General features: G+C 51.6%; 101 protein-coding genes and 1 other annotated feature (2 of these 102 only partly in view). Of the genes, 75 read left to right on the top strand and 26 right to left on the bottom strand.

Features of this window, described 5'->3' with window-relative positions; all coding sequences use genetic code 11:
* The 3 genes from kduD to kduI all read right to left on the bottom strand — a co-directional run.
* Positions 1-452 carry the 5' portion of a 2-dehydro-3-deoxy-D-gluconate 5-dehydrogenase KduD gene (gene kduD / locus ACETK5_RS19760; RefSeq protein ID WP_100535808.1) on the bottom strand. The gene continues 301 nt to the left of window position 1, outside the view, so the window shows 452 of its 753 coding nt (coding positions 1-452); its start codon is at positions 450-452; its stop codon lies off the left edge, out of view.
* An 82-nt stretch (positions 453-534) separates the two neighbouring features.
* Positions 535-1,284, bottom strand: coding sequence for a DeoR/GlpR family DNA-binding transcription regulator (locus tag ACETK5_RS19755; protein WP_100535809.1), 750 nt, complete (start codon positions 1,282-1,284; stop codon positions 535-537).
* 40 nt (positions 1,285-1,324) lie between these two features.
* Complete coding sequence (gene kduI, locus ACETK5_RS19750; protein ID WP_100535810.1) at positions 1,325-2,158, bottom strand: 5-dehydro-4-deoxy-D-glucuronate isomerase; 834 nt, start codon at positions 2,156-2,158, stop codon at positions 1,325-1,327.
* Positions 2,159-2,434: 276 nt separating this feature from the next.
* Between kduI and ACETK5_RS19745 the strand changes: the two genes are divergently transcribed.
* From ACETK5_RS19745 to ACETK5_RS19695, 11 genes are all read left to right on the top strand, one after another.
* A complete protein-coding gene (locus ACETK5_RS19745) occupies positions 2,435-3,334 on the top strand; it encodes a glycerophosphodiester phosphodiesterase (protein WP_394057242.1) in 900 nt (299 codons plus the stop codon).
* Positions 3,335-3,625: 291 nt separating this feature from the next.
* Positions 3,626-4,885 (top strand): urea ABC transporter substrate-binding protein, encoded by a 1,260-nt coding sequence (urtA, locus tag ACETK5_RS19740; protein WP_100535812.1) that lies wholly within the window; start codon positions 3,626-3,628, stop codon positions 4,883-4,885.
* Between the two features lie 59 nt (positions 4,886-4,944).
* Positions 4,945-5,850 carry an urea ABC transporter permease subunit UrtB gene (gene urtB / locus ACETK5_RS19735; protein WP_100535813.1) on the top strand — a complete coding sequence of 302 codons (906 nt, stop codon included), beginning with the start codon at positions 4,945-4,947 and terminating at the stop codon, positions 5,848-5,850.
* Between the two features lie 15 nt (positions 5,851-5,865).
* Complete coding sequence (gene urtC, locus ACETK5_RS19730) at positions 5,866-6,954, top strand: urea ABC transporter permease subunit UrtC (RefSeq protein WP_100535814.1); 1,089 nt, start codon at positions 5,866-5,868, stop codon at positions 6,952-6,954.
* On the top strand, positions 6,929-7,768 hold the full coding sequence (urtD, locus tag ACETK5_RS19725; RefSeq protein WP_100535815.1) for an urea ABC transporter ATP-binding protein UrtD: 840 nt from the start codon (positions 6,929-6,931) through the stop codon (positions 7,766-7,768). The genes urtC and urtD overlap by 26 nt, the downstream gene beginning before the upstream one ends.
* Positions 7,746-8,441 (top strand): urea ABC transporter ATP-binding subunit UrtE, encoded by a 696-nt coding sequence (urtE, locus tag ACETK5_RS19720; protein ID WP_394057240.1) that lies wholly within the window; start codon positions 7,746-7,748, stop codon positions 8,439-8,441. Before urtD ends, urtE begins: the two co-directional genes overlap by 23 nt.
* 264 nt (positions 8,442-8,705) lie before the next feature.
* Positions 8,706-10,193 (top strand): L-arabinose isomerase, encoded by a 1,488-nt coding sequence (gene araA, locus ACETK5_RS19715; RefSeq protein ID WP_100535817.1) that lies wholly within the window; start codon positions 8,706-8,708, stop codon positions 10,191-10,193.
* 101 nt (positions 10,194-10,294) lie between these two features.
* On the top strand, positions 10,295-11,383 hold the full coding sequence (locus tag ACETK5_RS19710; protein WP_326114874.1) for a GntR family transcriptional regulator: 1,089 nt from the start codon (positions 10,295-10,297) through the stop codon (positions 11,381-11,383).
* Between the two features lie 95 nt (positions 11,384-11,478).
* A complete protein-coding gene (araD, locus tag ACETK5_RS19705) occupies positions 11,479-12,168 on the top strand; it encodes an L-ribulose-5-phosphate 4-epimerase (RefSeq protein WP_100535819.1) in 690 nt (229 codons plus the stop codon).
* A gap of 45 nt (positions 12,169-12,213) precedes the next feature.
* Positions 12,214-13,884, top strand: a complete 1,671-nt coding sequence (locus ACETK5_RS19700) for a ribulokinase (protein WP_100535820.1) — start codon at positions 12,214-12,216, stop codon at positions 13,882-13,884.
* Positions 13,885-13,942: 58 nt separating this feature from the next.
* Positions 13,943-15,124, top strand: a complete 1,182-nt coding sequence (locus ACETK5_RS19695) for a sn-glycerol-1-phosphate dehydrogenase (RefSeq protein ID WP_326114875.1) — start codon at positions 13,943-13,945, stop codon at positions 15,122-15,124.
* 277 nt (positions 15,125-15,401) lie between these two features.
* Here the strand turns inward: ACETK5_RS19695 and ACETK5_RS19690 are convergent, their stop codons facing one another.
* On the bottom strand, positions 15,402-16,319 hold the full coding sequence (locus ACETK5_RS19690; RefSeq protein WP_100535822.1) for an ArsR/SmtB family transcription factor: 918 nt from the start codon (positions 16,317-16,319) through the stop codon (positions 15,402-15,404).
* A gap of 423 nt (positions 16,320-16,742) precedes the next feature.
* Here ACETK5_RS19690 and arfA point away from each other — a divergent pair, with 423 nt between their 5' ends.
* The 5 genes from arfA (at position 16,743) to ACETK5_RS19665 (ending at position 21,855) form a co-directional block, all read left to right on the top strand.
* Positions 16,743-18,230, top strand: coding sequence for an arabinosylfuranosidase ArfA (arfA, locus tag ACETK5_RS19685; protein ID WP_394057477.1), 1,488 nt, complete (start codon positions 16,743-16,745; stop codon positions 18,228-18,230).
* Between the two features lie 160 nt (positions 18,231-18,390).
* Positions 18,391-19,719 carry an ABC transporter substrate-binding protein gene (locus ACETK5_RS19680; RefSeq protein ID WP_394057237.1) on the top strand — a complete coding sequence of 443 codons (1,329 nt, stop codon included), beginning with the start codon at positions 18,391-18,393 and terminating at the stop codon, positions 19,717-19,719.
* Positions 19,720-19,796: 77 nt separating this feature from the next.
* Positions 19,797-20,690: a carbohydrate ABC transporter permease gene (locus ACETK5_RS19675; protein ID WP_098742633.1), complete on the top strand. Its 894-nt coding sequence runs from the start codon at positions 19,797-19,799 to the stop codon at positions 20,688-20,690.
* Positions 20,691-20,692: 2 nt separating this feature from the next.
* The gene (locus tag ACETK5_RS19670) at positions 20,693-21,526 is read left to right on the top strand and encodes a carbohydrate ABC transporter permease (protein ID WP_100535825.1); all 834 of its coding nucleotides are present in this window, start codon (positions 20,693-20,695) and stop codon (positions 21,524-21,526) included.
* 113 nt (positions 21,527-21,639) lie between these two features.
* On the top strand, positions 21,640-21,855 hold the full coding sequence (locus ACETK5_RS19665) for a DUF2905 domain-containing protein (RefSeq protein WP_071223055.1): 216 nt from the start codon (positions 21,640-21,642) through the stop codon (positions 21,853-21,855).
* A 169-nt stretch (positions 21,856-22,024) separates the two neighbouring features.
* Here the strand turns inward: ACETK5_RS19665 and ACETK5_RS19660 are convergent, their stop codons facing one another.
* From ACETK5_RS19660 to ACETK5_RS19640, 5 genes are all read right to left on the bottom strand, one after another.
* Positions 22,025-22,894, bottom strand: a complete 870-nt coding sequence (locus ACETK5_RS19660) for a YitT family protein (protein WP_394057234.1) — start codon at positions 22,892-22,894, stop codon at positions 22,025-22,027.
* Positions 22,895-22,911: 17 nt separating this feature from the next.
* Positions 22,912-24,156: a cation:proton antiporter gene (locus ACETK5_RS19655; RefSeq protein WP_326114879.1), complete on the bottom strand. Its 1,245-nt coding sequence runs from the start codon at positions 24,154-24,156 to the stop codon at positions 22,912-22,914.
* 3 nt (positions 24,157-24,159) lie between these two features.
* A complete protein-coding gene (locus tag ACETK5_RS19650) occupies positions 24,160-24,651 on the bottom strand; it encodes a cation:proton antiporter regulatory subunit (protein WP_100535828.1) in 492 nt (163 codons plus the stop codon).
* Positions 24,652-24,887: 236 nt separating this feature from the next.
* Entirely contained in the window at positions 24,888-25,232 is a 345-nt protein-coding gene (locus tag ACETK5_RS19645) for a hypothetical protein (protein ID WP_100535829.1), read from the bottom strand.
* Positions 25,233-25,372: 140 nt separating this feature from the next.
* The gene (locus tag ACETK5_RS19640; protein ID WP_100535830.1) at positions 25,373-25,564 is read right to left on the bottom strand and encodes a hypothetical protein; all 192 of its coding nucleotides are present in this window, start codon (positions 25,562-25,564) and stop codon (positions 25,373-25,375) included.
* 214 nt (positions 25,565-25,778) lie between these two features.
* Between ACETK5_RS19640 and ACETK5_RS19635 the strand changes: the two genes are divergently transcribed.
* The 11 genes from ACETK5_RS19635 (at position 25,779) to ACETK5_RS19585 (ending at position 42,233) form a co-directional block, all read left to right on the top strand.
* A complete protein-coding gene (locus ACETK5_RS19635) occupies positions 25,779-26,402 on the top strand; it encodes a copper amine oxidase N-terminal domain-containing protein (protein ID WP_100535831.1) in 624 nt (207 codons plus the stop codon).
* Positions 26,403-26,453: 51 nt separating this feature from the next.
* Entirely contained in the window at positions 26,454-26,885 is a 432-nt protein-coding gene (locus ACETK5_RS19630; protein ID WP_127594744.1) for a zinc ribbon domain-containing protein, read from the top strand.
* Positions 26,886-27,095: 210 nt separating this feature from the next.
* Positions 27,096-28,652: an extracellular solute-binding protein gene (locus tag ACETK5_RS19625; protein ID WP_394057231.1), complete on the top strand. Its 1,557-nt coding sequence runs from the start codon at positions 27,096-27,098 to the stop codon at positions 28,650-28,652.
* The gene (locus ACETK5_RS19620) at positions 28,634-30,472 is read left to right on the top strand and encodes a sensor histidine kinase (RefSeq protein ID WP_394057229.1); all 1,839 of its coding nucleotides are present in this window, start codon (positions 28,634-28,636) and stop codon (positions 30,470-30,472) included. Before ACETK5_RS19625 ends, ACETK5_RS19620 begins: the two co-directional genes overlap by 19 nt.
* 38 nt (positions 30,473-30,510) lie before the next feature.
* The gene (locus tag ACETK5_RS19615; protein ID WP_394057227.1) at positions 30,511-32,121 is read left to right on the top strand and encodes a response regulator transcription factor; all 1,611 of its coding nucleotides are present in this window, start codon (positions 30,511-30,513) and stop codon (positions 32,119-32,121) included.
* A gap of 435 nt (positions 32,122-32,556) precedes the next feature.
* Positions 32,557-32,877: a hypothetical protein gene (locus ACETK5_RS19610; protein ID WP_394057226.1), complete on the top strand. Its 321-nt coding sequence runs from the start codon at positions 32,557-32,559 to the stop codon at positions 32,875-32,877.
* Positions 32,878-33,478: 601 nt separating this feature from the next.
* A complete protein-coding gene (locus tag ACETK5_RS19605) occupies positions 33,479-34,447 on the top strand; it encodes an ABC transporter permease (protein ID WP_071222838.1) in 969 nt (322 codons plus the stop codon).
* 16 nt (positions 34,448-34,463) lie between these two features.
* Positions 34,464-35,381 (top strand): carbohydrate ABC transporter permease, encoded by a 918-nt coding sequence (locus ACETK5_RS19600; RefSeq protein ID WP_076320516.1) that lies wholly within the window; start codon positions 34,464-34,466, stop codon positions 35,379-35,381.
* 95 nt (positions 35,382-35,476) lie between these two features.
* Positions 35,477-37,009: an extracellular solute-binding protein gene (locus tag ACETK5_RS19595; protein ID WP_394057223.1), complete on the top strand. Its 1,533-nt coding sequence runs from the start codon at positions 35,477-35,479 to the stop codon at positions 37,007-37,009.
* A gap of 124 nt (positions 37,010-37,133) precedes the next feature.
* The gene (locus tag ACETK5_RS19590) at positions 37,134-41,783 is read left to right on the top strand and encodes an S-layer homology domain-containing protein (RefSeq protein WP_394057221.1); all 4,650 of its coding nucleotides are present in this window, start codon (positions 37,134-37,136) and stop codon (positions 41,781-41,783) included.
* A 342-nt stretch (positions 41,784-42,125) separates the two neighbouring features.
* On the top strand, positions 42,126-42,233 hold the full coding sequence (locus ACETK5_RS19585) for a hypothetical protein (protein ID WP_015734120.1): 108 nt from the start codon (positions 42,126-42,128) through the stop codon (positions 42,231-42,233).
* A 23-nt stretch (positions 42,234-42,256) separates the two neighbouring features.
* On the opposite strand, the gene ACETK5_RS19580 is transcribed toward ACETK5_RS19585, so the two are convergent.
* On the bottom strand, positions 42,257-43,018 hold the full coding sequence (locus ACETK5_RS19580; protein ID WP_100535838.1) for an aminoglycoside adenylyltransferase domain-containing protein: 762 nt from the start codon (positions 43,016-43,018) through the stop codon (positions 42,257-42,259).
* Between the two features lie 188 nt (positions 43,019-43,206).
* Between ACETK5_RS19580 and ACETK5_RS19575 the strand changes: the two genes are divergently transcribed.
* Complete coding sequence (locus ACETK5_RS19575; protein WP_100535839.1) at positions 43,207-43,908, top strand: 4'-phosphopantetheinyl transferase family protein; 702 nt, start codon at positions 43,207-43,209, stop codon at positions 43,906-43,908.
* Positions 43,909-43,982: 74 nt separating this feature from the next.
* Here the strand turns inward: ACETK5_RS19575 and ACETK5_RS19570 are convergent, their stop codons facing one another.
* Together ACETK5_RS19570 and ACETK5_RS19565 are read right to left on the bottom strand one after the other, a co-directional pair.
* A complete protein-coding gene (locus ACETK5_RS19570) occupies positions 43,983-45,557 on the bottom strand; it encodes an FAD-dependent oxidoreductase (RefSeq protein ID WP_127596279.1) in 1,575 nt (524 codons plus the stop codon).
* Between the two features lie 147 nt (positions 45,558-45,704).
* Positions 45,705-48,017 carry a helix-turn-helix domain-containing protein gene (locus tag ACETK5_RS19565; protein ID WP_394057218.1) on the bottom strand — a complete coding sequence of 771 codons (2,313 nt, stop codon included), beginning with the start codon at positions 48,015-48,017 and terminating at the stop codon, positions 45,705-45,707.
* 198 nt (positions 48,018-48,215) lie between these two features.
* Between ACETK5_RS19565 and ACETK5_RS19560 the strand changes: the two genes are divergently transcribed.
* The 8 genes from ACETK5_RS19560 to ACETK5_RS19525 all read left to right on the top strand — a co-directional run bounded on the left by ACETK5_RS19560 (position 48,216) and on the right by ACETK5_RS19525 (position 57,415).
* A complete protein-coding gene (locus ACETK5_RS19560) occupies positions 48,216-49,754 on the top strand; it encodes an extracellular solute-binding protein (RefSeq protein ID WP_394057216.1) in 1,539 nt (512 codons plus the stop codon).
* Positions 49,755-49,963: 209 nt separating this feature from the next.
* Positions 49,964-51,499 (top strand): extracellular solute-binding protein, encoded by a 1,536-nt coding sequence (locus tag ACETK5_RS19555; RefSeq protein ID WP_394057214.1) that lies wholly within the window; start codon positions 49,964-49,966, stop codon positions 51,497-51,499.
* 150 nt (positions 51,500-51,649) lie between these two features.
* Positions 51,650-52,543, top strand: a complete 894-nt coding sequence (locus ACETK5_RS19550) for an ABC transporter permease (RefSeq protein WP_394057475.1) — start codon at positions 51,650-51,652, stop codon at positions 52,541-52,543.
* Positions 52,544-52,563: 20 nt separating this feature from the next.
* Positions 52,564-53,442, top strand: coding sequence for a carbohydrate ABC transporter permease (locus ACETK5_RS19545; RefSeq protein WP_071222846.1), 879 nt, complete (start codon positions 52,564-52,566; stop codon positions 53,440-53,442).
* A gap of 19 nt (positions 53,443-53,461) precedes the next feature.
* The gene (locus ACETK5_RS19540; protein WP_394057474.1) at positions 53,462-54,898 is read left to right on the top strand and encodes a family 43 glycosylhydrolase; all 1,437 of its coding nucleotides are present in this window, start codon (positions 53,462-53,464) and stop codon (positions 54,896-54,898) included.
* Positions 54,899-54,913: 15 nt separating this feature from the next.
* On the top strand, positions 54,914-56,029 hold the full coding sequence (locus ACETK5_RS19535) for a hypothetical protein (RefSeq protein WP_326112519.1): 1,116 nt from the start codon (positions 54,914-54,916) through the stop codon (positions 56,027-56,029).
* Positions 56,030-56,212: 183 nt separating this feature from the next.
* Positions 56,213-56,569, top strand: coding sequence for a cupin domain-containing protein (locus ACETK5_RS19530; RefSeq protein WP_394057211.1), 357 nt, complete (start codon positions 56,213-56,215; stop codon positions 56,567-56,569).
* 36 nt (positions 56,570-56,605) lie between these two features.
* On the top strand, positions 56,606-57,415 hold the full coding sequence (locus ACETK5_RS19525; protein ID WP_394057472.1) for an alpha/beta hydrolase: 810 nt from the start codon (positions 56,606-56,608) through the stop codon (positions 57,413-57,415).
* A gap of 84 nt (positions 57,416-57,499) precedes the next feature.
* Here ACETK5_RS19525 and ACETK5_RS19520 read toward each other — a convergent pair whose 3' ends face one another.
* From ACETK5_RS19520 to ACETK5_RS19510, 3 genes are read right to left on the bottom strand one after another with little or no spacing between them, the layout of a single operon-like run.
* Positions 57,500-58,603, bottom strand: a complete 1,104-nt coding sequence (locus ACETK5_RS19520) for an ABC transporter permease (protein ID WP_394057209.1) — start codon at positions 58,601-58,603, stop codon at positions 57,500-57,502.
* Complete coding sequence (locus ACETK5_RS19515) at positions 58,569-59,585, bottom strand: ABC transporter ATP-binding protein (protein WP_394057207.1); 1,017 nt, start codon at positions 59,583-59,585, stop codon at positions 58,569-58,571. Before ACETK5_RS19515 ends, ACETK5_RS19520 begins: the two co-directional genes overlap by 35 nt.
* Positions 59,586-59,590: 5 nt before the next feature.
* Positions 59,591-60,754 (bottom strand): COG1470 family protein, encoded by a 1,164-nt coding sequence (locus ACETK5_RS19510; protein WP_394057205.1) that lies wholly within the window; start codon positions 60,752-60,754, stop codon positions 59,591-59,593.
* 231 nt (positions 60,755-60,985) lie between these two features.
* Between ACETK5_RS19510 and ACETK5_RS19505 the strand changes: the two genes are divergently transcribed.
* The 3 genes from ACETK5_RS19505 to ACETK5_RS19495 all read left to right on the top strand — a co-directional run bounded on the left by ACETK5_RS19505 (position 60,986) and on the right by ACETK5_RS19495 (position 63,583).
* Positions 60,986-61,591, top strand: coding sequence for an RNA polymerase sigma factor (locus ACETK5_RS19505; protein WP_394057203.1), 606 nt, complete (start codon positions 60,986-60,988; stop codon positions 61,589-61,591).
* A complete protein-coding gene (locus ACETK5_RS19500) occupies positions 61,566-62,462 on the top strand; it encodes an anti-sigma factor (protein ID WP_394057201.1) in 897 nt (298 codons plus the stop codon). Before ACETK5_RS19505 ends, ACETK5_RS19500 begins: the two co-directional genes overlap by 26 nt.
* A gap of 86 nt (positions 62,463-62,548) precedes the next feature.
* The gene (locus ACETK5_RS19495) at positions 62,549-63,583 is read left to right on the top strand and encodes a dienelactone hydrolase family protein (protein WP_394057470.1); all 1,035 of its coding nucleotides are present in this window, start codon (positions 62,549-62,551) and stop codon (positions 63,581-63,583) included.
* A gap of 171 nt (positions 63,584-63,754) precedes the next feature.
* Here the strand turns inward: ACETK5_RS19495 and ACETK5_RS19490 are convergent, their stop codons facing one another.
* From ACETK5_RS19490 to ACETK5_RS19470, 5 genes are all read right to left on the bottom strand, one after another.
* Positions 63,755-67,009 (bottom strand): carbohydrate-binding protein, encoded by a 3,255-nt coding sequence (locus ACETK5_RS19490; RefSeq protein ID WP_394057199.1) that lies wholly within the window; start codon positions 67,007-67,009, stop codon positions 63,755-63,757.
* Positions 67,010-67,089: 80 nt separating this feature from the next.
* Positions 67,090-68,439 carry an ABC transporter substrate-binding protein gene (locus ACETK5_RS19485; protein ID WP_100535851.1) on the bottom strand — a complete coding sequence of 450 codons (1,350 nt, stop codon included), beginning with the start codon at positions 68,437-68,439 and terminating at the stop codon, positions 67,090-67,092.
* Between the two features lie 98 nt (positions 68,440-68,537).
* Positions 68,538-69,437, bottom strand: coding sequence for a carbohydrate ABC transporter permease (locus ACETK5_RS19480; protein WP_326112506.1), 900 nt, complete (start codon positions 69,435-69,437; stop codon positions 68,538-68,540).
* A gap of 14 nt (positions 69,438-69,451) precedes the next feature.
* Positions 69,452-70,342 (bottom strand): carbohydrate ABC transporter permease, encoded by an 891-nt coding sequence (locus tag ACETK5_RS19475; RefSeq protein ID WP_394057196.1) that lies wholly within the window; start codon positions 70,340-70,342, stop codon positions 69,452-69,454.
* Complete coding sequence (locus ACETK5_RS19470) at positions 70,329-71,660, bottom strand: glycoside hydrolase family 125 protein (protein WP_394057194.1); 1,332 nt, start codon at positions 71,658-71,660, stop codon at positions 70,329-70,331. Before ACETK5_RS19470 ends, ACETK5_RS19475 begins: the two co-directional genes overlap by 14 nt.
* Before the next feature lie 598 nt (positions 71,661-72,258).
* Between ACETK5_RS19470 and sigK the strand changes: the two genes are divergently transcribed.
* Entirely contained in the window at positions 72,259-72,960 is a 702-nt protein-coding gene (gene sigK, locus ACETK5_RS19465) for an RNA polymerase sporulation sigma factor SigK (RefSeq protein WP_006208952.1), read from the top strand.
* Between the two features lie 191 nt (positions 72,961-73,151).
* On the opposite strand, the gene ACETK5_RS19460 is transcribed toward sigK, so the two are convergent.
* The 3 genes from ACETK5_RS19460 to ACETK5_RS19450 all read right to left on the bottom strand — a co-directional run bounded on the left by ACETK5_RS19460 (position 73,152) and on the right by ACETK5_RS19450 (position 74,975).
* Positions 73,152-73,421, bottom strand: a complete 270-nt coding sequence (locus ACETK5_RS19460; RefSeq protein WP_246059428.1) for a hypothetical protein — start codon at positions 73,419-73,421, stop codon at positions 73,152-73,154.
* 269 nt (positions 73,422-73,690) lie between these two features.
* Positions 73,691-73,969, bottom strand: a complete 279-nt coding sequence (locus ACETK5_RS19455) for a hypothetical protein (RefSeq protein WP_100535854.1) — start codon at positions 73,967-73,969, stop codon at positions 73,691-73,693.
* A 169-nt stretch (positions 73,970-74,138) separates the two neighbouring features.
* The gene (locus tag ACETK5_RS19450; protein WP_394057191.1) at positions 74,139-74,975 is read right to left on the bottom strand and encodes a sugar phosphate isomerase/epimerase family protein; all 837 of its coding nucleotides are present in this window, start codon (positions 74,973-74,975) and stop codon (positions 74,139-74,141) included.
* 300 nt (positions 74,976-75,275) lie between these two features.
* Here ACETK5_RS19450 and ACETK5_RS19445 point away from each other — a divergent pair, with 300 nt between their 5' ends.
* The 7 genes from ACETK5_RS19445 to ACETK5_RS19415 all read left to right on the top strand — a co-directional run bounded on the left by ACETK5_RS19445 (position 75,276) and on the right by ACETK5_RS19415 (position 82,200).
* Positions 75,276-76,241 (top strand): acetylxylan esterase, encoded by a 966-nt coding sequence (locus tag ACETK5_RS19445; protein ID WP_394057189.1) that lies wholly within the window; start codon positions 75,276-75,278, stop codon positions 76,239-76,241.
* Positions 76,242-76,532: 291 nt separating this feature from the next.
* Complete coding sequence (locus ACETK5_RS19440; RefSeq protein ID WP_326112496.1) at positions 76,533-76,907, top strand: Na-translocating system protein MpsC family protein; 375 nt, start codon at positions 76,533-76,535, stop codon at positions 76,905-76,907.
* Positions 76,908-77,206: 299 nt separating this feature from the next.
* Positions 77,207-77,986, top strand: coding sequence for an ABC transporter ATP-binding protein (locus ACETK5_RS19435; RefSeq protein WP_394057188.1), 780 nt, complete (start codon positions 77,207-77,209; stop codon positions 77,984-77,986).
* A 29-nt stretch (positions 77,987-78,015) separates the two neighbouring features.
* Entirely contained in the window at positions 78,016-78,897 is an 882-nt protein-coding gene (locus ACETK5_RS19430) for an ABC transporter permease (RefSeq protein WP_394057186.1), read from the top strand.
* 44 nt (positions 78,898-78,941) lie between these two features.
* Complete coding sequence (locus ACETK5_RS19425; RefSeq protein ID WP_326112492.1) at positions 78,942-79,985, top strand: ABC transporter substrate-binding protein; 1,044 nt, start codon at positions 78,942-78,944, stop codon at positions 79,983-79,985.
* 50 nt (positions 79,986-80,035) lie between these two features.
* The gene (locus tag ACETK5_RS19420; RefSeq protein WP_100535861.1) at positions 80,036-80,698 is read left to right on the top strand and encodes a cysteine hydrolase family protein; all 663 of its coding nucleotides are present in this window, start codon (positions 80,036-80,038) and stop codon (positions 80,696-80,698) included.
* Between the two features lie 98 nt (positions 80,699-80,796).
* A complete protein-coding gene (locus tag ACETK5_RS19415; protein ID WP_394057183.1) occupies positions 80,797-82,200 on the top strand; it encodes an MFS transporter in 1,404 nt (467 codons plus the stop codon).
* Positions 82,201-82,266: 66 nt separating this feature from the next.
* Here the strand turns inward: ACETK5_RS19415 and ACETK5_RS19410 are convergent, their stop codons facing one another.
* Positions 82,267-83,340: a M42 family metallopeptidase gene (locus tag ACETK5_RS19410; protein WP_394057181.1), complete on the bottom strand. Its 1,074-nt coding sequence runs from the start codon at positions 83,338-83,340 to the stop codon at positions 82,267-82,269.
* Positions 83,341-83,901: 561 nt separating this feature from the next.
* On the opposite strand from ACETK5_RS19410, the gene spoVAC reads away from it, so the two are divergent.
* From spoVAC to leuS, 20 genes are all read left to right on the top strand, one after another.
* Positions 83,902-84,390 (top strand): stage V sporulation protein AC, encoded by a 489-nt coding sequence (gene spoVAC / locus ACETK5_RS19405; RefSeq protein WP_100535864.1) that lies wholly within the window; start codon positions 83,902-83,904, stop codon positions 84,388-84,390.
* A 6-nt stretch (positions 84,391-84,396) separates the two neighbouring features.
* On the top strand, positions 84,397-85,410 hold the full coding sequence (gene spoVAD / locus ACETK5_RS19400) for a stage V sporulation protein AD (RefSeq protein WP_100535865.1): 1,014 nt from the start codon (positions 84,397-84,399) through the stop codon (positions 85,408-85,410).
* A gap of 4 nt (positions 85,411-85,414) precedes the next feature.
* A complete protein-coding gene (gene spoVAE, locus ACETK5_RS19395) occupies positions 85,415-85,765 on the top strand; it encodes a stage V sporulation protein AE (protein WP_100535866.1) in 351 nt (116 codons plus the stop codon).
* 174 nt (positions 85,766-85,939) lie between these two features.
* On the top strand, positions 85,940-86,896 hold the full coding sequence (locus ACETK5_RS19390) for an AAA family ATPase (RefSeq protein WP_100535867.1): 957 nt from the start codon (positions 85,940-85,942) through the stop codon (positions 86,894-86,896).
* Between the two features lie 2 nt (positions 86,897-86,898).
* On the top strand, positions 86,899-88,146 hold the full coding sequence (locus tag ACETK5_RS19385) for a DUF58 domain-containing protein (protein ID WP_326117687.1): 1,248 nt from the start codon (positions 86,899-86,901) through the stop codon (positions 88,144-88,146).
* Positions 88,143-90,383, top strand: coding sequence for a transglutaminase domain-containing protein (locus tag ACETK5_RS19380; protein ID WP_394057177.1), 2,241 nt, complete (start codon positions 88,143-88,145; stop codon positions 90,381-90,383). The genes ACETK5_RS19385 and ACETK5_RS19380 overlap by 4 nt, the downstream gene beginning before the upstream one ends.
* Positions 90,384-90,622: 239 nt before the next feature.
* On the top strand, positions 90,623-91,153 hold the full coding sequence (locus ACETK5_RS19375; RefSeq protein ID WP_100535870.1) for a YqeG family HAD IIIA-type phosphatase: 531 nt from the start codon (positions 90,623-90,625) through the stop codon (positions 91,151-91,153).
* Positions 91,150-92,277 (top strand): ribosome biogenesis GTPase YqeH, encoded by a 1,128-nt coding sequence (gene yqeH, locus ACETK5_RS19370; protein ID WP_394057175.1) that lies wholly within the window; start codon positions 91,150-91,152, stop codon positions 92,275-92,277. The genes ACETK5_RS19375 and yqeH overlap by 4 nt, the downstream gene beginning before the upstream one ends.
* Positions 92,278-92,333: 56 nt before the next feature.
* Positions 92,334-93,200 carry a shikimate dehydrogenase gene (locus ACETK5_RS19365; protein ID WP_100535872.1) on the top strand — a complete coding sequence of 289 codons (867 nt, stop codon included), beginning with the start codon at positions 92,334-92,336 and terminating at the stop codon, positions 93,198-93,200.
* A gap of 99 nt (positions 93,201-93,299) precedes the next feature.
* The gene (gene yhbY / locus ACETK5_RS19360) at positions 93,300-93,590 is read left to right on the top strand and encodes a ribosome assembly RNA-binding protein YhbY (RefSeq protein WP_076320548.1); all 291 of its coding nucleotides are present in this window, start codon (positions 93,300-93,302) and stop codon (positions 93,588-93,590) included.
* Positions 93,591-93,656: 66 nt separating this feature from the next.
* Positions 93,657-94,247 carry a nicotinate-nucleotide adenylyltransferase gene (gene nadD, locus ACETK5_RS19355; RefSeq protein WP_100535873.1) on the top strand — a complete coding sequence of 197 codons (591 nt, stop codon included), beginning with the start codon at positions 93,657-93,659 and terminating at the stop codon, positions 94,245-94,247.
* Positions 94,231-94,809 carry a bis(5'-nucleosyl)-tetraphosphatase (symmetrical) YqeK gene (yqeK, locus tag ACETK5_RS19350; RefSeq protein ID WP_394057172.1) on the top strand — a complete coding sequence of 193 codons (579 nt, stop codon included), beginning with the start codon at positions 94,231-94,233 and terminating at the stop codon, positions 94,807-94,809. Before nadD ends, yqeK begins: the two co-directional genes overlap by 17 nt.
* Positions 94,806-95,153 (top strand): ribosome silencing factor, encoded by a 348-nt coding sequence (gene rsfS, locus ACETK5_RS19345; RefSeq protein WP_071222884.1) that lies wholly within the window; start codon positions 94,806-94,808, stop codon positions 95,151-95,153. Before yqeK ends, rsfS begins: the two co-directional genes overlap by 4 nt.
* A complete protein-coding gene (locus ACETK5_RS19340) occupies positions 95,150-96,052 on the top strand; it encodes a CvfB family protein (protein WP_394057170.1) in 903 nt (300 codons plus the stop codon). The genes rsfS and ACETK5_RS19340 overlap by 4 nt, the downstream gene beginning before the upstream one ends.
* Before the next feature lie 42 nt (positions 96,053-96,094).
* The gene (locus ACETK5_RS19335) at positions 96,095-96,865 is read left to right on the top strand and encodes a class I SAM-dependent DNA methyltransferase (protein WP_326112485.1); all 771 of its coding nucleotides are present in this window, start codon (positions 96,095-96,097) and stop codon (positions 96,863-96,865) included.
* A gap of 323 nt (positions 96,866-97,188) precedes the next feature.
* The gene (locus ACETK5_RS19330; protein WP_394057168.1) at positions 97,189-98,055 is read left to right on the top strand and encodes a sugar phosphate isomerase/epimerase family protein; all 867 of its coding nucleotides are present in this window, start codon (positions 97,189-97,191) and stop codon (positions 98,053-98,055) included.
* 25 nt (positions 98,056-98,080) lie between these two features.
* The gene (locus ACETK5_RS19325) at positions 98,081-99,250 is read left to right on the top strand and encodes a Gfo/Idh/MocA family protein (RefSeq protein WP_394057166.1); all 1,170 of its coding nucleotides are present in this window, start codon (positions 98,081-98,083) and stop codon (positions 99,248-99,250) included.
* Between the two features lie 23 nt (positions 99,251-99,273).
* Positions 99,274-100,347 carry a Gfo/Idh/MocA family protein gene (locus ACETK5_RS19320; protein ID WP_394057164.1) on the top strand — a complete coding sequence of 358 codons (1,074 nt, stop codon included), beginning with the start codon at positions 99,274-99,276 and terminating at the stop codon, positions 100,345-100,347.
* A 98-nt stretch (positions 100,348-100,445) separates the two neighbouring features.
* Positions 100,446-101,306 carry an AraC family transcriptional regulator gene (locus tag ACETK5_RS19315; protein ID WP_394057162.1) on the top strand — a complete coding sequence of 287 codons (861 nt, stop codon included), beginning with the start codon at positions 100,446-100,448 and terminating at the stop codon, positions 101,304-101,306.
* Positions 101,307-101,346: 40 nt separating this feature from the next.
* Positions 101,347-101,607, top strand: a binding site (T-box leader).
* Between the two features lie 88 nt (positions 101,608-101,695).
* Positions 101,696-104,137 (top strand): leucine--tRNA ligase, encoded by a 2,442-nt coding sequence (gene leuS, locus ACETK5_RS19310; RefSeq protein ID WP_326112478.1) that lies wholly within the window; start codon positions 101,696-101,698, stop codon positions 104,135-104,137.
* Here the strand turns inward: leuS and comER are convergent.
* The gene (comER, locus tag ACETK5_RS19305) at positions 104,118-104,960 is read right to left on the bottom strand and encodes a late competence protein ComER (RefSeq protein WP_326112477.1); all 843 of its coding nucleotides are present in this window, start codon (positions 104,958-104,960) and stop codon (positions 104,118-104,120) included. The two genes, leuS and comER, sit on opposite strands and share 20 nt — an antisense overlap.
* Positions 104,961-105,131: 171 nt before the next feature.
* Here comER and ACETK5_RS19300 point away from each other — a divergent pair, with 171 nt between their 5' ends.
* The 6 genes from ACETK5_RS19300 (at position 105,132) to holA (ending at position 112,515) form a co-directional block, all read left to right on the top strand.
* The gene (locus tag ACETK5_RS19300) at positions 105,132-105,800 is read left to right on the top strand and encodes a ComEA family DNA-binding protein (RefSeq protein ID WP_326112476.1); all 669 of its coding nucleotides are present in this window, start codon (positions 105,132-105,134) and stop codon (positions 105,798-105,800) included.
* Between the two features lie 48 nt (positions 105,801-105,848).
* Positions 105,849-106,367 (top strand): deoxycytidylate deaminase, encoded by a 519-nt coding sequence (locus tag ACETK5_RS19295; RefSeq protein WP_100535884.1) that lies wholly within the window; start codon positions 105,849-105,851, stop codon positions 106,365-106,367.
* Between the two features lie 118 nt (positions 106,368-106,485).
* A complete protein-coding gene (locus ACETK5_RS19290; protein WP_394057160.1) occupies positions 106,486-109,209 on the top strand; it encodes a ComEC/Rec2 family competence protein in 2,724 nt (907 codons plus the stop codon).
* A gap of 183 nt (positions 109,210-109,392) precedes the next feature.
* Positions 109,393-109,941, top strand: coding sequence for an RNA polymerase sigma factor (locus ACETK5_RS19285; RefSeq protein ID WP_036644490.1), 549 nt, complete (start codon positions 109,393-109,395; stop codon positions 109,939-109,941).
* On the top strand, positions 109,938-111,206 hold the full coding sequence (locus ACETK5_RS19280) for a zf-HC2 domain-containing protein (protein WP_326112474.1): 1,269 nt from the start codon (positions 109,938-109,940) through the stop codon (positions 111,204-111,206). Before ACETK5_RS19285 ends, ACETK5_RS19280 begins: the two co-directional genes overlap by 4 nt.
* A 289-nt stretch (positions 111,207-111,495) precedes the next feature.
* A complete protein-coding gene (gene holA / locus ACETK5_RS19275) occupies positions 111,496-112,515 on the top strand; it encodes a DNA polymerase III subunit delta (protein WP_326112473.1) in 1,020 nt (339 codons plus the stop codon).
* 237 nt (positions 112,516-112,752) lie between these two features.
* On the opposite strand, the gene rpsT is transcribed toward holA, so the two are convergent.
* The gene (rpsT, locus tag ACETK5_RS19270) at positions 112,753-113,025 is read right to left on the bottom strand and encodes a 30S ribosomal protein S20 (RefSeq protein WP_053489175.1); all 273 of its coding nucleotides are present in this window, start codon (positions 113,023-113,025) and stop codon (positions 112,753-112,755) included.
* A gap of 162 nt (positions 113,026-113,187) precedes the next feature.
* Between rpsT and gpr the strand changes: the two genes are divergently transcribed.
* On the top strand, positions 113,188-114,189 hold the full coding sequence (gpr, locus tag ACETK5_RS19265; RefSeq protein WP_394057157.1) for a GPR endopeptidase: 1,002 nt from the start codon (positions 113,188-113,190) through the stop codon (positions 114,187-114,189).
* Positions 114,190-114,355: 166 nt separating this feature from the next.
* Positions 114,356-115,343, top strand: the 5' portion of a protein-coding gene (locus tag ACETK5_RS19260) for a stage II sporulation protein P (protein WP_394057155.1). 389 nt of this gene lie beyond the right edge of the window; 988 of the gene's 1,377 nt are visible here — the first part of the coding sequence; it begins with the start codon at positions 114,356-114,358; the stop codon falls past the right edge of the window.

Genomic DNA, 115,343 nt, shown 5'->3' with positions numbered 1-115,343 from the left:
TTGATTCCGCCTTGGTAGGACAGCATGGAGCAAATGTTAATGATTTTGCCGCTGCCGCGTTCAATCATATGTCTTCCGGCCAATTGGGACAGTAAAAATACGGTGTTCAGATTCAAGTCAATCACGTCCAGCCAATCCTGCGTGCCATGATCCTTGGCCGGTGTCCGCCGGATAATGCCGGCATTATTGACGAGAATGTCCACGTGCCCCGTTAGCTCCAGCGCTTGGTCAAACGTCGGCTGGAGCTTGCTCTGGTCGCTTAGATCGACCTGGATTTCGGAAGCTTTTCTACCGAGTGAAGTGATGGCATTTATCGTTTCGGCGCTTGTATTCATGGACACGGCAACGATATCCGCACCGGCTTCGGCTAAAGCTATCGCGATGCCTTGCCCCAGTCCTCTGGCGGAACCGGTGACAATTGCCGTTTTGCCTGATAAATCAAACCTGTTCATGCTCCGTAAATCCCCTCTCATTTGCTCTCTATTAGAATAAGTATGAAGCTAGGCCGGTCTTTGAGTTTCATGCGTCGTGCGTTTACAGCATGGTAACGCCGGCGCCATCATATTGTTTGACCGTCTCGGGAGACAGTCCCGCATCGGTAATGATGCCGCTGATCTCCTGCAGGGATGAAAAAGTCCTTAATGCCGTTTGCCCGAATTTATGATGGTCGACAACGGCATAAACCTCCAGCGAGGTTTCGATTAATGCCCGTTTGAAAGGGATCAGGTCCCCGGTATATACGGACAATCCATGATTAAGATGGACACCCGTGGCGGATATGAATGCTTTTTGAATGTTCAGCTGCGTTACATACGATACGCCTTCGGGGCCTGCGAGCATGTTCCGGACCCGGTAACCCCCCGGAACGACCAAACGGATATGATTCTTGGTCGCCAGTTCGCTGATGATATAGACATCGTTCGTAATGACTGTTAAGGGCACGTCCTCTAGCCTCCGGGCGATCTCCAGCGTGGTGCTGCCTCCGTCCAAGGCAATGATGTCGTCGGTATGGATATGCTTCAGCGCTTTCAGGGCGATTTCGGTCTTTTCATTCGGGTTCTTGGCAAGCGGTTCTTTGGATGGCAGGATGCCGAATTGATCGCTGTGCGCAAGCACAGCTCCGCCATGCACACGAACAATTAGACCCTGTTCCTCCAGCTTGGTCAGATCCTCCCGAATGGTTTTTCCGGTCACTTGAAGCTGCTGGCTTAGATCGGCGACAGTCACTTCTTTATGGGTTAGAAGGTACTCCATTATTTTTTCGTAGCGTCGTAACGGGTTCATATGAATCTCAACTCTTCCGTGGGTTAATGGATAATCCCCTCTATTTTAAATCTTTCATGGACACCGGGTCCATATCATCATAACGTTTATTATCTCCAGCCATGCCCCAGATAAAGGTATAGTTGCTTGTGCCTACGCCGCTATGGATCGACCAGCTTGGCGAAATCACGGCTTGTTCATTGCGCATGACGATGTGCCGCGTTTCATTAGGCTCGCCCATCAGATGGATGACAACCGCTTCTTCCGGTAAATCAAAATAGAGATAAGCCTCCATGCGTCTTGGATGCGTATGGGCAGGCATCGTGTTCCACATGTTTCCTTCTTTCAGCAGGGTCATTCCCATGACAAGCTGGGCGCTCTCAATGCCTTTTTGATGGATGAAACGATAGATCACGCGATCATTGGAATTTTTGATATCGCCCAATGCGCTGGAATCGGCTTCCTCCAAAGTGGCTTTGGCTGTCGGGAAAGATTGGTGCGCCGGGGCAGAATTCAAATAGAATTTGGCCGGATGGGTTGGATCCGTGCTTTTAAAAATAACCTCTTCGGTGCCCATGCCAACGTACAAGCATTCTTTGTTGTTCAGCTCATGCTCCGCACCGTCAACGAGTACGGTACCGTGTCCGCCAATATTGATAATGCCAAGCTCACGGCGTTCCAGGAAAGAGGAAACACCCAGCTCTTTCAGGTCCGTTTCCAGTTTAACCTGTTCTCGAACGGGGGCTGCGCCACCGATAATCAAACGATCTTCATGCGTCAGGACAAGCTCCAGCTTGTCAGGCGTAAACAGGACAGGGATATGGAATTCCTTGCGGAGTCTTTCTGTGTCAAATTGTTTCACTTCGTTGGGGTGTGAGGCATAACGTCTTTCCATTTTCATTCATCTCCTCATAATTCTATTTTTAATGAATTTATAATGTTCATATAAGTACAAATTACTCCATTTACGTTCATATTACAAGAGATAAAATAAAAATGAACAAGAATTATACCTGGTGAACATCGTGCTGACTTCATGTATATCTGACTGAACTTGGAGCGGAAGGGGAAGAATTAGCATTAGATGGGAATGGGGCAGGCTGTCCCGAAATGATCCCCCAGCGAGGTAGCCATGAAGTAAACAAGGTACAACTAGGAGATTGATAGCCTAATGAAAAGAATGTTGATTATCGCAGCAGCTGTGCTTGCAGTGACCGGTTCTCAAAATACGGCAGACGTTCCGCATTATCCTTTTCATCAAACCAGGGAGCAGGAAGTCTGGATGAGGTCCGAGGATGAACGCGATCAGTCCTGGGTCAATATTGCCCACCGGGGGGCATCGGGGTATGCCCCGGAAAATACGATGGCTTCTTTTGGTAAAGCATTTGATATGGGAGCGGATATGCTGGAACTGGATGTCCAATTGAGCAAGGATGGACAGGTCGTTGTGATTCACGATTCCACCGTTGAGCGAACCACTGATGGGCAAGGAGAAGTAGGAGATTTAACCTTCGAGGAGCTGCGTATGCTGGATGCAGGTTCATGGTACGATTCGGCATTTAAAGGAGAAGTCATTCCTGCATTAGCGGAGGTGCTTGAGCATTTCGCAGGACGAATCGGTTTGTTGATCGAATTGAAATCTCCCTCCCTTTACCCGGGCATCGAGCAAAAGGTCGCAGACGATTTGAATAGGTACAACATCGGCGCTGATGGTGGCGAGAGGTATAAGGACCTGATCATCGTGCAGTCAGCAGATACGGACTCGCTGCTTCGGTTCCGCAAGCTGATGCCCGATATCCCGCTGGGCGTTATCATCACCAGTGCGGGCGACTTATCCAAGCAGCGGCTGGAAGATATGAAGGCCTATGCGGAGTATGTGAATGTATCGATGAGGCTGGTATCCAAAGGACTGGTTCAAAAGATACATCAATCCGGGATGAAAACGATGGTCTGGACCATCCGGGATATGCTGCAAATTCCGTATGTGCTTCAAATTAATGTGGATGGGATTATTACGGATTATCCGGACCGGGTGCCGATATCGATTTCGAACAGGAAAATGATCAGATAAATTGCGCAGCGGTGTTGACAACCTTTTGAGGATAAAAGGTTGTCTTATTTATGTTAGTTAAAATAACAAAATTGTCCGGATTCAAAGTAAGTTGAGGGGATTATTTTATAACTATGTTATATAACATTACACAAACTACGGGTTGACACGACATTTCTATAAATAATAAATAAAATAATGTCATAATTATTGACATAGGAAATAAAAGGCAACTATAATGTGGAATAACGAACAGAGAAGTTAGGTTGCAAAAGAAATGTTCGGAAACAGAAAAAAGGGAGTTGGGAGCGAATGAAGAAACAAAGCGTGATCGTTAAAGGATGGGCCTCATTTGTTTTATGTGCAATTTTGATGTCAGGCTGCGTGACGGAAAAGGAAGCCGCCCCAACCGCCGGAGCGGATAACGGCAGCCCGCCGGTAGAAACCGCAGGCGATTCGATTAAGGTCGGTATTCTTCACTCCCTCAGCGGAACGATGGCCATCAGCGAGGTATCGGTTAAGGATGCGGAGATGCTTGCCATCGAAGAAATCAATGCGGCAGGCGGCGTGCTCGGCAAGCAGATCGAACCCGTGATTGAGGACGGTGCCTCGGATTGGCCGACTTTCGCGGAGAAGGCGGGCAAACTGCTGCAGCAGGATAAGGTTGCCGCCGTATTCGGAGGGTGGACCTCCGCCAGCCGGAAAGCCATGCTCCCTGTTTTCGAACAGAATAACGGCCTTTTATTTTATCCGGTCCAATATGAGGGGTTGGAATCCTCCCCCAACATTTTCTATACGGGCGCAACAACCAATCAGCAGATCGTGCCTTCGGTGTCTTGGCTGCTGGAGAACCGCGGCAAAAAAATATTCCTCCTCGGATCCGATTATGTGTTTCCGAGAACGGCCAACAAGATCATCAAGGCCCAGCTGACGGCCGAGGGCGGCGAACTGGCTGGCGAGGAATACACGCCGCTGGGCCATACCGATTTCAGCACGATTATAGCCAAGATCAAAGAGGCGAAGCCCGATATCGTTTATAACACGCTGAACGGCGACAGCAATGTTGCCTTCTTCAAGCAGCTGAAGGATGCGGGCATTACTTCCAAAGATATGACCACGCTGTCCGTCAGCGTTGCGGAGGAGGAAATCCGCGGCATCGGCGCCGATATACTGGAGGGTCATCTGGCAGCCTGGAACTATTATCAGTCTACCGACACTCCGGAGAACAAGGCATTTGTTGACAAATACAAAGCAAAATACGGCGCTGACCGCGTGACGGCTGACCCGATCGAAGCGGGATATACCGCGGTGTACTTATGGAAGGCTGCGGTGGAGAAAGCAGGAACAACGGAGGTGGCTAAGGTGAAGGAAGCGGCAAAAGGCATTGAATTCGCCGCTCCGGAAGGAAAAGTAACCATTGATGGCGAGAATCAGCACATTCATAAAACGGTGCGCATCGGCGAGATGCAGGCGGACGGGCAATTTAAGGAGCTCTGGAATTCGGGAGAACCCGTTAAACCGGATCCCTATCTGAAAACCTATGATTGGGCGAAGGGATTAAGCGGAGAATAAAGCTTCATCTCATGCATAGATGGCCCTCGGGCTTTTTCGTGAAAGGAGGTTCACCCCAGATGGAAATGACGATCCTGCAAGTGTTTAACGGACTCAGCGTCAGCTCGATCCTGTTATTGATTGCTCTTGGCTTGGCGGTGACGTTCGGCTTGATGAATGTCATTAATATGGCCCATGGCGAGCTGATCATGATCGGTGCTTACTCCACGTACGTCACCCAAGGCTTGTTCACTGCGTATATGCCGAAATCCTGGTTCGACACCTATTTCATTGCAGCTTTGCTTGTATCTTTCTTGGTTGCAGCCGCCGTTGGCTGGCTGCTTGAAATGGTTCTCATACGCCATCTGTACGGCAGGCCACTGGACAGTTTGCTCGCCACATGGGGCGTCGGGATGATGCTGCAGCAAATCGCAAGGTTTATCTTCGGCGCACCCAACGTGGCCGTAACCAGTCCCTCTTGGCTGAACGGCGGGCTTGCGATCACCCCAAGCATCGTCCTTCCTTACAAGCGGCTGTTCATTATCCTATTGGTGGCCGCCGTTCTGACGGCCATGTATTTCTATATTTACAGAACGGTTCAAGGCCGAAGAATGCGGGCGGTCATGCAGAACCGCAGCATGGCCGGGTGTCTCGGCATTTCAACCCGGCGCGTGGACGGCCTCACGTTTGCGATCGGCTCGGGCATTGCCGGTATTGCCGGCTGCGCGTTGACGCTGCTCGGCCCGATCGGTCCTTCGATCGGCACCTACTATATCGTCGATGCTTTCATGGTGGTGGTGCTTGGCGGCGTTGGAAAGTTGATCGGCACGGTTGCCGGGGCGCTGGGCATCGGCGTGTTCAATACGCTGTTTGAGACCTACACTTCGGCATCTATCGGCAAAGTGCTGGTATTCGCCTGCATCGTGGCTTTCTTGCAGTGGAAGCCACGCGGGCTTGTTGCGCTACGAACACGCAGCCTGGATTAGAGAGGAGGGGATGATATGGTGCTGAAATGGTTGACAGGAACCCCCGGCAGCCGATCGAAACGGATTTTGTGGAGCGTTGTGCTGCTTCTGATGTGTATGGCGCCTTTGTTCACGACCCCTTTTCGCCTCGGATTGCTGACCAAATTTCTGGCTTTGGCGATCCTGGCGGTCGGGCTGGACCTGATCTGGGGCTATGGCGGCATTCTAAGTCTGGGGCACGGCGTGTTCTTTGGATTAGGCGCTTATGCCATGGCCATGTATTTGAAGCTGGACGCCAGCGGCTCGTCTCTGCCTGATTTTATGGGATGGAGTGGGGTAACGTCTCTCCCTTGGTTCTGGGAGCCTTTCCGATCGTTCCCCGCGGCCTTGATACTCGGAATGCTGCTTCCGGCCTTGCTCGCGTTAATCCTCGGATTTTTTACGTTCCGCAATCGGATCGTTGGCGTGTATTTTACGATCCTTACGCAGGCCCTGGTCATGATCGTGGTTACGCTGTTTGTAGGCAAGCAGGAGTGGACGGGTGGCACGAACGGGCTTACGGGATACAACTCCATATTGGGTTTTAATCTGAACGCGCCGTCAACGAAAATCGGATTGTATTTTGTTACACTGGCCGCTCTGGCAGGAGCCTATATTCTGTGCAGAAGAATTGTGAACAGCAGGGTGGGTCAGGTGCTGGAAGCATCAAGAGATGGAGAGAACCGGGTGCGGTTTCTGGGGTTTGACCCTTCCCGTTACAAGACCTTTGCCTTTGCCGTATCGGGCGGTCTGGCCGGCCTTGCAGGCATGCTGTTTGTCCTTCAGGTCGGCATTATTTCACCGTCGATGATGGGCATCGTCCCGTCCATTGAAATGGTGCTCTGGGTTGCTCTCGGCGGCAGGGGAACGCTGATCGGCGCGATTATTGGCGCCGTGCTGCTGAACGCAGCCAAGACCGGGATCAGCGAGGCTTATCCGGAAGGATGGCTGCTCGTATTGGGCGCTTTGTTTGTCATCGTTGTTGTGTTGATGCCAAAAGGCTTGATCGGATTGTGGAGCAAGGTGGTTTCGTCATTATCCAAAAGAGGAGGGACTGTCCATGCAGCCGTACGCAAAGAGAGCTGATATGCCGCTCGCCGTCCATGGAGAAGTCAGAGACATCGGTATTTCCCCTATCGTGCTGTCCGCGGAGAACATGACGGTCACGTTTGGCGGGTTTGTGGCGGTAAACGGCATGAATCTGGCGCTGCGCCAGCATGAGCTGCATTTTCTGATCGGCCCGAACGGCGCGGGAAAAACCACGATGCTGGACGTGATCTGCGGGAAGACAAAGCCTGCTGCAGGAAGGGTGCTGCTCGGAGACGGCCTTGAGATCACGAGAAAGCGGGAGTATGAAATCGCGCGTCTCGGCGTGGGCCGAAAATTTCAGGCGCCATCGATATTTCCTAATCTGAGCGTCAAAGAAAACCTGGAGCTGACGGTCGATCCCGATCGAAGCGTGTTCCGGGCGCTGAAGGCCAGGAGAAATCGGTGCACCACGTTCGAGATGAAGAAGGTTCTGGAGTTGATCGGGCTGCCCGATCGGCTTCACGTTCGGGCAGGCTCTCTGTCGCATGGGGAGAAGCAATGGCTGGAGATCGGCATGCTGCTTCTTCAGAAGCCGCGGCTTCTGCTTCTCGATGAGCCGGTAGCCGGGATGACGGACGAGGAGACGATGAAGACCGGTGAGCTCCTCCAGCGTATCGCCAAGGAATGCTCCGTCGTTGTGGTTGAGCACGATATGGAGTTTGTGCGCTCTTTTGCCGCCAAGGTTACCGTGATGCATGAAGGGAAGCTGCTGAAGGAAGGCTCCATGCAGGAGATTCAGCGCGATCCGCTGGTAGCCGAGGTTTATCTGGGAAGAAGGAGGGAAGCGAATGCTCAAGCTGCAGGGCATTGAATCGGGCTACGGGGAGAGTCCCGTCCTGCGCGGCGTATCCATGGTTGTCGACCCGGCGAAGGTCGTGTGTCTGGTAGGGCGCAACGGCGTCGGGAAAACCACACTGATGCGGACCTTAACCGGGCAGCTGAAAATCCGGCAGGGGCGGATGACTCTTGGCGAGCAGGAGGTTACCGGCTGGGATTCCGTAAAAAGGGCGAGAGGCGGCATCGGGTATGTCCCGCAAGGGCGCGAGATTTTTCCACAGCTTACAGTGAAGGAGAATCTGCTGCTCGGACTTGAGCCATGCGCGCCGAGGAGGAAGGCATTTCCGGAGGATGTGTTAGCCCTGTTTCCAGTACTGCCGCAAATGTACCACCGTCAGGGCGGCGATTTAAGCGGCGGACAGCAGCAGCAGCTCGCCTTCGCGAGGGCGCTTGCTTCCCGGCCCAAGGTGCTGCTGCTCGATGAGCCGACCGAAGGAATCCAGCCTTCCATCGTAGAGGAAATTCAAGACGTCATCCGGGGCATCAAAGCCAAAGGGGAAACGTCGGTCATTCTGGTGGAGCAGAGCATCGAGTTCGTCCGGAGCGTGGCCGACTATATCTATCTCATGGATAAAGGCACAATTGTCGCCGAAGGGGTACAAGATGCCATCGATATGGAGCAATTCGAGCATTATTTGACGGTATGAAGTTTATTTATACGGGTAAATATCGTGTATTAGAGAACGAAGCAACATATGAAACGCTGATGATAGAGGGTTGTCTCTGAATGGGTTCGTTTTTTCACCTGCAGAGACAGCTCTTTTTTTTATTTTGATCTTGCTATTTTGGAGGCGCGGGGTTAGAATGTGAGTGATTCAATTTGTACGTACATGTAATTATAAATCGCTTGTTTTATTATATAGGTATGTACAAGTTAGTGAGCAAGCATTCATACAGGAGGCGTTATGATTATGAATTTGAAACCGCATTCTTTTTGGTTCGTCACCGGAAGCCAGCACTTGTATGGCCCCGAAACGCTGGAGCAGGTCGCTGAGCATTCCCGCATCGTGGCAACGGAGTTTGACAAAGATCCTGTATTTTCGTATCCCATTGTGTTCAAGCCAATCGTAACCACACCCGATGAAATATACAACCTGATTCTTGAGGCCAACAACGATGAGTCCTGCGCAGGCATTATGACCTGGATGCACACCTTCTCCCCAGCCAAAATGTGGATCGCGGGCCTATCCCAATTGCAGAAGCCGCTTCTTCATTTCCATACCCAATTCAACCGGGATATCCCTTGGGAAACGATTGATATGGACTTTATGAATTTGAACCAGTCCGCGCACGGTGACCGCGAGTATGGTCATATCGGCGCCCGTCTCGGTATTGCCCGCAAGGTCGTCGTGGGCCATTGGGAAGACGGGGAGGTTCGCGACAGCATAGCAGGCTGGATGCGGACTGCCGCGGCCTATGCCGAAAGCCGCAGGCTGAAGGTGGCTCGCTTCGGTGATAATATGCGCCAGGTGGCGGTAACCGAAGGGGATAAAGTGGAGGCGCAAATCAAGCTTGGCTGGTCCGTCAACGGTTATGGCATTGGCGATCTTGTGCAGTCCATGAATGAAGTCGGCGATGAGGAGGTAAAAGCGCTCCTGAACGAATATGCCGAGTTATATTCGATAACCAAGGAAGGGCTTAGCGACGGTCCTGTGCGCGATTCGATTGCGTATCAAGCCCGGATCGAGATTGCGCTGCGTCGTTTTCTGGAGGAAGGCGGCTTCGGCGCATTCACGACGACGTTCGAGGATCTGCATGGAATGAAGCAGCTTCCGGGACTCGCCGTACAGCGTCTGATGGAGTCCGGCTACGGTTTCGGCGGGGAAGGGGACTGGAAAACCGCTGCCCTGACACGCGTATTGAAGGTGCTTGCGGGGAATAAAAGTACTTCTTTCATGGAGGACTACACCTATCATTTCGAGCCGGGGAATCATATGATTCTTGGATCGCACATGCTGGAGGTATGTCCGACCATCGCACTGGATAAACCGACGCTGGAGGTACATCCGCTCGGCATTGGAGGCAAGGGAGATCCGGCACGACTCGTGTTTAACGGCCAGGACGGCCCGGCCGTCAATGCTTCCCTGGTTGATCTGGGCCACCGCTTCAGACTGCTGGTGAATGTGGTGGATGGCGTCAAGGTCGAGCAGCCGATGCCGAAGCTGCCGGTAGCCCGCGTGCTGTGGAAGCCGCAGCCATCGCTTCGCGAATCTGCGGAAGCGTGGATTTTGGCCGGCGGAGCGCACCACACCGTTCTCTCTTATGCCATGACGGCTGAGCATTTGAGCGATTGGGCGGAGATGGTTGGCATTGAAGCGGTCGTTATCGATAAGGATACAACGATACCGCGCTTCAAGAACGAGCTCCGCTGGAGCGAAGCCGCGTATCGTCTGCGGTAACTGGTTCTGTCGGCATTCCCCTGGCCTGTGTTACAATAGCGAGATAACTTAGGATTGCAAGGGATCCTAACATAATGAGTGTGTGAGGCTAGAGGTGAATGATGAATAATAGACGGATACCCAAATATATTGTATTAAAAAACGAACTGCTCTCCTGGTTTGAATCCGGCCGGCTACAAGCGGGCAAACAGGTTCCTTCGGAGCATGAAATCGCCGACCAGTTCGGCGTAAGCCGCCAGACGGTCCGCCAAACCTTCGGCGAGCTGGAGAAGGAAGGCTGGCTGGAACGGATTCAGGGCAAAGGGACGTTCGCTAGAAATCCCGAGCGGCGGGAGAGCGAGCAGGTTAAGACGATCGGCATCATGACTACGTACATCTCGGATTATATCTTCCCGCATATCGTTCGGGGAGCGGAGGCGGAGCTGCGCAGCAAGGGATACCGTCTGCTGCTCTCCAGTACCGATAACAACAAGGAAAAGGAGATGGAGAGTCTTCAGCTCATGACCAGCCAGCCGCTCAGCGGGCTGATTATCGAGCCGACCAAGAGTGCGGAGGGCAACCCGAATCTGACGTATTTCCTGTCCCTGCAGGAGAAGGGAATTCCGTTTTTGATGATTAATGAGAAGTATCGGGAGCTGGAATGTCCTTGTCTGAAGCTTGACGATGAGCTTGGCGGCTACAAGGCCACACGTCATTTGATCGAGAACGGGCACCTGGCGATAGCCGGATTTTTCAAACGGGACGATCTTCAGGGTGTGAATCGGCTGAAAGGCTTCCTGCGTGCGCATCGCGAGGCGGGAATTCCCGTTTCGCCGGAGCGGGTGGTTACGTATACCACGGAACAGAAGGGAAGTTTTCCGTATGATCAGGCCGTCCAATTGCTGAAGCAGCCGGATGAGCAGCGACCGACGGGGTTTGTATGCTATAACGACGAGCTGGCTGTGTTTTTGGCGGAGGCTGCCGGGCAATGCGGGCTGCAAATTCCGCAGGATGTGTCCATGGTCGGCTTTGATGATTCGACGCTAGCCGTTGCTTCAGGTGTGAAGCTGACAACGATGACCCACCCGAAGACAGAGATGGGAATCATGGCGGCCAGACAATTGATCAGCATGATTGAACATCATACCGTTATAGAGGATACGGTGTTTCAACCGGAGCTGGTGGAGAGAGAATCGGTGAAGAAACGGTAGAGAATAAGGGAGCTGAAGGTCCGAAATATCGGACCCTTGCTTGCCAACTTGTACGTACAACTATATTTTTCAAATATAGAGAGGAGCGGTTGTTCATGTTGGAGGATTTAAAGCAGCAGGTGCTGGAGGCGAATCTGGACCTTCCGAAGCACGGACTCGTTACCTTTACATGGGGAAATGTAAGCGGCATCGACCGTGAACGGGGACTGTTTGTCATTAAGCCAAGCGGCGTGCCTTACGAGGATTTAAAAGCGGACGACATGGTCGTGCTGGATTTGAAGGGAAATGTCGTTGAAGGGAATTTGCGACCTTCCTCCGATACTCCGACTCATCTGGTGCTGTATCAGAACTTTAAAGAGATCGGCGGGATTGTGCATACCCACTCTCCATGGGGAACGAGCTGGGCTCAAGCCGGACGTGCGCTTCCTGCCTACGGAACGACGCACGCCGACTATTTTTACGGAGAGATTCCGGTTACGCGGCCCATGACTCGCGATGAAATCGAGGGAGCCTACGAGCTGGAGACGGGCAACGTCATTGTTGAGCGATTTGCTGACCTGGATCCGAACATGGTGCCCGGGGTGCTTGTCCATTCGCATGCGCCGTTCGTGTGGGGCAAGGATGCGCATAACGCGGTTCATAATGCGGTCGTGCTGGAGGAGTGCGCCAAGATTGCAGCCCGGATGCAGCAGATTAATCCGGAAACCGAACCGATGGATCAGACGCTGCTGGATCGCCATTTTTTGCGGAAGCATGGCGTTAATGCCTATTACGGTCAAAAGTAACACTTGTATTCATCATTCATGATTTCATCTGTAGGAGGAAATGAGATGGGGAATAAATACACCATTGGTGTCGATTACGGAACGCAGTCCGGGCGTGCGGTGTTGGTTAATCTGGCTGACGGGCAGGAAGTAGCGGATCATGTTACGCCTTACCGGCATCATGTCATCGATGAGTTTTTGCCGGGTACCGGGAAGAAGCTGGAGCACGACTGGGCGCTTCAGCATCCGGGAGATTATCTGGAGGTTCTGAAGGCATCTGTACCTGCTGTCATCCAACAATCCGGGATTGACCCGGCGGACGTGATTGGCATCGGCATTGATTTTACGGCCTGCACCATGCTGCCCGTTGACGAGCTTGGGGAGCCGCTCTGCTTCCATCCGGAGCTGGCCGACCAGCCGCACAGCTGGGTGAAGCTGTGGAAGCATCATGCCGCCCAGCCGGAAGCAGACAAGATCAACGCGATTGCCGCCGAGCGCGGAGAAGCCTTTTTGCCCCGTTATGGCGGAAAGATTTCATCGGAATGGATGATCGCAAAGGTCTGGCAGATTCTTGACGAGGCACCGGCGATCTATGAACGTGCGGACAGGTTCCTGGAAGCTACCGATTGGGTCATTTCCCAAATGACCGGGCAGATTGTCCGTAACAGCTGTACGGCTGGTTACAAGGCGATATGGCATAAACAAGACGGATATCCAAGCAGGGAATATTTTAAAGCGCTGGATCCCCGGTTGGAGGATCTGGCCGATACGAAGCTGCGCGGAGAGGTCCGTCCCCTCGGGAGCAGCGCAGGCGGTCTGACGGAAAAGATGGCGGAGATGATGGGCTTAACGCCAGGGATTGCCGTGGCCGTCGGCAACGTTGACGCTCATGCTGCGGTGCCTGCGGTTGGTGTCGTCACACCGGGCAAGCTGGTTATGGCGATGGGCACATCGATCTGCCATATGCTGCTCGGTACGGAAGAGAAGCAGGTTGAAGGGATGTGCGGTGTCGTCGAGGACGGGATCATTCCTGGATTATACGGTTATGAAGCAGGGCAATCGGCAGTAGGCGATATTTTTGAATGGTACGTCGAGGAAGCGCTTCCCGCGTATGTAAAAGAAGCTGCGTCCGAGGAAGGAATCGGGGTACACCAATGGCTTGAGCGGGAAGCGGCTGCGTACAAGCCGGGTCAAACCGGTCTGCTTGCGCTGGATTGGTGGAACGGCAACCGTTCCGTGTTGGTGGATACGGATCTGACCGGGCTGATGTTAGGGATGACCCTGTTGACAAAGCCGCAGGAAATTTACCGCACCTTGCTTGAGGCGACCGCATTCGGCACGCGCAAAATCGTGGACGCCTTTCACGAGAACGGCGTGGCTGTGGATGTCTTGTATGCATGCGGCGGACTACCGCAGAAGAACCGTCTCTTGATGCAGATTTATGCGGATGTTACCAATCGTGAAATTGTGGTGGCTGATTCCAAACAGACGCCGGCGCTTGGAGCCGCGATGTTCGCCGCAGTTGCAGCGGGTCAGGCGCAAGGCGGGTATGATTCGATTATCGATGCTGCCGAGAAGATGGCGCGGGTGAAGGAAGAGACCTTCAAGCCAATTCCGGAGCATGTAGAAGTATATGAGCAGCTGTATCAGGAGTACAGCAAGCTGCATGACTATTTTGGCCGGGGCGAAAACGACGTGATGAAGCGGCTGAAGCGGATTAAACAAACGGCAGAATAGCCCCTGGCACTAGAAGCTTGAATAAACACGGCAGGATGGGATGAAGGGGAGGAACAGCATGACGGATTACTTGAACGATGCAAAAGGTTTAATGAGCCGGATAAGGGAAGTCCAGCCCGGGTTCCGCGGACTTGAAACCATGGTGCTTCAGCCTGGCGCTATGCTTGACGTGCCTCCGTATCTTAAACGGCAGGGCCTTGGTTCACCAATCGTTGTTGCGGATGCGAATACGTATGAAGCAGCGGGTCTAAAGCTGGTGGAGATCCTGGAAACCGATGGTCAGAAGCCCCGGCTGTGCCTGATTCAGCCTGATGAGCAAGGCGATGTTGTGGCGGATGAACGCTCATTGATGCAGCTGTTTATCGAAGTGGAGCCTGAAGGGACAGGATGCTTAATCGCTGTGGGGTCCGGGACCATTCATGACATTACCCGCTTTGTGAGTCACCGGAGCAGCAAACCGTTCATCTCGGTCCCTACGGCACCTTCGGTCGACGGCTTTACTTCGGCGGGCGCGCCGATCGTGGTCCGGGGAGTCAAGCAAACCTTTGCGGCTACGGCCCCGATCGCGATATTCGCGGATCCGGACATTCTTGTGAAGGCACCGCAGCCGCTGGTAGCGGCAGGCTTTGGCGATATGCTCGGCAAATATACCTCCCTGCTGGATTGGAAATTCTCTTCGACCACAGCCGGCGAGCCTTATGATGATCAAGTGGCGGCCATTACGGAGAAGGCGCTCCAAGCTTGCATTGAGCATGTGGAGGCGATCGGCCAGCGCACGGAGGAAGGGATTCGCATTCTGATGACGGCTTTGATCGAGTCGGGTATCGCGATGCTGCTGTTCGGACAGTCCCACCCTGCCTCCGGGGCGGAACATCATCTGTCGCATTACTGGGAGATGGAGTACTTGCGCCGCGGCAACCGGGCGCTGCTGCATGGTGCCAAAGTGGGGGTAGCCTGCAGCGAAATATCGAGTCTTTATCACGATGCGGCTGATAAGGGAGTGTATCCTAATGCCGAGCCTATACATTGGGAGACATATAGAGAGCAGGTTCGAGAATGGCTGCGCAAGGTCCCTTCGAAGGAGAAGATTGCCGAGCTGCTGCGACAAGCCGGAGGTCCGTCCACCCTGCAGGAGCTTGGCATTGATGACGAGCTGTTCCGGGAGAGCCTGCGGGAGGCGCACACGCTGCGCGATCGCCATACCATCTTGAGGGCTCTGAACGAGGGTAATGTTGGGTAGAAAAGACGGAACGGTGCATGGAAGTGGATACATCATAAACTGAAATCGTCCAAGAAAACAGTGGAATTGTCATTTTTGTTTTTTTAATAAGAAATATCGTTGTATCCAAGCAAAAGGGACTCTTTATGATCGAATGATCATGGAGAGCCCCTTTTTGTTGAATTCCTATGTGTCCCGTGTGTCTCAAAGTACTCAAACAGACGAATCAAAATAAATCGATTCTTGTTGGCGTGAGGCTTGTAATCCAGCGATACCCGCCATATCAAGACATTTCCTCTTATCCTTCCTTCACATCATACAGCACGCGAGCTAACAGGTCCTGGCTGTAGTTGCCGAAATGTTTGCCGTAAATGGTTAAGCCCCGTTTATTAACAGATCGCTCGTTAACGGCGATCCTGAAGGTGAGCTCGCTCTTGTAATCAAGCTGAATCTGGTCCAGACCGACATCCGAGATGCGGCATCCATCGATAAAGCTGCCTTCCTTATTAATTCGAATAAGCTTCAGCATGCCGTATTGGTTCAAGTGGGGCGGCCACCATTCGGGGTTGAAGGTACCGCGTTTGTCCCCGAAATCCCCCGGACTTGTCCAGCTGCCAATCTCGATCCCGTTTACGTAAAAGAAAATGTCCGATGGGTAATTGTCGCAATGTCCCGGCGCTTCAGAGCCAAGCTCTAAGGAGAATTGAATCTCGCGGAACGATTGGTTGGACTTCAAATAATTCGGAATCCGGTATTCCAGGAATCCTTCGGTAAGCCAGATGATCTCCGAGTTGATCCGTTCCGGATCGGCGAAATAGCGCGGATCGTCAAAATCTCCGATGATACTGTCCTTGGTCGCAAGCCCGCAGGTCGGGATCGCTTGGTAATCGCTGTAATGGCCAACCTGAATTTCCACCTCGTACAAGTTATCAATATCCTTGCTGCGAAGATCAACCATCAAGGTATCTTTGTTCAGGTAGCAGATCTTCTGAATGCCATGCTTCCCGCCCGTGGTATTGATTTCGATCAGGCCGCTATCTTCCAGTTTCTTGATATGCATAGTGATAGCGCCATTGCTGAGGTTCAGCCTGTTGGCGAGGTCGTTGAGGTTCAGACTTTGATTCTTGGCCAGCAGCTCCAGAATTTGAATGCGAATTTCCGAGCTGAGCGCTTTAAAGATATCAAGCCCGCTCATTAAATCTTTAATGTAGATCATCTTATCTCGAACCTTCTTCCGATTAAAGGATTTATATAACGATGGTAATAAGTAAAGAGGTTTATTTCAAATAATTATAAATCAATCTGTGCGCTAAATAAAGATGTGATCTAATTCTTCGAAAAATTCACTAAAAAAATAAGAATTTGAATACTGAAAATCATTTTATTTGAAATTATTATGAAAGGAATAACTCAGAAAACAGAAGAAAATTGTTTTTCAGACCAGAATTAAGTGCCTTTTCAGTTGAAAAATCAATTCATTTCTAATTTATATAAATCATTTTATATTTGTATATTTACAGAGTGTGCTTCATATGATATTTTATATTTGAAAACGAATTCATTCAATGTTATTTGAATTGATTCATAATTATATCAACGGAAGGTGAAGGACTTGGCAGCTGAGAAATTGAAAGCACGAATGATCGTGGATAAGTCGTTTCGGATCGCGCAAGTTGATAACCGTATTTATGGCTCGTTCATTGAACATCTAGGCCGCGCTGTATATGGCGGGATTTACGAGCCCGGCCATGAAACTGCGGATGCAGGTGGTTTTCGTAACGACGTGAAGGAATTGATCAAGGAACTGGATGTCCCGATTATAAGATATCCCGGCGGGAATTTTGTATCAGGCTATAACTGGGAAGATGGCGTAGGTCCTGTAGCCGAACGGCCGAAACGGCTGGAACTGGCCTGGAGGACGCTGGAGCCGAACGATGTAGGCACAAATGAGTTTATTTCCTGGGCTAAGGAAGTGGGCTCTGACGTTATGATGGCCGTAAACCTCGGTACTCGGGGGATCGACGCCGCCAGAAATCTGCTGGAATATACGAATCATCCCGGAGGTACTTACTGGAGCGATCTAAGACGCAGTCATGGCTATGAACAGCCGCACAAGATCAAGACCTGGTGTCTTGGTAACGAGATGGACGGACCTTGGCAGATCGGACACAAGACCTCGACTGAATACGGCCGGCTTGCGCTGGAGACGGCAAAAGCCATGCGGCTTGTCGACCCGACCATAGAGCTGGTTTCATGCGGAAGCTCGAGCACGGGGATGCCGACATTCCCTGAATGGGAAGCCGTGACGCTGGATCATACGTACGAGGCGGTTGATTACATATCGCTGCATCAATATTACGGTAACCGTGATAACGATACCACCAACTATCTGGCCCTTTCTCTGGATATGGATCACTTTATTCATACGGTCAAATCCACTTGTGATTACATCAAGGCCAAGAAACGCAGCAAAAAGACAATGTATCTCAGCTTCGACGAGTGGAATGTCTGGTATCATTCCAATGACGCCGACAGACAGATTGATCCATGGAGCATCGCTCCGCCTCAGCTGGAGGATGTGTATAATTTCGAGGATGCGATTCTTGTCGGCAGCATGCTGATTACCTTCCTGCGCCACGCAGACCGGGTGAAGATGGCTTGCCTGGCACAGCTCGTAAACGTCATTGCGCCGATTATGACCGAGAACGGCGGTCGTTCATGGAAGCAGACCATCTTTTATCCGTATCTTCACGCTTCGAAATATGGCCGTGGCGTATCGCTGCTGCCGATTGTCGAGTCACCGAAGTATGATTCCAAGGATTTTACCGATGTTCCGTATCTGGACAGCGCGGTCGTTCATAACGAAGAGGATGAAGAAATTACGATTTTTGCCGTGAACCGTCATCTGGAGGAAGCATTGGAGCTGGAATGCGATGTGCGCAGCTTTGAAGGCTACCGGCTGCTGGAGCATATCGTGATGGAGCACGACGATCTGAAAGCGGTGAATACCGCATCCGAGGAAAGAGTGAAACCTCATCATCAGGGCGGGGCTAAACTCGATAACGGTATGGTTACCGCAAGGCTGGCCAAGGCATCATGGAACGTTATTCGCTTGAAAAAAGCTTAAGGAAAAACAGGGGGCAGTCCTCACCATGGACAGCCCCATCTCCCAAACTCATATCAAATTACACCTAATATGAAAGCGCTTTATTTCTGGAGGGATAGCAGAAGTACCGATTTTTGAAGTGTAGGTTTGTATGAACGAAAATTAGGGGAGGTCCAGTAGGATGATGAAAAAATGGATGGTTGTATTCATGGTGTTATGTATGACGTTGTTTCTGTGGGGGTGCGGTAAATCGAACAATGCCGGCGGTGAAACCTCGGTTCTGGATGGAGGGGCAGGGGAAAGCGCTACGGAGCTGTCTTATTGGACGTTTGTCGAGCTGCATGGACAGCATTTCGAGAAAATGCTGGGCAAGTGGAATGCCGAGAATCCCGAACGCCAGATTAAGCTGAATGTGACGGTCATGCCGTATGACGACATGCATAACAAATTATCCATTGCGGTTCAATCGGGGACGGGGGCACCCGACATTGCGGATATCGAGCTTGGGAAGTTTCCGGATTTCCTGTCCGGCACGCCGCAGCTGGAACCGCTCAATGACGTCATTGATCCATTCCGTGACACCATCGTTAAATCCCGAATTGACCTATACAGCAAGGAAGATGTGAATTACGGCATCCCGACCCATGTGGGTGCATCCGTTGCCTTTTATAATACCGAGATTTTGGAGGAGGCCGGCGTTAACTATCAGGATATCGTGACTTGGGAGGACTTTAAGCAGGCCGGTATCCAGGTATATGAAAAAACAGGCAAGTACATGGGAACAGCCGATACAAGCGCAGCCTGGCAAGCCTCCATGCTATTGGCACAGCAAGGCGCGGATCTGACGGATGATTCCGGCAATCCGATCGTGAATTCGGAAGCGATGGTGAAGGCCATGACGCTGCTTAAGGACTTGCAGGATAACAATGTCATAGCGACCATTGCCGGCGGCCAGCCTGATACCGAAGAAGCCTATGGAGAGTTTAATGCAGGAAATTACGCTACGGCCTTCATGCCGCTGTGGCAAATGTCCAGATACACCAACTACATGTCCGACTTGTCCGGGAAAATAGCCATTGCGCCGATTCCGGTCATTGAAGAAGGAATGCCAAGATCGGTTGGCGGCGGCGGCACCGGCACGGTCGTTACCAAGACCGCAAAAGACGTACAGCTGGCGAAAGACTTTCTGGCATTTGCCAAACTGTCCCTGGATGCCAATAAAGAGATCTGGAACACGCTTGGATTCGATCCGGTCAATATGGACGTTTGGGATATGAAGGATGTTACGCACAATGCCGAGAATCAGTTCGTCAAGTATTTTGTCAATAACCCGTTTGATGTCTTGAATGAGATCCGGGATGAAATCCGCTTAATCAAATCGACCTCCGCATCACCTACCATCAACAACGTTCTGTGCACTACGACCTTCAACGAGATTTTTGAGGATGGCAAGGACATTACCGAAGCTTTGAACGATGCCCAGAAACAAATCGAACAGGAATTAAAATGACACTCGCTCATAGGGTACCAAAACAAAGAGCTGCTCATGGACCGTTAATGAGCGGCTCTCATTAAAGGAGTAGAATCATGATTAAAAAATTTCTGTACTCGCAAAAGGTTGCTCCTTACGTGTTTGTTCTGCCGTTTATTCTGGTGTTCCTTATATTCTGGGTATTACCGCTGGGCAGCTCTTTTGGCATGAGTTTTCAGAAGACGCAGCTGGGGCAGGAAGCGGATTGGATCGGTTTAGCTAATTACGGAAAGCTGATGGGAGACGGCGTCTTTCTGAAGGCGGTCACGAACAGCGCGATTTACATGATCCTGACGCTCCTGATCCTGATTCCGTTTCCGATGCTGTTCGCGGTCCTGATTAACAATAAGTTCATGTGGGGAAGAGAGTTTTTTAAATCGTCCTTTTTCTTCCCGGCACTGACGTCGGTTGTTGTCGCAGGCACCATATTTCGGCTGATGTTCGGCGAGATGGAAGGTTCCCTCATCAACAGTCTACTAGGATGGTTCGGGATCGACCCCGTGAAGTTTCTGAAGGGACAGGTTACCGGTTTTATTGCTTTGGTGGCTCTTGCCACATGGCGGTGGACGGGAGTCAATATGCTCTATTTTTTATCGGGGCTTAAAAACATCCCGGGCGAATATTATGAGGCGGCATCCATCGACGGGGCTTCGGCCTTTCAGAAATTCACCAAAATCACGATGCCTTTGTTGAAGCCAACCACGATTTACGTGTTAACGATCAGCATTTATGCGGGGCTTGCCATGTTTATTGAGAGCATGATGCTCTGGAACGGCAACAACTCCCCGAAAAATATCGGCCTCACCATTGTCGGTTACTTGTACCGTCAAGGCATTGAGAAGAACAATCTGGGTTATGCGGCCGCTGTAGGGATCGTGCTGCTGGCGATTACCATGATCATTAATCTTACACAGCTGACACTCTCCGGCATGTTCAAGAAGGAGGATTGAGAATGAGAAGAGAAACGCTGATCAAAATCATCCTCTTCATTTTATTCTCCATACTTTGCTTTCTGATCCTGGTGCCTTTTTATGCCGTCACCATCGCTTCCTTTAAACCCGGGGAGGATTTGATCCGGTATGGGCTGAATTTGAAATTTGACCTGACGGTGATGAGCCTGGACAATTTCACATACCTGTTTACGGGCGATCATTCATACTTTATGTGGTTTTTTAACTCTTTGCTCCTCACGGTGGTTCAGGTTACGTTAACCCTGCTGGTCAGCGCAACCGTTGCCTATGGGTTTGCAGCCTATGATTTCATCGGCAAGAACTTCTTGTTTATCTGCGTGCTTCTGATTATGATGGTTCCTTTTGAAATTCTTCTTCTTCCGTTATACTCCCTGACGTACAACCTTGGCCTTATGAATTCATACTCGGCGATTGTGCTGCCGGGAATCGCAAGCGCAGCTACGATCTTTTTCTTCAGGCAGTATTTAAGAGGGGTTCCAAAAGAAATGATTGCGGCAGGGCGGGTGGACGGCGCGACGGAATATGGAATTTATGTGCGGCTGATCTTGCCTGTGATGAAGCCATCCTTCGCTGCCATGGCGATCCTGAACGGCATGAACAGCTGGAACAATTTTCTGTGGCCGTTCATGGTGCTCAGCGACGATAGCAAGTATACCCTTCCGATCGGATTAAAGACGCTCTTGACCCCTTACGGGAACAACTATGATTTATTGATTGTCGGCTCCTTCTTCTCGATCATTCCGATCTTTATTTTGTTCATGGCCTTCCAGAAGTATTTTATCGACGGGATGACAGCGGGGGCGGTGAAAGGATGACCGCTCGGTCGATAGAAAGGGCCTGACCTTGCAGGCGGCACCTCAAATCCATTATGATACAAAGAAAACCTGCGTGTTTTCATGTTTGATATGATGAATGAGGTGACCGTATCGTGCATCCTGTAACTCGGGCTCTATTATGGATTGGCGGCGCTCTGATCGTGATTGGGCTGCTCTGGCCTGTCATTGGACGATTTGTCGGCCGGCTGCCGGGCGACATCGTGGTGGATAAACCCCATGTCAAAATTTATTTCCCGATCGTAACCTGCCTCGTCATCAGCGTGGTGGGCTCGTTGATTCTGTTTCTGATCCAGCAGTTTCGTAAATAGCAGGGATTTCATAAAAAAACGTCTATCGACGTACTTTCTCAGAAGACGGGATGTTTTTCTTGCGATATCAGGAAGGCCTAAGCTTCGGAGTCTATACTTTCTGATATCTTAAAAAAACAGGCCGGCTAGGGTGAACCCTTAGTCGGCCTGTTTACATGGAAAGAGAAGCTTACTTCTGAATGATGGTAATCTCGGCATTCGGATCCAGGTTTCTCACGATGGATTTGAACCTGGGCATCTCCAGAATGTGAACCCGATAAACCAGCTGCGTCGAACCGATGGTGTCACCGTCATGCGTAGAGTCATCTTTAGCGTTAGCAGTTTGGGATTCATACCCCATGATGGTTTTCATGCTCTGCCTGATTTCCGCTGTGCTTACGCTGCGAATCCGGACCTCTCGTTTAAGCGGAAGGCTTGAAGTCGTAATACGTCCGGTCTCCAGCGCCATCAGGCATGCGATCGCAGAGTACATCGCTCGTTCCCACCCGAGAAGCAGCCCTGCCAATGTCAGTACGAATGTATTGACCATGACATGGATGTACGGCAGCTTTAGGCGGGTTAGCAGATGCGATAGCTGCTGCGGAATCTTGGGCATTTGCAGTGTGTCCAGGACAACGCCGTAACGAAGGCCGATACCGATGCCCAGCCCAAGGAAAATGCCGCCGATGCCTGCACTCCCGATGTTGCTGTCGATGAGTGCGGGAACCGGAAAGAACAGGATCGAGCATATGGAAAACGTAAGCAGCCCGACGGTGGCAATGACGGCTTTTTCCCGGTTGGACCTACGGTAGACCAGCAGGAGCAGAGGCAGGTTTAATGCAAACAGAAACATGCCCGTATGAAGCCCCGTCAGATGCGAAGCGAGCGCAGAGATTCCCGTTACGCCGCCCGCGATGATGCCGCTAGGAACTAGAAATAAATCTAAACCGAACGCCGCGATCAGGCCTCCGATGGCAGCCATGCTCATCCTTCTTCGTGTACTTGCCTTACTTACGGCCTCTTGTGGACCGTTCGTTACCCGAACCGGGGCTTGAACCATAGGCAATGTACCCTCCTTTATCCGCTGGCACTTTCATCCTTTAGCTTCGGTTTAACCGGTTTCTTCTCCTTATGATCTTTAAATCTAAATATTTTGTTTAAGAAGTTATAGACGTGCTTGGACTCCTTGGTCAGCAGCGGTCCGAGTATAGCTAGTATCAGCACATACAAGGCTGCAAACGGCTGGATGAAGGTTGCAAGTCCGCCCGCTTTACCCATATTAGCGAGAATAATGGAGAATTCCCCGCGGGATACGATGGTCAGACCGATATTGGAGGATGCTTTGGAGGACAATCCTGCACTGCGTCCTGCAAGCATACCTGCAATAAAGTTACCAAGGAGCGTGATGACAACGGCGATCAGCGATAACCACACAGCTCCGCCAAGCTCGGAAGGTACAATCGTTAAACCGAAGCTAAAGAAGAATATGGCTCCAAAGAAATCACGGAATGGTAAAATCAAATGCTCAATGCGTTCTCGATGCTCCGTCTCAGCCAGGACGAGCCCGACGAGCAGAGCGCCGATGGCCTCGGCAACATGAATCGTTTCGGCGAATCCTGCGAGCAGGAACAACGCGCCAAAAACAACCAAGGCAAACAATTCGTTAGACCGTATATTTAATACCTTATTCAGAAGCGGTACGGCTTTACGGCCAATAATGAGGACAAGCAGCATAAATCCGAGAGCGATCACCGCAGATATCAGTACTCCGCCCAGTGATGATGATCCGCTTAATACGAGGCCGGAGAGAATAGAGATATATACAGCCAGGAATACATCCTCGAACATGATAATACCGAGAATCATTTCAGTTTCGGGATTCGCCGTTCTTTTCAGGTCAACCAGCACCTTGGCTACGATAGCGCTTGAGGAGATGGTGGTTATTCCCGCAACAATGAGTGTTTCCGCCACGGGGAATCCGGAAAAGATCCCGATCATCAGCCCAAGCGTAAAGTTAATGGCAATATAGATGCTGCCACCAACAACGATGGACTTCCCTGATTTGATTAACCGGCCGACCGAGAATTCGAGGCCAAGATAGAACAGAAGGAACAGTACGCCGATTCGACCCATAAAGTCGATGAACGGAGCACTTTCTATAAAACGAAAATCGAATGATCCAAAATGAAAAGCATGAGGCCCTACCGCCATCCCTATCAGAATATAGAAAGGGACGACGGAAAACCGGAGTTTAGCCGATAGCAACCCCGCCAAGGCGATCAGAGCAATCGCCAGTCCAACTTCTAAAACCAAATGATCCATTCATCAACCACGTCCGTTCATCAAGATTTGTTTAAATAGCCGCTGTTGTTGACGCTCACCGACAACGACGAGTGTCGAGTCCGGTGTAATGATAACGTCAGGTCCGGGATTGATTTGTTTACTGTTTTTATCAACTGTCGCAATGATGGTTGCGCCTGAGGCTTGGCGTACGCCCAAATCACCAATCGATTTACCTGCCCCGTAATAGTGGGGCTCGATGCGGTACCATTCGATAATCAATTCGTCCAGTGCCATGTCGATGGTTTCCAGCGCCTTAGGTTTATAAGTGAGACCGCCAACGATGGCAGCAATTTGGCGAGCCTCATCATCATCCAGGGAAATCATGGAGATGCTTTCGTCCGGATCGTCATGTTCATAATGGTACATTTCACGGCGGCCGTCGTCATGAATGATAATGACCAGTTTATCGCCACCGCGGGTATCGATGACGAACTTCTTACCAATTCCGGGCAAATCTGTTTCGCGAACATGCATAGGTTAAAATCCTCCTAAAAATACACTTTTAGTTTTTTTTTGCAGACCGATCACACGGATATCAAAAATATACGAAGCCAAATAAAACAATCCATTCAGGATGAAATTGCACCGTTTTTAATAAACCTATGTGCATACGTCAATCATCACAGGTTGAGGGTAGGGTTGCATGAGAGATGAAAAATTGGCGAATTTAAGAAACCGCAGTCAGTTTGAATGCGAAAAAGGGGAGGATACTATACGAACTTCGATGTGTATTTAATGGGGAATAGTAATAAAAGCCGGAGCCGAAGCGGAATGATCGGCCGATACGGCAGACGTGTTTTGGGAGCCTGCAGCATAAGAACGGCCGACATCAATAAGAACAGCGGCAAGGTATTGCCGGCTGCCTTAAGTTTGGAGAGAATTTGAGAGTGTTTCAGAACAGCCGCTTTCAGATGATGGTCGTGCTTGTATACATACCGCTCATCATGGGTTTCGCTGCTGTAGTACTCCTGGACGGGAATGTAAAGGGCAAATGCCGTAACCAGAACAAGTACCAGCATCCAAAGAATTCTTGCTGTTTTTAAGAAACGGTTCACGGTTACTCCCCCTTCGTCCCAAGCTTCTATGTTAATCATAACATAAAAATAATCGTTCTCAAAATGAGAACGATAAATTATTTTTGAACACTTTTACAGATCAATTTCATTTTTTACATTATATTGAAGCGAGACTTGTCTTACTTTTTGCGAAGTTTATCGTAATTTTCCGTGTCGGGATTGATATCAACTTTCGATTCATCTTTATCTTCCAAAATGCCAAGGACCAGATCGTCGAGTTTATCGGTTGCGGCTTGATTCGGACGGTCGGGCTCGGGAATAGGGTCTACGCCGGGGAACTGTCCGTCATATTCAGGTTTCTTTTTGCTCATTAGGGTCTCATTCCTTTCTGGCAATATTTTGGCACAAAAGGTTTCGTTATATGTAACGAATAAACGCGGGGGGTGAAAATGAAACAAGGCAAGCGATCATTAACATGGTAACCGTCTTCCTTCTATATTAGGTAACTCCTATATGTCCATCTGCTATATAAGAAATATGCTAGAATGTAGTGGAGGAATATTATACCAGGGGGTAATGTTAGATATGAAGAAAAAAATGCTGTGCTGCACCATCGCTTTATTACTTGTGTCAGGCTCGGTCGTTTCGGCTCATCCGGGAAGAACAGATGCCAACGGAGGGCATACCTGCCGTACCAATTGCGAACGCTGGGGTCTGTCCTATGGCGAGTACCATTATCATAACGGCGGAGGAAGCTCTTCAGGCAGCAAGTCATCTTCATCCACGCCTAAAGCCAAATCATCGAAGAATAGTACAACAAAATCCACTGTGCCGAAGCCGGCAGCTCCGGCCTATGCCAAGTCCGGACTTAAAGTTTACGTTAACGGCAGCGTGGTGAAGTTTGAGAGTGAGCCGTTAGTGTATAACAACATCAATTTGGTACCGCTGCGGGAAATCGCCGAAGGAATGGGAGCCGAGGTTACCTGGAATCGCGAAGCTGCCACCATTGGCGTGCAAAGAGGCAATCATAAAATTACACTTACGATGGGCAGCAAAACCGTCTATTACAACGGCAAGTCGGAAACCGTTACGGTCGCTCCCAAAGTGATCGACGGCGTGACTTATGTTCCGATTCAGGTGTTTGCAAGGGGCCTTGGTGCTGGCGTGAACTATACCGATCATGATAAAATTCTTAGAATCTCCTTATAGGAATAAAATAAATACTGCTTCAAACGGGTGAACAGAGAGGGGAGAGCATACTTGAGTTTTTTTGATAAATTTAAGGCAGGTGTGTCCGACGCCGGAAACAAAGCCAAAACACTGGTGGAGATCAATCGGTTAAAGCTGCAAAACAACGGTAAAAAAAGCGACATCGATGAGCAGCTTCTGGAAATCGGCAAGGTTGTATTTGCTTCAACCGAAGCCGGGAAGTGGCCGCCTGATCAGGAAAGTATTCAGAGCTACGTGGCCAAGATTCATCAATTGAATTTTGAAATCGAACAAAATCTGCTTCATATCGCCAATCTTACCGATGAGAAGGTATGCAGAGGCTGTGGGAACAGCTCCGCTATGAACGCTAAGTTCTGTGCCCACTGTGGTCGGACGTTCGAGGTGATTCAAGTGCAATCGGAAGAGGAGCGCAAAGAGGTTCCGCTGCTGGAGGATGGCGGCGACCAAGAGGAACCGAAGTAGCGTTGTTCTAATTGACCTGATGTTAGGATGAATGTTTTTGCTAAAGATCGAGCCGCCCCTGGTTTGGGAATGACCGGGGGCGGCTCTTTTTCTTTTTGTCCCGGGTGAAGGAAGCCGCAAATCATTACAGAATGATTTATAAAGGTGATCTTACTCGCCATAAATCGTTATATAGTAATATTAGCTTACTAGCTGAGGGAGTGAGGACATATGCCGATGAACAAGGCCTGTAATGATGAGTTTTTTCAACATGGGAATCGAAAGGTGTCAAGGCTGCTTAAAGGTAACGTTCTATTGCTTCCCGTTTGTGTATTTCTGATGCTCCTTGCTGCTGGGTGTAACAGCACAGGCCCTAAGGATGACCATCCGCTGGAGAATCAACCGAAAAGCGCATCCATCAGCATCGTCATTTCCAGTCTCGGGATGACGTTCCCTGCCGGGATGGACGAGAATGACAATCCGTATCTGAATTACATTGAAGAGCGCACGGGGCTTGAGATCGGAGTTAATCTTCCGCCGCCTGAGGTATACAACGAGAAGCTGGATGTCATTATGTCCTCGGGCAACTTGCCGGATATGCTTCATACGTATGAACCAGTGTGGTTCGACAATTATGTCAAGCAAAGGGCATTTATGCCGCTGGATGAGTTAATCGACAAGTATGGTCCCCATCTAAAGGAGAAGATTCCGCCGGAGGTTTGGGATCGGGTTCGATATGGCGGTAAAATCTACGCGGTTCCGAGCTTGAATGAGGTGACTGGGGCAGAGCTGATGTATGTCCGAAAGGATTGGCTTGATCGGCTTGGGCTCGAGCCGCCCGAAACACTGGAGGAGTATTACGAAGTCATCCGCGCCTTTACGCTCGATGATCCGGACGGCAACGGCGTGCAGGATACGATCGGCCTTACCCTGACATCGAAATTAGGCAGGTCTTCCCCGTTCTTCGGCGCCTTCGGCACGCAGCGGAATACATGGTTTGAACGGGACGGGCAGCTGGTGAACGGAAGCATTCTACCTGAAACGAAGGAGACCCTCGCGTTTTTTGCCAAGCTGTATCAGGAGAAGCTGCTCGATCGGGAGTTTCCTTTAAACCTGCAAAATAATCTGTTCGAGAAGATAGAAAATGGCACGGTGGGCCTCTTCTCCGCAGCATGGTACGACACGCGGGGGCCGATTGCGGCCAATATGAGCAAAGACCCGGAGGCTGTATGGATGCCGCTTCCGTATCCCACGGGACCGGACGGATTTAAAGGGGTAGAAGGCAAGGATATTATCCGCGGTTACAATGTCATTCCCGCCGAATCGGAGAAAGCAGCCGAAGTGATTAAGTTTCTGGACTTTATCGCCAGCGACTATAAGACGCTGAAGCTCGGCTTCGAGAACGAAATCTGGCGTTGGGAGGACGGGGCGATTGTTACGGATTTTGCGCTTCACGACAAGCATTTGTACCGTGGCATTTACCAGTCGCTTGTTGATGTGCCGGACCAACTGCTGTTTAAGGAGCGGCTTGACTCCCTAGGCGATTTCAATCTATACAACAACTTGCAAATGATTAATCAGCATATCGTTCCTAACGCATTCTACGGAGTTCCCACGCCTGCCATGACGAAGTACAGCAATAAGCTAAAAAATCTGGAGGATGTCTTCACGAAGATCATTATGGGGCTGGAACCGCTGGATGCCTTCGATGAATATGTGGAGAGGTGGAAGGAAGAAGGAGGAGATGAAATCACGAAGGAAGTGAATGAATGGTACTCCAAACAATGATGTCGGCCGCCAAAAGAGGGGGGAGTCGATTGATGGCGTTGATTCGCTGGGTACGGGATCGGTTTTCGCAAAATATTCAAACCCGCTTGACCGGTTATTTTCTGCTGATCCTGCTGCCACTGGTCATCATCAGCCTGTTTGCGGTGGAACGGTCCCGGGATATTCTGTATGAACAGGCGGTCGAGCGGACGGAAATGGCGCTTTCGTCAGCGATGAATCATTTTGATCTAGCGCTGCAAAACGTGGAGGAAATATCCACCTTGATTGCAAGCGACCCTGGAATGAATGAGCTGCTGAACAAAAACAGCACCAACTTCTCCCCTTATTCGATCGTGGATTTCTCGGATATATTGGATCAGTTATTGAATTCCGTTTCGGTGAACCGGTTTGTATCCCAAATTTCGGTGTATCATCCGGCGTCCAGCAGGTTAATCTCTACTCATTATGGCGTCAAAGAGCTGACGGGTGAGACGCAGCGGGAATGGCTTGTTGAAGCTGCCCGGAGGAACGGAACGGGGATTTCCTACGTGATGTCGGAATCCCCAGTGGCGGAGGGCATCACTTTTGGCCAGATGACGAATACGGACAGCGTCTCCTTAATCCGGGCCATGGATCTGTACAACAGCGAGCGGCAGTCGAATCTGCTGGTGGTGTCTTTTAACAAGAGCAAGCTGTTAAATATCATCAAGACGCTGCTTCCCTCCGAGAACAGTCGTATCGCCCTGTTGAACGAAAAGGGACAAGTGGTGGTGGAGACAGGCAGAAAATACGAGGATAACATTTCCCACAAGGATATGACCGTAGCGATTGACTCGGATTACTCCGCATGGCGCCTCGCGCTGGTGCAGCCGAAAAGCGAGCTGTACGAAGAGACGGATCAGCTGCGCCTGTTCACGGTTGCGATCATCGGGCTGAGCATCCTGCTGGCCATCATTATTTCATGGGTGGTTTACAGCGGAATTGCCTCCCCTGTGTTGAAATTGTCGCGCGGGATGAAGCGGCTCAGCAGCGGGGAGCTGAATATTCATGTCGATACCAAGCGGAAGGACGAGTTCGGCTTTCTCATTCAGTCGTTTAACAAGATGGCCGTCGTACAGAAGCATCTGATCGAGGATCATTATGAGCAGCAGCTGCGATTAACGACAACGGAGCTGAAGTTTCTGCAGTCCCAGATCAATCCGCATTTTCTATATAATACACTCGATTCGATATACTGGACGGCTAAAAACTACGATGCGGATGAGATCAGCGAGATGGTGATGAATCTGTCGAAGTTTTTCCGATTGAGCCTGAACAAGGGCAGGCAGGTGTTCACGATTGAGGAGGGCATCACCCATCTGCACTACTATTTACGAATTCAGCAGCTTCGTTTCATGGACAATTTCACCGTGGATTATCACATATCGGAAGAGAGCAAGGACGTTCCGCTCCTCAAGCTCCTGCTCCAGCCTTTGGTGGAGAATGCGATCATTCATGGCATGGAGGGTAAATCCTCAGGAGGGAGCCTGGTCATATCCAGCCGGATCGAGAAAGGACAAACCGTGGTCATCAGCGTACAGGATAACGGGCCGGGGATTAAGGAAGAACGGCTGCGTTATATCCAGCATGAGCTGGAGATGATGGGTTCCCGCAGTGTGCCGGCGTCTTCTCAGGATGAGGACCATGTAAAGGATCTGTTCGGCCTTCGGAACGTGCTGAGCCGAATGAAGCTGTATTATGGCAGGGAAGCCCAACTCACGGTTCACAGTGTCTCAGGCGAAGGCACAACCGTCACGGTTTCCATTCCGCTGGATCGCTGCAAGGAAGTTAACCTGAAGTAGGTATTCATATATAGATCGCTCAAAAGGGGAGGACATAAATGAATCTCATGATTGTGGAAGACGAACCCCGGCTGCGTAATGCACTGGCTTACAATATCCCTTGGGACAAGCATGGAATTGAAGTGGTCGGTATGGCGTCCAATGGCATCGAAGCCCTTGAGCTTGTAAGCCGGAAGAAACCGGATATTATGCTGATCGATGTGCAGATGCCTGAAATGGATGGACTGACGCTCCTCGGCGAGCTGCGAAGCCGGCAGGACATCAGTCGATTGACGAAAATGATCATCCTGAGCGGGCATGATAGCTTCGAGTTCGCGCAGCTGGCGCTGGAATACGGGGTGTCCAAATATTTATTGAAGCCTGCCGGCGAGGAGGATATTCTCGAAGCGGTGCTTGAAGCGAGGCAGCAGCTGCGGGAGGATTTGGAGCAGTGGCAGCGTAAGGCGGCGTTGGAACAGAAATGGAAGGACAATCTTCCGCACCTGCAAAATCTCTTTTTTATCCAGTGGGTGAGCGGCAAATATACCAAACAGGACGTTCTTAGCAAAAGCAAGGAACTATATATTCCGTTGAAGGAGGACGACCGCATTGCGGTGGCCGTGGTGGACCTGGACCCGCTGCCGGAGCATGAGACCCGGTTTCAACGGGGGGATGTCGAACTGCTGCAGTTTACGATGCAGTGTCTGGCCAAGGAGCTATTGTCCCATCCTTCCCGCTGGATCACATCGGATTCCGGCAATATGCTGCTGATGGTGTTGATCGTGGAGGAAAACCAGGACGCCAAGGAGGCCATGCTGCGACTGAATGCGGATGTATCCAAGCTGCTCTCCCAGACGAAGGAAGTGCTGAAGTTAACGGCAAGTGCCGGCATCTGTGCTTCGATCGGCGCGATTGAAGATATGAGCCTGCTGTATGCGCAAGCCTGCCGGGCGCTTCAAGACCGCGTCGTGTACGGACACGATCTTGCGATTCCTTACCGTGAACAGCTGAGGCGGGATATCCAGGGCGTGATCGTGCAGCAGAATCTGGAGAAGACGTTGGAGATTGCGCTGGAAACGGCCGACGAGACGAAAGCCCTGGAGGCGCTGAAGGGGTTATGGGAAGAAGCCTTCTCCAGATCCGAATCCTCGGATGAATTTCATGAGGCGGTTTTATACATGAACAGCTTCTTTACCCGGATGATTCAGAAGCAGGGCTGGACAGTAAAAAGAGTCGTCGGTGAGGATATCGAATATTTTCATAACGTCAAGCTGCTGAGCACCAAAATGCAAACCTGGTCGCTCTTGGAGCGAACGGTGAAGCATATCGTCTCCTTTATGAGCGAGCAGCGGAAAACGACGAGCAATCAGGTGGTGAAGGATATTCTGAACCTGCTCGAGGAGGAGATGGACCAGGAAATTACGCTGCATACGGTGGCGGACCGGCTCTACGTCAATTCTTCCTACCTCAGCCGGTTGTTCAAGCAGGAAATGGGGGTTGTCTTCTCAACCTATGTGCTGGAACGCAAAATGGAGCGCGCCAAGTCGCTGCTGCAGGAGGGACTCAAGGTGTACGATGCCGCCCGGCTGGTCGGGTACCGCGATGTCAGCTATTTCACCAAGGTGTTTCGGAAGTATTGGGGGGTGAATCCGGGGGAGTTTAAGGGGTGAGGATGCGGGAGAGGCTGTACGGCACTGCTTTACACACCTGAAAGCCGCTCCGCGGTCGTATCGTTCCTCCAATCGCTGTTGTCGCCGAATTTCCGGAATGATGATGCAGAGGAAGAAATTCGGCTCCAAAGGCGACCACTATCGTTTTTCCGAGATCGATTCGCCCTCTCCGCTGGTTCGGTGAGGGTCCAAACCACCCAAAAGCCTCCCCCTTGAGGTTGGGGAAAGGGAGAGATTGAAAGCCCACTGCGCGGTCGTATCGTTCCTCCAATCGCTGTTGTCGCCGAATTTCCTGGAATGGATGTTACAGAGGAAGAAATTCGGCTCCAAAGGCGACCACTATCGTTTTTCCGGAATCGATTCGCCCGCTCTGCTGGTCCGCGTGGGTCCAAACCACCCAAAAGCCTCCCCCTTGAGGTTGGGGAAAGGGAGAGATTGAAAGCCCGCTGCGCGGTCGTATCGTTCCTCCAATCGCTGTTGTCGCCGAATTTCCGGAATGATGATGACAGAGGAAGAAATTCGGCTCCAAAGGCGACCACTATCGTTTTTCCGGAATCGATTCGCCCGCTCCGCTGGTTCGGTGAGGGTCCAAACCACCCAAAAGCCTCCTCCCCTTTGGGTGGGGGGAGAGGGGAAGCGCAGCGCGGCAGAGCCTGCGCAGTACATAAACTAACCAAACGAGCCGTTCGGGGCATCCATCCCGAACGGCTCGTTTGCTATTACCCCCAGCCTAAACCATCGGCAGGGCGGAAGTAATCACCCGCGCGGTATGGTTGGGGGTGATGTACGGAGGCCAAGGTCGGTGCAGAGCAGACGAGGCCTCGCTATGGCGACGAAGCAGGGCAACACCGTGCTTCGAATGCCAACATCATTCTTGAGCAAGCTTCAACGGAGCAGGCGGAATTGTTCTGGAGAAGCGGCAGCGGTCCCCTGAAAGCTTTCCTCTGGAAAGCTAGCTTCGGAAGCATAAGCCATCCCCGGATTTCCACTTTATCTATCCATTCAGAAGAAATCCGGGGGTAACAGGGATCGGAAGAACAATCCGCATGCGGAGTGCTGAACCATCCTCTTTTTTCGATGTGGGTTCAAAAGGTGCAAATGGTCCTAGGAGTTTTGAAAGCAAAGGGTTTGAATTTCAGTTATGAATTTCGGTTGGCAACGGTGGCCGATCCTCACAAGTTAACATCGCATGAAACACCCACCGCAACCTCATGGCACATTTACTGACGTCCAAGCCTCAACACAACATCATATTACCATAAATAGTAATGATCCTCGCCTACTCAGTCCCTCCTCCGGGAATTACAATTTGTAGTAACCAAGGAGATTGAATCAATAGAAAGGGGGAGACGAGTCGATGAAACCCACGATAGAACCATCGCCGGCACCGTATAGAGAGATGAAGAAAAAACGAGGTTACTGGGGCCGCTTAGGGTCGGACATATGGAAAGAGTGGGATCTTTATCTGCTGCTCGTACCGGGCATCTTGTTCATTTTACTGTTCAAATACACGCCGATGTACGGCATTACGATCGCATTTAAGGATTTCAACATCTTCACCGGATTTGCCGACAGCCCGTGGGTGGGATGGAAGCACTTTGAGAAGCTGTTCACGTCACCGGATTTTGCTCAGGTATTCAAAAATACGGTCATCATCAGCTTCCTGAAAATCGTGATCTTGTTTCCGCTCCCCATCATTATCGCCCTGATGCTCAATGAGCTGAGGAATATGGTATTTAAACGCACGGTGCAAACCGTCATCTATTTGCCGCATTTCCTGTCCTGGGTAATTGTTGGCGGATTGTTTATCGATATCCTCTCAACGAACGGAGGAATCGTCAATAAAGTTTTGGTATCCCTGGGCATGGAGCAGATTGCGTTTTTCCTGGATAACAGCGTGTTCCGAGGCGTGCTGATCACCTCGGCAGGCTGGAAGGAAACGGGCTGGAGCACGATCGTGTATTTGGCAGCGTTTACAATGATCGACCCGATGCTGTATGAAGCGGCGAAGATCGACGGGGCCGGACGATGGAAGCAGCTGTGGCACATAACGCTCCCGGGGATCGCCCCGATTATTGTCCTGATGTTCATCCTGCGTCTCGGAAACGTGCTGGAAGCGGGAACGGAACAGATTCTCGTCATGTACAATCCGGTCGTGTACCAGGTGTCGGATGTCATCGGAACCTATGTATACCGGCAGGGTCTCGGGAACCAGGATTACAGCTTCTCGACCGCGGTTGGTTTGTTCGAAGCCGTAATATCCTTCACATTGGTCATCATGGGCAATGCCATGAGCAGAAAATACTTACAGCGCGGAATCTGGTAAAGAAAGGGTGGCGCAAATGGATCACAAAAAAGCTTTGGAAGGAACAAACACCACCCGAGGTGTCATCCAAACATCGTTTTCGGAAAAATGCTTCTCGGTATTCAATTATGCTTTTTTCATCTTGATGGGTTTAACGACCCTGCTTCCTTTCATGAACCTGATCGCGAAATCCTTGAGCAGCGAGGGAGCCGTCATATCGGGCCAGGTTGGACTGCTCCCGGTCGGGGTTCAATTCGAAACGTACAAGTATGTGCTGCAGGATTCCATGTTCTTGAATTCGCTCAAGGTATCCATTTTTCTGACGATCATCGGAACAGCTTGCAGTTTGTTTCTAACCACGCTGACGGCTTATCCGTTGTCCAAATATCGGCTGCGGGGACGAAAAGGGCTGCTGTTGATTTTCGTATTCACGATGCTCTTTAGCGGCGGATTGATTCCGACTTACCTGCTCATGCAGAATTTGAATCTGGTGAACTCCTTCCCGGTGTTATTCCTGCCGGCAATGGTGAACGTGTACAACATGCTCATCATTAAAAACTATTTCGAGGGGCTTCCGGATGAGCTGGAGGAGTCCGCCAAGCTGGACGGCGCGGGGAATATCCGCATCCTGGTCTCGGTCATTGTGCCGCTCTCGCTTCCCGTCATGGCAACGATTGGATTATTCTTTGCAGTCGCTTTCTGGAATGACTATTTTGCGGCGATGATCTACATTACCGATCCGGCAATCAAACCGATGCAGCTGTACCTGAAGGAACTGCTGGTTTCGTCCAGCGGGGACTTCCTGAAGGATAATGTCGACGCCGCGATTAACGCAACGCCGCAGTCCATTCAAGCTTCCTCGATCCTGCTGGCAACGATCCCGATTTTGCTGGTGTATCCATTCCTGCAAAAGTATTTTGTCAAAGGCGTGCTGGTAGGTTCGGTTAAAGGATAGGGTCATCCGGCCTTACTTTATAAAGGTGGTGATGCGCTTCGTATTGCTCAGATGGCAGAATTCATTGAATTTCTCAATCACAAGGAGGGTTATCCATGATCAAGATTAAAAAATCCGCGGTACTGGCCGGGATTCTCGGATTCACGCTGGCACTGTCCGGATGCGGCGGCGGGGGAGGCGGCACGACGGACACGCCGGCGGCTCAACCATCGGACACACCGGCAAGCACCCCGAAAGATGAGGGGAACAAAGACACAACGGCCGAAAAACCGGGTCTGCGCATGATCATGCAATATGGATTGTTTGATCCGAAGACTGAATATGTGGCCAAGTACATCCAGGAAAGAACCGGATTCAATGTGGAATACGAACTGCTGCCGGCTGAGAACGCGGATGAGAAGCTGAACCTGCTCGTATCCAGCAAAGATAACTATGATTTGGTGAAATTGAATGCAGCCCAGTTCTACAATCTGGCCTCTGCGGGAGCGCTCGAGCCGATCGATGAGCTTTTGGAATCCCACGGCAACTATATTAAGCAATCCATCAAGCAGGAATCCTTCGGCAGTGCCACCATCGACGGGAAGATTTACGGCATTCCTGAAACTGGGGCTGGCGTAAGCATTGGGGAGGAATTGGTAGTCAGACAGGATTGGATGGACGAATTGGGACTGTCCATGCCGACCACTGCCGATGAGCTTTACAATGTGCTTAAAACGATCAAAGAGAAGAAAAAGGTAATTCCGCTCACCATGAGCAAGGATTCCCTGTACGGTGATATCGCCACGACATTCGGCATTTTGACGGATTGGAAAGAGGTTGACGGCAAGCTGGTGCATCGTGCCGAGCAGCCGGAGATGAAAGAATACATTACCTTTATGAACAAACTGTATAAAGAAGGCCTACTGGACACCGAAACACCGATCAATACTGCCCAGAAGTCCATCGAGAAATTCTCGGGCGGCAATGCGGCCATGTATAAGTTAGCATGGTGGAATGCTGGCACGACGATTGCTGCGCTGGAGAAAAACTTCCCGGAAGCCAAAACGTCCATCATTCCTTATCTGAAAGGCAAGGACGGCAAAGCCGTGGTCGGGGCAAAAGCGAATACCACTTGGTATGTTGCCATTCTGAAATCCTCAAAGAATAAGGAAACCGCCATGGAATTCCTGAACGCGAAGCTGGAGCCGGAGACATTTAAAGGCATCGCGCTGGGTAAAGAGGGCGTCCATCATGAAGTGAAGGACGGAAAGTACTATCCAATTCTGCCGATCTTTAATGATGAATTGAACAATGCAAGCAGCTTCCTGACAGGGGTAGACGAAGAGAAGTACCCGATCTACTGGCAGGCACGCGTGCGTAAGGATCCGATTTTGCAAGCGCATTTCGAAGCCTTCCAGAAAAATGCCGAGGGCATTATCGTAGTGGATCCGATGTCCACCGCACCGCCAATTGAAGCTGTATCCAAAAACCTGCTGAAATTGACGACCTTGCTCGATGACAATGTGCTGCAATTCATTTCCGGAGCGAAGCCGATTGATGCTTACGATCAATTCCTGGCTCAATGGAGAGCCGAAGGTGGAGCCGATATGGTGACCGCAGCAAATGAATGGTTCCAATCCACGAAGTAAATGACCTAAACGAAAAAGCAGTCTGCGCAAGCAGCTGCTTTTTCAAAATTCGTAAAGGGGGTGACTGTTGAATTTATATTCACGTGATCGTTCATTCTGAATAAAAGAAGGGTGGTATTCCTTGATGTATCGTTTATTTCGCAGGCGGATCGCGCTGCTCCTCAGTTTGTCGCTGATCGTATCGCTCATCGTGCCGATTGGTTCCTCCGCGTTCGCGGATAACGAAATTGCCCCGGCTCAAAGCGCGGTTCCCGACCCGGTTACGCTGGTCTCCCAAGACGGAGACAGTCTGGAATTCACGGATATCAACGTGGCAGGCGACGCCCTGGAGAGCAAAAATGACTACTTGGCGCTGTACACGAGCGGCGCTTCGGTTACGGGCTCCGTGTACACCGATGAGGTATGGGTTCCCACGCTTCATGTGGCGGTCTCGGTGGATGCCGGCGGTCAAGTACTGGACATTCTCGGACCGGACGCCGATCCTCCGACGGCCTGGGATCCGGGCACGCTGCTGCCGATTCCGGCCGGCGGTTATGTCGTCGTGGCAGGCGGCACGTTTCCGTGGGAGCAATCCGCTTTTCAAAAGCCTCTCTTTAATCAAAACAAAACAGGAGATTCGGTGAAGCTGATGCGCGCGGGCGTCGAAGTGAAGGCAGCCGATTACCTGCCGGATCTGCCGGGGCCTGGGCCGGATCCGCTGCCGCCGGAGCTGCATCTGCTTACGCCAAACGATGCGACCGTGGATATCCCGGTGATTGAGATTGCGGGTTTTGTGGCGAACTATGCCGAGGACCTGGATTTAAGCGTGACCGTCAATGGCGATGAAACGGCGCTTACGGCGGATGGGGTGTTCCGCACAAATGTGTATTTGGAGCCGGGCCCGAACGCAGCTGAGGTAAAGCTGTTTAAGGGAGACGGCGAATTGGCCGTTCAAACGCTGAACATCGTGTACGAACCGATCGAGAACCAGGATTATATTGAAGTCGAGGCGGCTCCGAAGGATATTACGATCGACATCGAAGGTCCGCGCAAGAAGCTGGATTACGTCGATAAGGATGTCACGGGCGTGCCGAACATCGTGGCGGTATTTACGAGAGATTACGGCAGCTCCATCACGATTCCCCAGACCAATGTGGCCGTGCAGGTGGATGCCAACAACCGCGTATTGCTGGTGGTCAATCCTTCGATCAACGGCAAGCCCCCGGTTTGGACCGGACCGACCGATCTTGAAATTCCCGAAGGCGGTTATGTGCTGATGGCACAGGACAACAGCTATGCAGGCAACAACATCAAGCGGTATTTGGCCGAGAACTTTAAGGTCGGCGACATGATCAAGCTGCGCAAGAACGGGGAAGTGGTTCAGGTACGCGACATCATGAGCGGCAACGGCCTCATTGCACGGCTCACGCTGGATAACCAGACGATGTACACCGTAACGGAAGGCAGCACCGCCATCACGGGGCGCATCGACAACATAGACGATGTTGCGGCGATCAAGCTGCTGGTGAACGGGAACGAGATTCCGTTTGAAGCGGATGGCACCTTCACTCATAATTATACGTTAACGAACGGCACCAACTATATCGAAGTGAAAGTGATGAAGAATGACATCGAGCAGGATGTGCGTCATTTGGCCGTGTTTGCCAGACCTGGTTTTTCTCCGGAAAAAGAAGTCATTCTCTGGGTGGACCAGGCATCCAATGCGAGAAAGTTCAAAACCAGCGAGGATGTTTTGGCATTTCTGCAAAAAGCCAAGGAAACGGGCGTGACGTCGGTCGCGTTTGACGTGAAGGGCGTTGAAGGCTATGTTTCGTACAAAAAGAACGATTTGACGGGCAGACCTTACGTCAGCGAGATCAAGGCACCCGAAAAGGCGGGGGCAAGTCCGGATCTGGATCTGCTGCAGGAGTTCATTGACCATGGCCATGCCCTGGGATTAGAGATCCATGCGGCGATCAACGTGTTTGCCGAAGGATCGATCGCCCATAACGAGTATGCGGTTCTGAACGACCACCTCGACTGGGAAGAACGCGTGTATTTCCCTGAAAACAACGGCGAGATCAAGCGTCTGCGCGAAAGCAAAAAGCAGGGCCTGGTTGCCTTTGTCAATCCGTCCAATGACGAGGTCCGCGATTACCAGCTTAGAACGTTCGAGGAAATCATCAAGAACTACGACGTGGACGGGGTTGTCCATGACCGAAGCCGGTATGACAACGAAGGGGCCGATTTCAGCGACGAAACCCGCGTGAAATTCGAGCAGTTTTTGCAGGCCCGGGGCAAGCAGCTTGTCAATTGGCCAAACGATATCTTCTCCTATGAAAACAATGTAAGGGTATACGGCCCGCTGATTCAGGACTGGTGGGAATTCCGCTCGGGCACGATTCAGAGCTTCTTCGGCGAAGTGAAGGCGCTGGTGGATTCCTATGAAGTCTCAGAAGGCAGAAAGATCGAGGTATCCTCTTATGTAGGATCCTGGTATGAGACGTATTATCTAAACGGCGTCAACTGGGGCAGCAAGAACTTCCGGTTCAATCCCGCACTCGGCATGCCGGACGAGTCGGTGTATACGGAGGAATATTACCAAACCGGATACATCGAGTATTTGGATTTTCTGATGATCGGGGCTTATCAAACGACCAGTCAGGAAATCCAGAAATACATTACGCTTGGCAATATCGTAACGAACGGGGAAATTCCGCTGTATGCAGGCATTGCCATGAACAACGTGCAGGCGCCGGCCGTCCAGCGCGAAGTGTTCCAGGCGGGGCTGAAGTCCACGAACGGATTGATGCTGTTTGACGCATCCCAGGTCAACTGGCCGATCGCGGCGGCTGCTCTCCAAGATAAGGAGTGGGTGAAGGATTACCAGCTCGGCATGAGCTTGCCGGGAAGTCCGGATTCGTTCCTGGAAGGCAATTTCTATAATATCAACCGGATTGAGGGCAACGTTAATGTGATGACGGAAGCCTTCGGATACTCCACGGGCACGAATCGCTTTGGGGTTGAAGTGGTGGTTGACAACACGGGCCACGTGACCCGGGTGGTCAACCGGAACCAAGCGATCAATTGGAGCTGGGGAGCGCCGGAAGAGAATAACAGCGTTATTCCGCAGGGAGGCTTTGTCATTTCCACCCTGGACCCGTCAGGCACGAGAACGCTGCGTCAGCTTGTGGCCAATGCCTACAATACCGGGGATCAGGTTCGCTCAGCCGTATTAAGCGGGCTGATGGATGACGAGGGCAAAGAGACGCGCGACAGCCAGCTTGCGCTGCAAGGGCTGGTGGAAGTTCTCGGACCCGGCCAAGCGGCCGTGAAGGTGAACGGTGCCGATGCGACCCTGTCGGCGAAAGGTGAATTTACAGCTAATGTGCCTCTGCAAACGGGCGTCAATTCGATTACCGTGGACGTGTTCGTTGACGAATTCAAAACGAACAGCAAAACGTTCGAGGTAATCCGGACCTCTACGGGAGACGGCGGATCCGATCCAGGTTCTCCGGGTGGCGGTTCCGGTTCACCCGGTGGAGGATCGACACCACCACCTCCTAAGCCATCGGAGCCCGAGCGCTTGAGCATCAAGAAAGAGACAGCACCGGGCGGTGGGACGGTCATCGTAGCGGATGCGAGTGAGAAAGGCATGCTCGGGGACGTGGAACGGCTCAGCAAGCTGCCCGCGGCATCACGCGTGCTTACGTATTCGGTGACCGACGCTTCGGATTCCGTTGTTCTTCACTTGCCGGTTCAGGGGTTGAGCGCTGCTGTGAAGGACCTGCCGGGGGGCTCCATCGTGTTGGAATCCTCCCAAGGCCGATTGGAAATTCAGCTGCAGTCGCTAACGGAAGCTATGCAACAGCGGGGGACGGCGGAAAGTCTGCAAATTCGCATCGGTTTAGCTTCGAAAGAAGAAGAGGATCGGGTGAAGGCAGCGTTGGAGGCCGGAGCCTCCGTACTGGATGCATCACTTTCCATAAACTTGGCTTGGAAACAGGGAGATACGTTAACTGCGTTGCCGGCGCTTAAGGGACCTTATGCTAAGTTTACCAAGGGACTATCCAGTGTCGTCAGTCCATCCCAAACGACGGTGCTGCGGATGGATCCGGCATCCGGCAAGCTGGTCTTCGTACCGGCGCTCATTCGCACGTCGAACGGCAAATCCCAAGCGGAGTTTAAGTGGAGGGAAAGCGGCGTTTACTCCGTTGTTTCCCAAGAGAAGACATTTGAGGATTTAAGCAGCCATTGGGCCCGCGAGGACATTTCGCTGCTGGCCTCGAAACAATTGATCGAGGGATTAAGCGATACGCATTTTGGTCCAAACGAGACGATCACGAGAGCGCAATTCACGGCGATGCTCGTCCGTGCGCTAGGATTGAAGGATGAGGGAGATCATGCGAGCTTCCAGGATGTGAAGGCAAACGATTGGTATGCAGCCGCTGTTGCTACGGCAGTGGAGCATGGACTTATCGAAGGCTTCAGCAATGGAACGTTCCGTCCGAACGAGGAGATTACCCGTGAGCAGATGAGTGTCCTGCTGCTCCGTGCACTGAAGCTTGCCGGTACGGATATGGAGACAGGAGATTCGGACTCCATATTGGAAGGATTTAAGGATCGCGAACGCATTGCGTCCTGGTCCGAAGAGGCCGTGTCGGCCATCGTCAAATCAGGGTTGATGGAAGGACGTTCTTCTGACCGGTTCGTACCGGAAGCCCATTCTACCCGGGCTGAAGGCGCAGTCGTATTAACCCGAATGCTGCAGATGGCAGAATTCATTAACCGTTAAAGCTAAAGACCCGTTCGATCCTATCGAACGGGTCTTTGTTATGTACCAGAGAGTTGTACATAACAATCAACAGTATCAGTAAGCAAGTAGAAGTGAGTTAGAAGAACCAACTAAATCTAATTCCAACAGCTATAAATAAAATGATCCAACCCCACAGAACCCATAATCGAAAAGGACGCGGGATAATTAAATATTCCGAATACAGTTTGAGTATAATCTTCAATTTAATCACGTCCTTTTTTGGACTCATGCACATTCTGATCATCATTGCCGAAATGCCCTGTCTAAGGGCATCTGCTTACATAAACTGTACCATACCACTTCGCAAGGAGGTTTATATCGATGAGCTACGATAAATGTTGTTACGGCGGCGGATACGGAACTTCGGTAGGCATTGTTCTGGTATTGTTTATTCTGTTGGTGATTGTATTAAGCACCTTTTGGATTTAAGTCATGGTGAGCATCCTTGTCAATCATAAAGCCTTCCGGATTCGCTCCAGCATATCGCCGGCAAACGCGATGAGACCATCCGGTGCGGATTCCGCAGGTTTCCCGGCTCCGCCGGTATATTGATGCAGGGCATGCTCGATCATCGGGTGATACTGTGAGGGAAGTGCGCGAAGCCCCCATTCGCCTCCTTCTTTTTTGGAGGACACCACGCCTTCCCTCAGATAGTACAGCACCCGGCACAGGTTTAGCGTGTAGTACATAGGGGAGCCAGTGATGTCTTGTACCGCACCCTCCACGTCATGGAGAATGGCTTGTATGTAATGCTCCCGGTCAACGGATGTAAAGACCTCTTGAACCGGTTTGCCGTACAGGGTAATGCCTCGATGATAGATAACGGTGTAATGGGCCGCGAGGTCGGCGTCTAGGGATCCGCCGCATAAGTAATCGTCATCGGCCAAGTACTTCTCCCGATGAAAGGCGGAATAGTGGAACTCGAATGGAGGCGGATAGACGAGCCTCTGCAGACTGGACTCCAGGACAAGGCTGAGTTCCAACCCCTGCTGATTGGGCATATCATCGTGGAACGCTATGATTTTCTTGGCCAGCCGTCTCATATGATCCCGGGTCAGCTTGTCCGCTACGACGAGCAGCAGATCGATATCGCTTGTGTCCGGGTTGAAGCAGCCCATAGCTAACGAGCCATGTAAGTAAATGCCGACCAGATTGTCGCCGAGCTCCTCCTTAAACAAGTCGACCGCTTGATCCAAAATCCATTGCGTGTCCAATCGAATACCTACCTTTCACTCTGTATGATATTCATCCATTATGTTCGGGAATTCTTTCCCTTGTCAATCCATCGATCCGTTCGTCCGTTTATATTTGCAATGGCGGCAGGGAGCCTAAGGCAAGCAGGGGAATTGAATGTGCATATCGAAGTGAACAGGGGACTAAGTTTTAGTGAAAGGACGGAGTTATGGATACTTTTCATGCTGACCAACCAAGCCATATTGAAGTATATGCAATTCAGAATTCGGACCAAATTCGCGATGAGACGTTCCGTGTCTTGTTCCATACGTTATCGCCCGATCGACAGGACTATGTGTCCAAATTCAGAAGAGCGAGTGATTACCAACGATCAGTGCTTGGTGATGCCATGGTCTATCGAATCCTTCGGGATAAACTGGGTCTTGATCCGAAGAATATAGAAATCGTAAGGAACGCATATGGCAAGCCATTCTTAAAGGATCATGACAACCTGCATTTTAACGTCTCCCATTCCGGGCATTGGATCGTGTGCGCCGTTAGCCACGAGCCGGTTGGGATTGATGTGGAGAAAATAGAGGCCATCGATATGGATATCGCTAAACGCTATTTCCATAAAACCGAGTTTAACTCGCTGCTAAGCTGTGATCCTTCCGTCCGGCTTTCCCGCTTCTTTGATTTATGGACGTTAAAGGAAAGCTATATCAAGGCCGTTGGCAAAGGCCTTCATTTGCCTTTGGATTCTTTTGCTTTGGCGCTGCAAGAAGGCGAGTGGGATCCTATTGTTGGGGAGGACGGAGAGACCTACTATTTTAAACAGTATGCGGTGGAAGAAGGTTACAAGCTGTCGGTCTGCGGCATTAGCCGTCATTTCCCTAAGAACGTCCATTTCGTAACTGCTGAGGAGTTATGAACGGAACTAGAAAAAACCAGCCTGAGGACGATGCCCATGAGCTGGTTTTTTGGCATTTCTATTGTAGCTGATGATCATACAGGCCGCAGTGCCGGCCATGCCAGCTCGATGCCTTCGCTAACGAGCCTTTGCTGGAAGCTGGCCAGCCTTTCTTCATCGCTGCGCACATCCGTCGGCAGAATATCATGGTCCAGGCAATAGCTGACGCAGTATCCTGCGGCCTCGCCGATGTTCCACTCTACGGGATGCAGCCGGTAGCAGCCGTTCGTAATGTGGGTGACCCCGATGTTTTTGCTGGCAGCCAGCACATTCTTCATCCGTTTCGGAATTAAGCTGCCCAGCGGGATTTGGAACGGCAGGGACGAGATATCAATGTAAGGGCGCTCGCCCGTGCTCGGATGCAGATCGATCCGGTAACAGCCAATGCCGACGGAATCAGGGAACGTTTCCGAAGCTCCGTCTGGCCGCGATTCGGTTGCCACATGCTGCTCCAGCACCGTGAACTCGGCCTGAATTCTTCTCGACTCACGGATGTAAGGATACATCGCCATGCCGTCTTCCGTTCCGACCACATCGGGACGCAGGCGCAGCCCCGGGTAACCCTGCCCGCCATCCGGCCGCGGCACCTCGGTCTGCAGCCAATACAGCAGGGACAAGCTAAGCTGCTTGGCTTGGTAGATATGATGGTCAGCCTCTTCCTTCGGAACATCGATAATGGAGCCCAGCCAGTAGTCGTTCTGCGGCCAGTTCACTAGAGACACCGAGCTTTCGAACGTACCTTCGGCGAAATGCTTGGGATCCAGGATTTGCCTGTATTGATAGAGCGGGAACTTGCCGTGCCCCGGGAATATCTCATACTCGATCGGCTCATTCGTGGACGGCTTGACGGCGGTCAGGCTTAACAGTTTATCCGGCCAGAATTCGGGTTTATATTCCCGCCAAAAATCGTAAAGGGCAGGCTTCTCGATGGTGTGGTCCTCACCCTCCAGATAATCCACGGCAAAACAATACGTGAAGCCCTGCATGTCCTGCGGCAGTGGATCGCCGTCAACGGCATGCGGCTCCCCTGTCTGGGACTTGGACTCGGCGCCGGTAACATACTCGATACCCGCCAGCGGAAGCAAATCGCCGAGCTCGGTGGCATCCACGAAGAACGGGGCGCGGAGCGCGATTTGATCCTGCGTTTCAAGATGACGAACGGTTACGCTGTTCACGCGATCCCCTGAAACGTCGGCAGATTCCGCCGCATACTGATACAGGATCGTAAGCCGTCCGCTATGAATGTACGGGGCCAGCATTTGATGCAGCACGGCGAGAGCCGTGCGCGGCTCATGGCACAGCCGGCTGACGATGCCGCTGCCGGGGTTCAATTGCACATTGGATCTGGCCTTGGGCGTCATGGGGAAAAAATCGCGGTAGTACTGGCGGACACCTTCGCGGAACTGCCGGTAGCTGCGCGTGCAGCCAAAGGATTCAATCCACGGATGCTCGTCGGGCGGAACCGCCTGGCTGGTTAGCTGTCCCCCGATCCAAGTGGTCTCTTCGGTCATGATGACCGTCTTTCCTGATTTAGCGGCGGCAAGTGCGGCGGCTGTTCCTCCGGTCCCGCCGCCGAGAATGACGATATCGGCCTGCATTTCTCGTATCATTGACAGATTCTCCTTTTGGGATAGTTTCATAAATGATCAACAAGATCAGCACAACAAGTGACTATTTCTAATTGTAGATGCTTACCCTTAGGAAAAGTACGGGAAACAGGTGACCTTTTTTGGTAATCTGATGCCGTTTTACAAGGTTTATTGTCCGGTTTTGTATTTGCCGCGATATTGCCCGGGTGTCATCCCCTCCAGCTTACGGAAGGACCGGATAAAGTTCTGCGAATTGTTGTAACTCAGCTTCTCCGCAATATCCTTAATGGGCATATCGGTTTCAACAAGCCATTTTTTGGACATTTTGAAGCGGTATTGGGACAGGTATTCGCTGAAGGACATATTGGTTTCCTTCTTGAACACGCTGCTTAGATAAAAATTGTTGTAATGGAGGCGCGAAGCACATTCCTCGAGCGTAATATTGCGGTCAAACTCATTGCGGATGATCTCGATCATCTGCTCGGAGAGATTCTGGTATTGAGAGTCCTGGCGATCCCGGAATACACTCACCATCGGCCGGATAATCCGGGATTTAAACCAGCTTTCGATATCGGGATTGGTGTAGAGTCGAAGAAGCTCCTCCACGAGAGAGCTGTCCCGGATGTCGAGTTGCTCCAGCATAATGCCATTCTCCTGCATCACGATCATCAGATCATTCAACAGCCGGATGAGTGAGATTTGATAATCATGCGGGGTCCGATCCTTGCGAAACACTTCGTGCAGCCACTGCTTCAGAAGCTCTACGGCCCGATCTTCATCAGCCAGCTTGATGGCATCAATCAGCTCGTTCTCCACCTGCATCGGGTAGAAATAGACCCGGGTATGCTTGCCGGAGTTCAGGCTGAAATAAGGGATAATGACGCCGGTACCCAGCTTGATGCGGTGTTTAAGGGCTTCAAGCCCTTCTTGGTAGGCGCGTGACGTTTTGGATAGGTTCTCGTATGGCAAACTGATGCCAATGCTGACCTCCAGATCGAGAAAGCTGCGCGTCGTCTTCTGGATCTCCTCCGATAACGTATAGATATAGTCATTGAATTCTTCCAGCGTGATACCGCCTCGTCCGATGAGCGTAACCTGTGTGAGATCGATAATGACGGAGGGGAGACGATGGGAGGAGGGGATCATCTCCTCGATGATATTGTTGACGGCAAAGAGCAGCAGATCCCTATCCTTGCGTTCATAGCGGGTTTCGTCCAGCATGTCGATCTGGAGGGTGAATACCGCCAGCCGTTCCCATGCGGACACTTGCTCCTTGAAGCCGAACAGCTCGATCTGTTCCATTACTTCGGGCGGACTGATCTTGCCCAGGAACAGTTTATGGAGGAAAAAGGTGCGCACCTGCTGGCTGGTCTGCCGAAGCTCGCTGCGGAGCTTGGTATTCGAATGGAACATATCCCGGATATGTTCGTCGATGATTTGCAGCTCGCTCTTTTTATTCGCTTGAATTTCCGGCAGGCGCTCCACGATATTTTCAAAAATGTGCCGGATAGGCGTGTACATCTTCCGCGTTCCAAGCCATACCAGCAGAATGCTGAAACCGATCATCAGCAGGCAGATATACAGTGTAAACCAGCCGATGGAGCGGGACTCCTTGGTAATGGCGGACATTTCGGTAAAGGAGGCATACAGCCAGCCGTTAAAATCGGACCGGACGTACGTAACGGACACCGGCTTGTTGTCGATCTTCGTCTCGAACTGCCCCGATTTATTGTCAAAATGGTCCAGCTCCGCCTCCGCATACCCCGTCTCGGTCAGATATTGCCCAAGCTTTCCTTGCTCGGGATGTACGACGATCCGGTAATTGTGGTCCAGAACCATCACCTCCCGGGGTTCGGAAGGGGTATCCATCATAGCCGCGAGACTGCAGCTGGGGATGGTGGCGAGTGCGACACCCCGGGCGCTGGAGGAGGAGAGCGGCATTTTCTTCACAAGCGCAATCGTGTAGGGGCAGGCATAACTGAGCGTATCGCTGGACCCGAGGGATTCCGTCTCGAGCATCACCCAATTGGAGTTCCCTTGAAGCTCCATGAGTGTCAGCAGCGTATCCTTGGAAGCGTATTCATTAAATTCGTACATGCCCCGGTTATTGATCAGCCAGTTGGTTGTTGTATTCGCAAGGATGACATCCGTAACCTTGGTTTCGGGAGATTGCAGCAGACTCATCTCTTCTCTCAGTTTGTTATACAATTGGAAGTCATAGTAAGACAGGGGCCGATACAATGCGCTTTGCAGAATATTCGAATTAATGACGTAATTCAGTGTATAGTCCACGGTCCGCAGCACCTGTTCGAGATTGCTGTTTGTTTGATTCATAATCTGGATATTGCTGCTGTTTACGTGGTTTTGTACGGAGGTGGATGATTTCATGAACGAGAAGAAGCCGAGGGCCACAAGAGGAATGATGCTGATGAAACAGCCGAACAGGACCATTTTAGAATAAAAGCTACTTTTTGGATGCAATAGGTACACCTTCCTGTTTAACAAAGTGTATAATCATTGTATGGGCAACCCGGGTTACATTCAATAATCATTTCAAAAAGAATAATCACTGTATTTGATCATCATGGCTTGTCATGAAAAAAGATGTACATATGTTAAAATCATCCCAACCACATAGGAACCGCAAGAAACATGGGGGAACGGAGGTAGAACGGATTCATGACCCGTCTGTCTAACTATGTCATTCTTTCGCTCGCTATCCTGATGGTGTCGGCTGCGTGTATCAGCATGGCCCGATCATCGGGAGCGGATGGCGGAAGTACGTCTTCTCATCGCAAAACCAGCATTTCGATTATGGCCAACCTGCACACCGCTGAGGTTCCCTCCGATCGGATCGAGAAATGGATAGAGGAAAAAACGGGTGTTCAGCTCAACATTCAGTGGGTGCCCGACGGGAGTTATGATGAGAAGGTGTTTGCTTCGCTTGCAACGGGGACTTTGCCGCAAGCACTGTATCTTAAGAATGCCGCATCCTTGTCCTATTTCAGGGACGAGATTCGGAGCGGGCAATTCTGGGAAATCGGCCCTTATCTTAAGGACTATCCGAATTTGCAGAGATTGAAGCCCGAGGTTTTGAAGAATACGGCTATAGACGGTAAACTGTACAGCCTGTATCAGGAACGAGCCTTAGCCCGTTCAGGCATCATTTACCGTAAGGACTGGGCAGATCGGCTGGGGCTGCCGGCACCGGAAACGCTTGATCAATTATATGAAATGTTGAAAGGGTTTACATATGAGGACCCTGACAACAACGGTATCGATGACACCATAGGTTTGACGGATCGCAACGATTTGATCTACGGGGCTTTCAAGACCATCAGCTCCTATTATGGAACACCGAACCATTGGGGATGGTATAACGATTCATTGCAGCCGGAGTTCGTCTTTCCACAGTATATGGAAACGATGAAGTTCTTCAAGAAGCTTCATAGCGAGGGACTGATAAATGAAGACTTCCCGATTACCAGCAAAACCGACCAGCAGGAGCTGTTCGTAACGGGAAAAGCCGGCGTCTATATCGGCGCGATGGGGGACGTCCTGTCCCTGGAGTCAAGGCTGCTTGCGAATGATCCCAAGGCAGTGCTGGATGTTCAGAACCGGATTCTCGGACCCGATGGGTACAGGATTTGGGCTTCGCAGGGGTACGGAACGGTCATCTTGTTTCCGAAGACCGCCATTGCCACGGAAGAGGAATTGAAGAGTGTGCTCTCCCTCTATGATGCGCTGATGCGTCCCGAGCTTGCGAATCTGATGTATTGGGGAATCGAAGGGACTCACTATACCGTTCAAGATAACAAAGCGATGGCGGTGGATGCTTTTGAGCTGAGGGAAAAGGACGTAAAGCCTTACCAGGCTTTGATGGCCGGAGGCTTCAGCACCATACCGGGCATGCTGCAGCCGGTTAACACGAATCAGGTGAAGGATAAGGCCGAGCGGCTGATTTATGATAACGAAAGCTTCCTCGTCTATGATCCCACCGCACCGCTGGAATCTCCGCTGTATAACGAGATCGGCGTCAGATTGAATGAACGCATGCGGGATGCAACCTATCAATTCATGCTCGGGATGATTGATGAGCAGGGCTTTGAGGCCGAGACCGACCGTTGGCTGGAAGAGGGGGGCCGCCAAATTATCGAGGAATATAATACTTCATACCAAAGCACGGCCGGACCATATTTGCATGAGCAATACCGCTAGGGGATGGATATCCCCAGCGGTATTTTTGTTGTGCCATGCGTGATCAATCTCATTGACAACATAATCATTAGATTTGATTCCACGGCATTCCATGCTGGACGCGACCGAACTCCCCATATCCAATCTCAGGATTATATACGTACCGGGCTTCCGTCATCTAAGCTGTTTCTTGTCAGTCCATATTCAAATTTAAAAACGGAGGTCAGAAGATGAAGAAGAAGAAAGCCAGTACCATCCTGGCAATTGTAACCGCTTTATCCGTGTTGGCGGGCTGTGGCGGCAACTCCGCTCCTGCAGCAACCGGCAGCTCAAATGGCAGTCCAGCGCAAGGCGAGAAAGCGAGCGATCCGGTAACCATCTCGATTATGGCCAACCTCCATACTCCTGAAGTTCCCTCCGACATGATTGAGAAGCTGCTGGAAGAGAAAACAGGCACCAAGCTTGACATTCAGTGGGTGCCGGACGGCACTTATGATGAAAAGGTGAATGCATCCTTTGCAACCGGAACGCTGCCGCAGGTGACGTACCTGAAGAATGCTGCCTCGCTTGTGAATATGCGTGATGCGATCCGCAACGGGCAATTTTGGGAAATTGGGCCATTGCTGGATCAGTACCCGAACCTCAGCAAGCTGAAACCCGAGGTATTAAAGAACACGGCGGTGGACGGCAAAATCTATGCGCTGTACCGTGAAGTGCCTTTGTCGCGCCAGGGCATCATTTACCGCAAGGATTGGGCCGACAAGCTTGGGCTCAGCGCTCCGACCAATGTGGACGAATTCTATAATATGTTGAAGCAGTTTAAGGAGAAGGACCCTGACGGCAATGGCAAAGACGACACCATTCCGCTCACGGACCGGAATGACCTGATCTATGGCGCGTTCAAAACGATTAGCTCGTGGCTCGGCACGCCGAATAACTGGGGCGAGAAGGACGGCAAGCTGGCTCCCGAGTTTATGTTCCCCGAATATATGGAGACGATGAAATTCTTCAAGAAGCTTCACCAGGAAGGCCTGATCAATCAGGATTTCCCGGTTACCAGCAAAACCGACCAACAAAATCTGTTCATTACCGGCAAGTCGGGCGTTTATATCGGAGCGATGGGGGACGTATCCAGCCTGCATCCCAAGGTCGTCGAAGTGAATCCGGATGCGGAGCTCGATGTTCAGAATAAAATCGAGGGAGGACCGAACGGCTTCGGGATCTGGTCTGTGCCCGGCTATGGTTCGGTGATTCTCTTTCCGAAAACGGCCATCAAATCGGAGGAGGAGCTGAAAGGAGTGCTTGCCTTCATGGATCAGTTGATGAGCCCGGAGCTCGGCAACCTGATTTATTGGGGCGTGGAAGGACAGCACCACAAGCTGGAGGAAGGCAAGGTCGTTCCTTCGGAGGACGTCAAGCTGACCGATCGTGAAGTGAAGCCGTACCAAGCCATGCAGGTCGGCGGGCCGTTAACGATTGAAGGTTTTTATGAACCGAAGCACTTGCTCCCTGTTAAAGCGAAATCCGAGGAAATGATCACGGAAAACAATGATTATCTCATTGAGGATCCTTCGGCTTCGCTGGATTCCAAGACGTTTAACGAAAAGGGCGTCCAACTGCAGGAGATGATTAAAGACGGCACGTATCGATTTATGCTTGGCGATATCGATGAGGCCGGATTCCAGGCGGTCGTGGATAACTGGCTTAAGAGCGGCGGTCAGCAAATCATCGATGAGTTCAACGTATCCTACGAATCATCCAAATAACGAACATGCCAGCATCCCGAATGGCCGGGGACTGCGATGCTGCAGTTTCCGGCAGGCTTCGGGACAGAAAGGAAGTCTGAGATCATGAGCGAAACCGCAGTGAAGACCGGGATGAGCAAGAGCGCCCCCAAAATACCGGAGTCCGGTCGAATGAGAAGAATAATAAAAAACCGGGCGATCTACCTCATGATTCTTCCGGGATTTTTATACTTCCTGATCTTTAAATACATCCCGATGTCGGGATTGATTATAGCCTTCCAGGATTATCAGGCTTATCTTGGCGTCACGGGCAGTCCCTGGGTGGGGCTCAAGCATTTTGAGCGGCTGTTTACCGAGCCGATGTTCTTCACGATTTTGGGCAACACGCTGCTGCTGTTTTTCTTGAACCTGGCATTCTATTTTCCCGTGCCGATTATCCTCGCCTTGATGCTCAACGAGGTCCGGCGCGAAGTATTTAAACGTTTTATCCAGACGCTGGTGTACATTCCCCACTTTATGTCTTGGGTCATTATCGTATCCATTTCGTTTGTCATGCTCTCGATGGATCGCGGAATCATTAATGAATTGCTGGTTATGGCCGGATTCGAAAAAATCAATTTCCTGATGAGCAGCGAATGGTTCAGGCCGATGTATGTCATGCAGATCATCTGGCGGGAGGCAGGCTGGGGCACGATCATCTATTTGGCCGCCATGGCGGCGATTGATCCCGGTTTATACGAAGCGTCCCGGATTGATGGAGCCAGCCGCTTTCGGCAAATGTGGCATATTACGCTTCCTTCGATTCGAAGCGTGATCGTCGTTTTGTTGATTTTGAAAATCGGCGATGTGCTGGAACTTGGGTTCGAACATATCTATCTCCTCTTAAACTCAATGAACCGGGATGTGGCGGAGATTTTCGATACGTATGTTTATACCGCAGGTCTTAAGCAAGGACAGTTCAGCTTCAGTACGGCGGTCGGGTTCTTTAAATCGCTGATCGGTCTCATTCTGGTGATGCTGGCCAATTGGCTGGCCAAAAAAGCCGGAGAAGAAGGCATCTATTAACTACAGAAAGGTGGATCGCTATGGTACAAGATAAAACGATATCGAGCCGAATTTTCGATATTGTGAACTATACGCTGCTGTTGATCATCGGCCTGGTTACCATCCTGCCTTTCCTGCACGTCATCGCGGGATCCTTCACAACCGTGACGGAGCTGGCGCAGAAGCAGTTTGTCCTGTTTCCGACCGTTTGGTCGCTTGATGCCTACAAATATGTATTTTCAACCAATACGGTGTTTCGCTCGCTTGGCGTTTCCGTGGGCGTCACCTTCCTGGGCACCTTGTTCAGCATGCTGCTAACCTGCCTGATGGCTTACGGACTGTCGCGCAGGGATCTGGATGGCCGTAATTTCATCATGTTCATGGTATTGTTCACGATGCTGTTCAGCGGCGGAATGATCCCCACGTTTCTCGTGGTGAAGGAGATGGGGCTGATCGATACGTATGCGGCGCTGATTGTCCCGACGGCGATCAATGCCTTCAATCTCATCATCATGCGAAACTTCTTTCAGAACCTGCCTGAGGGACTGGAGGAATCCGCGAAGATCGACGGGGCCGGCGATTGGGGCATCCTGTTCCGAATCGTGATTCCGCTGTCGATGCCTGCCATTGCAACCATATCGCTCTTTTATGCGGTGACCTACTGGAACACGTATATGTCGGCGATTTTGTACCTGAATGATGCGGCCAAATGGCCCGTGCAGGTCATTCTGCGGCAGATCGTCATCCTTGCCAGCGGTTTGGCGGCAGACACCTCCGGCATGGACGAATTCGTCCGGCCGCCGGAGCAGACGGTGAAGATGGCAGTTATCGTCATTGCCACGCTGCCGATTCTGTGCGTGTATCCGTTCCTGCAGAAGCATTTTGCGAAGGGTGCGCTGCTGGGATCCATCAAAGGATAGAGAGGAGTGAGGTAAGGTGTTGGAAAAGAAACGGTATGCGCCAATCATTGCCGGCAATTATGCCGACCCGTCGGTCATCCGGGTCGGCGAGGATTATTACATGACGCATTCCTCCTACAAGCTGACGCCCGGACTCGTCATTTGGCATTCGCGCGATCTGCTGAATTGGAGCCGAGTTGGGGCTGCCCTGCCTCATTACGAGGGGGATGTATGGGCACCGGACTTCGTTGCGCATAACGGCATGTATTATATTTATTATCCGGCGGGGCGCACGAACTGGGTCGTAACGGCGTCCAGTCCGGCGGGACCTTGGAGCAAACCGATCAATCTGGGGATCAAGGGAATCGATCCGGGGCATACGGCAGGACCGGACGGAAAGCGTTATTTGCATATGTCGGGCGGTGATTTTGTAGAGCTTACGGCGGACGGACTCGCGGTCGCAGGCGAAGTCAGACATGTGTATAACGGCTGGCGGTATCCGGACGATTGGGTCGTGGAGGCTTACAGCCTGGAGGGGCCGAAGATTACCGTTCACGATGGATATTACTACCTGACGGTGGCCGTCGGGGGGACGGCCGGCCCGCCTACAAGCCATATGGCCGTGTCATCAAGATCCAGAACGCCATGGGGCCCCTGGGAGCACTCTCCGTACAACCCGATCATCCATACGGAGTCCAGGGATGAGCCCTGGTGGTCCAAAGGACACGCCTCGTTAATCGACACCCCTGACGGCCAGTGGTGGATGGTCTACCATGCTTATGCGGGCGGGTTCCATTCGCTGGGCAGGCAGACCTTGCTCGAACCGATCGAATGGACTTCTGACGGATGGTTTCGAGCTGCGGGAGGCCGTGAGGGACTTGACCAGCACGATCGGCAGCGTTACGAAGGAGAAACCAATGTTGTGCAGCAAGGAGTTTCATTCAGGGATACCTTTGCCGGACCTGAGCTGGGTCTGCATTGGCAGTGCGAAGGCGTGGAGCCTTCCGCCCGGTTCCGTTCGGGGAATCAGGAACTGGTTGCCGAGGCAGCATCCGAGGAAGCAAAGGCTTCCCCACTGCTTTATATGGCGGGTCATGAACGTTATTCGGCAGAGGTCGAGATGATCGTGGAGGGCCCGGCAGAAGGCCGCCTGCTGCTCTACTATAACGATGCGGCATATCTTGGTATGGGAGTCAACGAGCGCGGAGTCAGGCATTTCCGGTCATTCAAGGGCTATGGCACGATGCCGAATGATCAGCGCAGGGCATTTTTGCGATTGGTAAACGATAAGCATATCGTTTCATTCTTTTACAGCTTCGATGGGTTCGAATGGCACCGATACGACAAAGTGGTGGATGTTTCAGGGTTTCATCACAACACGTTTGGCGGGTTTCAGAGCCTCCGCATCGGACTGGATGCTATCGGTAAAGGCAGGGTAATTTTTCGGGATTTTTCATATAACGTCATAAAGAGCTGAAAGAAGGGATAGGGCATGACACAGCGATTAGAGGACGTTCTGGAGGGTGGCGACGGACTGTTCGAAGGATTCTTCGAATGGCTTGAGGGACAATATGACGCTGCTTCCGGCGGTTTTTATTATGCCCGCAGTTCCAGGGATTCCGGGACGTTCACGCCGGACATCGAATCGACAGCGCAAGCTTTGGGTATTATCGAGCGCTGCGGGCTTCAGCAAAGGCTGGCCGATGATATTAAGACGGGTATCGTGCGTTTTTTTCAGTCTAAGCAAGACCCTGCGACGGGGTATTTCTATGATGCCGATCCCAGGATGAGAAAAGACGATGTGATGGTGGGACGTGCACTTGGCTACAGCGTAGGAGCACTTCGCAAGTTGGGTGCAGCCCCTTTGCATCCGCTGCCGGGCAATCGAAATATGGCTCCGGCATACTGCCGTTCTCCCGAGGCTTATGCGGAGTGGCTGCGTTCGATCAGTCTTGCGAACAGCTGGCGCGGCTGCGACCGGCTGTGTAACTCGGCCCCTTATTTATCCCAAATGCCGCAGGGTGAGAGGGAGCCGTTTTTGCATGAGGCGCTGTCGTATTTTGCGAGTATTCAAGATCCGGCGACGGGGCTATGGGGCGAAGGCACCCTTTATGTGCGAATATCGGGAACCTTCAAGCTGTTAACGTTCTATAACCGATTTCAAGCACCCTTGCCCCGGACTGCGGAAATATACCGATCCCTGCTCCACGCCCTACGGAACGAGGAGGCGGTTGATATGTGTTATATCCGGAACCCGATCAGCCTCCTGACATCGATGAAGCTGCGCATTCCGGAGGAGGACGTTCTGGAGATCGCGGAAATCACCTTATGGAATATGGCGCGGCTCAAGCGGGCGGACGGGGGATTTTCCAGGGAGATCGATCATTCCCCGCCGGCACCCAATGTGGCCCAAGTGAAGCAAGGTGAGTATTATCCTGACATGCCGGAGGCGGTTCCGCTGGGCAGAGGTGAGGTTGAAGGGGACATGAATGCGGGAACGCAGGCGATTCTTATCCGCTATTCGCTGCGTGAACTCGGGGGGATGCAGGAACGAAAGCTAGATATTCCCGATTCTGTGTTCTCATCCCTACATAGCAGATACGTGTAGATCATGTATGCGTCTGGACCCTCTAAATAAATGTTATCACTCAGTCGAGATGACTTTTCTGAATTTTATGACATGGATAATAGGAATACGCAGACTCTTCGGCGAAGAAGTTATGAAGGGTCTTTAATTTAATGAACCGATGAACGCGAAAATTCGGAGTTTGATTAGCAGAGGAGGAGGATCATGGCGGAAATCGGAGTTTGGGAACAAGCGGAGCCCGGGGTGACAAGGAAGGTGTTTAAACCCGGGACCGGGCTGATGATGATGGAGGTGCATTTTGAAGAAGGGGCGGAAGGTGCACTGCACAGCCATCCCCATGAGCAGATGAGTTACTGTCTGAAGGGCGCCATCGAATTCTATATCAACGGTGAGACGACCCTGGTGCGTCAGGGAGACACCATCGTCATTCCCGGCGGAGCGGAGCATGGGGTAAAAGCACTGGAACCCTCCGCTCTTTTGGATACGTTTACACCCCTGAGACTGGATTTGCTTGGTCCCGGAGTGCCTAAAGCTGAAGGAAATGAAGAATTGAGTGAATAAACGACTTGATATGAGAGACGGAAAGGAATGGATATGATGAAGCTTTGGGAACGGGATATTCCCGGACATGAGTCGGTGGAAGAGACATTCACACCCTACATGACACCTTATCTATTGCAAAATGAAACGCCTCACGGGGCCGTGCTTGTGCTTCCGGGCGGCGGATACGGGGGGCGCGCGGATCATGAGGGCGGTCCGATTGCCTTGTGGCTGAATTCGATTGGTCTATCGGCCTTTGTTGTTCATTACCGTGTTGCCCCTTATCGCCATCCGTATCCGCTGGGCGATGCCCAGCGTGCGGTCCGGCTTGTAAGGCATCACGCCAAGGAATGGAACATCGATCCGGACCGCATCGGAATCCTCGGATTCTCGGCAGGCGGACATCTCGCAGCGAGTGCCAGCACTCATTTCGATGAAGGAAACCCGGAGGCCGTGGATGCTGTGGACCGGCAGAGTTCCCGTCCGAACGCTTCCATTCTCTGTTACCCGGTCATTTCATTTAAGGATTATTACCATGAGGGCTCCATGACCAATTTGTTGGGGGAGGACCCGCCGGAAGACTTGAGAAATGAAATGTCCCTCGAACTTGTGGTAAAACCGGACACCCCTCCTTCCTTTATGTGGCATACCGCCGACGACGGTGCGGTTCCGGTCGAGAACAGCCTGATGTATGCCGGATCACTAAGCCAGCAGCGTATTCCGTTTGAGCTTCATGTTTTCCCGGAAGGCCGGCATGGCCTTGGCCTTGCGGAAGAAGACGCCAGTGTTTCGCAATGGACGGGCCTGTGCGCGAGTTGGCTGCAGAAGATCGGATTCCTGTCGCAAGCGGTCGTTCAGGGAAGGTAGACGGATGCAGCTAAATTGAACCCATGAAAAAAACAAGCTCATCTGAAAAATCATTCAGATGAGCTTGTTCATATAACCTAAAGATCAGGACCGGCCTCTAATTTCCTGTCGGAGGAACAGGACGTAAGAGATGGCGAAGCAGATCAACGTGGCTGCGGTCAGTCCGGTAATTTGCGGCCAGACGAGCAGCAGGCTTTGGCCAAACGGCAGCGGACTTGCGATGGCACCGTACACCTGCTCCTGCGTGAGCGGTCCGAGATTGCGGATGGACGGCATCAACAGGGTGGTCGTCGCTTCATTGAACAGGGTATACGGCGACAGCCGGCCAAGCCAGAGCATCAGATTCTGATAGCTCATGACATCATGGACCGTGGCCGAGGCAGAATCCGGAGCCAATCCTCGTGCCAGCAATTGCAGGATCATATCAAAAAAGAAGCTGAAGAACAGCCAGACCGCAATGCTTGACAGGGCGGAAGTCGCCGGCTGGCGGAATCTTACGGAGAACATAATGGACAGATTCAGCCAGAAGCCAACGTAAAAAATGGTCACGACCAGAAAGCTGAGGATTCTCAAAAATTCCTCAAAGGTTGGCGGTATGCCGATAATCAGGGTGCCCAGCGCCATGGTCAGCAGCCCGAGCGTGATAAACATGATGCTGATGACGATCAGGGAAGCGGCGAATTTGGCATTGAGCAGGTCGTCGCGGTGGATCGGCTGGGCCATGATGCGGCTGAGCGTCCCTTTGTTCCGTTCACTGTTGACGGCATCAAAGCCCATGCCGATTCCGAGCAATGGACCTAAGAAACCGACAAATCCGATGAAGGTCGGGAGGGTGCCATCCGAGAGGGTGAACAGCTTCAGGATGACAAAATCATCGCCCCCGTTCTCCGACCCGAGGGCTTCCCGGATGCTGTTCATAGCCGTATATAGGGAAGCCACGCAGGTTAAGGCAATGATGCCCAGCAGTAAAATGAAGCGCCAGCTCCGGATATGGTCCGCGATCTCTTTACGGACCAGCACGCCGAAGGCTGAAGGCGTGGACGATTTGGCAGATTCTACTGTCACCGATTGGCCGGGGGTGCTGGTCCGCTTGGAAACAATTTTTTTGATGTTTTCGGAGAAGGACTGCAGCCGGCGCCCAATGCCGGCCAGCTTATCCTGTACGCTCAGCACTCTTCGCTCTGCCATGCTCATCACCTCCTGCAAAATAACGGTGGTAGATTTCGTCCAAACCATACTGCTGGCGGTTCAGCGAGAACAGCTGGGCACCTGCATTCACGACCGCGCGGGCAATCTCAGGGCTGCAATCCCTATCGGCCCGGATCAGAACCTTAGCCGATCTGATCGGTATGTCCGCATGCTCAGCCGGATCGCTTTCGATAGACGGAACCTCGATCTGGTGAACTCCTTCGATGTTGCTGATCTCATCCCGCAATTCGAGTCGAAGCTCATCCAGCTCCACGGTGATCATAATCGGATCATCCGCGAACAGGGTCCGGGACAGCCCCTCGACATCCCCTTCGGCAAGCAGCCGTCCCCGCACGAACAGGCCGACGCGGTCGCAAATCTGCTGAACCTGGTGCAGCTGGTGGGAGGACAGCAGTACGGTAAGACCTTGCTCACGGCTTAGCTTCCGTATCAAACGCAGCAGCTCCTCCATTCCTGTTGGATCGATGCCCAAGGTCGGTTCGTCCAGAATGATAATCTCCGGGGATTTCATCAAGACGTCCGCAAGTCCGAGACGCTGTCGCATCCCGCGGGAATAGGCCCCCGTCTTCTTATGGGCTGCCTGCGTGAGCCCTACTTGCTCCAACAGCTCCAGCGCCCTTTCCCGGGCTTGGAAATCGGGGATTCGATTCAGCCGGGCCGTAAGCATCAAATTTTCCAGCCCGGTTCGGTCCTCGTAAAAGCCGACGTCATCGGGCAGATATCCGACCCGCCGCTTGACCGGGATCGGTTCTCTGGTCGGATTGAGGCCAAGCACGTTAATGGTTCCTGAATCCGGCTCGCTGAGTCCGAGCAGCATCAGGATCGTGGTGGATTTGCCCGCACCGTTCGGGCCGAGCAGACCGAAGATCTCGCCGCGTTTAATTTGGAGGGATAAACGGTCCACCACCTTCGTTTCATTGTAGCTCTTCGTCAATTCGTGAATGTCAATGACCGTATCCATCAAGGTTATCTCCTTCCGTATTTACGAATGAGAACATAGATGCCTCCCAGAATTGCAACAATGACGAGCACGCCGATCCAACCCCACAGCATGGAGCCTTTGACGGCTACGCGAAATTGGGCGTCGGCGCTTGCTTCAGCCGCTGCGGCCTTCAGGCTGGTAACATAATCGCCCGCAATGGCTTTGTCGCTTGACGTCAGTTTGGCCTCTACCGTTGTGGATTTGCCTGCGGGCAGATTTTCGATCGTTTTCGGATTGAAGCTTACCTCCCAGTCCACCGGCGTATCGGAGCTAAGATTAATATCCGAGAGGGGCGCTGTTCCCGTATTCTTGACCAGCAGCTCAATGGTTTTGCTGCCGCCCGCATTTACGTTTGTGCTGAGCAAACCGCTTGGTGTTGTCAGCTCCAGCCCATAAGATCCCGTAATGACAGCTTCCAGCGCAAGCTCGGAGGATGTCGATGAATTGGAAGCGCGGATCGGAATGGAGAAGGTGCCTTCCGTTACTTCGGCAGGCGGTTTGACATCGACGGTAATGGATTGACTTGCACCCGCTTCGATTTCGACGGAGGATACCTGCTTGCCGCCGGAGGTGAATGTAACGTCCCATCCCGCTTGGGCATCGGCCTGCAGAGCATAGTTTTGTTTATTGGCAGTTCGGTTTTGCAGATTCACCGTGTAGGTAAACGTGGAATCGGCATGCCCCTCCAGATTGGCTTGATCGGTTGTGAGCTCGGTCTGATAGGTTCCTTTTTCCGTAATATCCACGGTTAATGGCAGAGTGGCCAGGGATCCCGCCGTTACTTGAAACCGGTAGGAGCCTTTATCAACTTTGAGCGGCACGGTAACCTCCAAGGACACCGATTCCGATTCGCCCGGCTTCACGGATACTTCCTTTAGCTGCCAGCCTCCGCCGTTAAGCTTGGTGCTCCAGCCGCTCGGCAGGCTGTTGATTTGGAGCGGAACCGTAATGACGCCGCTCGTATTGTTTTTGACTTCAAGGGGATAATTGATGACTTCCCCCGGCGGAACGGAAATCGAGGTGTAAGGTGTGTACAAGGTGATTTCCCCTGCCGCGAATGCGGTATTTCCTCCACTTAACAAGTAAGTACCCAGGATGAACAAGAGCAGCAGGTTCAGCTGCTTTGCTCTTTTTCTAAGCGATTTCATGACACTACCCCTCCTAATTTATGAATTCATAATGAGTACGTTAGAAGCACCGGGTTTGGATTTATCGGAAAGATTAAAATTAGCTAAAAAATTCATTAAAGGAAGCTGAAAAGTGTCCCGGTTTATTCAAAAGACAAGGAGCGTTTGCTAAAATATTGAATCGAAAATGGCAGTGCGAAAGGCAGGCCATCATGATTCTTTGAGAGGAGAACAGGTTAGGGGGGTTCAGGGATGAACGATCATTCTGCGATGTGGTTGGAGGAGATTGCAGAAGGTTCGGCCGCAGCGTTCAGGCGTTTCTATGATGCCTATGCCCGCCTGGTTTACCGGCTGGCTTTGCAGATGACCAAGGATTCGGCCGAGGCGGAGGAATTATGCCAGGATATCTTCATGGAAGTGCTGCATAAGGCGGATCAGTATGATCCTGCACGCGGAAGCGTCGAGGCTTGGCTGGCTGTGAGAACACGGTGCAGGGCGATGGATCGAATGCGCAAGCGGCAGCGCACGGCTGCAGCCGAATGGATCGAAGAGGCGCTGCCGGAAACGGCATGGAGCGAAGAGCAGGAATCGGTAGAGTTGGCCGCCTTGCGCCGGTTGGAGCTGGAGCAGGTAAAGGAGGCGCTCCAGGGCATTCCGCCCCTTCAGAGGATGGCGGTTTACGGAAGCTACGTCGAGCAGCGCTCCCACCGGGAAATGGCGGAATTGTTAAACCGGCCCGTTGGAACCGTCAAATCCTTAATCCGGTACGGCATCCACAATGTTAGACGGCGGCTGGATGCGATGAACGGGAAGGAAGGGGGGAGCTCGCAGCATGAAACATTCAAAGCAAGACCATGAGCGTTTCGCTCAAGACAACTTTGACTGCCCGTTATATCCCGAGGAGAAGCTTGTTGATTACGTTATGAAGCGATTGCCGTACGCGGAGAGGATGAATGTCGAGCACCATCTTAAGGAATGCAAGACATGTTCCGGGACAGCGGCGGAATGGGCCGACCTTATGGGAGCAGAAGGTATCGCAACGCCATCACATGAATCCGATGTCATCGAGCAGGAGCTGTTTCGAAGCGGTGATATTCATGGCGAACCGCTTGTCGGATCGACTCAGCCTGCAGGTACGAGGGCGGCCATTCGGGAGTCAATGAAGAATCAAGCCGCGGATGGACACATGCCTCCCAAACGACTGCGCAGCAGGCTCCTGCTTGCGGCTTATATCCGGTCCTTCCGAAGCAAAATCCGAATCAGGAAGCATGTTGCATGGCAGGCGATATCCGGAGTACTGTTCATCTTGTTGATAGCCGGTTTATTCACCTTGAAGGGAAACGACGCTCAGACCCATGCGGCCTTCGAACATACGGTGAGCCAGCGGATTGCCGATATGCAAAGCGAGGATACCGAGCGGTATGTCATACAGCCGGTTGAGCCTTTTTACGGCAGCGGCTCGGTGTGGCTAAAACGTGGCTCGGGAGAAATGCTGATCGTTGTGAACGGCCTGCATTCCTTGGAGGAGAAAGACTATCAGGTGTGGCTTCAGGATGAGGATCGGCTGTCGAGCGCGGGCTTTATGCTGGTGCAAGGCCCGCATGGGAAGAGCTATTATTACGGTTTCGGAGCGGAGAAAGCGAAGCGGATTGTGGTCAGCATGGAACCCAAAGGGGGGAGCCGGAGACCGACCGGGCCTGAAGCCGTCCTGGTGAATATGGGGCCTTGATGCCCAGGCATACAGGGGAAATAAGTTATCCAAGGGAAACGCCGTGTCTAAAAACAATGAGTAAATTGAAGGCGGTGAGTACGGTGATGTGGCGCGCAGATGCTTTGCTGGAGTCCATGTATAACGAGGCTATGGGACGAATGAAAGACAGGCAGGTTTCCATGAGCGCCGAAGAGCGCAAAGGGCATTTAAAGCAGGCACTTCGGCAATTGATCGGCGAATTCGAATCCAATGAAAGGCATAAGCCTGTACTGCTCGAACAGGAGCCGTGTGACGGGTATATTCGGGAGAGGGTGGAGCTATCCGCCGTACCGGGCGTGTCCTTTGCGGCGTATGTGTTAATTCCGGAGGGAAACCAAGGGAAGCCGATGCCGGCAGCCGTCGCCGTTCATGGCCATGGCTATGGAAGCAGGGAGATCGTAGGGTTGAAGCAGGACGGATCAAGGGATTCCGATATGCCCTGTATACACCGGCATTTCGCTGTCCAGTTGGTACGGCGGGGCATGGTGGTGATCGCTCCGGATGTAGCCGGTTTCGGTGAGCGCCGGCTTGCGGCGGATCTCGCACGGAATCCGGATGCCCCGAATTCCTGCCACCGGCTGTCCACCCAGCTGATGATGCATGGCAAGACGCTCGCCGGTCTCCGCGTAACCGAGACACTGAAGGCATTGGAGTATGTGGCCGAACGCCCGGAGGTTCAGGCTGACAGAATCGGCATCATGGGTTTTTCGGGAGGCGGGTTTATCTCGTTTTTGAGCGCGGCGCTGGATGACCGAATACGGGCTGCCGTGCTTGCCGGGTACCCCAATACTTTCAAGGACAGCATTATGGCGATGCAGCACTGTGTATGCAATTACATCCCCGGCATCTTGAACTATGCCGAGCTGCCGGAATGGTTGGGACTGATCTGTCCTAGGCCCTTGTTTCTGGAGTCGGGAACCCATGATCGGATATTTCCGGCTGCCGGCTTTGAAGCAGCAGCTCATGAGCTCAGGGAAATATATCGGCACAACGGTGCTGAGGAGAGGCTTCGAACCGATCTGTTCTCCGGAGCGCACGAAATTAGCGGCCGGTATTCGTACGACTGGTTGTTTGAACGGTTAAGCAGCCCGGATTTGTGAAGGGTACTCTTCCCTAGCCGATTCTAATCAGACACTAATTGTAACAGGGCATCGCACGTATGGGCCGCAAGAGACTATGGGTACAGTTGAAATAGAACAAAAAGGGACTCCTGAACATCAGGAGTCCCTTTTTTATACGTTATGCATGGTCGCCGCTATAGCGCTTTATGTTTACTCCAAGCCATCCTGCCAATCTTGGAGCAGGGAGTTCGCATCGGTATTCAATACCGTTTTGGCTTGATCGCTGACGTTGCGTCCCATCGCCTCCTTATTCAGATGCTTGGTGAAATTCTGCATATGCTTGACGGCATGATCCACTCTTCCCAGATCCAGTTGATGCTGTACCTGGTTAAGAGCGTTGGTCAGCTGAGGAATGAGCGCTCCGCTTACATCCCCAGAATCCGCGAATCGGTCGATTAATTGTTTCATGGAAAACACGCTGGTCATGACCCGGAACTGGACTGTCTTCTGAGTTTTGTTACCGGAGCGGTCTTCAGTCGTAACCGTTGCCGTTATGTCGCCCAAATTCCCGGCCAAATCGATGTCGATAGCGTCCTTGGTCAATGGATCCAGCGTATATACTTTATCGCCGATGGTTATTTCGGCTAATTGGATGGCAGAAGTGTCCATGATTTTGAAGCTGAGAGCCATGTAATCCTCCAAAGAATCGCCATCTTCCAAGCTCTTGCCATTAACAGTCAAAGAGAAGGAAGGAGAATCGGTAACCTCGATGGTGACTCCCTGCGATACATTCCCGGACCGATCAATGGACCGGATGAAGAGCGAATAGTCCTTGCCCGCTTCGATTCCCTGTATCACCGCTGTTTGAATTCCCCGATTTACCTCAATGACGTCGCCGACCTGCTGTCCATTACTCCGCAGCGTAATTTGCACTTTTTGAGCATCGATATCGTAGGGACCATCCCAAGACAGCGTCATCTTGCCCTCGCCGCGCTTCACCTGAACATTCTCTACCTCGCCCGGAGCAACATGGTCCTCTTCAGGCATAGGAGGAGTCGGAGTCTCTGTGAATACGGCCGGATCGCCAAAAGTGAATTTATCAAAGTTATATAACCAGTCTCCGCCTTTAAAAGACAGGAATACAATGTGTTTTCCCGTTACAGGGGTCGTTACATCCGTCGAGGAAACTTTGAAATTTTGCCAGCCCCCGGTTCCTGAGACGGTGGCTGTTGCAATGACCGGACCGCCCAGACTGTCCAGTCTGACCTCGATTGTCCCGCCAGCCGTGGCGCTGGCTGCATTGACATGGAATTGGGTAGGGCTTTCGCTGCCAAAATCGATGTAATTGTACATAGCATAAGGGTTATTCGGTCCAAACATCCCGGCCAGGTAAGTTTCCCCGCCGCCGGTTTCTCTGCCGAAGCCTACTCCGTTTGTATAGTTTTCGGCTTCCAGCTTGTCGTAAGCATCCCTTGCTTTTCCTTTCATGGTGGTAAAGGTGAACCACTCCAGATTGAGAGGGTAGTCACTGCCGTTCGCTCCCTTGAAAACAAGGTATACGTCGTGAACACCTACAGCTAAGGTGTCATCGATATTCGCCATGATATCGACCCAGTTATCCCAGCTTCCCAGCGCCGGAATTTGAATGACCCCTGCGGTAGGTCCATCCAGACTGTCCAATTTAACCTCGATCGTGCCGCCTTGATTGCCGCTGGCCACATGCACCGTGATGCCAGCCGCGCCAGATCCGAAATCAATTCCTTCATAAGAGGCATAGGCATTGTGATGGATTGCGTCCAAATATCCGAACTCGGCATGTTTACTAAGTCCTTCGCTGCTGTCGTAATTTCCGGCCTTAAGCTTGGCATAGGCGTCGGTTTCCGTCGGGTCCGTCGTTGTGAATTTAACCCAGTTCAAATTGAATAAATAATCGTCGTTCGTCTTGGTGAAGACAAGATACACATCATGGACGCCGGTTATCGCGCTCGGCGCTCCCTGGTCATCTTTAAGGAGGGTGACGGCATCGATATATTGATTCCAGTCGCCCGTTCCCTCTACGTTCAAGGTCCCGACTTTGGGGCCATCCTTGGAATCGAGCCGGATCTCAATGTTACCTCCGCCTGTTCCGCTGGACGCTCTGGCAATGAACCCGATCGCACCGTCTGATCCGAAGTCCACATTTTTGTAAGCGGCATAAGAGCCATGCTGTATTCCGCCTAATTGCAGCGAACCTTCGAACGCGCCTTCCAGAACGAAACCGGACCCGATATTGTAACGTTCCGCTTCGATTTTATCGAAGGGGTTTTTAACGCCATAATGAAGCTCCGCTTCCATCGGTTTGATACCGTTTAAAGCTTGAACGGCTGCGGCCGAGGACCAGGATTCATAGGTTCCGGACAGCAGTTGTCCCGCCCAGTTTCCATCCACGATATGATCCGAATTCCGGTGACTCCAGGCCATTTCGATATTGAATGCAAGCCATTCGTCGAATTCAGCACTGAATTCCGGGTACTGGCCGGTTTCATCCAGTGTCTTTTGCAGATGGGCCAGATTGCGCATAAGGATCGTTTTGCCGCCTTTCAGATCCCCGTTGGGACCTTCATAATTCAAAATCCCGTTTGAATCCACCAGATGGTTTTTGGTGAATTTAGCGGCTTTGACCGCGTCATCGAGGTAAACGGCATTTCCGGTCGCTTTATACAATCCGACGGCCGACCCGATGTATGTACCCTGGTTGTAGTGAGTGGCATCCGGAACCGCGCCATGTTCAATTTCGATGCGGTCGAACACTTTTCCGTTTCCGTCCGTAAGCATCGTTTTGCCCCATCTGAATATTTTGGTTGCCGCGTTTAGATAATGCTCATCTTTCGTAATATCGTAAAGATAAAGCGCCGCTTGCGCCGCCGGGAAATTAATGCACGCATTTTTGGTATTATGGTCGCTGTTCAGCCACCAAATGCCGCCGTTTGCGAACTCTTCATCCCACTGCGTATCGTACACAAAATCGAAATGATCCCTCGCGGCTTCCAAATATCTTGGGTTTCCGGTGATTTGATAGGCTCTGGCGCTTCCCATCGCCCACCACATAATATCGTCATTGAACGGGTTATTCGTCCAATCTTGCCCGTACTTGGCGACGGTGCCGTCATATACATCGTCGATTTGCGTTTTAAGCTCGGCTTTCAAAGCAGGATCGGATGTATGCTGATACGCATCCATGACCAATTCCCACAGCTCAGCCTCCACCCAGAAGTCTTGATGCTTTTCGCGCTTCGAGTCCTTCCAGAACATCTTGGCGTTCGGATCCCAAAATGTATCGTTAAAAGCTTTCATCGCTGTATCCCCATCTGATGCGGTATAGGCGTAGGCTTTGGACGTTCCGATGCCCGGCATGGAACCGAGCATGAGCGCGATAGCCAGAGGCACCGCCAGAAACCTGAAAAGTTGACCTGATCTTAGTGACATGAATGTTCCTCCTCTATTTTCAAATCGAAGCCGATCCGTTCCATTCATGATCGGCTTCATGAGCTTAACGGTTCCGGTTACTACTTGCCGGTCGTAATCACTTTGTTGATTTTTTCGGCCATCACATCCAGTTCGGTGATCGGGGCTTTGCCCATCAGAATGTTTTTCCATGATGCTTCAATGAACGGGTACGCTTTGCCAGCCCACGTCGACAGGAAACGAACCGGCTGCGTATTCTGGGATTTCAGGATATGATCCAGTCCTTCGCCCACTTCAGGATGTCCGGCCGTTTTCAGCGCTTCGTAATAAGCTGCGGAAGAAGCTTGATAGGCTGCGGGAGCCACCGGGGTTGAAGGGAGAACTTCCTCGTACATTTTGGAATCCAGATACTTGAGGACTTTCCATACCGCTTCCGGATTTTTGAGCGTTGCCGGACTGGACCAGCCTACGGCGTCATAAATCTCGGTCTGGCTGTTAACCACCGGCATCGGCACGTAGCCCCACTCCAATTCCTTCGGAGCCGTACGGATCAAATCGTCGGCTACCCATTGCCCTTGCAGGGTCATCGGGACTTTACCTTGTTTGAACGAACTCATGGCATTCGTTAAATCAAAGGTAGGAGGATTCATGTAACCATTTGCAATGGCAGCCTTATATTTTTCGACGCCTTCCCTGAACGGGTCGCTGATTTCCACCTTCGTTGGATTGATGATGGCATCAGCGAAGGGAGCACCGCCTGCGGAAACCGAATAGAGAGAGACATGGAAGGGGTCAAGGGGGGCGTAATAACCAAATTGCTGCACGCCGCCCTGATTGCTCGAAAGCTTCTCCATCGCCGTGAAGAATTCATCATAGGTCCAGCCAATCTTCGGTTCCGGAAGACCTGCATCCTGGAATGATTTTTTATTGTAAAAAATGCCGTATGTGTTCAAAAGGCCCGGCAATCCGACCAACTTGCCTTCATAGTACCAGCTGTCTACCACGCCCTCGTAGAAGCCCTCCATGAACGCTTTGTCCTGTGTTGCAAGCTCCGTCCAGTCATAGAGAAGTCCTTTGCCGGCATTATCGAGCAGCATGTCGTTACCGGTCATGAAGATGTCGGGTGCTTTCTTCGCCGTGATCATTCCGTTAATTTTGACACCGTAATTGTCCAATGGAGTAGGGATGAGCTTCACTTTGATGTCAGGGTTATCCTCTTCGAATTTTTTCATGGATGCCATGATTTTTTCGTTCATGGCCGCCGACTCCCAAGTAATCATCGTGACTTCGACGGGTTTCTTGGACCCGGCGTTATCTTCTCCGGATGGTGTGTTCCCGGGACTCGCCGAACCGGAGCCTCCGCCGCTGTTGCCGCCGCAAGCGGCCAGCAGACTTGAAAATAACAGTAAAGCGATGATTCCACTGGCCCACTTTCTTGCACCCTGTCTCATTGAAAGACCTCCCAATGGTAAATTTAATGAACTGAGCATCACCTGTTTTTTACTTCAGTCAATCCCGGTCGGCATCACCTCCCATATGGTCGGAAGCTTTACTTTAAACCCGCGGAATTCATGGAGCCGAGCCCCTGCATAAAAAACTTCTGGCCAAAGAAGAAGAGCAGCAGCATCGGCAGGATATAAATCAAATCCGCTGCCATGAACAGATTCCAGGCTGTCGCATAGGTGCCCGTATAGGTAGCCATCGCCAGCGACAACGTCCATTTGCTTGGATCGATAATATAGAGCAAAGGTTCCAAATATTGATTCCATGCCCCTTGGAACGCAAATATTACCATGGTCATGATGACCGGCATGGACATCGGCACCAATACCTTAAGCAGCACATAAAGGTCCGATGCTCCGTCTATTTTCGCAGCCTCGTCAAATGAAACGGAGATTGTTTTTATATACTGGACAAACAGGAACGAGAACGTGGCGTTTCCAAAAAAGGCGGGAACGATAATCGGCAGCCAGGAATCGTACCATCCAATGCTGGTGTACAGGTTAAACATAGGGATCATGCCTACAAATCCGGGAAGCATAAGGCTCCCTATAAAAAGCGAGAACCACAGCTTACGTCCCGGGAACTTGAGCCGTGCGAGCCCGTAGCCCACCAGCACCGAGCTTATAATCTGTCCGATTGTGCAGGTAATCGCGATAAACAGGGAGTTGCCAAACGTTTGCCAAAAGTTGATTTCTTTTGTTCCGGTTACAAAATTGGACCAATGAAATTCCCGCGGAAACCATTCGGGCGGAATTTTGAACACGTCGTTGTTGCTCTTCAGCGCAATGGTAACCATCCAGAAGAGGGGGAACAGCATCGCAATGGCGCCGATCGCCAATAAGATAAAACGAATGGCGTCTATCCAGTTAAACCGTACTCTTCGCTTTACGCGTATGTCCGCTGTATTCAAATTTCCTCGTTGTTTGGGCCGTACTTCCGCTTGCATCACTTCTTACCCCCTTATTTGTCGCTTTCGTAATAAACGAACCGGTTGGAGTACCGATAAGAAATCACGGTAAAAATCATGATGATGACAAACAGTACCCACACCTCCGCAATGGCATAACCAAACATTCTTCCGTTGAAGGTGTCGGTATAGATTTTGTAATTCAGCAGGGAGGTGGAAAAGTTCGGGCCGCCTCCGGTCAGCACCTGAACCTGGTTGAACGCCTGGAATGCGCCGATGATGCCGAGTATAAGCTGCAGGAACAGGATCGGGGTGATCATGGGCAGCGTAATGTTTAACGACATCCGCCACCTGGAGGCGCCGTCGACTTCTGCCGCTTCATACATTTCCTGAGGAACCGACTGCAGACCGCTCAGAAAAATGATGACACTGGATCCGACCTGCCATAAACCGATTAAAACAATGGATGGAAGCGCTGTCGTTTCGCTGGTTAACCAAGTGCCCGGCGGCAGTCCGAACTCTCTTAGCAGCGAATTCGCCAGACCATATTGCGGCTCATAAATGAATTGCCACAATGTGAGCGTGGCGATGGAGGGAACGACAACGGGAAGATAAAAGATCGTGCGGAACCATTTGATGCCGGTCAAGTTTTTGTTCAGCATCATGGCCAATAACAAGCCTAGGATCAGCGATAAAGGAACACTCAGGATCACGAAGTAAAACGTTGCCCGGATCGAAGGCCAAAAAGCCGGATCCTCGGTGAAGAGGTATCTAAAGTTCTCAAAGCCGACAAAACGGGGGGAATCGTACCCGCTCCATTCTGTCAAGGCGTAATACATGGACGACAACAGGGGGTAGGCGACAAAAACGCTGAAGCCGATAATGGACGGTAAAATGAACAGATATCCGATGACCCAGCCGCGAAGCTTCCTATTGGTTCCCATGGTGATCTCGATGACCTCCTCCAATATCTATCGCTTTGACTCGAATGCCGCAGTAATCCATGATCAGTTCGCAAAACATCATGTTAGCCCAGGAAAACCATGGGCGGGTATAACGGGCAGGGTCGTCGACCAGAAATCCTTCATGCATCATGCCGGTGCCTGCATCGGTATCCGCCATCAGCCGAAGCAGCCGAAATTTCTCTTCCCGATCGGTAGTCGTCAAGCCTTGAATCGCCAGCGCAATCGGCCAGATATAACGATCAGGCGTATGGGGGCTTCCAACGCCCGCAGCGGCAGTGCCCTGATAATAATACGGATTGGCGTGGCTCAGCACGAACCTGCGGGTATTTTGATAGACCGGGTCATCAGCGCTTGTGTAACCCAAATACGGAATGGACAAAAGGCTGGGGACGTTGGCGTCATCCATTAACAGGTGGCTTCCCATCCCGTCCGTTTCATAGGCATAAATTTTGCCATATTCGGGATGCTCGAGAACGCCGTACGACTCAATGCCATGACGGATCTCTACGGAAAGTTTCTCCGCCTCCGCTTCCAACTCGGGATCGCGCAGGACATCGCGGGAAATCTCCGCCAGATATCCAAGCACAACGACGGCGAACATATTGGATGGAATGAGGTATCCGTAGGCGCAGGCGTCGTCGCTCGGGCGGAAGCCGGACCAGGTCATTCCTGTATAAGCCACCTCCGTCCCTTTTCCGCCGCGCGGCAGCGTGTCGCTTGGAGGACAATCGAAGCGTTCGAAGTAATACGGCGATTTCGATTCATGATGCTGCTCGGTTCGCCAGATGTCCAGAATGACCCTAGAGGCTGAATGGAACGTTTGATCCAGATGCGAGGTCCTGCCGGTTTCTTTCCATAGCAGGTAAGCAAGCTGGATGGGATAGCATAACGAATCGATCTCATATTTGCGCTCCCATAGCCATGGATTCATGGCGGTGCGGTCGTTCTGGTGGCCTTGACCGGAAGGCGAATCATTGAATGCATTGGCGTATGGATCAAGCAGGATGAATGCTGTTTGCCTGCGTACGAGCCCCTCGATCAAATCGGCCAGCTTCTCGTCTTGGCCCGCGGGAACGAGGAAGGGGCGGATTTGGGCAGCCGAATCCCTCAGCCACATGGCCGGAATATCGCCGGTAATGACAAAGGTGGTACCGTCGGGCTGTTTTTGAATGGTCGAACCCAGCGTATTGTCCAGCATGCTCCTGAACATATGTCCGAGCTTCGGGTAAGCTGAGGTGCCTTCGGTTATCGTGCGGTTCAAATCATGCAGTACAGAAAAATAGTCCAACGTGTACATGTAAGCTCTTCTCCCTTCCATTCTTCAGGGTGTTGATCGTTTTGTAGGTCATTATATAAAACGCTTACATTTAATATAATTACATACCAATTTAATGTCAATATATTATATTAAGAAAAATTATGGCTGTTATATTGTGTGAGTGTAATGAATGTCTTATCGATCAATCTGTGGGTCCGTCGCTTATATTTACAAAAAGTCAACCTCCCTCGTTATGAGGGTAGAAATGCTGGACTTGAATGATTGATTTGAGCCAAAAAGTTTTGTGTTAGATTCGGAATGTACCGTGCGGCAAATGCAATTCATCGGTTGTTGTAGCTTATTTTCATAACATGATATATTGGTATGTGTTGAATGGATGATCACTAGTTGCGGTAGTTCGTTGCTTGGTTGAGGAATCAACCAAAAAAACAATTGGCGTATAATTGCGGGCTTTCTTTTATGAATGGTCGGACAGATGTGGGAGATTAAACGTTTTTACGAATCACTTTCCCGCGTACAGGCACTTCTGGGCCGTTGCCTACATACAATGAGAAGACCGAGAGACCGAGCGCGATAAGGGCCGGTTGCATTGTAACTTCGCAGGAGGTGTCCTAAAGTGCCTGGATTGTTTACCGCAATTGCTTTGTTCATAAAAGAGTTGACCCTGCTCGTTTCGTACGTGAAAAACAACGCGTTTCCCCAGCCTCTGACCGAGGAAGAGGAAGCTAAACATCTGCAGCGAATGGCCGAAGGCGATCCTCAATCGCGCAATAAACTGATTGAGCATAATCTTCGGCTGGTTGCGCACATCGTCAAAAAGTTCGATAACACCGGCGAGGATTTAGAAGACTTGATTTCCATCGGGACGATAGGACTCATCAAGGCGATTGAAAGCTTCAGGCCGAATAAAGGCACGAAGCTGGCGACATTTGCTGCCCGTTGTATAGAAAATGAGATACTGATGCATCTTCGTTCCTTGAAGAAGACACGAAAAGACGTATCTCTTCATGATCCGATTGGAACGGACAAAGAGGGGAATGAGATTACACTTATCGATATCCTCGGGACCGAAGCGGATGATATCGTGGATGCCGTGCAGTTGAAGATTGAGAAGAGTAAAATCTACCGGAACCTCGATATATTGGACGACCGGGAGAAGGAAGTCGTTATTGGACGTTTCGGACTGGAAGCTGGCGGAGAAGAACGGACGCAGCGTGAGATTGCCAAGGAACTCGGCATTTCGCGCAGCTATGTATCGCGGATCGAGAAGCGGGCGCTGATGAAGCTGTATCATGAGTTTTACAAGCAGAAGCGGTAGGAAGCAAGCTGTGTTAACCACTGATGACCGAAACGGGAATGTCGATATAGAGCTACTAAAGCCACTTCCTGTGATGGAAGTGGCTTTAGCTTGTTTTCTCGGGGCCGCAAACCGCATGCTTGGCAAGAGGCCTTTACCATACGGGTTCAATTAATTGTTCTGGCCAGCCTGTGAGCTGCTGCTGGCTTGATTTATGTAGGGCTCAGCTTGCTCGGCTTGGTCAGTGAATGCAGCCCAAAGCGCACCTGACGCTCGGATTTGCGCTGTTGCCATTGCAGCACGCGGCGAATCGCCATTGGAGCGATCATACTGCCAATCATGCCGAGCAGATCGGATTGGAGCGCTTTTTGAGCGATAATATAACCGCAAGACCCCCCGATAAATTCAATGGACATATAGCGCTTTACGCTGGATAACGTGATAACATAAATCACGAATTCATCTTCCTTTTTGATAGGCATGTGCTCCTCCCTCCACTCCTTCCTCTCTCTAACCGCAGCCGACGGTGTATCTCTTCGTGGGACAGCGAGTCGATAGAAGGTTCTCACAAGAAAAACATCCGCCACATGCGGTTTGTCTTTTTGAAAAAGTATGATGATCGGCGTTTTTCTTTTGCCATTTTATGTGTTTTTATAGGCCGTTATGCTTGCGAAGCGGAGGTTACAAGCCTGGTTACGACAAAAACCAACCGTCTTGTCCAAAGAACGACGGTTGGTTTTTTAGGTTGGCTCTACTCGGGTTTCTTTTGTCCCGGGTCTGCTTGAATGCTCTCGTCTTCGCCAGGATACTCTCGTTCAATGCCCATGTGCAGGTTGCGATCCTCATAATCAAACCGATTCGGAGGCCGCTGATCCTTGCGCCATGGGGTGCTCTTTCCAAGGGAATCGCTGCGGAGATCGGAACCGTAAGGTCCCTCGGGAAATTCCTCGGCCACCAGATCGTTTCGCTGTGACTCAACGGTAGACAGATCCGTAAAGTTATCCCGTTCTTCCTTCTTAAATCCGTTCATTCCTGAGACCTCCTGAAAAGGTGCTTAACCTACCATTTCAGTGTTCCCCTGAACAGGTGGAATCATTCCGTTATGTGACGTGGCTTCCCCACCGCGTGACACGGAGAGTTTGCCAGTCCTGAGTATCTGCCAGTCAGTTAACCGCCCTCAGCATGCATGGAACCTCTAATTATAATCCTGCAGCACCGAATACGTTGTTGAAGGCTTGACGTGATTTGGCAACGAGTTCTTCCGGCGTGCCCGTTGGTGTGGAAGGCGTCAGAATTTCTTGTGTAACCGGGCCTGCATAGCCGATATCGTTCAGAGCCTTAAGAAACCCTGGCAGATCAATTACGCCTTCACCCGGATAAACCCGATCATTATCGAGAACATCCCCCACGGGAATATTCTTCGCATCATTAATGTGGACATGAACGATTTGTTCAGCCCGCAGCTGCCGGATATCCGAAACCGTCATCTCATTGGTGTACCAGTGATAGGCATCATATAGCAGCCCGACATTCGGTTCCCCGATGGCATCGATCCAATCCAATGTTTCTTGTACCGTCCAGATGAACGGGTTCTTCCATTGGGTGCGCAGATGATGCGGGCCTACGAACTCCAGGGCCAATCGAATTCCGTATGCTCCCAAAATGCTGGCACAAGTCCGCAGCCTTGTGGTGGCCAGAGCCATGAAATGAGCTGCGGGTGCATCAGTGGAAGGAAGAATGTATGTACAGCAGCGAGTGCAGCCAAGGGCACTGGCCGCTGCCGCTGCTGCCGGCAGTTTCTCAAGTCCGCTTAGGAACTGCTCGTTCGACCCTCTCCATTCCACGGGAAGGCCGATCGCCCCGATTTCCAGTTGGCGGGATTTCAGCATATCGGCCGCCGCTTCTGTGCCTAGGCGGTCTACAAGACCTTTGGCATCGATATCGACGCATTGGAATTCATATTTGGCCGCGAGCTCGATAAACTGTAAATCGCTTTCAAGCTTTCCGAGTCCTGCGCTTGTTAAACCTTGCAGCATATTCATCGTCTCCATTCGCTATAAGATGTCGTATTGCTCTGGCGGGCGCATCGTTTATATCAACCCGTTGGTTTTTCATAGTTTCTATTATGATATGTTCAACTCTATAAATCTATGATCGCTTTTTAATTTTTTTAGAAAAGATAACGATTGGAGCCCCGATCAATTCGTTATTTTGAGAGAAAACGTAATAAACCGGCATGAATTCCTACCGTTTCGAAAGGGATTGCGGATGTGTTGCCGAAATAACCATGTTACAAGAACCTTCACTTCACTCGCGAAAAGGAGATTTAACTCAGAATGAATACCATTGACCTGCGTAAGAAAGAGCTTGGCAACTTGTATACGGAACCTACGATCAACGAGGAGGCATTGAATCGATTTTGGGAGGAAGTGTTGAAGTCGTATAGCGGCAAGCCGCTTCACATGGCCATTCAGCCGGAAGCGACGCCATATCCCCATATGAAGGTATCCAAGGTAACCTATCATGGTTATGATGATACGCCCATCCATGCTTGGTATATCGCTCCAGCTATGCAACCTTCGGACGAAAAACCCCGACCGTGTATCGTAACCTTCCCGGGTTATTCCGGAGACCGTGGATTTCCAGAACGGTATGCTCACTGGCTGATGCTGGGTTATACGGTGTTTGCCGCTGACGTCAGGGGACAGGGCGGGGAGACCGGGAATCTGCTGCCATTGGACAGCGGCGTGGTTAAAGGCTGGGTGACACAGGGGATTACAGATATTCGTCGCTCCTATTACATGGCAGTCGTTATGGATGCTGTGAGAGCGGTGGATGCGGCATCGCAGCAACCCGGAGTGGATCCGAAAAAAATTGCCGTGGTAGGCGGCAGTCAGGGTGGCGGACTGTCTCTGCTGGCAGGGGCCCTGAATCCGAAGGTCGCGGCCATTGTGGCCGACATTCCCAACATGTGCAGAATGGATTACGGGATTCTGCATTCGGTCAGCTCGCTGAGCGAAATCGCCCAATACATAAAGCGGTACCCGGAGCAATTGGATCAGATCCTGGAGCATCTATCGTACTTTGACATGCTGAATCTGGCGCCGCGAATCCAGGTGCCGGTCATGGTATCCGCTGGTTGGAAGGATACGGTCTGCATGCCTGAAACCATATATGCAGCTTACAATCGAATGAAATCGGCAAAAGAAATAAGAGACTATCCGTTCTCCGGCCATGAAGTCAATGAGCACCAGAAGCGGGAGGGCGTCTTGTTCCTGGAACGGATTTTTAACGGGGAATAGAACAAGGTGATAGATTTAGGGCGTGGGCACGGGGCCCGACGCCCGATCAGGATTACTCTTTATTTAGGAAGAGGGCAGAAGTAAAGTAAACGGAACCACACTTAAAAAGATGTTATGTTAATGTTATATAAATTGACATTAATTAAGTTTTTGTTATCTTTTTTGACGTTTATGTATTGACAATAGCCCGATATCGCCTATAATTATACCCAAGGACAGAAAAACTCGATAAACACCCTATACCTACCCGGGTCAATGTAATATTAATTTACACAAAAGGGATGTTGAACCATGATGACAGCAGGCGAACTCAAGCAGGATCTTTTGAGGGTTTACAACGCGATAAATAAGAAAATATTTAACGTGGGTGTAAAGCAGCAAAAAGTCGATTTCGTTGGCAACAAAATCATCATTGTATCGAGGAATAGTAGAGTCCCCGTCCTCAAACTGCTGGATGAGAATTACCCCCTCTCTACCCGGCAGTTGGACCACCTTTTATTTCAGGTGTTCAAGCAGGAGATTAGAACCTCCTTGGAACAGCAGTTTCAATTTAAAATCATCTCCATTCTTAAAGACTATGATGCAGAGACCGAGTTTTCCGGTACCATCGTATTTTTGGAGAGGGATGTAGAAGCATATCTGAACGACATGCCGGAACTCTTGTAGTGCGGGTTCAAAAAGTCAGTTTTCAGCACCGAAGCTTATGCTTCCGATGTGCGTTTTTTCAAAACGCTTTAGTTGGATGAAGCTAGGGACTGAGGAGCGGAGCGTAGGTGCTTCGTGATCAAAAGATGACTTTTTGAACAACCTCGAGTAGAGAGCGGGCCGATCGTCAGTTTGGTACCAAGGCACACACATGTGTGCGGCTTGGGGCTGGACTGGCGATTTTTTGTTACATCCGCTTTTGAAAATACATGTTTGATGTTTCTGAAAAATCATGAAATCAAAAAAGAGGAGGAAGAGGCATGACTCACAAAATTGAAATTTCGGGCGTCAGCAAATGGTTCCTCAGAAATGGGGAAGAGATTGCGGCCATGCGGGAGACGAGTCTGGCGATTGAGGAGGGGCGTTTTGTCAGCATTATCGGCCCCAGCGGGTGCGGCAAATCCACCCTGTTTAACATTATCGCCGGTCTAATGCCGCCCTCCACGGGCAAGGTGATGGCTGACGGCAAAGATATCGTGGGCACCACCGGTTACGTGGGCTACATGCTGCAAAAGGACATGCTTCTGCCTTGGCGCACCATCCTCGACAACATCATTTTAGGCATGGAGGTCCGAGGCGTTCCTTATAAGGAAGCCGTAGAGAGGGCGCTGCCCTTGATGGAAAAGTATGGACTAAAGGGCTTTGACAAGCATTATCCGAAGGAGCTGTCGGGAGGGATGAAACAGCGCGCCGCGCTGCTGCGGACGCTGCTCTACGACCGGGATATCATTTTGCTGGACGAGCCCTTCGGCGCACTGGATGCCCAAACGAGGCTGACCATGCAGAACTGGCTGCTGCAGATCTGGGAGGATTTTGGGAAAACGGTGCTGTTTGTTACCCATGACATCGACGAAGCGATTTACCTGTCGGATGACATCTACGTGTTCTCGTCCAGACCCGGACGGATCAAGTCCAAAATCACCGTAACGATGGAGCGTCCGCGCAAAACCGAAGACATGACGTCCCCGGCATTCATGGAGCTGAAGCATCATCTTATGGATTTGTTGTCAGCCGGACATGATGAGGAACTAATATCGTAGGGAATAAGAACGAATGAGGAGGGAAACCGATGGAAACTGCACGCAAAGAGGCTTTTATCGTACATGCCGTAACACCAGCGGAACCTGCCACGGGTTCATCCAAACGGCCGGAGGTTGTGCCCTACATCTTGGATGAAGAGGCGATGGAGCGCCGGAGGAGCAGGCGGATCGTCTGGGGGCGGGCCGTTGTGGCCGTACTTGTTTTTCTGGTATGGGAGGTGTTCACCCGGCTCGGCCTGCTGGACTCCTATTATTGGAGCAGCCCAAGCGCGATCCTTCGCACAACCTGGACCCAAATGACCGAGGGGACGTTGTTAAGGGATATTACGTACACTTCCGGGTCAACCATACTCGGATTTGTGTTCGGCACCTTCCTCGGTGCACTGCTCGGGCTATCGTTCTGGTGGTCAAGATCGTATGCAGGGATCAGCGAGCCGTATCTTATCATTTTGAATGCCATGCCCAAGCTCGCTTTGGCGCCCGTACTCGTCATACTGCTGGGTATTGGATTCTTTTCCAAGGCGGCGCTGGCGTTCTCCATGACGGTTGTCGTTTCGGCGCTGTCTGCTTACAGCGGTGTGAAGAGCGTGGATCCGGATATGGAGAAGCTGATGTATTCCCTGGGCGCCAAGCGGCATCAGGTCTTTGCCAAGGTCGTTGTCCCCTGGTCCATGCCCTGGATTATCAGCAGTTTGCGGATTAACATTGCCCTTGCGCTGGCAGGTGCCATCGTAGGCGAGTTTATCGCTTCAAGTCAGGGCGTCGGCCGAATGATTATGTATGCAGGGACGATACTCGATATCAATCTCGTGTGGGTGGGCGTCGTTGTCCTGTCGCTGCTGTCCATGGTGATGTACTGGGGCGTGGTCGTGATGGAGAAGTGGTTATCCAAGGGATTGACCAAACAATAGACACAATAATCGAACTCATTATTTCTATTAAAGGGGGAATTCATATGAACCAAAAAATGAGGAAACGTTCACTGTTGTTTGCACTGGTCATGGTCACCGGTCTGCTTGGCGCCTGCGGCAATGAAAAAAACGACGCCAGCACCGTGTCCGCCTCGGGTGACGGGAAGCTGAAGAAAATCGTGATCGCCGAGCCGCTTCACTCCACGGGCTATCTGCCACTGTACGTCGCACAGCGCGAAGGTTTCTTTGAGAAAAGAGGGCTGGACGTCGAGGTCATCCAAGCGGCCGGAGGGGCGCACGTAACGGCCGTGGTCAGCGGAGATGCCTGGGGTGTTATCGGCGGGACAGAGTCCAACGCCTTGGCTAACAACAACAATTCCGATCCAATCATCTCGGTCGTGAATGTTGTCAATCGGGCGAACGTGTATTTAATGGCCAAGAAAGGCACCGCGCCTGCGAGCAATTCTCCCGAAGACCTGAAGGCATTTTTGCAAGGGAAAAAGATTAACGCCGGTCGCCACGGCGGTACGCCAAACCTTCTGACCCGCTATCTCTTGATTCAGCTTGGACTCGATCCGGAAAAGGATGTGCAGCTGCTGGAGCCGGCAGATGGCTCAACGGTGGTGACGATGGTCCAGCAGGGTGCAGCCGACATAGCGAACGGAGCCGAGCCGCAGATCAGTGACGGGATATCGAAGAACGTATGGGAAGAGCCGTTTTACAAGTTTCATGATCTGGGAGATTTCTCGTATTCGGTGCTCAGCGTGAAGAAGTCTACCATCGAGAAGGATCCGGAAGCCGTGCAAAGCTTTACCGATGCCATTATCGAAGCGCTGGAAGTCGTGCAGACGGATAAAGAGCTGGCCAAGAAGAACCTGAAAGCCGAATTCCCGACGTTGTCTGACGATGCCATCCAAGCTGCGTTGGACCGGGCCTATGCAGACAATCTCTGGAGCTTGGACGGGATGATCTCGGAAGAGGCGTTGAAGCATGATATGGATGTCATGATCGAGACCGGGATTTTTAAAGGGGATTACACCTATGATGCGCTGGTGGATATGCAGTTTGTGAACCATTCCAACAAGTAAGCGGCAGGGTTCATTCTTACCAATACAGGTCTGAAGGGGAGAGAGTCACGATGAAATCTTTAAATCAGCTGATGCTTGGGAGTAAAGCGGCTGTCATTGTCGTTGATGTGCAAAATGATTATTGCCATCCCGAGGGGGCACTGCCTCGAGCGGGATGCGATGTTAGCGGGGTGGCAGCGATGATGCCGCAGCTGCACAGGCTGCTGCATTCAGCCAGAGAGCTGAACGTCCCCGTTATCTTCATTCAGACGCTTCACGAGAAAGCGACGGACTCCGACGCATGGACCACCCGGTCCTCGGGACGTTCGGCTAACGTATGCCGGAGGGGAAGCTGGGGAGCGGAATTTTACGAGGTATCGCCGGAGGAGGACGATATTATTGTCAATAAACACCGGTACAGCGCTTTTGTGAATACAAGGCTGGATTCGGTATTGAAGACGCTGAAGATCGAGACCTTGATCATGACGGGGGTCAGCACCAATGTGTGTGTGGAATCGACGGCCCGGGACGGGTTTATGCTGGATTATCATATCGTGCTTGTAGCTGATGCTTGCGCATCGTATTCGACAACGGCCCATGAAATGACGCTTGAGAATATTGAAGGCTATTTCGGGAAAGTTAGTGAGGTAGCGGAGCTTATCGATATTTGGATGGATCAAATGCCCGAGGAACCGCTGCGGCCGATGTCGACGGCTCAGCCGGCCATCGGCTAGCTTGTCAGAACGTGGTTCTAACAGAGGGAAGCTCTCGAATGCGGGAGCTTTTTCTATGAACGGCACAGAAATTAATGAATAAAGCTGGTGAGTCCTGCATGAATAACAGATCAAGGATGATCGTCCAATATACCATTTGTTTAGGGGCTTTTCTGTCCAATCTGTCGGCCGGCATGTTCAACATTGCGCTTGTTGATATCGCCAGAACGTTTGATTCCACCATCCCTACGGCCCAGTGGATCGTCACCGCCTATTTGCTTGTTATCTCCATATTGCTTCCGGTCATGGGAAAACTCGGGGATATGCTGGGCAGGCGGAAAATCCACAATATCGGCTATTTTGTGTTTATGGCAGGTGTGCTCTGCTGCGCCTTGTCTCCTTCATTAAACGGACTGGTATCTTCCCGAATTCTACAAGGCGTAGGAGCGGCTATGTATCAAGCCACCAATATGGCGCTGATCATCTCCGTGTTTCCGAAGGAACAGCGCGGCAAAGCGCTCGGGCTTATCAGCACGTTTGTTGCAGCAGGCTCGATGGTCGGACCGAGTCTTGGCGGGATATTGATTCAGTGGTTTTCGTGGCGGAGCAATTTCTGGCTGCTGACGGCTGTTTCCTTGATTGCATGGTTGTTTGCCCGGCGCTTCATTCCGAAGGACGAACCGGAAAAAGGCGTAAGCCGATTGGATGTCCCGGGGGCTGCCTTTTTTGCAACATCCTTAACCGGACTGGTTACGGCCGTCAATTTGGGGGCTCAGTGGGGATGGGGTTCATGGCAGGTTGCCGTGCTGTTCATCGTGTTTGGAGCGGGAGCTGCTGCATTCATCGGGTGGTGTCTATCGTCGCGGTGGGAACGAGGAGGGAAGGGGAATCTCCCGTTTATGAAGCTGGATCTGTTTCGGGATACAGGCGTTAGCGTAGGAATCATCATTACGATCATCACCTATATGGCGGCCTTCTCCGCACAGCTTGTGTTGCCCGTGTTTTTGCTGAGCGAGCTGGGCGTTGAACCTGCCACGGCAGGGCTGATCATGATGGGATATCCGTTGTCCCTGATTATTTTCTCGCCGCTGAGCGGGAGCCTGTCGGACAAGCTGGGGACATTCCCGTTATTGTCTGCCGGCCTGCTGGTCATGACGGCAGCGTTATTAGTGCTCGGTTTTGTATCGCCGGCATATCCGATCTTCTTTCTGATTCTGCTTATCGTCCTGCTCGGCGGTTCCATGGGCATGATTACGCCCCCGAACAATTCCCTGGTGATGGGCAGGACAGCCAAAACGGACCTCGGCCTGATCAGCAGCATTTTGGCGCTGTCACGAAATCTGGGGATGATGTTTGGTACGGCCGCGGGGGGTGCCATGCTGGCGCTCCCGGGCCAGTCGGCAGGGGGACTTATAGGATTTCGCATGATATTTGTGCTGAATACAGCGCTGGTTGTTATTGTCTATTTAACGATGATTTTATCCTTTCGGTTCGCACGGCATAAAGAGACGTTATCTTCATAAGGAAGAAGTAAGAAAAAGGGTATCCGCGGTCTCTTTGAGACCTGCAGGATACCCTTTTCTTATAGATTATGCCCGGTCGAGAATCGTCTGGAGTGTCGTGCGATCCAAACCTTTCACGAGCTTGATCAGAAGTTCTTTAGCAGCTTCGTAGTCGTCCGTGTGGATGATGGACGAAGATGTATGGATATAGCGGGAGCAAATGCCGATGATGGTAGACGGAACGCCGATGCCGCTAAGATGCACTTGGCCTGCGTCCGTGCCGCCCGGCGAGACGAAGTATTGGTATTTGATTTTGTTTGTCTCCGCCGTATCTTGAACGTACTCGACCATTCCGCGGTGAGTCAGCATTGTCGGATCGAAGATGCGGAGCAGTGCGCCTTGACCCAATTGACCGAACTGGCTCTTGTCCCCCATCATGTCGTTTGCCGCGCTGGCATCCAATCCGAAGAAAATATCCGGCTGAATCAGGTTGGCTGAAGTACGTGCTCCACGCAGTCCGAGCTCTTCTTGGACGGTTGCGCCGGCGTAAACGGTGTTAGGCAGCTTCTCGCCATGGAGCGCCTGGACCAGCTCGATTGCCAGGCCAACGCCATAGCGGTTATCCCACGCTTTGGCCATGATTTTTTTCGGATTGGCCAGCGGCGTAAATTCACAGATCGGAGCCACTTGCAATCCGGGACGAATGCCAAACGCTTCCGCTTCCGCCTTGTTGTCGGCACCGATATCGATATACATGGTCTTGATGTCGACCGGCTTGCTGCGCTGCGCTTCATCCAGCAGATGCGTAGGAATGGAGCCGACAACTCCGACGATAGGGCCGTTGTCCGTGATGATTTGCAGGCGCTGAGCAAGCACGGCCTGACTCCACCAGCCGCCGAGCGGCTGGAAACGGACCATACCCGCTTCGGTTATGCCGGTTACCATGAAACCGACCTCATCCATGTGACCGGCCACCATGACTTTCGGACCTTCATCGTTACCGCGAAGAACGGCGAACAGACTGCCCAGCCGATCCTGCATGAACTCATCTGTATATGGAGAGAGGGCATCCTTCAACCAGGAACGAAGTTCCCTCTCAAAGCCTGGTGCAGCCGGGAATTCCGTCAAAGTACGAAATAATTCCAGTGTTGATTCATTCATTACGAAATCGCTCCTTTAAAAAAGGTATGTAAGAGTTTTTCCTTTTCTAGTATGCCCCTATATATCTGAAAAGTCTACAAAACCCGTACCGCTAAAGACACGTCATTATTTATTAGTAGTTGGAACAAGCACCCTGCATCCGGGAAAGGAATACGATGTAGAAACGAAGTGGAATTTTGGTTGTCCGTGGGAAGGAGCAGAGTATGAAGCACCATGGGATTGAGGTAAACGTCTATCATGCCGAAGTCAGAGAACTTCTGCTCATTATGGTTCTGTTCATCCTCCTCGTCATTTTGCTGAAATACATTCTTATATAATGACCGGCTCCAGCAATGATGACAGGCGACTCTTATTTCAGCTTTCAGGGATACTCCTGGAGGCTGATTTTTCGTGTGGGGCAATCTTGGCGTTAGGACAAGCTGTGATTACCACGTGAGAAGGATGATTTTCCAAACATAAAGGGAGTTCATTCAAAGCATAATGATATCGAGTGATATCCATAGCGGCTCTTTAGCCTTTTTAGAGGATTCCATACTTAAATAAAAGCGGAGGTGTATTGAAATGTCAGGCTCTAACCAAAAGCCGAAGTCTGATATCACCACAATGAGCTCGGCGGAATATCAGGCAATTGCCAAAAAGCATGAACCTCCCCGCGCCGTACTTAAAAATTGTCTGCGCGCTTTTTTGGTGGGAGGTCTCATCTGTTTGATCGGCCAATGCATTCAGCGGTTTTTTATGTCCGTATTCGACATGAGCACCACCGAAGCGAGCAATCCGACGGTAGCCGTGCTGATTATACTCTCCGTCATTCTGACCAGCTTCGGCGTGTATGACAAAATTGCGCAATGGGCGGGAGCAGGCAGCGCCGTGCCGGTTACGGGGTTCGCGAATTCCATGTGCTCCGCAGCGCTTGAGCACCGCGCGGAGGGTTTGGTACTGGGGGTCGGGGCCAGCATGTTTAAGCTGGCGGGATCTGTCATTGTATTTGGTACCGTCGCAGCGTTTATCATCGGTATCATTTACGCTATTTTTGGCATCGAGGGGAGGTAACGAGAGATGAAGGTGATCGGCCAAACCTGGCAGTTCGAGAACAAACCCGTCATTATCGGCACGGGGACGATTGTAGGACCTGAGGAAGGCGAAGGGCCACTCGCCGATGATTTCGACTACATCTACGACAATATTGAGATCAACGAAAAAACATGGGAAAAAGCGGAACGAAAACTGCTGGAGGATGCTTCAAGCAAGGCGGTCGAAAAGGCGGGCATCAAGGAAGACCAGCTGCAGTTTTTTGTGGGTGGGGACTTGATGAACCAGATCATCAGCAGCTCGTTTGCCGCAAGACAGTTGGGTGTGCCTTACATCGGCGTATTCGGAGCTTGCTCTACATCGATGGAGAGCCTCGCGGTGGCCTCCATGCTCGTGGATTCAGGAGGGGCCAAGTATGTCATGGCCGGCACGGCAAGCCACAACTGTACGGTCGAGAAGCAGTTTCGTTATCCGACGGAGTACGGATCGCAGAAACCGCCGTATGCGCAATATACGATTACCGGAGCAGGCTGCTCGGTCATTTCGGACAAGGGAGACGGTCCTGCTGTCACGTATGCCACTATCGGCAAAGTGGTTGATCTGGGCATCAAGGATCCGTTCAATATGGGGGCGGCAATGGCTCCGGCGGCAGCCGATACGATAACAAAGCACTTTAAAGACACAGGCCGGCAAGCGAAGGATTATGATCTGATCGTGACCGGTGACCTGGCCTCCGTTGGGCTTCCGATAGCCAAAGATCTCTTGAAACAAAATGATGTCATCATGGACGGTACGGTGTTTGCCGACTGCGGCTTAATGATCTACGACTTGGAAACACAGAAATACGTTAATGCAGGGGGCAGCGGCTGCGGCTGTTCGGCCGTTGTCACGTATGGCCATATTTTGAAACGGATGCGTAAAGGCGAATTGAAAAAGGTGCTGGTCGTTGCAACCGGGGCCTTGCTGTCGCCTCTTTCTTACCAGCAGGGTGAGAGCATTCCGTGCATCGCTCACGCCGTAGCCTTAGAGATGGGAGGATAACACAATGCAGTTTTTATGGGCGTTTATTATTGGCGGTCTGATTTGCGTCATTGGGCAAATTATGATGGACGTTATTAAACTGACACCGGCACATACGATGAGTTCGTTAGTGGTCGCCGGAGCCATCGCCGATGGGTTCGGATTGTATGAGCCGCTTGTTAAATTCGCGGGAGCGGGAGCTTCCGTCCCGATCACCAGCTTTGGTAATTCGCTTGTGCATGGCGCCTTGACGGAACTGGGGAGGGACGGCTGGATCGGGGTCGTGACGGGGATATTCGAAGTCACCAGTGCGGGGATATCCTCGGCCATCATTTTCTCTTTCCTGGCGGCGCTGTTCGTCCGTCCGAAGGGATAAAACTGAATCATCAAGAAGGAAAGGGCCCTGGCTTCATGCCGGGGTCTTTTTCTGTTGAGAGGGACAACAAAAAGTTGAATAGGCAAAATATCTCTTCGAATGTACTCCAGGACCTCGATCATGTACAATAGTACTAAAATAAGTATTTATTCCCTTACAGGAGGTTAGTCATACATGCCCGTAAGCCAAGAATCCATGAAAATCATTACCTCGGTGCGAACCAATCTGGAGTCGTGCCTGCTAGGCAAAGAATTTGAGATCCAATTGCTCCTTACGGCGCTGCTCGCTGGCGGACATGTACTGATCGAGGATGTGCCCGGCACAGGAAAGACCCAATTGATCAAAGCATTAGCGAAATCCATGCAGGGAGACTACCGCCGGATTCAGTGCAACCCGGATATTCTCCCGAGTGATATAACGGGCGTTTCGGTATTCCACCCGAGAGATGAAATGTTTTACTTCCGTCCAGGTCCGGTCATGACCAACATTTTGCTGGCGGATGAAATCAACCGAGCGACAACCAAGACGCAATCGGCCCTGCTTGAGGTCATGGAGGAGCGCAGTGTAACGGTGGACGGGGCTACCCACGAACTCCCGCATCCCTTCATGCTGTGCGCGACCCAGAACCCGATCGATTTTGAAGGCACCTATATGCTCCCGGAAGCACAGCTGGACCGGTTTATGCTGAAGCTGAGCCTGGGTTACCCTGATGCTGTCACGGAGAAGCAGCTGATGTACCGTTCACGTGACGGACAACTGGCAGACAAACTTCAGCCGGTGACCCATATGGATAAGATTTCGACTATTCAACGTGAAATTCGCGAGGTATTCATCGGTGACCCTGTCGCCGATTACTTGCTGAATATAACCCGGTCGACCCGCGAGCACCCTTCCGTAATGCTGGGCGCAAGTCCCCGGGCGACGCTGTCATTCATGAATGCCGTTAAAGCCTATGCCTTCTTGCAAGAGAGGGATTACGTTCTGCCAGATGATGTGAAGACGCTGGCTCCATACGTGCTTTCGCACCGGATCATGCTGCGTCCGGAAGCCAGGCTCGACAATGCGAGTCCCGAATCGGTGCTCGAGTTTATACTGCGTCAGGTCAAAGTGCCTGTTCAGATGGGGAGATAGGCATGCGCCGCGCGGTTTCGTTATTTTTGAATGGCATGCAGCCGTCTAGACTCGCAGCGGTATTGGCGGTATGGTGCCTATGTCTTTTGTATGTATTATTTCAGGGGGGCAAAACCTCGCTCATGCTTTTCTCCATGGTCAGCCTTCTGACGATCTATTTGATCGGTGCAGGCTTTGGCGGAGTCAATCGCGTAAAAGCCCAGCGAAGCGTGCTGGGAGGATCGGAGCGCGGAGGAGAACTTCTTCATGCGGGTGAACAAGTCCGCGTGAAGCTGGAGGTCCATGTTCCGGGATTGCTGCCGATGCCCTATATGATCGTGCGTGAAGTATTGCAGAGGCACAACGGCGACTCCTGGTCTTTTGAAGATAGCGTCATTCCGAACCTCCGCGGTGCGGGCAAGCTTGTATTTCAGACCCCTCCGCTTGAACGGGGGCGGTATGCTTTTTCAAAGACGGAATGCATTAGCGAGGATATATTCGGGTTAATGGAGCACAAGGGACGCATTGAAGTCCAGACCGATTTCCGCGTTCTGCCGAGAACCATATATATTCCCAAATGGCAGCGAAATATACGGAATTCCAGGTTGGGCGGCACGCATACAACAGTTTCGGCTTCAAGACGGGAAACAACGCAGATCAACGGGGTCCGCGATTATGTATATGGCGACCGGATCTCCCGGATTCACTGGAATGCAACGGCGAAGACCGGCTCGTGGAAGTCGAAGGAATTTGAGCATGAATCCTTTCCCAGAACGATGATCGTGCTCGACTGCACCGCGGACGGATATGATCATGCCCAGCAATTCGAGTTGGCTGTATCGGCAGCCGCGTCGCTGATCGAATATGGTGCCAAGGAGCATGCGGGTACAGGCCTGTTCACGGCTACCCGCGAAGCTCAGATGTTCGCTCCCGCCGATCACGCCGGAGAGCGGATGCGCATGATTCAGCATTTGGTTGACGTGGATTATGACCGAAAAACCAAATTGATTGCTTCCCTGGAGAAATCCTATCGCCATTTTCCAAAAGGGGCCCTGTTTCTGCTGATCAGCCCGATGAGCGGCAAGGACGCTTCGGAGATCATGCGCTGGGTGGAGACCAGGGGAATGAACCCTTGCTTCTTGCAAGTAACCAATTCCAATGAAACGAATAAACGCGATGAATCCATTTCGCTTCTGCAATCCCGGGGGATTTCAAGCTATTCGGTTGCTTCTCTTGACGAGCTTCCGGCTGCGCTGGGAGGTGGTGCATGATGAAGTTATGGCTGGACAAACTATCTACGACATTCTTTAGTACGCTAACGATGCTATGGATCTGGATCATCGGGATGCAGTGGGTGTCCTTTACGGAGACGATATGGCTCTCGGAAACAACAGCCATCGTTATTGCAGCGTTAACCATTACGGCGGTTACCGAAGCGCTGCTGCCGATCAAGCAAGGGTACCGGGTGCTTATCCAGTTTATTTTGATCCTGTATTGTGTATACAGTTTGCTGAAAACTTACGGTAATCCGGTTCCTGCCTTTGGCGCTGAAGGGGCTTTGACCGAGGAAATCATGTATCTTTTTCCTTATTTGTGGTTTGCTATCGCCGCATGGGCCGTTTTTCTGTTCCTTGCGCGGTGGGCCAAAACCAAGGGGCGCGTGCTTTTTGTAGTCGGGATCAACGTTATCGGTTTTGCCGTGCTCGATTCCTTTACGAAAATCGTGCTGTGGGATGAGATCGCTTGGGTTGTCGGAGCGGGGATGGGCTGGCTCGTATCCAGCCATTTTAACCGGTTTCGCAGACGCTTTCCGCAGGGATGGGTCAATTTATCGAAGTATCCCTTTAAGATTATCGCCAACATTTTGGTCATCTTCTCGTTGATCATTGTGGCCGGCGTGAACATGCCGCATGTGAAGCCCACGTTAACGGATCCTTACACGGCGTGGAGAGAGTGGAACGGGGTACCGTTATCCGGCGGCAGTACAACCGGAACCGGAACCCTTATCGAGTCACCGTCTGAAAGCATGTCCGGATATGGACGTGAGGACAACGACCTTGGCGGCGGTTTTAATTTTGACTATTCACCGGTGATGTCGATTACCTCGGATGAACGCAGCTATTGGCGAGGGGAAACCAGAGCCGTATATTCGGGAACGGGTTGGGCGGACGGAGCCAGCAGCCGGCGTTCCGGCACGGGCGTGGGCATCGGTGAGGAATTGCCGGGAGAAGCCAGCGCATCCGTTCCTACCAAAACGTTGGAGCAGTCGGTAACGATGCTGAGTGATACGGTGTATCCGGTATTGTTCGGTGCCTATACCGTGCGTCAGTTGGAAAGTATGGATGAGGATATCGATCCGGATCGGCTCAGCTGGCTGCAGGAAGGCGCGGAAATGCATCTGGACGACGTTCGTAATGCGGACTATCCGAAGAGTTATACTTTAACGTCCGAAGTGCCGGTGATTCCAATCGATGAGCTGAGTACCAGAACTTATGATGAACTATATTCCGGCTCAATTGACGATGCTTATATCCAGATGCCGAGAAACTTCCCTGACCGCGTTTCCGATCTCGCCGAAGAAATTACCGCGGGCGGAGATACGCCGTATGAGAAGGTCATGCTCCTGCAACAATATTTATCGAGCAACTTTACCTATACCAACACGCCCGATCTTTCGCGTAAGCAGAGCGATGATTTTGTGGATGCGTTTCTGTTTGAAATCCAGGAAGGGTATTGCGATTATTTCTCGACATCCCTGGTGATGATGACACGGTCGCTGGATATCCCTGCACGCTGGGTCAAAGGCTACGCGCCGGGAAGAATGACGGCTTCGGAGTACGTACCGGCCGATGGTCAAACCTCGATTGAGCCCGGAAACTATACCGTTACGAATGCCGACGCTCATTCCTGGGTTGAAGTATACTTCGGCGAGTACGGCTGGGTTCCGATTGAAGCGACACCGGGCTTCAGCATGCCGATTCTGACGGCCGACGCAGACGCTGAGCCTGTCATTGAGGAAGAAGTTGAAGAAGAAGAGAACGCAGAGGACAAGACTACGCCAGCAGCAACCTCTGATCACCAGCAGCCCGGCTGGGTTAAAGTTGTTGTAACGGCCGCGGTGGTTGTTATCGTATTGTGGATTCTGTACATCGTATGGAGAATGCGCATCAGCCTGCGTTTTGCCGGGGCGCGTATTCGGGCAGGCAAGCCGCTGACGGCAGCGGATAAAGTCATTGCCGAAACCGAACGATGGATTCGTTCCGTGCAGCGCAGAGGCTTGGTGAGGCAGGAACATGAAACGCTCCGTGAATCGGTTAGCCGCTGGGTAAGTGCACACCCTGAGCTGGGAGCAGAGCTGAGACCGCTGCTGCAGCAATTTGAAGCCGCTCGTTACAGCCCGGCTGAAGTGAAGGAGGAGCAGTGGCGCTCCGTCCAACAGGATGCTCAGAAGCTGAAAAAGTTCATTAAGAAGGTCCGCATCGTACCCGAGAAACGTCTATCAACCTAATCCAAGAAGACAGACCGCGTGATGGTGGTTGTTGTTGGGTGTATCAGGATAGCTCGGTATGCATACGTTCTGATATCCGATCATTTCAAGACCGCCCGGTCCGCTTCCAAACAGCCGCCGGGTGGTCTTTTGCAGGTAAAGGTAGCGATACGGTAAAAGGGAAGAAAAAGGCTCGTGATTATTTTTACTAAGGAACCGGAATATGGTATAGTTTTTCGTATGAAATTGAGGTGACGAACTTGTTTGAAATGTTAATCCCAAAGCTCCGTGTCAATACGGTTTTTGATATTAACCTAGAGGAATTATATGAGCAGGGGTATCGGGGGATCATTACCGATTTGGATAATACCCTTGTGGGGGCCAAGGCACCGGTAGCCACGCCCGAATTGGTCGTTTGGTTCAAAAGGGTGAAGGAGATCGGTTTCCAGCTTATCATCGTCTCGAATAACCAGCTTGAACGCGTGTCTAAATTTGCGACGCCGCTGGATATCCAATATGTGCATGAAGCCCGTAAACCAAGCAATACCCCGTTTCGCAAAGCGATGAAGATGATGGAGCTCACGCCGGATAAAACGGTTGTTGTCGGCGACCAGATGCTGACCGACGTATATGGCGGAAATCGGCTGGGTCTGTATACGGTATTGGTTATGCCCATCGCCATCAACGATGAGGGGTGGTTTACGCGCCTGGTCAATCGCCGGGTGGAGCGCATCGCATTGACCCGTTTGCGCAAGAAAGGATTATGGATGGAGGAGGAACCGAAATCATGACGTTGCCTACTGGCGGAGAAGACATCAAGAAGTGCAGCGGCTGCGGCATACAGCTACAGAGTGCAGCACAGGACAAGCCGGGCTATTTGCCGGAGAAGGCTTGGGACCGCGACCCGGTTATTTGCCAGCGCTGTTTCCGGATTAAGAATTATAATGAAGCGTCCTCGGTCGCCGTAGACCAGGATGAGTTTTTACGGCTGCTGGGACAGATCGGCGGCAAGAACGCGCTTGTCATTCATATCGTGGACCTCTTCGATTTTGAAGGGAGTCTTATTTCGGGACTGCAGCGGTTTGTCGGCAACAATCCGGTGATTCTGGCCGTTAACAAGACCGATCTTCTCCCGAAGGTCACCAATTGGAACAAGGTTCTTAATTGGGTGCAGAAGCAGTGCAAGGAGCATGGACTGAGGACCGAAGACATTGTGCTCTGCAGCGCGAAGAAGAATCAAGGCTTTGAGCGGCTGCTGGAGACGGTTGCGCATTACCGAGGCGACCGGGACGTCTACGTGGTTGGCGCCACGAATGTGGGTAAATCCAGCTTGATCAATCGTCTGATCCGCGACTACAGCGATCTGGATCAGGAACTGACCGTTTCCCGTTATCCGGGAACGACGCTGGACATGGTCAATATTCCGCTGGACGACGGCCGGTATATTATCGATACGCCAGGCATCGTGTATCCATGGCGCTATAGCGAGCTTGTGAGCCGTGAGGATTTGGGGACGGTCATGCCGGAGCATCCGCTGAAGCCGATGGTGTACCAGTTGAACGAAGGACAGACGCTCTTCTTCGGGGGTTTCGGCCGTTTTGATTTTCTGCAAGGAGAGCACCAATCCTTTACTTGCTTTATCAGCGGCAGATTAGGCATTCATCGGACCAAGCTGGAACGGGCGGATTCGTTATTCGCCGAGCATGCCGGAGAGCTCCTCTCACCGCCGACCAAGGAACGAATTGAAGAACTGCCGGAGTGGACAAGACATGAAATCCGTATTCCTAAGGGGACCCGCCAAGACGTGTTTATCTCGGGGCTCGGCTGGATCAAGATCAATGGTGAACAAGGAGCGCTCGTGGCGGTTCATGTACCTAAAGGAATCAAAGTTCTGTCGCGTCCATCCTTGATATAAGTGTTAACATCGCTTTGGTACACCGCCCGGTTTATCATGGGAGAGATAGGGGAGAAATGAAAGTGAATCCAATGATCGAGCGTGATTATTTGCTCCTAGGCGTAATGGGGGACCCTATCGGTCACTCGAAATCACCGGCTATGCATCATGCGGCCATTACCGCCCTGGGTTTGTCAGGGGCCTATGTACCCCTTCATATACGTCCGGAGGGGCTTGGTGACGCCATCCAAGCTGTTAAAGCGCTGGGATTCCGCGGAGTGAACGTAACGATCCCGCACAAGGTGGAGGTTATGAAGTATCTGGATGTCGTCGATGAAGGGGCGCGGCGCATCGGTGCCGTGAATACCATCGTCAACGACAATGGCAAATTGACCGGTTATAATACGGATGGCATCGGCTATGTTCGTTCATTAAAGGATGAAGCCTGCCCCGATCTTAAGGGAAAACGCATCGTCGTCATCGGCGCCGGCGGAGCGGCCAGGGGGATCATCTATGCTCTTACCGGTGAAGAGCCCGAGAAGATTTCCATAGTGAATCGGACATCCGACAAAGCGCTGGCATTGGCCGAGGAGTGGAGTGCGCTTGCCGACTTGAGGGGATACGGAGAGGATCATGCCAGAGAGGCATTGTCGGATGCCGATGTCTTGATCAACACCACCTCGGTGGGGATGTTTCCCCGGGTTTCCGAGCTTCCCGTTCCAGCGGAATATATACCGGAAGGGATCGTTGTCAGCGATCTGATCTATAATCCGTTGAAGACCGAGCTGTTACGGGAAAGCGCGCTTCGGCAATGCACGGTGCATGGCGGACTCGGAATGTTCATCAACCAAGGGGCGTATGCTTTCGAGTATTGGACAGGTCTGACGGCGCCCGTACAGGCTATGAAGGAAGCGGTTCTGACCAGCTTCCAATCCGAGGTTTAATATCTTGTTTATTGATTAATGCTTATGCAAAAGCTACAATATAGCTTTCGACAAGCAGCAGGCTTTAATAATTGAATATTTAAGGAGTAATGACCAAGCATGTTAACAGGAAAGCAAAAACGACATTTACGTTCGCTTGCGCATCATCTGGATCCGCTGTTCCAGGTAGGCAAGGGAGGCAGCAATGAGCATCTGATCCGGCACATTTCCGAAGCGATTGAGAAGCGGGAGCTCATGAAAGTATCCGTGCTTAACAACTGTCTCGAAGATCCCCGCGAAATCGCCGAGGAGCTTGCTGAAGGTGCCGGGGCGGAGCTGGTTCAGGTTATCGGCAAGACGATCGTGCTTTATAAGGAATCGAAAGACCACAAAACCATCGAATTGCCATAAAGGAGCCCTGATCGCTCCAGCTTGGCGGATATAGAATAACTCTCTTATTAGGGGAGGTGAACCCGGATGAAGGTAGGGATAATGGGCGGAACCTTTGATCCCATTCATATCGGGCATATGCTCGCAGCCGAGTGCGCGCGGGACGCTTACGATCTGGAAGAGGTATGGTTTATGCCCAGCCATATTCCCCCGCACAAGGAAGATGCCGGCGTAACCGGCCTGATGAGGCTGGAGATGACCGCGGAGGCTGTAGCCGACCATCCATCTTTTCGTACATTGGATTGGGAAGTGAAACGCGGCGGCGTATCCTATACCGTAGACACGGTTAGAGAGCTGCGGGACACGTATCCCGAGCATGATTTCTCGTTCATTATCGGGGCGGATATGGTAGCGTATCTTCCCAAGTGGAACCGGATCGGGGAGCTGGCGGAAATGCTGACTTTTATTGGGCTTAACCGTCCCGGAACCAGACTATCGGTGGAGGATCTGCCTGATTTCCTGCAAAAGGTGGTAGTGACAGCGGAGATGCCGCTGATCGAAATATCCTCCACCCTGATTCGGAGCAGAGCCGCGTCAGGCTCGTCCATCCGTTATATGGTGCCGGACCGTGTATACGATTATATTGTTAGGAGCGGTATTTATGGAGTACAGCCGTGAAGAACTCATTGAAGCGGTATCCTCTCAGATGCCGGCCAAGCGCTGGGAGCACACCAAAGGCGTAATGGAAACCGCGGTCATCCTTGCGAAGAGGTTCGGGGCCGATCCGGTTAAGGCGGAATTAGCCGCCAACCTGCATGATGTGGCCAAATACTGGCCCGTGCAAAAGCTTCATCAAATGATGGTGGAGCACGGGCTCTCCGAAGAGCTGCTCCATTACGATAAGCAGCTTTGGCATGCTGAGGTCGGTGCGTTCGTAGCGGAGCACGAATATGGCGTGACGGATGCCGAGGTGCTTGACGCCATCCGTTACCATACGTCAGGGCGCATAGGCATGACGCTGCTTGACAAAGTGGTCTGCCTCGCGGATTATATGGAACCGGGACGGGATTTCCCCGGCGTGAATAATATTCGCGAACTGGCCAACCATAGCCTTGAAGAGGCGCTTGCAGCCGGTTTTGATTCGACGATCGGACATCTGCTTTCGCGCAGACAAATCATTTTTCCGTTGACGGTACAAGCCCGCAACGATCTAATTAAGCAATTGGAGGCGAATTCATGACGTTGAAACCGAATGAATTGTTAAATGTGGCAGTAACTGCCGCTGAAGATAAAAAAGCGATGGATATCGTGGTCCTGGATCTCAGAGGAATTTCCCTGATCGCCGACTATTTTGTCATTTGCCACGGTAACTCGGATACACAGGTGCAGGCGATTGCAACCGAAATCCGTAAACAGGCTCATGATGCGGGAGTAGCTCTGCGCGGACTGGAGGGAATGGATGCAGCCCGCTGGGTGCTGATGGACCTCGGAGACGTGATCGTTCATATCTTCCATCGCGATGAGCGAGAATATTACAATATCGAGCGACTGTGGTCGGATGCTAAAGTGGTGGAGAACGTATGAGTCTGATTGCCGGCACATTAACGAAACTCGTCGTTTCCAGAGAAGTGTCCCCTTACGGTTATTTTCTGGATGGCGGAGATCGGGATGTGCTTCTTCACTATTCGGAGCTCACGGGTAAAATTGAGCCTGGGGATACGGTAGAGGTCTTTATATTCTTCGATACGGAAGACCGCCTGGCCGCAACGATGAAGAAGCCTTACCTTACGCTGGGCGAAACCGCTAAGCTTGAGGTGGCGGACGTTCATCCGCGCCTTGGCTGTTTCCTCGAGATGGGGCTTGGCAGGCAGCTTCTGCTTCCGATCCGGGAATTGCCGGAGATGCGGGAGCTTCACCCGCAAGTGGGAGATCATGTGTTTGTCATCATGGAGCATGATAAGCAAGAACGACTTCGCGCCAAACTCGCCGGAGAACAAGAGCTTGCTCCGCTTGCGTTCCATGCGCCTGAATCGTGGAAAGGGCAATGGTTCACTGCCTTGGTGTACAAACCGCTCCAGATGGGGACGTTTGTCATCATCGATGGCGGTGTGATCGGTTTCGGCGCAATCGGCATGATCCACTCCTCGGAACGGACGCGCATGCTGCGGCTTGGCGAAGAGGTGAAGGTCCGGGTCAGTCATATCCGGGAAGATGGCAGGGTCAACCTTTCGATGGTTCCGCAAAAAGAGATCGGCCGGACGGATGATGCAGACCGGCTGCTTGCTTTTCTGAAGGAGCGTCCGGGCCATGCGATGCCGTATTCGGATGAAACGCCGCCCGACATTATCAAGCAGCGGTTCGGCATTAGCAAATCCGCCTTTAAACGCGCGCTGGGCAAGCTGATGAAGGACGGTTTGGTTACGCAAAAGGACAGCTGGACGTACATGGTCAATCAAGAGGAGAACTCCGGTTCAAACGAATAACCCGGCAAGGTAGGGGAAGCTTCTAAGGAAAGTGGTGTCATCATGTTGTCTTACCGCAAGTTTGCTTACGTATATGATCAACTCATGGAAGACATGCCGTACCCGGATTGGATTCGCTTTGCGAGAACCGCCTGGGATAAGCACGGAATGCCAAAAAGCGTCGTTGAGCTTGGATGCGGGACGGGCAGTATCACCATTCCGCTTGTAAACTCCGGTTTCGAGGTAACAGGAATAGATCTGTCGGCAGATATGCTCTCGGTTGCCAGACGCAAGCTGGAGGGTACACCCCAGGGGCATCGATTGTTCCGGGAAGGCAGCGTCCGCTGGGTACAACAGGACATGCGTTCGTGGGAGCTGCCCGAGCAGGTGGATTCCGTCATTTCATTTTGTGATTGTGTGAACTACCTGCTGGAAGAAAAAGACATACGCTCCGCTTTTGCCAGGACTTACAACGGTCTCAAGGATGGCGGCACGTTCCTGTTTGATGTGCATCACCCGAACACGCTCCTACGATACGACGCAGAACAGCCATTTGTGCTGGATGAACGGGAAGTATCCTACATTTGGACATGCGACCTGGATGAACGCCGGATGGAGATTGAACATCATCTCTCCATCTTTGCGCGGGATAACCAAGATCCTACGGTCTACCGTCGCTTTGAGGAAACGCATGTGCAGCGGGGATATGAACCGGAATGGATGAAGGTCGAGCTGGTTAAGGCCGGATTCCGGGATGTGAAATGTTATGCCGATTTTGAGTGGTTGGAAGCGGACCAGGATGCATCCCGGCTGTTCTACGTTGCCGTCAAATAAACGAATATCCTTTTTGCGAGAAGCATTTTCTTTGTCTGTACAGACGAAAGAAAATGCTTCTTTTCGTTGTGTAGGGATTCATTATATTCAAAGACATTTCTTTTCTGCTTTATTTGACTGTGGTTAAGGTTCATTGGAAGGGATATGGGTTTGCTTCCAGGACTGTGCTACGATGAGGGATAGATAAGATGAACAGAAATGAGAGCGCTATCTAAAAGAATGATTCTATGCATCCGGTACGCTCTGAATGTCAGTATTTGAGTTCAATGATGGTCAAATGATGCATAAGCTAGTTCATTAGGTTAAGAGAGGATGAATGAGTCATGAAACTGTCCGTATTCACAGTCGCAACCCCTGATTTACAGCCTGAGGAGTTGGCAAAAGCCGCGGCGGATGCCGGTATTGAAGGGATCGAATGGCGCTTTAAAGAGATTCCTGCCGATGCTGCCGAGGAGAAGCCTTCCTTCTGGCGGCATAACCGCTGCTCCATGGATCCGAACGGCACGCAGGAGGATTGGCTCAGGTTTCAGCAAGCAGCCGACAAGCATGGACTGCGCAGTCTGGCGGTCGTTCCTTATCTGACCTGCGGTGATGTGGAAGGGACGGAGAAGGTCATGCAGGCGGCCAAGCTGATCGGAGCCTCCTTTATACGCGTGGGTATTCCGGGATATGACCGAAAGCGCAATTACAACGAGCTGTACGACCAGGCGGTCCGTTACCTGCATGAGGTACAGGATCTCGCTGCGGCTTACGGTGTCAAGGGAGTGGTGGAAACGCATCATCTTACGATCACCCCGAGCGCCGGACTGACGCACAGGCTTGTATCCCACTTCAATCCGCAGCATATCGGCGTGCTGTATGATCCAGGCAACATGGTCCATGAGGGTTACGAGAACTACCGGATGGGCTTGGAGCTTCTGGGTCCCTACCTGGCTCATGTCCACGTGAAAAACGGAGGTTACCGCAAAACGCCTTCCGAGGATGGCACATCGGCGGCGTGGTCCGGGGAATGGGTCCCGCTTGCCCAGGGGGCCGTGCCATGGAAGCAGGTCATACAGGATCTGCAATCGGTTGGCTACGAAGGTTACTACGGAATCGAAGATTTTAGCGGAACGCTGGAGTCCAGGGAGATGCTTGTTCGTTTTGCCGAGCAGATGAAGATGTGGTCAGACCAGAAACAAAACGCGTAGGTCACTTTTGAAGGAGGCTACAGATATGGATCAGGTAAGAGTAGGGGTTATTGGACTGGGGATGGGTTTTTCGCATGCCAGAACGCTAGCGTCCGGGCGGATCAAGGGCGCGCGGCTTAGCGCGATATGCGATCTGAATCCTGCCAAACAGGAAGAAGCGAGGGAAACGCTGCCTTCGGACGTGAAAATTTGGAGTGATACGGGCGCTATGATCTCATCGGGGGAGATCGATGCAGTCATTATTGCGACGCCCCATTATGCCCATCCTCAAGTGGCGATCGAGTGCCTGAATCATGGACTCCATGTCCTGATCGAGAAACCGGCAGGCGTTTACACGAAGCAAGTACGGGAAATGAACCGCGCGGCTGAAGCCAGCGGCAAAGTATTCTCGATTATGTACAACCAGCGCTGCAATCCGCTGTACAAGAAGCTGAAAGAGCTCATAGCAGACGGTGAACTCGGGGAGATTCGGCGGATGAACTGGATCATAACGAATTGGTACCGGTCCCAGAGTTATTATGATTCAGGCGGATGGCGAGCTACCTGGGCTGGTGAAGGCGGAGGGGTGCTGATTAACCAGTCCCCGCATCAGCTGGACCTCTGGCAGTGGACGACCGGCATGATGCCAAAGAGAATTCGTGCATTTTGCGCCTTCGGCAAGTACCGGAACATCGAAGTCGAAGATGACGTGACGGCTTATGCGGAATACGAGAATGGTGCTACGGCCGTGTTTATTACGACAACGGGTGAAGCGCCAGGCACTAACCGATATGAAGTGACGGGGGACCGCGGAAAAATCGTCATCGAGGACGGCAAGCTTACCTTCTGGCGCCTCCGTGTGCCTGAGCCGGAATTCAATCGGCAGTTTACCGGGGGCTTCGGCGAACCGGAATGCTGGAAATGCGAGGTGCCGATCTGGGGGGATAATCCGCATCATAGCGGCATTATCCAGAACTTTGCGGATGCCATTTTGCACGGAACGCCATTGATTGCCCCGGGTGAAGAGGGAATCCATGGATTGACGCTGTCCAATGCCATGCATCTGTCCACCTGGACCGACAATTGGGTTGATCTGCCTCTTAACGAAGACTTGTATTACGAAATGCTGCAGGAACGGATCACACATTCTTCCGCTCAGAAAACGGTCAAGGAGATCGGGGCGGTGGATATGAGCAATACGTTTGGATCCTACTAAATCATAATCGGGGGGCGCGTGGTATGGAACGCAGTAATGGAATGCTCTACGCGCCGGTGGGCAAAGCCCAGCCGGTGTGCAAGCCCGGAGAGTTTATGTTTGCCGCCATGTCGCTGGAGCATGGCCATATATACGGCATGTGTAACGGATTGATCGAGGCCGGGGCGACGCTGAAGTGGGTGTATGACTCAGACCCGGCCAAGGTTGCGGCTTTTTGCAAGGCTTATCCAAGTGTAGCCGTCGCTTCGTCCGAGGCACAGGTGCTTCAGGATGCGGAGGTTCATCTGGTAGCGGCTGCCGCCATTCCTTCGGAAAGATGCGAGCTTGGCCTGAAGGTTATGTCGCACGGCAAGGATTATTTTACGGATAAAACGCCGTTCACCACGCTGGAGCAGGTGAACGCTGCTCGCGCGAAAGCCGAGGAGACAGGTAAGAAGTACATGGTCTATTACAGTGAACGGCTGCATGTGGAGAGTGCCGTCCATGCCGGGAAGCTGATCCAGGACGGGGCAATCGGGCGAGTGGTGCAAGTGATGGGAACAGGGCCGCACCGTTTAAATGCGCCTTCCCGTCCGGACTGGTTTTTCCGTCATCAACAGTACGGGGGCATACTGTGTGACATCGGCTCCCACCAGATTGAACAGTTTTTGTTTTATGCGGGCTGCCGCGATGCCAAGGTGCTCAGCAGCAAGGTGGGCAATTATGCGAATCCGGAGTACCCGGAGCTGGAGGATTTCGGAGATGCAACGCTAGTGGGAGACAACGGGGCCACCAATTATTTCCGTGTCGACTGGCTGACACCGGGAGGCCTTGGCACCTGGGGCGACGGAAGAACCTTTATTCTGGGCACAGAAGGATACATTGAGCTTCGCAAATACATCGATATCGCAAGGAATCCGCAGGGCGATCATCTGTACCTGGTTAATGGCGAGGGAGAGTTTCATATGGAGCTTCGAGGCAAGGTAGGCTACCCATTCTTCGGAGAGCTTATCCTCGATTGTCTGGAACGTACGGAACATGCCATGTCCCAGGAGCACGCCTTCAAAGCCGGAGAATTGTGCGTGATTGCCCAAAATGAAGCCGTGCGCATTCCATAAAATCATATATAATAGAGAAAACCCCGTTACGTTGAGGGTTATATAACTCCAAAATCGCTAAAGGGGCGATTCTCTAGATGACCTCATCTTCCCATATGATGCCGGGATTTGATCGCATGCAGCTACAAGCGCCGTTTGATCTGATCTATTACAATGAACGGCCGTTGTCGGGCGGGCAGTTTCATTCGCATGCTTTTTATGAGATTTATTACTTTCACGAAGGACGCTGCACTTATTTGATCGGTGATTCCATTTTTGCCCTGAAACCGGGGGATCTGCTCCTGATGAACGGGCTCACGCTCCATTGTCCGAATGTAGAGCCTGATTCCAGATACGTCAGAAGTATTCTGCATTTCGATCCTGCCTGGATTTGCAAGGGGCTTTCGGAGACGGCCAGATCGATATTGCTGGACCCCTTCGAAACGCTGCGTAATCATCGCATGACACTGACAGGGTCAAACCGTGACGAATTCGAAGGGATGCTGGCCGATATACATCGCCTCTCGGCATCCATGACCGGTTTTCGCCAGGAGCGGATGACCTTGCGTATTCAGGAGATGATGTACGTCATCGCGGACTGGTGCCAGGACGCTGTGCAGGATCAGGACTCCATCTCCGAGAAAGAGCGGCATGTCCAGCATGTCGTATCGTTTGTCGAGGAAAACTACATGCATGATCTGACGCTGGAGCGAATCGCCCGCGATATGCATATTACGAAACACTATTTATCCTCTTTGTTTAAGGAGGTTACCGGAACGACGGTGTTTAAATATTTGTATCACCGGCGGATTAACCAAGCTAAAATTTTGCTCAGGCTCCACCCGCATCTCAGCATCACGGAAATCAGCCAGGCAGCAGGTTTCAAGCATTTGGCTCATTTCAGCCGGATGTTCAAGGCCATGGTCGGGACGACGCCGGAATATTATCGCAGAAACGGTGAAGAGCTTCCGTTGACTTGATCGGACTTTTTGGGTATAATAGCCACATTAAAACGGTAATATGAACGCGATGATGAGGATCAATCGTTCCACTTTCGATCATGCAGAGAGCCGGTGTCTGGTGAAAACCGGTTGACGATAGGGATGAACTCGCCTCGGAGCAATGGTGTTAACCCGGCCGCTGGAGGGCTGTATTCCGGCAGATTCGGCCGCTGAAGCACCGTCGTCTCATCCGCGATAAGGATGCAAAGGGAGTGAAAGGCAAAGCATGCCTTTGGCTAACTAGGGTGGTACCACGGGAATCAAACCTCTCGTCCCTAGCGATCAGCGCTATGGATGATGAGGTTTTTTTGTTTTTTGGGCAATGGCATAGGCCTTGTCTCTCGACTGTGAAGGAGGAGCAATGAAGTATGACGGACAATCAACCAACCGGCCACGGCTACCAGCCGCAGGCCATCGAACCGAAATGGCAGCAATACTGGGATGAGAACAAAACCTTTAAAACGGAAGATTCATCATCCAAACCGAAATTTTACGCGCTGGATATGTTTCCGTATCCATCAGGCGCAGGCTTGCATGTAGGACATCCGGAGGGGTATACAGCGACTGACATCGTGTCCCGTTACAAGCGGATGCGCGGATACAACGTGCTTCATCCTATGGGATGGGATGCATTCGGTCTGCCAGCGGAGCAGTATGCAATGGACACAGGCAAACATCCTCGCGAATTTACCGTGCAGAATATTGATACGTTCCGCCGCCAGATCAAATCTCTCGGCTTCTCGTATGATTGGGACCGTGAGATCAGCACAACCGATCCGGAATATTATAAATGGACCCAGTGGATCTTTATCCAGCTCTATAAGCGCGGCCTTGCCTATGTGGCTGAAGTGCCGGTGAACTGGTGCGAAGCGCTCGGTACCGTGCTTGCGAACGAAGAGGTCATCGACGGCAAGAGCGAACGCGGAGGCCATCCGGTCGTACGTAAACCGATGCGCCAATGGATTCTGCGCATTACCGAATATGCGGATCGTCTGCTTGAGGATCTGGATGAACTGGACTGGAGCGAAAGCCTGAAGGATATGCAGCGCAACTGGATCGGCAAATCCACAGGCGCTGAGGTTCGTTTTGACATCGAAGGTTACGATGGTCATCTGGAGGTGTTCACAACCCGTCCGGATACGCTGTTCGGGGCAACCTACTGCGTCCTGGCGCCGGAGCATGACCTCGTCGATAAAATTACGCCAGCCGATCAGCGTGAAGCCGTCAAGGCTTATCAAGATCAAGCAGCCCGTAAAAGCGACCTGGAGCGGACGGATTTGGCCAAGGATAAAACCGGTGTATTTACGGGTGCATACGCCATCAATCCGGTAAACGGCGCTAAGGTGCCGATCTGGATCGCGGATTATGTGCTTGCCGGCTACGGAACGGGGGCCATCATGGCGGTTCCGGGTCATGACAGCCGCGACTGGGAGTTCGCGAAGCAATTCGGTCTTCCGATTATTGAAGTCGTTCAGGGTGGAAATGTCGAGGAGGAAGCATACAGCGGCAGTGGCGCGCATGTGAATTCCGGCTTCTTGAACGGGTTGGACAATGAAGCGGCTATCCAGGCGATGAATGAATGGCTGGAAAAAGAGGGCAAGGGCAAAAAGAAGGTAACTTACCGTCTGCGCGACTGGCTGTTCAGCCGTCAACGCTACTGGGGTGAGCCGATTCCGATTCTGCATTTGGAAGACGGAACGATGAAGACCGTGCCTGAGGATCAGCTTCCATTACTGCTGCCGGATGTGGATCAGATTAAACCGTCCGGTACCGGCGAATCACCGCTGGCTAACGTTACGGAGTGGGTGGAAACGGTAGATCCCGAAACCGGCATGAAAGCCCGCCGCGAGACCAATACGATGCCGCAATGGGCCGGCAGCTGCTGGTACTACCTGCGTTACATCGATCCCCGTAATAATGATGAATTGTGCTCTAAGGAGAAGCAGAAGGAATGGCTGCCGGTTGACCTCTACATCGGTGGTGTGGAGCATGCGGTGCTTCATTTGCTGTATGCGCGCTTCTGGCACAAAGTATTGTATGACCTGGGCGTTGTCGATACGAAGGAGCCTTTCCAGAAGCTGGTCAATCAGGGTATGATCCTGGGCAACAATAATGAAAAAATGAGTAAGTCCCGCGGCAATGTCATCAATCCGGATGATATTGTGAACGAATACGGTGCCGACACGCTGCGCGTGTACGAGATGTTCATGGGGCCGCTGGAAGCGACCAAACCATGGAACACCAACGGCGTTGAAGGAACACATCGTTTCCTCTCCCGGGTATGGCGCCTGTTCATCGGGGACGACGGTCAATTGAACCCTAAAATCGTGGAAGGCGAGGGTACGGACGAATTCAAACGTACGCTGCACAAAACGATTAAGAAAGTAACGGAAGACTTTGAGCATATGCGCTTTAACACAGCGATCAGCCAGCTGATGGTATTCATCAACGAGGGATACAAGACGGAAGAGCTTCCGCGCAAAGCGATGGAGAACTTTGTTCAGCTGCTTTCCCCGCTGGCCCCTCACCTGGCTGAAGAGCTGTGGAGCCGTTTAGGCTACACGGAGAGCGTAACCTACGTGCCATGGCCGGAGTACGACGAGGCTTGGACTGTAGAGGCCGAAGTTGAGATTGTCGTTCAAGTTAACGGCAAAATCGTAGAACGTGCCAAAATCTCGAAAGACATGGACCAAGAAGCCATGCAACAACATAGCCTCTCCCTTCCAAATGTCAAGCAGGCGCTGGAAGGAAAGAGTATTCGCAAAGTCATTGCCGTACCGGGTAAACTGGTCAATATCGTGGCCGGTTAATCGTAAAACCGAAGGCAGCATCCAGTTTTGCCAAATCCTCCTCATACTTGTCGTGTGTGGTTTTGATCAATTGGTAGAACAATCCGTCCAGGTTTGAATCCAGCAGTGCCAAAGCCTGGGCCGTGATGCCTCCGGGAACCGCTACCCGCTCTTGCAGCTGTTCGGGGGAGAAGCCCTCCTCCGTTAGCAGCTTACCGGTGCCAAGCAGCATTTCACCGGCTAATGCATTCAGGGTCCTGCGGTCGATTCCGGTCATTTCAACGGCAGCGTCAATCCATTTTTCCATGAATAAACTTAAAAAAGCAGGCCCGCAGCTGGAGAAATCGGAAGTGATTCGCGTGTGCGATTCCAGTATCTCGAGCGGCCTGCTGATATAAGACAGGAGGCTTTCTATAAGCTGCCTGTCTTCTTCTTTTATTCGGGAACCATACATGCATAACGATGCTCCGCCTCCAGTTAAGTTGGTGATGCTCGGTATGATTTTCGCCACCTTGCAGGGCACCGATGATTCCAGATGGATCAATTGGACCGGACTCGTGATGGATATCGCGATTTGCCGGGCTTCAAGCCGGTCTTTGATTTCGCTGATGACCGATTTGAATTCGAGCGGCTTGATACATAGGAATAGCAGGTCGCTCTGAGAAGCCGTCTCCGTGTTACAGCTGCATACCGTCAGACCGGGATGGCGTGTTGCCAGCTGCAGCGGCTTTTCAGGGCTTCGGTTGCTGACCCGAATCTGCTCAGGCAGGAGTGCGCCCGATTGAATGAAGGCATCGATCAACAGACTACCCATGCTGCCCGTACCGATAAAACCGACCTTCATGTGTATGTTCCCTCCTTTCGCGCTTTACGGCAGAAATGTACCGTCCTTACGTTTAATGTATGCGGGGAAGATGCCGATTCATGACGGTTTTTCATGCGATTTCGGTTGGGAAACCGAAGAATATTCATGGGTTTGTACCAGATGAACTTTAATGTTAAGGAGGGGTCATAGATGAAACGGATATCTTTAGGTTGGAGTCTAGCCGCGACGATTGCCGGCTGTGGGTTTATTTTGTTTGCCGGCGGTACGGATCGGGGGATCGAGGGCTGGCAGCCGCTAAACGATCAGCTGGAGCAGGTGGTTGCCATCGAAGACAATGCGGGTGTGAAGACGTCCGGGGCTGATTCCCGGCATAAGGATGTGGAACAGGCTGAAGCCTCTGCTGAAGCCGGAACAGATTCGAAGAATGCTGCAAAGACCGCTCAGGCTGGGCAAATCGAACCTGCAAGTAACGTGAAGGACCCCATGCCAAACCACGACCAAGGTGCGGCAGGGAGCAGTATAGCAGATCATACGGCTCCTTCTTCAGCTTCTGCCCAATCTGCTTCGTCTTCAGTTCCGCCTCAGGCTGAAGATGTCGGTCAGCAGTTACAGCAACAAGCCCCTGTTAACCGTACAGCACAGCCACCAGCAGCTCCGGATTCATCCGGGTTGATTAATGTCAACACGGCGGATGCTGCAGCGCTTATGGAGCTGCCTGGCATTGGCGAAGCGAAGGCCAAGGCCATTATCGATTACCGGAATCAGTTCGGTCCATTTCGAAGTCAGGCTGACTTGATGAACGTAAAAGGCATCGGGCCCAAAATGCTGGAGAAGATGAAGCCTTACGTCGGACTTTAGCTATGTGCTACAATAAAGGGGATATTGATAAGGAACAGGTGACAGATGATGAGTGCAGATCAACGTAAAGATTGGGATACTTATTTCATGGATATTGCCTTTATGGTTTCTACCCGCTCTCAATGCCCGCGGCGTCATGTCGGTGCGGTGCTGGTGCAGGGGAAGAAACTGCTCGGAACGGCTTATAACGGTGCGCCGATGGGAGTGCCTGATTGCTCGGAAGCGGGTTGTATGATCGCTGAGGATTATGAATTGGTTGTACAGGACGGTAAGGAGAGCATGGTGAAGAAACAGCGCTGCATCCGGACTATTCATGCCGAGCAGAATCTGCTGCTATTCACGGACCGGATCGATAGGGAAGGCAGTACGGTGTACGTGACGGATGAGCCCTGCTGGACCTGTGCGAATATGCTTGCCAACAGCGGCATTGTCGAGGTTGTGTTCCACCGTCCTTATCCGAAGGATTCGGGCAAGGTGTCCCGCATGATGGAACAGAAGGGGATTTTGTTCCGGCAGCTTGAAGCGTATGAGCCGCCGCGCGAAACCTTGATGACGGTAGCGGAATGATTCATGAATATAAGGTTATGGAAAAAAATGAATAGAAAATCACAGAGGAAGGACCTTTGACTGCGATATGCAGGCAAAGGTTCTTTTTCATTTAATGATGAAGGGATTTGTTCAGATCATGAAGCGAAGGCCGTTACTTGTGTTTACCGTGTTTTGGGTAATCGGCAGTGGTGCCGCATGCCTGTACGATGGATGGAGGCTGGCCGTGATTGCTGCCGGGCTGATTCTCATACTGCTTGCTGTATGTCATTGGGCAGGGGCGGGGCGTCTTTTTTCACTCTGCATGCTGTTCTCCTTGTGCGTGTCGGGTACTTACTGGGAATGGCATGACGCGGTGAATGTAAGTGATTTCGAGCAGGTCCTCTCCGGGGAGACATCGACGGATACCGTTCCTGTTACTGCGTTCGGTGTAATCACATCCCCTATAGAAGCGGATGGTGACCGTGCGGATTTCAATGTTTCACTGCATCAAGCTGCTCTCACGCTAGCCGAGCCTCCAGCGTCGCAAAAGCAAGCGAATCCGGATAACGGCTCCATGCTGAAGACGGATGATATCGTGAGGGTTCAAGTAAAACTTCTGGACAAAAAGGAGCTGGAGATCGTTAACCGTTGGCAGCGCGGGGACCGCATCGAGCTGACGGGAGAGTTGCAAAAACCTGGAGAAGCCCGCAATTTTGACGGATTTGATTATCTTCAATATTTGCGAACCCAGAACATTCATTGGATGATCAAAGTGAAAGGCTCTGAACAAGCGCAGGTTACCCCGCCTGAAAGCTGGAAATTAGGCCATATTCTACGATGGACTGATGCCGTTCGCGAGAAGCTCGGGGGCAAGCTGGATCAATTGTACGACGGAATCCATGCAGGTTATATGAAGGGACTTGTCATTGGCAATCAGGATGATCTGGATCCCGATACGTTTATGGAGTTCTCGCGTTTGGGATTGACTCATATTCTTGCGATATCGGGCATGCATGTGGCTGTGGTTGTGGGATGCCTCTTATTCGTATGCACAACCCTTCGAATGACGAGGGAGACTTCGCTGACTGTGGTCATGTGGCTGATTCCCGTATATGTCCTGCTTACCGGGGCGAGTCCTTCTATCGTCCGTGCCGGCATCATGGGGATGATCGGTTTGTATGCCGCACGACGGCGACTTTTGAAGGATGGACTGCATATTCTTAGTGTTGCCGCGCTCGCTATGCTGCTGTGGAACCCGTATTTTCTTGTAAACGTCAGCTTTCAGTTGTCATTCATCGTGACTGCGGGCTTGATGATATTCGTACCGAAGCTGATGCCGCTGCTGACATTCTTGCCCCGCTGGCTTGCGGGAACCGTCGGAATCACGGTCGTAGCGCAGTTGATCTCCTTTCCCCTTACCATTTATTATTTCAACCAAGTGTCGCTGATATCGGTCTTTGCCAATTTGATCCTGGTTCCGGTTATTAGCCTTGTGGTTCTTCCGTTAGGAATGGTGTCTTTGCTGATGGGGTGGGTATGGATGGGAGGAGCTGGCTGGTTGGCGGCTGTAACGGAATGGCTAAACCAAATAACGTTCCGAATCGTTGAATGGATGAATGGTTCATCCGCTTTTATGACATTGTGGCCATCCCCGTCGTTAGCCTGGATTCTGTGTTATTTTGTTGTTCTGTATTCATTGCTGTCCATTCTGAAGAAGAGATCCGGAAGTCGCCAAGAAGAGCGGAGCGGGTCGGATGATACCGTTCCATTGGCAGGACACGTACCCTTGGATAGTAAAAGAAGCTTGTCTGGGGCAACCGGCATGTTTCCGCTTGTGGATCAATGGGCCGGTGCGTTGCGATGGAGAGGTTTTCTTCGCGCCAGTGATTATATCGAACGCTACGCAGCGAGAACTGCAATCGTGCTGCTGTCCGGAGCTTTGGTTTTTCTGCTGTACGGCGGCTATCAATCTCCATCTATGCACGGAGCGGGACTCGTGCAATTCCTGGATGTGGGACAAGGGGATGCGATATTGGTAACAACACCTGAAGGCAAGCACGTACTCATTGACGGTGGTGGAACGGTGAATTTTCGGAAGGAGAAGGATGCCTGGAAGGAAAGAAAGGCTCCATACGAGGTGGGAGCGAAGGTGGTGGTTCCGTTGTTGAAAAAACGGGGCGTGCACCAGCTTGAGGCTGTCATCATGACCCATGGAGACCAGGATCATATAGGCGGTCTGCAGGCGGTTTTGCAGGAAATCCCCGTAAAATCGGTTGTGTTCAATGGGACCTTGACCGAATCCGCCACCTTCAGAAAACTGATGTTAACGGCCGTTCAGCAGGGCATTCCCATTTACGAAGCAGGAGTTGATCGGGAAGTATGGAAGCTTGACAGTCATACGGAAATACAATTTTTAGCACCTGTTTTCCTAGAAAATGGAGAAGCGAAAAAACCATTACCGTTGATTAAGGAGCAGAATCATGCTTCACTAGTATTTGTCCTTCAGATGAACGGCAGTCGTTTCTTATTTACAGGTGACACGGACCAAGCCGCCGAACATAAAATATTGCTGCACCTGGAGGAACGATCTCCACAAGATGATTTAGTTTCACGGGGTGCTGCTGCCGATGACCGGATCGATGTCATGAAGGTTGCCCATCACGGAAGCAAAACCTCGACATCCGCGCTATGGTTGAATGCATGGAAGCCGAAGGCATCGGTTATTTCCGCTGGCGTCAACAATATGTACGGCCACCCTCATCCGGATGTGGTTGGCCGGTTGGAACGTTCCTCGACGCTCATCTATCAGACCAACCTTCAAGGTGAAATACAGATGAGGATCAAGGAGGGACAAATTGAGACGCGTACGAAGCTTCCGTAAAGGCAGCCGCTGTCCTTGGGACATCGATTCGTAGTATGATCTTTTATAGGAAAATGCAGCGGTGACTATCATCTTTATATTTGGTATAGTTAGATGAAGTTTCTAAAAAAATAATAGGTTACATACTGCAACATTTTTTTTATTCTATCCGTCTGTATGTATGCAGGGAGAGGGGGATCCACTGTGGTGGAGCAGGGACTCATAAGAGCCGCTCAATCGGGCGATCGCGACGCTCTAATCACCCTATTGCGAGAAATTGAGCAACATGTTTACCGAACTGCTTATTATATTTTAAACAATGAACAGGATGCCATGGATGCAGCCCAGGAAGCACTTATACGTGTATATACGAAGATTAACTCCTACGAGGAGAAGGCTCAGTTCAAAACTTGGGTCCAACGGATTGTCACCAACATATGCATTGATAAATTCCGCAGGACCAAGCCGACGGTTTCCATCGATGAACATGATCTGGTGTTTCGGGATAATCTTGATGTAGAACGGGAAGTGATGTCGGGATATTTGGCCCAGGATATTCAGGAAGCCATTAATCAACTGCCGGATCATCATCGCACGGTCATTGTCTTAAGGTATTTGCAGGATCTATCCTACAACGAAATTGCTGATTGTCTGAACCTCCCGCTCAATACGGTGAAATCCTATTTGTTCAGGGCCAGGCAGCAGCTGCAGAATATGCTCCAAGAGCATCAGAAAGGTGGTGTATCAGGATGAATTGCCAAGAGGTGGTGGAACGTATGCACCGGTATTTGGACCGGGATCTCACTTCGGAGGAGACGGCCCAAATGTACCAGCATATTGCCGTGTGCCCCATGTGTGCGGAGACCTTTAATATATTGAAATCATTGAACAGAGAGCTTGAGGATCTTCCGGCCGTAACCCCGCCTGTCAGTCTGGTAGACGCTATCATGCCTAGACTGGATGCCATCGACCGTGATCGCCAGAACCTTGTTGAACCTCCAGTCGTGAAAAGCCAGGAGCCAGCCGAAATGATGCCGGAAATGCGGCGTCCGCGACGTGCGGGCAGCTGGTGGAGCACGATTGGCGGGAGAACTGCTATCGGGGCCGCCGCGGCTGTACTTATTTTCGGCGTAGCGATCTTTAATCATGAACCGAAGATGTTATCCGATGCGGAGATTCCATACGAAGAGGCTAGCACGACCAGTGCCGGGGCGAATGACGAATCGGCTGCGACGCAGAGTCAGGAAATGGCTCAGCCGTTTGCCGCCGAAGGCGGCACGGAGACGGGTGGCGAATCGAATGAGGGAAACGATTCTTCCGCAAGTCTGCGGAGTTCGCCATCGGAATCGTCATCGGAAGCTAATGCCGACACTGCCCCGGATGATACGAAGGCAACACAGGAGCCATCGGATGCGGCTAATGGCACCAAAAAAGATGTCACAGCACCCGATACTTCGGTCCAAAAGAAAGATAATGGGGAACCTCAAGCGTCAGACCAACCTGCAACGAGCAACAATGAGGTGCCAAAAAACAATACCACAAGTCCGTCTGACCCTCCCGCCAGTGAACCGGAGCAGGGCTCTGAGACCATGGATGCCCAGACTTCGCCTACGGAATCGGCAGATACCTCGTCAGAGATGGTGCCTCCAATTAGCGATCCTTCCGGCGATGCAGGCACGGGAAGCACGGAATCATCCGACAGGTCAACCGGATCGTACCAAGGACTGGCGATAGTACCGGAACAGTGGTCGTCCCCGGACGGTCTCTACCGAGCTTCGCTTGAAGCCGATCATCTGATTATCTATCGTCTGCCATCGGGAAGCCAAACTTCGCCTGAGGCGGTTGAAACGGTTGAGACGATTCCGCTCGGCGGAAGCTGGGTATCCGGTCAATGGTCAGAGGACGGCTTAACGTTTAAGTACAAGGTGCAGACCCATAACGAATTGGTTGAATCCGTCTATTCCGTTGAGAAGTCTCAGCCACCGGCGTCTACGGGGCAGAAGCAGCCAAAACCATAGAAATGTTCAGAGATATATACAATCGGTGCACCAATGCCGGGAGATATGAATACACTATATATTAGAGAGAGCATGATACCAACTACCGTCGTATGACCGGCGGCGAGGTGTTTCTAGAGCATACTTGCCGGCGTTTATATAGATGTGTTGGGACGAAGGGACCTTGCCGCTGCCAAAAGCCGAGGTCTCTTTGTTTTCGTATGGGCGATTTCATTTTTATGCTTGTCGTCTATCGCATTCAGGCACTCTTTTTTGGTATAGTGTACAGAGTAGAAAGGGGGGGACGCCGATGGATGCCAAAGCGGCGGCCAAGGCGGTTAAGCAGGGAGATGTGTCTGCCGTCTATTTGTTGTATGGCAGCGAGAAATTTCAAATGAAGGAATTCGCCGAATTTCTGGAAGCCCAGCTGATCCCGAAAGAAGACCGTGATTTTGCCTTTGTTCATATGGATTTAGGGGAAGTTCCGATTCAAACGGTTATTGAAGAAGCGGAGACGGTTCCTTTTATGGTTCAGAAAAAACTGATCATGGTGAGGGATACGGCATTTTTTACCGCAGCAAAAGATAACGGGAAAGTGGATCATCGTCCAGAGGCTTTGCTGGATTATTTGACCAATCCTGCTGATTATAGCGTGATTGTCTTTATGGTTGGACAAGAAAAGCTGGATGAACGCAAAAAGGTAGTCAAGGCAGTCAAGAAATCGGGGGTTGCATTGTCCTTCATGCCTTTGGGCGGAGAGGATTTGATTCGTTGGGTGGACAAGCAGGTGAAGAAAAGTGACTGCACGCTGCGGGAAGGTGCGGCAGAGGCGATCGTGCGAAATGCGGGAACTAGTCTTCAGGCCTTGTCAGGCGAGATCGAAAAGCTGTGTTTATATGCCGGTGCTGGCGGAGCGATTGATGTTGCAACCGTGGATATGCTGGTGGCGCGAAGCACGGAACAGAATGTGTTTGCGCTAGTAGAGGATATTGCAAATCTCCGATTGGACAAGGCACTCGGCATCTATTACGAGCTGCTGAAGCAGCGCGAGGAGCCGATCAAGATTGCGGCGCTGATTACCAGACAGTTTCGGATTATTCTGCAGGTGAAGACTCTATCTACCCAGAGCTACTCGCAGCAGCAAATTGCTTCCCAGATCGGATTGCATCCCTATGCGGTGAAGATTGCGGGCGAGCAAGCCCGCAAGTTTGAGACGGCGCGCCTTGAAGGCATACTGAACCACCTGGCGAATCTGGATTACCAGATGAAGACGGGGGCCGTGGATAAGGTGCTGGGGATTGAATTGTTTCTGCTGCGGCTTGGGGCTTAACATAACATATCCGCAACAAGTTAAGAGCGTATGGCCGCGGGAGCAGTCGTACGCTCTTTTTCTCGAGAGATCAGAAAAGTATGTACTTCAGAGGCTTACCAACTTGATCTCGCAAGAGAAAAATCCGCTATACGCGGTTGTCTACCGAGAAGAGTACGTCGATCAACAAACCACAAAAAGCCCTGAGCAGCGTGAACTGTTCAGGGCTTTTTCCATGTCGTATTCAACAAACGTTACTTACGCCTGGGACGTAAGAGCGTTCAGTCTTTTCGCCAGACGGGACTTCTTGCGGGCAGCTGCGTTCTTATGGATCAGGCCCTTCGTAACGGCTTTATCAAGCTTCTTGGAAGCAGCTTGGAAAGCAACTTTAGCAGCTTCGATTTCTGTACCGTTCAACGCTACGTCAGCAGTTTTAACAGCTGTGCGAAGCGCGGATTTTTGAGAAATGTTAAGCGCGTGGCGTTTGTCACTTGTCTTTACACGTTTAATCGCGGATTTGATGTTTGGCATTACATTCACCTCCTGTAAGGCATTTCAATAGAGCGAAATGATTCACAACTTAAAATATTTTAGCATGGGGGTGGACAAAAAGCAATACTCATTCGGACTTCTGCATAATCTCTCCCCTACTCTCGCACACTACTAGCAATATGAGGAGGAGTGTGAATTTATATGGATCTGGATCTGCAAAAATATTCGGTCCGAACGGACCTGGCGGTGGAATCAAGAGAACTGGCGGGAGGCAAAGGGAGTGCGCCCCTTCCTGGTGTAATGGAGGATGTGGTGCAGGAGGACGGAATCAAGATTACAAGGCTGGACGTGGAGAACGATGCGGCCTCTAAGCAAATCGGAAGAGTAAAGGGCCATTATGTCACGTTGGAGGTGCCCGATCTTCGCAAGGGGGATACGGGGCTTCAGGATCAAGTGTCTGTTGTCTTCGCCCGTGAGTTTGAGGCATTCATGTCCCGGATCGGGATCGGACCCAAGGCAAGCGTGCTCATTGTCGGGCTCGGGAACTGGAACGTGACGCCGGATTCCCTGGGACCGCTTGTGGTGGAGAACGTGATGGTCACCCGTCAGTATTTCGAGTTGATGCCGGATCGCGTGGCGCCAGGCTATCGTCAGGTCAGTGCCGTAGCGCCAGGCGTGCTCGGTCTGACAGGGATTGAATCAAGCGAAACGGTTCAAGGCATTGTGGAACAAATCCGTCCTGAGCTGATCATCGCCATTGACGCTCTAGCTTCGCGTTCGCTGGAGCGGGTGAATACGACCATCCAGATTGCGGATATCGGAATCCACCCCGGCTCTGGCGTCGGCAATAAGCGCAAGGGATTAACGCAGGAGATTCTCGGGGTCCCCTGCATTGCGATCGGAGTTCCGACCGTCTGCTATGCTTCCACCATCGTTAATAACGCGATTGAGCTCATGAAAGCCCATTTTGGCGAAGGCGCGCCGGAGACGGGCAAAATTATGGGCATGCTCCATGATATACCTGAAGGTGACCGCCTGGCGCTGGTGAAGGAAGTTCTGGAGCCGCTGGGCCATGACCTTATCGTAACGCCAAAGGAGATTGACGAATTTATAGAGGACATCGCCAATATCGTGGCAACCGGCCTGAACGCAGCGCTGCATGAGGCTGTGGATCCAGGCAATGTAGGCGCGTACACGCACTAACCCGGTATAAAAGCTCCGAATCTATCGGAGCTTTTATATTTTTCATGGATCTAGTTCTATCGATTCTCCCCGGTTCATAGATTTGAAATATAAGAGATTACGAAAGTCGCGGGAACGGCGGAATGATGGCCGTTATAGCTCCCGGCGAACCGAGGAGGACATCGTTATGAACAATCGCAAGTTTCGCATCTGGAATATTGCCAGACTGAAACGAAAGGTTATGGAAGGTCTGAGCATGGGTCGAACGCTCGTTATATTGATGCTAGGCTCTCTTATATTTTTTATTTTGCTAGGGCTCGGAGGGATGGCGGAACAGCGGATGAATTCCTCGCCCGTATCGTCAATGAAAGGGTTGGCGGCTTCGTTATCCAGCCATTTTTTCATCGATATGATCGGCATGGAGATGCCACATATGACGGCTTCCAAAGAGACCTCAAGCTTCTCCGGCGAGAAAATGTCGACCTTCGTCTTTGAACTGCTTACGAGCGTGAACCCCAGGGACCCGAAAAGCCTTCTTGCGGGAGAACTGCCAGGCATGAAGGCAAACCAACCGGTACAGCTGTCTCACGGCTCCGGTAACGAGGATGGGGAGGCACCGGCGGATTACCGGCCGGATCCAGCGGAGGGGCAGACGGAAGGCGATCCTGCTGATGCCGGGGAAGAGCCGCCGCAAGGCGGTCGGGGAGATATCGGCAATGAAGGCAATGGCGAGGATGCCCCGGATCAGGGCACGGAGGACGAGCCGGGCAGTAAGAATGAGCCTGGAAACACATCTAAAGACGGAAAGTCCACGAATGGAAAGAAAGCCGTTCTCATCTATCATTCTCACCCACAGGAAGCATATAACCCGCTGCTCTCGCATCCATCTGACAATCCGGGGGCTGTATCCCCGAGTAAAAACGTCATGCTGGTAGGAAGCTTTCTGAGTAAAAGACTTGAAGCCAACGGAATTGGCACCCTGCATGATAAAAGCGACTACCAATCTACCATCGAAGGGTACAATTACAACTTTTCTTATAAATACTCGCGCCAGATGGTCATGGAGGCCATGTCCCAGAACGACGGCATTCAATACCTGATCGATATCCATCGGGATTCGCAGCGCTATAAAAAAACGACGGCAACCGTCAACGGCGTTAACTACGCCAAGGTTT

The organism is Paenibacillus ilasis, from assembly GCF_043195395.1.
Lineage (GTDB): Bacteria > Bacillota > Bacilli > Paenibacillales > Paenibacillaceae > Paenibacillus_AQ > Paenibacillus_AQ lautus.
Note: the sequence above shows the minus strand (reverse complement) of the source record. Positions and strands in the feature narration are given on the sequence as shown.

Coding starts and splice junctions, on each gene's coding strand:
- ACETK5_RS19755 (WP_100535809.1), bottom strand. CDS start 1,284: ATGAACCCGTTACGACGCTACGAAAAAATAATGGAGTACCTTCTAACC.
- kduI (WP_100535810.1), bottom strand. CDS start 2,158: ATGGAAAGACGTTATGCCTCACACCCCAACGAAGTGAAACAATTTGAC.
- ACETK5_RS19745 (WP_394057242.1), top strand. CDS start 2,435: ATGAAAAGAATGTTGATTATCGCAGCAGCTGTGCTTGCAGTGACCGGT.
- urtA (WP_100535812.1), top strand. CDS start 3,626: ATGAAGAAACAAAGCGTGATCGTTAAAGGATGGGCCTCATTTGTTTTA.
- urtB (WP_100535813.1), top strand. CDS start 4,945: ATGGAAATGACGATCCTGCAAGTGTTTAACGGACTCAGCGTCAGCTCG.
- urtC (WP_100535814.1), top strand. CDS start 5,866: ATGGTGCTGAAATGGTTGACAGGAACCCCCGGCAGCCGATCGAAACGG.
- urtD (WP_100535815.1), top strand. CDS start 6,929: ATGCAGCCGTACGCAAAGAGAGCTGATATGCCGCTCGCCGTCCATGGA.
- urtE (WP_394057240.1), top strand. CDS start 7,746: ATGCTCAAGCTGCAGGGCATTGAATCGGGCTACGGGGAGAGTCCCGTC.
- araA (WP_100535817.1), top strand. CDS start 8,706: ATGAATTTGAAACCGCATTCTTTTTGGTTCGTCACCGGAAGCCAGCAC.
- ACETK5_RS19710 (WP_326114874.1), top strand. CDS start 10,295: ATGAATAATAGACGGATACCCAAATATATTGTATTAAAAAACGAACTG.
- araD (WP_100535819.1), top strand. CDS start 11,479: ATGTTGGAGGATTTAAAGCAGCAGGTGCTGGAGGCGAATCTGGACCTT.
- ACETK5_RS19700 (WP_100535820.1), top strand. CDS start 12,214: ATGGGGAATAAATACACCATTGGTGTCGATTACGGAACGCAGTCCGGG.
- ACETK5_RS19695 (WP_326114875.1), top strand. CDS start 13,943: ATGACGGATTACTTGAACGATGCAAAAGGTTTAATGAGCCGGATAAGG.
- ACETK5_RS19690 (WP_100535822.1), bottom strand. CDS start 16,319: ATGATCTACATTAAAGATTTAATGAGCGGGCTTGATATCTTTAAAGCG.
- arfA (WP_394057477.1), top strand. CDS start 16,743: ATGATCGTGGATAAGTCGTTTCGGATCGCGCAAGTTGATAACCGTATT.
- ACETK5_RS19680 (WP_394057237.1), top strand. CDS start 18,391: ATGATGAAAAAATGGATGGTTGTATTCATGGTGTTATGTATGACGTTG.
- ACETK5_RS19675 (WP_098742633.1), top strand. CDS start 19,797: ATGATTAAAAAATTTCTGTACTCGCAAAAGGTTGCTCCTTACGTGTTT.
- ACETK5_RS19670 (WP_100535825.1), top strand. CDS start 20,693: ATGAGAAGAGAAACGCTGATCAAAATCATCCTCTTCATTTTATTCTCC.
- ACETK5_RS19660 (WP_394057234.1), bottom strand. CDS start 22,894: ATGGTTCAAGCCCCGGTTCGGGTAACGAACGGTCCACAAGAGGCCGTA.
- ACETK5_RS19655 (WP_326114879.1), bottom strand. CDS start 24,156: ATGGATCATTTGGTTTTAGAAGTTGGACTGGCGATTGCTCTGATCGCC.
- ACETK5_RS19650 (WP_100535828.1), bottom strand. CDS start 24,651: ATGCATGTTCGCGAAACAGATTTGCCCGGAATTGGTAAGAAGTTCGTC.
- ACETK5_RS19640 (WP_100535830.1), bottom strand. CDS start 25,564: ATGAGCAAAAAGAAACCTGAATATGACGGACAGTTCCCCGGCGTAGAC.
- ACETK5_RS19635 (WP_100535831.1), top strand. CDS start 25,779: ATGAAGAAAAAAATGCTGTGCTGCACCATCGCTTTATTACTTGTGTCA.
- ACETK5_RS19625 (WP_394057231.1), top strand. CDS start 27,096: ATGCCGATGAACAAGGCCTGTAATGATGAGTTTTTTCAACATGGGAAT.
- ACETK5_RS19620 (WP_394057229.1), top strand. CDS start 28,634: ATGGTACTCCAAACAATGATGTCGGCCGCCAAAAGAGGGGGGAGTCGA.
- ACETK5_RS19615 (WP_394057227.1), top strand. CDS start 30,511: ATGAATCTCATGATTGTGGAAGACGAACCCCGGCTGCGTAATGCACTG.
- ACETK5_RS19605 (WP_071222838.1), top strand. CDS start 33,479: ATGAAACCCACGATAGAACCATCGCCGGCACCGTATAGAGAGATGAAG.
- ACETK5_RS19600 (WP_076320516.1), top strand. CDS start 34,464: ATGGATCACAAAAAAGCTTTGGAAGGAACAAACACCACCCGAGGTGTC.
- ACETK5_RS19595 (WP_394057223.1), top strand. CDS start 35,477: ATGATCAAGATTAAAAAATCCGCGGTACTGGCCGGGATTCTCGGATTC.
- ACETK5_RS19590 (WP_394057221.1), top strand. CDS start 37,134: ATGTATCGTTTATTTCGCAGGCGGATCGCGCTGCTCCTCAGTTTGTCG.
- ACETK5_RS19585 (WP_015734120.1), top strand. CDS start 42,126: ATGAGCTACGATAAATGTTGTTACGGCGGCGGATACGGAACTTCGGTA.
- ACETK5_RS19575 (WP_100535839.1), top strand. CDS start 43,207: ATGGATACTTTTCATGCTGACCAACCAAGCCATATTGAAGTATATGCA.
- ACETK5_RS19570 (WP_127596279.1), bottom strand. CDS start 45,557: ATGATACGAGAAATGCAGGCCGATATCGTCATTCTCGGCGGCGGGACC.
- ACETK5_RS19560 (WP_394057216.1), top strand. CDS start 48,216: ATGACCCGTCTGTCTAACTATGTCATTCTTTCGCTCGCTATCCTGATG.
- ACETK5_RS19555 (WP_394057214.1), top strand. CDS start 49,964: ATGAAGAAGAAGAAAGCCAGTACCATCCTGGCAATTGTAACCGCTTTA.
- ACETK5_RS19550 (WP_394057475.1), top strand. CDS start 51,650: ATGAGAAGAATAATAAAAAACCGGGCGATCTACCTCATGATTCTTCCG.
- ACETK5_RS19545 (WP_071222846.1), top strand. CDS start 52,564: ATGGTACAAGATAAAACGATATCGAGCCGAATTTTCGATATTGTGAAC.
- ACETK5_RS19535 (WP_326112519.1), top strand. CDS start 54,914: ATGACACAGCGATTAGAGGACGTTCTGGAGGGTGGCGACGGACTGTTC.
- ACETK5_RS19530 (WP_394057211.1), top strand. CDS start 56,213: ATGGCGGAAATCGGAGTTTGGGAACAAGCGGAGCCCGGGGTGACAAGG.
- ACETK5_RS19525 (WP_394057472.1), top strand. CDS start 56,606: ATGAAGCTTTGGGAACGGGATATTCCCGGACATGAGTCGGTGGAAGAG.
- ACETK5_RS19520 (WP_394057209.1), bottom strand. CDS start 58,603: ATGGCAGAGCGAAGAGTGCTGAGCGTACAGGATAAGCTGGCCGGCATT.
- ACETK5_RS19515 (WP_394057207.1), bottom strand. CDS start 59,585: ATGGATACGGTCATTGACATTCACGAATTGACGAAGAGCTACAATGAA.
- ACETK5_RS19510 (WP_394057205.1), bottom strand. CDS start 60,754: ATGAAATCGCTTAGAAAAAGAGCAAAGCAGCTGAACCTGCTGCTCTTG.
- ACETK5_RS19505 (WP_394057203.1), top strand. CDS start 60,986: ATGAACGATCATTCTGCGATGTGGTTGGAGGAGATTGCAGAAGGTTCG.
- ACETK5_RS19500 (WP_394057201.1), top strand. CDS start 61,566: ATGAAACATTCAAAGCAAGACCATGAGCGTTTCGCTCAAGACAACTTT.
- ACETK5_RS19495 (WP_394057470.1), top strand. CDS start 62,549: ATGTGGCGCGCAGATGCTTTGCTGGAGTCCATGTATAACGAGGCTATG.
- ACETK5_RS19490 (WP_394057199.1), bottom strand. CDS start 67,009: ATGTCACTAAGATCAGGTCAACTTTTCAGGTTTCTGGCGGTGCCTCTG.
- ACETK5_RS19485 (WP_100535851.1), bottom strand. CDS start 68,439: ATGAGACAGGGTGCAAGAAAGTGGGCCAGTGGAATCATCGCTTTACTG.
- ACETK5_RS19480 (WP_326112506.1), bottom strand. CDS start 69,437: ATGCAAGCGGAAGTACGGCCCAAACAACGAGGAAATTTGAATACAGCG.
- ACETK5_RS19475 (WP_394057196.1), bottom strand. CDS start 70,342: ATGGGAACCAATAGGAAGCTTCGCGGCTGGGTCATCGGATATCTGTTC.
- ACETK5_RS19470 (WP_394057194.1), bottom strand. CDS start 71,660: ATGTACACGTTGGACTATTTTTCTGTACTGCATGATTTGAACCGCACG.
- ACETK5_RS19460 (WP_246059428.1), bottom strand. CDS start 73,421: ATGCCTATCAAAAAGGAAGATGAATTCGTGATTTATGTTATCACGTTA.
- ACETK5_RS19455 (WP_100535854.1), bottom strand. CDS start 73,969: ATGAACGGATTTAAGAAGGAAGAACGGGATAACTTTACGGATCTGTCT.
- ACETK5_RS19450 (WP_394057191.1), bottom strand. CDS start 74,975: ATGCTGCAAGGTTTAACAAGCGCAGGACTCGGAAAGCTTGAAAGCGAT.
- ACETK5_RS19445 (WP_394057189.1), top strand. CDS start 75,276: ATGAATACCATTGACCTGCGTAAGAAAGAGCTTGGCAACTTGTATACG.
- ACETK5_RS19440 (WP_326112496.1), top strand. CDS start 76,533: ATGATGACAGCAGGCGAACTCAAGCAGGATCTTTTGAGGGTTTACAAC.
- ACETK5_RS19435 (WP_394057188.1), top strand. CDS start 77,207: ATGACTCACAAAATTGAAATTTCGGGCGTCAGCAAATGGTTCCTCAGA.
- ACETK5_RS19430 (WP_394057186.1), top strand. CDS start 78,016: ATGGAAACTGCACGCAAAGAGGCTTTTATCGTACATGCCGTAACACCA.
- ACETK5_RS19425 (WP_326112492.1), top strand. CDS start 78,942: ATGAACCAAAAAATGAGGAAACGTTCACTGTTGTTTGCACTGGTCATG.
- ACETK5_RS19420 (WP_100535861.1), top strand. CDS start 80,036: ATGAAATCTTTAAATCAGCTGATGCTTGGGAGTAAAGCGGCTGTCATT.
- ACETK5_RS19415 (WP_394057183.1), top strand. CDS start 80,797: ATGAATAACAGATCAAGGATGATCGTCCAATATACCATTTGTTTAGGG.
- ACETK5_RS19410 (WP_394057181.1), bottom strand. CDS start 83,340: ATGAATGAATCAACACTGGAATTATTTCGTACTTTGACGGAATTCCCG.
- spoVAC (WP_100535864.1), top strand. CDS start 83,902: ATGTCAGGCTCTAACCAAAAGCCGAAGTCTGATATCACCACAATGAGC.
- spoVAD (WP_100535865.1), top strand. CDS start 84,397: ATGAAGGTGATCGGCCAAACCTGGCAGTTCGAGAACAAACCCGTCATT.
- spoVAE (WP_100535866.1), top strand. CDS start 85,415: ATGCAGTTTTTATGGGCGTTTATTATTGGCGGTCTGATTTGCGTCATT.
- ACETK5_RS19390 (WP_100535867.1), top strand. CDS start 85,940: ATGCCCGTAAGCCAAGAATCCATGAAAATCATTACCTCGGTGCGAACC.
- ACETK5_RS19385 (WP_326117687.1), top strand. CDS start 86,899: ATGCGCCGCGCGGTTTCGTTATTTTTGAATGGCATGCAGCCGTCTAGA.
- ACETK5_RS19380 (WP_394057177.1), top strand. CDS start 88,143: ATGATGAAGTTATGGCTGGACAAACTATCTACGACATTCTTTAGTACG.
- yqeH (WP_394057175.1), top strand. CDS start 91,150: ATGACGTTGCCTACTGGCGGAGAAGACATCAAGAAGTGCAGCGGCTGC.
- ACETK5_RS19365 (WP_100535872.1), top strand. CDS start 92,334: ATGAAAGTGAATCCAATGATCGAGCGTGATTATTTGCTCCTAGGCGTA.
- yhbY (WP_076320548.1), top strand. CDS start 93,300: ATGTTAACAGGAAAGCAAAAACGACATTTACGTTCGCTTGCGCATCAT.
- nadD (WP_100535873.1), top strand. CDS start 93,657: ATGAAGGTAGGGATAATGGGCGGAACCTTTGATCCCATTCATATCGGG.
- yqeK (WP_394057172.1), top strand. CDS start 94,231: ATGGAGTACAGCCGTGAAGAACTCATTGAAGCGGTATCCTCTCAGATG.
- rsfS (WP_071222884.1), top strand. CDS start 94,806: ATGACGTTGAAACCGAATGAATTGTTAAATGTGGCAGTAACTGCCGCT.
- ACETK5_RS19340 (WP_394057170.1), top strand. CDS start 95,150: ATGAGTCTGATTGCCGGCACATTAACGAAACTCGTCGTTTCCAGAGAA.
- ACETK5_RS19335 (WP_326112485.1), top strand. CDS start 96,095: ATGTTGTCTTACCGCAAGTTTGCTTACGTATATGATCAACTCATGGAA.
- ACETK5_RS19330 (WP_394057168.1), top strand. CDS start 97,189: ATGAAACTGTCCGTATTCACAGTCGCAACCCCTGATTTACAGCCTGAG.
- ACETK5_RS19325 (WP_394057166.1), top strand. CDS start 98,081: ATGGATCAGGTAAGAGTAGGGGTTATTGGACTGGGGATGGGTTTTTCG.
- ACETK5_RS19320 (WP_394057164.1), top strand. CDS start 99,274: ATGGAACGCAGTAATGGAATGCTCTACGCGCCGGTGGGCAAAGCCCAG.
- ACETK5_RS19315 (WP_394057162.1), top strand. CDS start 100,446: ATGCCGGGATTTGATCGCATGCAGCTACAAGCGCCGTTTGATCTGATC.
- leuS (WP_326112478.1), top strand. CDS start 101,696: ATGACGGACAATCAACCAACCGGCCACGGCTACCAGCCGCAGGCCATC.
- comER (WP_326112477.1), bottom strand. CDS start 104,960: ATGAAGGTCGGTTTTATCGGTACGGGCAGCATGGGTAGTCTGTTGATC.
- ACETK5_RS19300 (WP_326112476.1), top strand. CDS start 105,132: ATGAAACGGATATCTTTAGGTTGGAGTCTAGCCGCGACGATTGCCGGC.
- ACETK5_RS19295 (WP_100535884.1), top strand. CDS start 105,849: ATGAGTGCAGATCAACGTAAAGATTGGGATACTTATTTCATGGATATT.
- ACETK5_RS19290 (WP_394057160.1), top strand. CDS start 106,486: ATGAAGCGAAGGCCGTTACTTGTGTTTACCGTGTTTTGGGTAATCGGC.
- ACETK5_RS19280 (WP_326112474.1), top strand. CDS start 109,938: ATGAATTGCCAAGAGGTGGTGGAACGTATGCACCGGTATTTGGACCGG.
- holA (WP_326112473.1), top strand. CDS start 111,496: ATGGATGCCAAAGCGGCGGCCAAGGCGGTTAAGCAGGGAGATGTGTCT.
- rpsT (WP_053489175.1), bottom strand. CDS start 113,025: ATGCCAAACATCAAATCCGCGATTAAACGTGTAAAGACAAGTGACAAA.
- gpr (WP_394057157.1), top strand. CDS start 113,188: ATGGATCTGGATCTGCAAAAATATTCGGTCCGAACGGACCTGGCGGTG.